Raw genomic sequence first — 112,100 nt, 5'->3', positions numbered from 1 at the left:
GCTGGACACGGTGGCGGGGGTGCTTGCCAGAGCCTGCGGCCATGTCGGCTCGGGCGCGGAATATCTCTACAACACCGTCAGCCACCTCGAGGAATTCGGCATCCGCGACCGCAATCTGTGGCGGCTGCAGCAACTGGTTGCCGACGAGATCAGGTCGATCCATGGCGGCCGCTCAGATGCCAGCCTACAGCTGGCACCTTCGTAGCGAACAGCCACCAATCTTGGCCTGTGCCGGAGCGTATGCGGTTTCAAGGCGTTTCGCTCCCCGGGTGATCAGATCCAAGAAGGAGTGGCTTCACGAGCAATGACCTCAACCGTGCATTCGAGACTGAGCAGCAGAAAATGCGTATAGTCTTCTGTCGGGCCAAGTGTCGATCGCAACCAGTGCGAGTTCTCCACTCGCAGGATCGGCCACCTGTAGGAGGCTTGCCTGCCAGATCCAATCAATGGGATCGAGGTGTCCGCACGGATTTTGGTCAGTCCCAGCATGTCATCATGGGCAGCCAGGGCTACTACCCCTGAAAATCGATCTTGAGAGTTCGTTCCGATGTCCCGAAGTCGCCTTCGACGGTCAGCTCAAAGTTATTGTCGGATTTTAGACGCCACACCTGACAGGCAGCCAGAGGTAAATCTCCCACGGGCTCCCACCGGTGAGCCGTCTCCCTATCATCGGTCATCGCCTTCTCCGTTGAATGAAAGCCGCGCATCGTGCTCAAGCGCCCTATCATTTCGCGCTGGCCTGGAACAGCTTGCCGCGACTTGGAGCTTGTCGCGCTCCCCTCTTTGAGGACGCAACCGTCACTCATAACATGAGCAACTAAATCATATTATCAGCTAATCTTTTCAGCGGCTTGGGTCGAAAATTGACCAATTGATAAAAAAATAAAACGTGCTAGCCTTCCCCAAAACGAAAACAGGGGAACTGACGATGCCAGAAGGCCAGTTCAAGGACGGCATTGCCGGCGGCCGGCTTGCCGCCGACCAGTACGCCGAGAATTTTTCCGATCTGCATCCGCCGCTCGATCACCACGAAGCGCTGGTCGAATCCGATCGCTGCTATTTCTGCTACGACGCGCCGTGCATGAATGCATGCCCGACCTCGATCGACATTCCGCTGTTCATCCGCCAGATATCGACCGGCAACCCGATCGGTTCGGCCAAGACGATTTTCGACCAGAACATACTGGGTGGCATGTGCGCCCGCGTCTGCCCGACCGAGACGCTTTGCGAAGAGGTCTGCGTGCGCGAGGTGGCGGAAGGCAAGCCGGTGCAGATCGGCCGCCTGCAACGCTACGCCACCGATGTCGCCATGGCCGAGCACAAGCAGTTTTATCCGCGCGCTGAATCGACCGGCAAGTCGGTCGCCGTCGTGGGCGCCGGACCGGCCGGTCTTGCCGCGGCCCACCGGCTCGCCCGCCAGGGCCATGACGTCACCATTCTGGAAGCCCGCCCGAAGGCCGGCGGCCTCAATGAATATGGCATCGCCGCCTACAAGAGCATCGACAATTTCGCCCAGGCCGAGGTCGACTATGTCACGGGGATCGGCGGCATCGATATCCATAACGGCAAGGCGCTCGGCCGCGACTACCAGCTGTCGGACCTGATCCTGAATTACGATGCCGTCTTCCTCGGCATGGGGCTAGGCGGCGTGAATGCGTTGCGCGCGGATGGCGAGGACGCCGATGGCGTTGTCAATGCGGTCGAGTTCATCGCCGAGCTACGCCAGGTCAGCGATCTCGCGAGCCTGCCGGTCGGCCGGCGCGTCGTCGTCATCGGCGGCGGCATGACGGCGATCGATGCCGCGGTGCAGTCGAAGCTGCTCGGCGCCGAGGAGGTGACGATCTGCTACCGGCGCGGCCAGGAGCACATGAACGCCTCCGAGTTCGAGCAGGATCTGGCCGCGGCCAACGGCGTCACCATCCGCCACTGGCTGCAGCCGAAGCGGGTCATTGTCGAAGGTGGCAAAGTGTCGGGCATCGAGCTCGAATACACAGCGATGAACGGCGACACGCTTGTCGGCACCGGCGAGCGGCTGACGCTGGCCGCCGACCAGGTGTTCAAGGCGATCGGCCAGAGCTTTGTGCCGGCGGCACTTAACGGCAGCGGTGCTGCGATCGAACTCGAAGCCGGCCGCATCAAGGTCGACGCAGAAGGGCGCACCTCGCTCGCCAATGTCTGGGCCGGCGGCGACTGCATTTTTGGCGGCGACGATTTGACGGTATCGGCCGTCGCGCAAGGCCGCGATGCGGCGGAGAGCATCAACCGGAGTCTGGCACAGGGATAGAGATCATGGCCTCAGTGGAATCAGGCATCGCGCGTCACTACGACGTCTCGGATCTTGAGCAGCACATTCTTGCCGTGCTCGCCGATACCGGCGTGGAAATTGCCCATCTACGCGCTGGCGATCTCGAAGCGGTCGACGAGTTCCACATTGGCGGTATCGCCGCCACCAGGGAACTCATCGGCCAGATGGGTTTGAAGCCGGGGGCCAGGCTGCTCGACATTGGTTCCGGCGTGGGTGGTCCAGCCCGCTTCGCCGCCAACAATGCCGGCGCCGATGTCACCGGCATTGATCTGACGCGAAGCTATGTCGACATCGCGACCAGCCTGTCGAAGCGGGTGGGAATGGCCGACAAAGTCCGGTTCGTGCAGGGCAGCGCGCTCGACATGCCGTTCAGCAACAAAAGCTTTGATACGGCCATGATCCTGCATGTCGGCATGAATCTTCCCGACAAGAAAAAGCTGATGAGCGAGGCGGCGCGTGTGCTCAAGCCGGGCGGCGTCTTTGCCGTCTACGATGTGATGCGGCTCAAGGCAGGTGCGCTGACCTATCCGCTGCCATGGGCATCCGACGAGAGCATGTCCTTCGTTGCCACGCCCGACGACTATCGTTCGGCTGCCGCCGCCGCGGGGTTCTCTGTAACCGCCGAGCGCCCTCGTGGCGCCTTCGCCATCGAATTTTTCGACACGATACGGGCGCGCATGGCTGCGGCGCAGGCGGAAGGAAAAAAGCCGCCGCCTGGCGTTAATCTTATCATGGGCGAGAACGCCGGCACCAAGATCGCCAACCTCACCCCCGCGCTTAAAGGCGGCATTCTCGCACCCGTGGAAATGCTCCTTCGTCTCGGTTGAAAGGGACCTGTCATGGCAGACATCCGCAACAATTTCGTCGGCATCAAATCGCCCAATCCGTTCTGGCTGGCTTCGGCGCCGCCGACCGACAAGGCCTACAATGTCATCCGCGCCTTCAAGGCGGGCTGGGGCGGCGTCGTGTGGAAGACGCTGGGCGAAGAAGGTCCGCCGGTGGTCAACGTCAACGGCCCGCGTTATGGCGCGATTTGGGGGGCCGACCGGCGCCTGCTCGGCCTCAACAATATCGAGCTGATCACCGACCGCGATTTGCAGGTCAATCTGCGCGAGATCAAACAGGTCAAGAAGGACTGGCCCGACCGCGCCATCGTCGTCTCACTGATGGTGCCATGCGTCGAGGAAAGCTGGAAGGCGATCCTGCCGGTGGTCGAGGAGACCGAAGCCGACGGCATCGAGCTCAATTTCGGCTGCCCGCACGGCATGTCGGAACGCGGCATGGGCGCGGCTGTCGGCCAGGTGCCTGAATACATCGAAATGGTAGTGCGCTGGTGCAAGGCCAACACCCGCATGCCTGTCATCACCAAGCTGACGCCGAATATCACAGATGTGCGCAAGCCGGCGCGCGCCGCACTCTCCGGCGGAACCGACGCGGTGTCGCTGATCAACACCATCAACTCGATCACCGGCGTCGACCTAGACAGTTTCGCGCCGCAGCCGACCATCGACGGCAAAGGCTCGCATGGCGGCTATTGCGGCCCGGCGGTGAAGCCGATTGCCATGAACATGGTGGCCGAGATCGCCCGCGATCCGGAAACGCGCGGCCTGCCGATCTCCGGCATTGGCGGCATCACCACCTGGCGCGATGCGGCTGAATTCATGGCGCTCGGCGCCGGCAATGTGCAGGTGTGCACGGCGGCGATGACATACGGCTTCAAGATCGTGCAGGAGATGATCGCCGGTCTCGAAAACTGGATGGACGAGAAAGGCCACGCCTCGCTCGACGACATTGTCGGCCGCGCCACGCCCAATGTTACCGACTGGCAGTATCTCAACCTCAATTACATCGCCAAGGCGCGTATCGATCAGGACGCCTGCATCAAATGCGGCCGCTGCCACATCGCCTGCGAGGACACTTCGCACCAGGCAATCACCAACATGGTCGACGGCGTCAGGCATTTCGAGGTGATCGAGGCCGAATGCGTCGGCTGCAATCTGTGCGTCAATGTCTGCCCGGTCGAGAACTGCATCACCATGGAGCCGCTGGCCGCCGGCGTGATGGACCAGCGCACCGGCAAGCCGGTGTCGCCGGTCTATGCCAATTGGACGACACACCCGAACAACCCGATGGCCAAGGTGGCTGCGGAGTAGACTTGGGTTCCTCGCCCCGATCGACGTCTACGTTGTGCACTCATCTTCTGTGACTGGTCGGCGTGAGGGCTTGGTTGCCACGTGGTTCCCCCAATCCGTCGCTGCTTCGCAGCGCCGCCTTTCCTCCCTCCGGAGGGAAAGGAAGGGAGCTTTACTGGACGAACGTTGGACGGCAAAAAACTTGGCGCCGTTCCTCTCCCCCGTCGATCGGGGGAGAGGTGGCTCGGCGAAGCCGAGACGGAGTGGGGGTCGATCAGCGCAATATAAGACAATGCATGCGCCAAGCCGCCATACACGCTATCGCCACAGACCAGCCGCCCGGAAATGTGTGCAGGCCGCAGACCGGGATGCCCAAGTTCTGTGAAGCCATTGCTATATGTGAATTTCCGCATTTCCCTATTGCAGATAAAATTTATCTAGGATAAAAGATATCCATGAATAGGAGCGCAACATCGTGAAGCTGGGCGAGGGTGTAGAAGCGGCCATCCATTGCGCGGCCACACTGGCCAGCGTGGAGGGCAACAGCACGATACCGGGTGCTGCTTTGGCAGAGTCCTTCGGCCTGTCGCCGAGCTATCTGCTGAAACATCTGAACCAGCTGACGGCTGCGCGCATCCTGGAATCGGTGCCGGGACCGGCGGGCGGCTACCGGCTGGCGCGTCCGGCCGAGCGCATCACGCTGCTCGATATCGTGCTTGCGGTCGAGGGTCGCGAGCCGGCCTTCCGCTGCGGCGAGATCCGCCAGCGCGGCCCGGTCAAGATCGATGCTTCGGCCTATGTGAAGCCGTGCGGCATCAATGCCGCGATGCTGAAGGCCGAGCGCGCCTATCGCGCGGCCCTCGCGGAAACCCGGTTGTCCGACATCCTGGCTGACTACAAGGCCGAAGGCGATCCGCGATCGTTTGCCGCCAGCTGTGCCTTTGTCGCGCGCCATCAGCGGCCGCAGAAACCCGCTGCAGCCAAGCAAAGTTAACCCCCGCCAGACAGAAAGGAAAGACGATGAAACAGAGACTGCAATTCTTTGCCAAGGCGCCGGAAATCATGAAGGCGGTGTCAGCGCTCAACAAGGCGGTCGACGAATGCGGGCTTGAAGTGAGCCTGCTGCATTTGATCAAGCTCCGCGCCTCGCAGATCAATGGCTGCTCCTACTGCGTCGAGATGCACAGCCGCGAGGCAAGGCGCGACGGCGAAACCGAGACACGGCTCTATCTGGTTTCGGCCTGGCAGGAATCGCCGCTGTTTTCCGAACGTGAACGCGCGGCCCTTGCCTGGACCGAGGCAACGACCCTGATCGCCAACAATGGCGTTTCGGACGAACTCTATGCCCGCACGCTCGAGCACTTCTCGGAAGAGGAACTGGTCAAGCTGTCGGTCGCGATCGGCATGATCAACACCTGGAACCGGCTCTGCATCCCGTTCCACGCCATTCACCCGATGCCGGCTGCCAAAGCAGCCTGACCGTCCGGTTAGTCATGGAGCGCCGTCGAAAGGGCGGCGCTCCACCTGTTTCATGCTTAAGTACGGGGAAGATTTCATGCCTGTCGATTTGCCTTCGACCTTTTTGTTTCTCGGCCGCCTGTTGCTCGGCGGCGCCTTCGTTTTCGCCGGCCTGCGCAATGTTCAGAACGAGACCTTCCTGACAGGGCTGATGACCGCGCGCGGCGTGCCGCAGGCGAGATTGGCGTTGTGGGCCGGCATCGTCCTGCAGACCATTGCCGGCGCGCTGTTGATGGCCGGCCTGTGGACTGCGACCGCCTGCGCCGTGCTGCTGCTGTTTCTCATCGTCGCCACGCCGATGTTCCACAATTTCTGGGACCATCAGGGCCCGGACCGGGCGTCGCGCATCAACGGTTTCGTAGGCAACGTCGCACTGGCCGGAGGCCTTCTCACGCTGATCGCGCAGTCGCTGTAAGGTCACGCCGCGTAGCGCAGGCCGCCGTCGCAGGTCAGCACCTGGCCGGTCATGAAGCCGTTGGAGACGAGGAACGCGATTGCGCCGGCGACGTCTTCGGCGCGGCCGATCCTGCCCACCGGGGTTTTGCCGGCATATTCGCTGAACACCGCCTGCCGCTGGTCTTCGGCCAGAAAATCCCACCATGGCGTGTCGATGACGCCGGGCGCCACGACGTTGACGCGCAGAGGCTTCAGTTCGACCGCCAGGATCGGCACCACCGTCAGCAGCATGCCGTTGACGGCGGCAATGCCAGCCACGCCGGGCGCCGACAATTGTGCCGACACCGCCGAGATGAAGGTGACCGATCCCGATCTGTTGAGCGTCGGCAAGGCTGCCTGCAAACAGGACAGCTGCGGCCTGACTTTCTCGTCGACGCCGCCGGCGATGTCTGAGAGGTCGAGGGTTTCGAACCGCCCAAGTCCCTTGCCGCCGCTGGCAGCCAGCACGAGGTGATCGAACGGTCCGAGTTCCCCAAAGAACTGGCGGACTTCGTCCGGCTTCGAAGCATCGAAGGCAGCTTTTTCGGCGGCGCCGCCGAGGCTCTTCCAGGCGCTGGTGAGCTTGTCCTGGTTTCGTCCGGTGATGGTCACCTTCATGCCTGGGCCCAGCAGTTTTCGCGCCGTTGCCAGGCCGATGCCGGACGAGCCGCCGACGACGACCGTGTGTTCGATCTTGCCGGTCATGAATGCTGTTCCTTCGATTGTGGGGAAGCCTGGCCGACGAAGTCGAGGCTCAGGGTTCGCAATTGCTGTCTGGCCTTGGCGTCATAGGCTTGTGCTTCGGCGCGGGATTCCTTTTGGCCGTCGAAATAGAGGCCACTGCGGCCCTCCAGGGCGGGCGATGTCGCGAGGTTGAGAATGGCGTCGGCGCCGGTCTCGACCGAGCTCCATGGCGTCACGCCGGCTTGGCGGACCATGGTGGTGTTCATGTAGCTCGCTGGATGCAGAGCGTTGACGGTGACGCCGCTGCCTTTCAACTCTCCGGCCAGGTCGATGGTGAACAGGATCTGCGCCAGCTTGCTCTGGCAATAGGCGCGCACGCCGTCATAGGAACGTGTCAGCATGACATCGCCGAAATCGATCGCCTGCTGGCCGGCCGAAGCGACGTTGATGATGCGCGCCGGCGAACTCGCCTTGAGCAGCGGCAGCAGTTCCGAGGTCAGCAGGAAACCGGCGAGATAGTTGACCGCAAAGCGCAGTTCGAAGCCGTCGGCGCTGAGCTGTCGCTTGGCGCCGGCCGTGCCGATGCCGGCATTGTTGATGAGGATGTCGAGCCGGTCGGTTTTTGCGCGTACGGCCTCGGCAAGGCGGCGGACCTCGGCTAGCGAGGCGAGGTCGGCGGCGAGGAACTCGGCTTTGCCGCCGGCGGATTCGATTTCTGCGACGGTTGCCTTGCCGCGAGCCGCGTCACGGCCATGCACCAGCACGTGCGCGCCGCCGGCGCCCAGCCTTTGCGCGACGACACGGCCGACGCCGTCGGTCGAACCGGTGATGAGGATTGTCTTGTCTTTCAGATCCATATTCAGAGCCTCCATCTCTCTGGATGGAAGATGGGGCGCCTGACCCAGCCCAAACAGTTCAAACTTTATCCTGGTATCAATACTGCTATAATAGCTCTCATGGATGCCCCCACGCACTCCGCTGAAGACAGCCGCCGGCGCGAGCTTGGCGCCTTCCTGCGCTCGCGCCGCGAAAGATTGACGCCGTCCGCCACCGGCATCGCGACCGGCCTGCGGAGACGCACGCCAGGCTTGCGTCGCGAGGAAGTGGCGATGATCGCCGGCGTCGGCACCACCTGGTACACATGGCTAGAGCAGGGGCGCGAGGTCAGACCCTCGGTGGAGGTGCTAGCGGCGCTCAGCGAAGCGCTGCGCCTCGACGCCGTTGAAAGGCGGCATCTGTTCATCCTGGCAGGCCGCCAGCAACCGGAGAACCGCGTGGCTGCGCCGGAAAAGGTCGATGGCCCGCTAATGCATATGCTGGAGAGCCTGGTGCTGCAGCCGGCCTATGTCGTCGGGCGGCGCTGGGATGTGCTGGCCTGGAATCCGGCGGCGGTAGCGGTGTTCGGTGATTATGGCCTGCTAGAGGGCGACGCCCGCAACATCGTCCACATGGTGTTCACCAATCCGCATCACCGGCGCCTGCTGGTTGACTGGGAGCAATTGGCGCGCACCGTGCTGGCCTCGTTCCGGGCGGAAAGCGCCCGCTATGTGGGCGATGCGGATTTCGAGCGGCTGATCGTGCTTATGACGCGCTCAAGTCCGGAGTTTCGCGACTGGTGGCCGCAACGCGACGTGGCACGCCGATTGTCGGGGGTGAAACATGTCCGACATCCGAGAGCCGGCGCCATGACGTTCGAGCATATGAGCCTGTCGATCGACGACGGCTCGGACATGAAGCTGATCGTCTACACGCCGCTGGCCGAACAGAATTCGATCGAGAAGCTGCAGAATTTGCTTGAGGCGATGCCGGCGGAGCGCCGCAGCGCCTGACGCCCAAGGTCAGCCCTTCGGCTTCAGCCCATCAATGAACAACTGCTCCAGAAACCGCGCCGCATCCTCGAAGCGGCCGTCGCCGCCGCGATCGGCGCCGAGAACGGCACGGACCTGGACATCGAAATCGGCATAGTGCTGCGTCGTCGCCCAGATCGAAAAGATCAGGTGCCAGGGATCGGTGCGGGCGATTTTTCCCGCGCGCATCCAGCCCTTGATGACGTTGGCCTTCTCGTCGACCAGCGTTTTCAGCTCACCCGCCAGCAGCGGCATGATGCGCGGCGCGCCTTGCAGGATCTCGTTGGCGAACAGCCGGCTTTCCCTGGGAAAATCACGCGCCATTTCGAGCTTGCGCCGGATGTAGCTCCTGAGCTCGGTCAGGGGGTCGCCGATGTCGTCGAGTTCACGTAGCGGCGCCAGCCACGTCGCCAGCAGCCGCTCCATCAGCGTTTCGTGGATGTCTTCCTTGCGGCGGAAATAGTAGAGCAGGTTCGGCTTCGACATCCCGGCGGCCTCGGCGATCTGGTCGATGGTCGAACCGCGAAAGCCGTTGGCGGAGAAGACTTCGAGGGCTGCCTCCAGGATCAGTTCGCGCTTTTCCTGCTGGATGCGGGTGCGGCGAGGGGCTGAGCCTTCCATGGCGCCGCTCACCCCTGCAAGCCTTGGCCGCAGGGTTCATCTGGACCAATTCTCTGGACCAGTTTTTCTCTTACCCGTGGAGCGCACTTCGCAGGCCGCATTTCCGCTAGTAATCCCTTGACCGCCGACAGGGCGGTGCTAACGTTTGTCCAATCGGTCAAAAATTTGCGTAGCATGAAAACGCAGCAAAGACCAAGCTTTGGAAAGACCAAGCGTTAGCCGCACAGAAACAGGTTACAAGGGGAAGTCTTGGTCATGTCCAACCGGCTGAAAGTCACGCCGAACGATCTCAGCGCATTCTGGATGCCGTTCACCGCGAACCGGCAGTTCAAACAGGCGCCACGCATGTTCGTGTCCGCCAAGGACATGCACTACACCACCAGCGACGGCCGCAAGGTGCTCGACGGCACCGCCGGCCTGTGGTGCGTCAATGCTGGCCATTGCCGTCCCAAGATCACGGAAGCGATCCAGCATCAGGCGGCCGAACTCGACTATGCGCCGGCCTTCCAGATGGGACACCCGATCGTGTTCGAACTGGCAAACCGCCTGGTCGATCTCGCGCCCAAGGGCATGGACCATGTCTTCTTCACCAATTCCGGTTCGGAATCGGTCGAAACGGCGCTGAAGATGGCGATCGCCTATCACCGTGTGAAGGGCGAGGGCGCGCGCACCCGCCTGATCGGCCGCGAACGCGGCTATCACGGCGTCAATTTCGGCGGCATCTCGGTCGGCGGCATCGTCACCAACCGCAAGATGTTCGGCACGCTGCTCGGCGGCGTCGACCACATGCCGCACACGCATCTGCCGGAAAAGAACGCCTTCTCCAAGGGCGTGCCGGAATATGGCGCGGAACTCGCCAACGAGCTGGAGCGCATCGTTGCCCTGCATGACGCCTCGACCATCGCCGCCGTCATCGTCGAACCGGTCGCCGGCTCCACCGGCGTCATCCTGCCGCCGAAGGGCTATCTGCAGAAACTGCGCGAGATCTGCACCAAGCACGGCATTTTGCTGATCTTCGACGAGGTCATCACCGGTTTCGGCCGTCTCGGCGCGCCGTTCGCAGCGGATTATTTCGGCGTCACGCCCGACATCATGACCACCGCCAAGGGCGTCTCCAACGGCGTCATCCCGATGGGCGCGGTGTTCGTGAAGAAGGAAATCCACGACGCCTTCATGACCGGCCCCGAGCACATGATCGAGTTCTTCCACGGCTACACCTATTCGGGCAATCCGATTGCGTGCGCCGCGGCACTCGGCACGCTCGACACCTACAAGGAAGAGGGCCTGCTGACCCGCGGCGAGGAACTGGCGCCCTACTGGGAAGATGCGCTGCATTCGCTGAAGGACGAGCCGCATGTCATCGACATCAGGAATATCGGCCTGATCGGCGCGATCGAACTGGCGCCGATCGCCGGCAGCCCGACCAAGCGGGCCTTCTCGGCCTTCGTCAAGGCGTTCGAGCGCGGCGCGCTGATCCGCACCACCGGCGACATCATCGCGCTGTCGCCGCCACTGATCATCACCAAGGGCCAGATCAACGAATTGATCGACCATGTCAGAGAAGTGCTGAGGGCGATCGATTGACAAACCGGGCGCGGATAGCCCTCCCCCTCGAGGGGAGGGTGGCCGCGAAGCGGTCGGGTGGGGTCGGTGCGACCGGACGCCGACCTGCTCTTTTGTTCCGAGGCCGCTCCTGATGCCCCGTACCCGCGTGAGCTTCGAAATGCGCCAAAAGGCGCGAGCGCTTCGAATTCACGCGACCAAGGGAGAATCGCTGCTGTGGTATGAACTGCGGGACCTGAAATCAGCCGGCATCAAGTTTCGCCGTCAGTGCCCGATTGGCCCGTACATCGTGGATTTTGCCTGCTTGACGGTGAAGCTGATCGTGGAGGTCGATGGCGACATGCACGAACACGACAGGGGTAGGCGGCACGATGCCGTTCGCGATGCTTATCTGCGATCGCTCGGATTTGAAGTCTTCCGTGTTGACGAGCCCGATGTCATAAACAGCGCTTGGCACGTCGCGCAGGTGGTCAAAGAGAAGGTCGCGCGCGTCGCGGGCGACCCCACCCGACCGCTTCGCGGCCACCCTCCCCTCGAGGGGGAGGGGGACGCCGCCGCCCCGCAACCGATGAGGTTTTAGAGCATGGCCGCCCCGGGCGAGAATCTGCGAATCAATTCAGACCGTTTGTGGGATTCCATCATGGAGATGGCGAAGATCGGCCCCGGTATTGCCGGCGGCAACAATCGCCAGACCGTGACCGACGAGGACGGCGAGGGACGGCATCTGTTCAAGCGCTGGTGCGAGGCGGCCGGGCTCGAAATGGGGCTCGACGAAATGGGCACCATGTTTGCCCGCCGGGAAGGCGCTGATCCCAGCCTGCCGCCGGTTTATGTCGGCAGCCATCTCGACACGCAGCCGACCGGCGGCAAATATGACGGCGTGCTCGGCGTGCTCGGCGGGCTGGAGATTATTCGCTCGCTTAACGATCTCGGCATCCAGACCAGGCATCCGATCGTCGTTACCAACTGGACCAATGAGGAAGGCTCGCGCTTTGCCCCGGCTATGATGGCGTCCGGCGTGTTCGCCGGTGTGCTCGATCAGGCGGACGTGTATCAGCACACTGATAAACAGGGCAGGAAATTTGGCGAGGAGCTGGAGCGCATCGGCTGGAAAGGCACCGAGAAAGTCGGTGATCGCAAGATCCACGCCTTCTTCGAACTGCATATTGAGCAGGGGCCGATCCTCGAGGACGAAGGCATCGACATTGGCGTCGTCACCCACGGCCAAGGCCTGAAATGGCTGCAGGTAACGCTGACCGGCAAGGAGGCGCATACCGGCTCGACCCCGATGCCCAAGCGCCGTAATGCCGGGCTCGGCATGGCTCGGGTCATCGAACTGGTGCACGAGATCGCCATGGACTACCAGCCCGACGCCGTCGGCGCGGTCGGCCACATGGAGGTGTTTCCGAACTCGCGCAACATCATCGCCGGGCGCACCGTCTTCACTATCGACATCCGCTCGCCCGAGAAGGAAGTGCTGGACGCGATGGATGGGCGCATACGCGAAGGCATCGACACAATCTGTGAGGCGCTCGACATCCAGTACAAGGTCGAGCAGGTCGGCGCTTTCGATCCGGTCACCTTCGATGCCGGCTGCGTCAAGGCGATCCGCGACGCCGCCGATCGGCTCGGCTATTCCCACCGCAACATCGTCTCCGGCGCCGGCCACGACGCCTGCTGGATCAACCGCGTTGCGCCGACCGCCATGGTGATGTGCCCCTGCGTTGACGGGTTGTCACACAACGAGGCTGAGGAAATCACCAAGGAATGGGCCGGCGCCGGCGCCGACGTGCTGTTCCATGCGGTGGTAGAGACAGCGGGGATCGTGGCGTGAACTAAGATCTGTATTCAAAACGACGCTCACAAGAAGCGCGAAGAGAACAAGGGAACACGACAATGACCAAAGTCATCCGAAACGGCACCATCGTCACCGCCGACCGCACCTGGAAGGCCGATGTGCTGATGCAGCACGGCAAGATCGTCGCCATTGGCTCGAACCTGCATGGCGACCATGAGTTCGACGCCAGCGGCTGTTACGTCATGCCCGGCGGCATCGATCCGCACACCCATCTCGAAATGCCGTTCATGGGCACCTATTCGGCCGACGATTTCGAGTCCGGGACGCGTGCGGCCCTTTCCGGTGGCACCACGATGGTGGTCGATTTCTGCCTGCCGGCGCCGCAGCAATCGCTGCTGGAAGCGTTGCAGATGTGGGACAACAAGACCTCGAAGGCTGCCTGCGACTACTCCTTCCACATGGCGATCACCTGGTGGGGCAAGCAGGTGTTCGACGAGATGGCCACCGTCGTCGACAGAGGCATTACCTCGTTCAAGCATTTCATGGCCTACAAGGGCGCGCTGATGGTGGACGACGACGAGATGTACGCGTCGTTCCAGCGCTGCGCCGATCTCGGCGCGCTGCCGCTCGTTCATGCCGAGAATGGCGACGTGGTTGCGGCGCTGTCGCAAAAGCTGCTCGCTGCCGGCAATAATGGTCCCGAGGGACACGCCTATTCGCGGCCGCCGGAAGTGGAAGGCGAGGCGACCAACCGCGCCATCATGATCGCCGACATGGCCGGCGTGCCGCTCTATGTCGTGCATGTGTCCTGCGAGCAGAGCCACGAAGCGATCCGCCGCGCCCGCCAGAAGGGCATGCGGGTTTTCGGCGAGCCGCTGATCCAGCATTTGACGCTGGACGAGAGCGAGTATTTCGACAAGGATTGGGATCATGCGGCGCGCCGCGTCATGAGCCCGCCCTTCCGCAACAAGCTGCACCAGGATTCGCTGTGGGCCGGCCTGCAGGCGGGATCGCTGCAGGTGGTGGCGACCGACCACTGCGCCTTCACCACCAAGCAGAAGCGCAACGGCCTCGGCGATTTCACCAAGATCCCGAACGGCACCGGCGGGCTCGAAGACCGCTTGCCCGTGCTGTGGACGACGGGCGTCAACACCGGGCGGCTGACGATGAACGAGTTCGTCGCGGTGACTTCGACCAACATCGCCAAGATCCTCAACATGTATCCTAGGAAGGGCGCCATCGTCGAAGGCGCGGACGCCGACATCGTGGTGTGGGACCCCAGCGCCAAGAAGACCATCACCTCGAAGAAGCAGCAATCGGTGATCGACTACAACGTCTTCGAAGGTTTTGAGGTGACCGGCCTGCCGCGCTTCGTCTTTTCGCGCGGCGAATTGTCGGTCGAGGAAGCGGAGGTCAAGGCCAAGCCCGGCCATGGCGAATTCGTCGCCCGCGAGCCGAACGCGGCGGTCAACCGGGCTCTGTCGACCTGGAAGGACATTACCGCGCCGCGCAAGGTGGAACGCACCGGCATTCCGGCGACAGGCGTTTGACGTTGCGGAGCCCGGGGGCGCTCATTTCACTGGTCGTGGCGATGGTGGTCGCTGGTCCGGCAACAGGGGCCGAGAGGCTGGCCGGCTCCTGGGGCAACGATGCCGGCTGTGTCTTTGCAAAGGCCGGTTTTCAGGGCCGGGACGATTATATCGTGCTGACCGCCGAAGGCATCGAGACCTATGGCAGCGGCTGCCGGTTCGCGCAGCAATTGACGTGGGCGCCGGGCACGCAATCGCTTGATGCGACCTGTTCCGCCGAAGGCGAGGCGGGGACGACGGCTGAAACCGTTGTGGTCACCAACAAGGGCGAGGGTGGGTTCTTCGTGACCATTCCCGGTCTTGAAGAAATGGGGCCGTTGCAACCGTGTTCGTGACGTTGGAGCTGGGGGAATGAGCGCGCGCGGTTTGGGGCCGTCTGTTGCGATGATAGTCGTTCTGGCTGCGGGTCAGGCCCTTGCGGCAGGCATCGACCTGACGAAACCCTATGGGGACAAATATGGCTGCATCAACCGCAACGGCCAGGAAGTCGCCGCCGATCGGATGCTGCTTTTGACCGACGAGGCATTGGTCACCGCCGCCAGCGCCTGCACCTTCACGGAGAAGCAAGCTCAGGCTGATGGGTCGCTGGTGGTGACGGCAACATGCGAGGCGGAAGGCGAAGAGGGACAGGAGCCGACCAAATTCACCATCAAGCGCAGCGCCAAGAACGCCAAGAAGCTGACGGTCGCCGACGACGACGGCAATGTCATGGGCGAAGTGGCGCGGTGCAAATGACGGCAGTCCCGTCAGCGTCAGGCCACCAGCGCATCCAGTTCCGGCAACAGGACGACGCTTTCCTGTTCATTGGGATCGGTGCGGGCGATGACGGCCGAGGACGGGGCGTTGCTCAGATTGGCCGGCAGATGCGGTACGCCGGCCGGGATGTAGAAGAGGTCGCCGGCCTTGACGACGATGTGGTTCTCGAGCCTGTCGCCATACCATGTGTGGACCTCGCCCGAGAGCACATAGATCGCCGTCTCATGGCTTTCATGCAGATGCGCCTTGGCGCGGGCGCCAGGCGGCAGGGTGAGCAGATGCATGCAGATGCCGGACGAGCCGACCGTCTCGGCTGCAATGCCGGCAAAATAGGTCAATCCCTGCTTGCCTTCATAAGTGCTTTCAGGACGGATAAGGTGACAAGTGGGTTTGGGCGACATCGGCAAGGCTCCGGGCGTCGATTGGGTGGGATTGGACGAGTGGAAAGCAACATCAACGCGAATGCAACGGCATTTCATCCTGGGCGGCTGCGAGAGGCAGGCAGCAAGCGATGACGGGACAATCGCCAGCCGTCGTCTCGGCAAGCAGACTTGGCCTTACCTTTCAGACCAATGACGGTCCGGTAGAGGCGCTCTCCAATGTCGACCTGACCATCGGCAAGGGCGAGTTCGTCTCCTTCATCGGCCCATCGGGCTGCGGCAAGACCACCTTGCTGCGCGTCATCGCCGATCTGGAAAAACCGACATCGGGCACGATCTCGGTCAACGGCATGACGCCGGAACAGGCGCGCGAGAAACGCGCTTATGGCTACGTCTTCCAGGCGGCAGCCCTTTTCCCGTGGCGCACGATCGAGCGTAACGTGGCGCTGCCGCTGGAGATCATCGGCCTTTCGAGAGCGGAGCAGGCCGAGCGCATCAAGCGCACGATGGAGCTCGTCAACCTCTCCGGCTTCGAGAAGAAATACCCCTGGCAGCTTTCCGGCGGCATGCAGCAGCGCGCTTCGATCGCCCGCGCGCTCGCCTTCGACGCCGACCTGTTGCTGATGGACGAGCCCTTCGGCGCGCTGGACGAGATCGTGCGCGATCATCTCAATGAACAGCTTCTGGAATTGTGGGCGCGCACCAACAAGACGATCTGCTTCGTCACCCATTCCATCCCCGAGGCGGTGTATCTGTCGACGCGCATCGTCGTCATGTCGCCGCGCCCAGGTCGGGTTACCGACATCATCGAATCGACGCTGCCAAAGGAGCGGCCACTGGACATCCGCGAGACACCGGAGTTTTTGGCGATCGCGGCCCGCGTGCGCGATGGGTTGCGGGCAGGGCACAGCTATGATGATTGAGGGGGCGAACGACCGGCTGGCTCCTCTCCCCAACGGGGAGAGGGTGGCCGGAGCGAAGCGGAGGTCGGGTGAGGGGGCGGCGCCGACGGATCCGACCAAGAGAAATGTCGGGGCAACCGCTCGCGCCCGAAAGCTGCGGTTTGACGAGACCGAAGCTGAATACCGGCTTTGGGGGGAATTGAGAGGACGTCATCTCAACGGCTACAAATTTGTGCGGCAAGTGCCGCTCGGACCTTTCATCGCGGACTTCGTCTGCCGCGAGCAGGGGCTGATTGTCGAACTTGATGGCAGCCAACACGCGGATTCACTGACCGATCCCGCCAGGACAGCCTGGCTGAACGGACAAGGTTATTCGGTTCTGCGCTTCTGGAATCACGAAGTTTTGGCTGAGCGCCGAGCGGTCCTGGATACGATCTTGGCTTGTCTCGGCGGAAAGATTTCTACCCCCTCACCCGACCTCCGCTTCGCTCCGGCCACCCTCTCCCCGTTGGGGAGAGGAGGGCGCCCCGCTGGCGAGGCGCGATAGATGGACACCTTCCGCGAAAAATTCATCCCCGTGACCTCCATCCTCCTGGGCGTGGTGGTGCTCTGGTATGTCTTCGCCGTCATCCTAAACGCGCCCTTCCAGCGCGACCTCGACCGGCGCGCCGGGGAAACCCACGACACCGTCGAATTCAGCGGCAAGCCGCTGTCGCAGCCCAAGCCGACGCTGCCGGCGCCGCATCAGGTGGCGGTGAACTTCTTCGAGAACACGTTCCTGCGGCCCATCACATCGAGCCGCAGCCTTGTCTACAATGCCTGGGTGACCCTGTCGTCGACGTTGCTCGGCTTTGCCTTCGGCACGGCGCTCGGCATCGTCATCGCGGTCGGCATCGTGCATGTGGCGACGCTCGACCGCAGCCTGATGCCGTGGATCATCGCCTCGCAGACGATCCCCATTTTGGCGGTGGCGCCGATGATCATCGTCGTGCTGGGGGCGATCGGCATCAGCGGTCTGATCCCAAAGGCAATGATCTCGACCTACCTGTCGTTCTTCCCGGTGACGGTGGGCATGGTGAAGGGCCTGCGCTCGCCCGAACTCATGCATCTCAACCTGATGCACACCTACAATGCCAGTGTCTCGCAGACCTTCTGGAAGCTGCGGGTGCCGGCCTCAATGCCGTTCCTGTTCACGTCGATGAAGGTGGCGGTGGCGGCGAGCCTCGTCGGCGCCATCGTCGGCGAACTGCCGACCGGTGCTGTCGCCGGCATCGGCGCCAAGCTTTTGGCAGGCGCCTATTACAGCCAGTCCATCGACATCTGGTCCGCCCTTGTGGCGGGCTCGGTGGTGGCGGCCCTTCTGGTCATGGTGGTCGGCATAGCCGGGCGCCTCGTTGACCGCGCGATGGGCGGGAGGCCGGCATGAACTGGCTGAAGCCCTCCTGGCAAGCGGTGCTGGCCATTACGCTGTGTCTTGTAGCCCTGTCGCTCGGCGCGATGTCGAAGCCGGAAGCGGCCACCCTTGCAGACCCGACGGCAAGTTTCGACTACCCCTATTTCGGTATAAAGACCCCGATGATCGGCCTGGCCGTGCTGGCGGGGCTGATCTCGATGCTCAGGATTTCGGCGGTGGCTGAGGCTGCGGTGCTGTTTATCGGCGCTCACCTTGTCGCCTGGATGCTGATCTCGGGCATTACAGGGTTCGAAGGCATGGCATTGGCGCCGTATTTCCTGCTGCTCGCCGCTGCCTGGCTGCTGGCATGGCGCTGCGTCGCCGTGCTGTCGGGGCTTCGCCCGATGGCAAAAGGGGCGCGGATGGCGCTGCGCCTCATCATACCGGCGATCTTCGGCGCCTGGATCCTGATCATATGGGAAGCGATGACGCGTGGCGCCGGCATTCCCTTCATCCTTTTGCCGCCGCCGAGCGCCATCGGTGTGCGCATCGCCAGTTCCCTGCCGGTGCTCGGCGCCGATATCAGGCAGACCATCTTCAAGGCGGTGATCTTCGGTTATGTCATCGGCAGCGGCGCCGGCTTCCTGGTGGCGATTGCGGCCGACCGCGTGCCGTTCCTGCGCCGCGGTCTGCTGCCGATCGGCAATATGGTCTCGGCGCTGCCGATCATCGGTGTGGCGCCAATCATGGTGATGTGGTTCGGCTTCGACTGGCCGTCCAAGGCCGCGGTCGTCATCATCATGACCTTCTTCCCAATGCTGGTGAACACGGTTGCCGGTCTTGCCGCCTCCGGCCATATGGAGCGCGACCTGATGCGCACCTATGCGTCGGGCTACTGGCCAACACTCTTGAAGCTCCGGCTGCCGGCGGCAGCGCCCTTCATCTTCAACGCGCTGAAGATCAACTCGACGCTGGCGCTGATCGGCGCCATCGTCGCCGAGTTCTTCGGCACGCCTGTGGTCGGCATGGGCTTTCGCATCTCGACCGAGGTCGGGCGGATGAACATCGATATGGTCTGGGCCGAAATCGCAGTTGCAGCACTGGCGGGTTCGGTCTTTTATGGCGTGGTCGCTCTCGTCGAGAGAGCCGTCACGTTTTGGCATCCCTCTGTCCGTGGTGGATAGGGCGGTGGGTTCGCGTGTTAACTTCAGAGGGTAAAAACATGAAAAGACTGATCATTCCGATGCTGGCCGGCGCGATGTCGCTGGCCGCGTTCCAGGCAATGGCCGCCGACAAGGTGACCTTGCAGCTGAAATGGGTCACGCAGGCGCAGTTTGCCGGCTACTATGTCGCCAAGGCCAAGGGTTTTTATGAAGCAGAAGGCCTCGACGTCGACATCAAGCCGGGCGGTCCCGATATCGCACCCGAGCAGGTGATCGCCGGCGGTGGCGCCGACGTCATCGTCGACTGGATGGGCGGGGCGCTCGCCGCGCGCGAAAAGGGCGTGCCGCTGGTCAACATCGCCCAGCCGTTCAAGAAGGCCGGTATGGAGCTGGTCTGCCCGAAGGACGGCCCGATCAAGACCGAAGCCGATTTCAAGGGTCACACGCTGGGCGTCTGGTTCTTCGGTAACGAATATCCATTCTACGCCTGGATGAACAAGCTCGGCCTGAAGACCGAAGGCGGCCCGGACGGCGTCACGGTTTTGAAGCAGAGCTTCGACGTGCAGCCGCTGATCCAGAAGCAGGCGGATTGCATTTCGGTCATGACCTACAACGAGTACTGGCAGCTGATCGATGCCGGCTACAAGCCGGATCAACTGACCGTGTTCAACTACTCGGCGATGGGCAACGACCTGCTTGAGGACGGGCTCTATGCCTCGGAAGACAAGCTCAAGGATCCGGCTTTCGAAGACAAGATGGTGCGTTTCGTGCGCGCCTCGATGAAGGGCTGGAAATATGCCATCGACAACAATGACGAGGCCGCGGGCATTGTCATGGACGGCGGTGGCCAGGACGAAAACCACCAGAAGCGGATGATGAGCGAAGTCGCCAAGCTGATCGACAATGCCGACGGCAAGCTCGACCCGGCGACCTACGAGCGCACCGCCAAGGCGCTGCTCGACCAGAAGATCATCACCAAGGCGCCGACCGGCGCCTACACCACAGCCATCACCGACAAGGCGATCAAATAAGCCTTGCCAGGCAATTTCGACCTCGAGAGCGGCGCCTTTGACCAAATGTCAGAGGCGCCGTTCCTTTATGGTGTTCATGACGAAGCTGGTCTCGATCGACGCGACGCATTTCAGCCGCGCGATCTTTTCCTTGATGAAGCGCTCGTACTGTTCGAGGCTGCCGGTCACCACTTTCAACACATAATCGCGTGACCCGGTGACGAGGTGGCATTCCAGTACCTCTTCCCAACCGCGGATGGCGTCTTCGAACATGACGATCTCGTCCTCGTTCTGGCGGCTGAGCCGGACGGTGGCGATGGCGACCATGTTCCAGCCGAAGGCGGCCGGGTCGACCAGCGTGGTATAGCCCCGGATAATGCCGGCCTCCTCCAGCCGGCGTACCCTCCTCAAACATGGCGACGGCGACAGGCCGATGCGCTCCGCAAGCTCATTGTTGGTGATGCGGGCGTCGGCCTGCAGCTCGCGCAGGATCTTGCGGTCGAAATCGTCGGCTATCTTCTGTTGCACTTTTGCTCTCGCTCGGCAATTTGTTGCCGGGATGCAGCCATGCGAGGCCGAAAATAGCAAGGACTGGTGGACCGGGATCGCATAAATTGCTGGACGAGACTCCTCCAGAACGCAGGAAAAGCCATGACCGCGCCGCGCCCGTCGAAAACCCACATCGGCAACCACAAGCTCCATCCGGAAACGTTGATGTTGAGCTATGGCTTCGATCCGCAACTGTCGGAAGGCGCCGTCAAGCCGCCGGTGTTCCTGACCTCGACCTTCGTGTTCAAATCGGCGGAGGAGGGACGCGACTTCTTCGACTACACATCCGGCCGCAAGGAGCCGCCGAGCGGCACGGCGTCCGGCCTGGTCTATTCGCGCTTCAATCATCCCAACTCGGAGATCGTCGAGGACCGGCTGGCGGTCTATGAGGGAACGGACGCCTGCATCCTGTTCTCGTCGGGCATGTCGGCGATCGCCACGACGCTGCTCGCCTATGCCCGGCCGGGCGATGTCATCCTGCATTCGCAGCCGCTTTACGGCGGCACCGAGACGCTTTTGACGCGCACGCTGTCCGGCTTCGGCATCGGCGCTGTCGGCTTCGCCGACGGCGTCGACGACAAGGCGGTGCGGGCCGCTGCTGATGCAGCGGTGGCGAAGGGGCGTGTCTCGGTCATTCTCATCGAAACGCCGTCGAATCCGACCAACAGCCTGGTGGACATCGCACTGATCCGGAAGTTTGCCGACGAGATCGGCGCAAGCCAAGGATCAACGCCGATCATCGTCTGCGACAACACGCTGCTCGGCCCGGTGTTCCAGCGACCGATCGAACATGGCGCGGATGTCTCCGTCTATTCGCTGACCAAATATGTCGGCGGCCATTCCGACCTGATCGCCGGTGCGGCGATGGGCAGCAAGGCGGTGACCAAGCCGATCAAGGCGCTGCGCGGCGCCATCGGCACGCAACTCGACCCGCATTCCTGCTGGATGCTCGGCCGCTCGCTGGAGACGCTGTCCATCCGCATGGAGCGCGCCAACGACAATGCGCGGCTCGTGGCCGAATTCCTGCGCGATCACGCCAAGGTCGAGAAGGTGCATTACCTGCCGTTCCTGGGCGAGGATACGGCAGCGGGACGGGCCTACAAGGCGCAATGCAGCGGCGCCGGGTCGACATTTTCTTTCGATATCAAAGGCGGAGAGAAGGCGGCCTTCGCATTTCTCAACGGGCTGCAAATATTCAAGCTGGCGGTGAGCCTCGGCGGCACGGAGTCACTCGCCAGCCACCCGGCGGCGATGACGCACTCCGGCATTCCCTTCGACGTGCGCCAGCGCATCGGCGTGCTGGAGACCACGGTCAGGCTGTCGATCGGCGTCGAGCATCCGGACGATCTTATTGCCGACCTGACGCAGGCGCTGGCAGCGGTCTGATAGCTCGCTTGTAGATATCAGGAAAGGGGCGATCGTCTTGGCAGCGTCGGCGGGACAGCACCCCCCTCTGTCCTGCCGGACATCTCCCCCTCAAGGGGGGAGATCAGCAGCTCTGACTATAGCGCCCTGTCTGCAACGCTGCAGATTGGCGAAGGGCGACATGACATCCAATCTCCCCCCTTGAGGGGGAGATGTCCGGCAGGACAGAGGGGGGTGTGACGGAACTCGGCTTTCGCTGCCAACTTCTCAGCTCTTGTCGCGGATCTGCGTCATCGTCCGCGTCGGCGTGATCGCCTCGGGGTCGAGCCTGATTTCGACGATCGCCGGCTTGCCGCTGGCGCGGGCACGCTCGAAGGCAGGGGCAAAATCTGCCGTGTTCTCGACCGTCTCGCCGTGGCCGCCATAGGCGCGGGCAAGAGCGGCAAAGTCAGGGTTCTTCAGATCGGTGGCGACGACACGGCCGGGATAGTCGCGCTCCTGGTGCATGCGGATGGTGCCGTAGATGCCGTTGTTCACGACGATAACGATGATCGGCAGGTCGTATTGCACGGCGGTAGCGAATTCCTGTCCGTTCATCAGGAAGCAGCCGTCGCCGGCAAAGGCGATCACGGTGCGGTCGGGATGGAGCGCCTTGGCGGCGACCGCAGCCGGGGTGCCGTAACCCATCGAACCGGAGGTCGGCGCGCCTTGGGTGGCGAAGCGGCGGAAGCGGTGGAAGCGGTGCACCCAGGTGGCGTAATTGCCGGCGCCGTTGGTGAAAATGGCGTCATCGGGCAAAATCTTTTCCAGATAGTTCATGATCGGCCCCATCTGGACCGGGCCGGGGCCGGTCTCAGGCGGCGTCGACCAGTCGAGGTAGGCAGCGTGTGCTTTCGCTGTCTCATCCGCCCAGGCTGGCGTGGAGGTTGGCTTGCGCTTGGCAAAAGCCTCGACGAAGGCCGAAGGCGAAGCGTTGATCGCCAGGGTCGGCCGGTAGACGCGGCCGAGTTCGCCGGCATCGGCATGGACATGGACCAGCGTCTGGTCGGGGTAAGGGCTCTTCAGCAACGTATAGTCGGAGGACGGCATCTCGCCCATGCGGCCGCCGATCAGCAGCACCAGGTCGGCCTGCTTGATGGCGGTGGCCAGCTTCGGGTTGATGCCGATGCCGACATCGCCGGCATAGTTCGGGTGCAGATGGTCGAACAGCATCTGGCGGCGGAAGGAGCAGCCGACCGGCAGCGACCAGGCCTCGGCAATGGTGCGCATACGTGCCACCGCTTCCTCGTCCCAGCGTGTGCCGCCGAGGATGACGAAGGGACGCTTGGCTTTGGCCAGAAGCTTTTCCAAAGCATCGAGTTCGGCTTCGCCGGGCCGGGTTTCGACCGGCGTGTGCGGCAAGGCCGCGGGCGCGTCGACAAGACTGGTCAGCATGTCCTCCGGCAGCGAGACGACGACGGGGCCGGGGCGGCCCGATGTCGCGACAGCAAAGGCGCGGGTGACGAGTTCGGGGATGCGCGCGGCGTCGTCGATCTCCACCACCCATTTGGCGATGTCGCCGAAGAAGCGCTTGTAGTCGACCTCCTGGAAAGCCTCGCGCTCCTTGGCGTGGCTGGCGACCTGGCCGATGAACAGGATGACGGGTATCGAATCCTGCATGGCAATGTGAATGCCGGCCGACGCATTGGTGGCGCCGGGGCCGCGGGTGACGAAGCAGATGCCGGGCTGGCCGGTCAGCCGCCCCTGGCAGTCGGCCATCATGGCGGCGCCGCCTTCCTGTCGGCAGACAATGGTGCGGATGGGCGAGTCATGCAATGCGTCGAGCACCGCGAGATAGGATTCGCCGGGCACGCAGAAGATGCGGTCGGTGCCGTTCGCGTCGAGTGCGTCGACAATCAGTTGTCCACCGGTCTTCATCGTCCAGACTTCTCCAGTTCGGCAAGAATTTCTTCGGTATGTTCGCCAAGGCGTGGCGAAGGGCGTTCATAGACCAGCGGTGTGCCGGACATCACCATCGGCGCGCGCACCGAGGGCAGACGATTGCCATGGCCATCGTCGAGGTCGAGGCGCATGCCGCGTGCGATCGTCTGCGGGTCGGCAAACATCTGGCCGATATTGTTGATCGGGCTCGCCGGCACGCTTGCCGCTTCGAGCTTGGCCAGCAACGGGTCTCGGTCCCAGTTCTTCAGCGTCTCGATCATGTGCTCGCGCAATTTCACCCGGTTGGCGACGCGGGCCGGATTGGTGGCGAAATCGGGATTCGCTGAGAGATGGTCGAGTCCGACGGCGGCGCAGAATTTGGCGAACTGGCCGTCATTGCCGACCGCCAGGATGATATGGCCGTCCCTGACCGGGACAACCTCATAGGGCGCAATGTTCATATGCGCATTGCCCATCTGCACCGGCGCCTTGCCGGAGACGAGATAGTTGAGGTTCTGGTTGCCGAGTGCGGAAATCTGCGTGTCGAACAGAGCCATATCGATATGCTGTCCCTGGCCGGTCTTTTCGGCATGGCGAAGCGCTGCCTGGATGGCGATCACCGAATAGAGGCCGGTGAAGATGTCCGATATGGCGACGCCGGCTTTTTGCGGCTCGCGCCCGACCTCGCCGGTGATCGACATCATGCCGGCCATGGCCTGGATGATGAAATCATAGCCGGCGCGGGGTGCGTAAGGCCCATCCTGGCCGAAGCCGGTGATCGAGCAGTAGACGAGCTTTGGATTGATCGCCTTCAGGCTCTCGTAATCGAGCCCGTATTTCTTGAGGCCGCCGAGCTTGAAGTTCTCGATCAGAATGTCGGCCGTGGCAACCAGCCGGCGCACCGTCTCGGCCCCTTCGGGCGTCGAGAAATCGACGGCGATGGAGCGCTTGCCGCGATTGCAGGAGTGGTAATAGGCGGCCGACAGGTTCTCGCCATCATGGCTCATGACGAAGGGAGGACCCCATTTGCGGGTATCGTCGCCGCCATCGGGGCTCTCGACCTTGATGACATCGGCGCCGAGATCGGCCAGCAATTGTCCTGCCCACGGGCCGGCCAGGATGCGGGCGAGTTCGACGACGCGGACGCCTTTCAGCGGAGGTTCAGCCATAAATCACCAAAAACGGGTCGGAACCGCAGCCTCTATCAACCCGGGATGCCGCTGTCACGGGCCTTGCGGTGGGCCAGCGATGTCAGCGTTTGAGCACGCTATCGGCCCAGGCAGCGAAATCGTCCATGACGACATCGCGGTTCACCTCGTTCAGGCTTTCGTGGCGGGTGTCGGCGTAAACCTTTGAAACCAGATTCGAAAAGCCCATCGCGCGCATGCGTTTGGCGAGATGATCGATGCCCTTGCCATAGTCGGAGGCCGGATCCTTCTCTCCGCCGACGATGCTGACGGGCAGGTCGCGCCTGATGCCGGCAAAGCCGGAATCCTTGCCGCCTTTCTGCGTCATCTCCACGACATCGCGCCACATCGAGATCGAGGCATCCCAGCCGCACAGCGGGTCGGCGATGTACTTGGCCACTTCAGCCTCGTCGCGCGACAGCCAGTCGAACGGCGTCTTGTGGTTGGGCACCGCCTTGCCCCAGGTCTGGAAGGTCAGCCTTGGCAAGACGCGTGAGGGAACATCGGAGCCGAGCCTGAAGCGCTCATAAGCGAGGATGGCGAGTGCAAGCCGGCCAAGCAGGCCTTGTGAGAAATTGCCGTTCCAGATCGCCGCGGCGTGGACGCGCGGCGAGTGCGCCAGCAGGTAGTTGAGCGCCACCGACGCACCCATCGAATGGCCGAACAGGATGACCGGCAGGCCGGGCTGCTCCTTCGCAATCAAATCGTGGACTGCGTCGACATCGGAGATCACCTTGGCCGGGCCGCTTGTGCCGGCGAACCTGCCGAGCGGGGCATCGGGCGCCTTGGTCGCGCCATGGCCGCGATGGTCGTGGACGTAGACGTGAAAACCGCGGGTGCTGAGGTAATCCGCGAAGCGGGCATAGCGCGCGGCGTGTTCGGCCAAGCCATGGTTACTCTGGACGACGGCCCGTGGAGAGCCGCTCGCGTGCTTCACATAGAGGTTGAGCGTGGCCCCGGTCGGTGAGGCCAGCGTCGTCTGCTCGTCAAATGCCATCTCTCGCTCCCGTCGGCGACTGTTGGGCGACGGCGTGACCGGCGTCAAGGGGAGGGCTATTGACAGTATGCTGTCAATTTGATTATATGACAGCATACTGTCAAAATGGGGAGCATGAGCATGAAAACCTTTTCGACCGTTTCGCGCCGCGCGTTTCTGCTGGCGAGCCTGTCATCCGCAATGCTCCTGCCCGGCATTGCATCCAGCAAAACCAGGGAGATGACCATGAAGACCTCAACCATTGCCGGCCCGCAGGGCCAGCTTGCCGGCTACGACATCAAATCCGGCGGCGGCCTGCCGATCCTGTTCGCGCATGGCGATTGCAGCCGCGCCACACAGTGGAACCGGGTGATGCAGCTCACCGCAGGTGGCCGTGAGGCGGTCGCCTTCGATTTTCGCGGCCATGGCGCATCGGCGCCTGCAACTGATGCCGACTACGGCTATGACGGCCGTGCCGACGATATCGGTGCGGTGGCGGATGCGTTCGGCCTGAAGCGGTTTGTCCTCGTTGCGCATAGCGGCGGCAGTGGGGCCGCGCTCGCCTATGCCGCCGGCCATGCCGACCGTGTTGCCGGCATCCTGCTGGTCGATCCGGCGACCGATCCGCGCGCCCTGCCCAAAGAGATTCGCGACGGGTTCGTGCGCGATCTGGCGGGGCCAAACGGCGGCGGTGTCCTGAGCGCTTATTACACCTCGATCGCCGGCTCCAATGAAGATGTCCGCAAACAGGTCCTCGCCGATGCGGCGGTGGTCGATCCGGCGGCTCGGGCAGGCGTCGGCAAGGCGCTGGCGGAATGGAATCCCGAACCGACGCTCGATGCCTATCACGGGCCGATCTTCGTGCTGGCCACGGAGGCCAATGACAATGCGGCGGCCCTGTTTCGGCTGCGCATCGGAATTGGCCACAGAACCGTCGCCGGTTCCGGCCATTGGGTGATGCTTAACAAGCCGGAGGCGGTGGCTGAAGCCGTCAACACTTTCGTTTCCACCATCGAGGCCGGCCAGAAATGACAAGCAGGACCGAAGCCGGAGATGTGCTCACCGAACTGGTGCTTGCCGTGTTCCGGCTGAATGGCGGGTTTCTCGACGCGGCCGACCGGCTGGCCGAGCCTGCCGGGTTGACGGCGGCGCGCTGGCAGGTTCTGGGCGCGGTGCTGAAGGAGCCGAAATCGGTGGCCGACATTGCCCGCGACATGGGGCTTGCCCGCCAGAGCGTGCAGCGCCTTGCCGACATTCTGGCCGCCGAAGGGCTCGCCGCCTATGCGGACAACCCGGCGCACCGCCGCGCGAAGCTCCTGGCGATGACCGATGCCGGCCGGGCCGCGATCCGGGATATCGGCATGCGCCAGCATGTCTGGGCCAACCGCATCAGCGAGGGCATCGAGGCTCGCGCGCTCGAGACAGCGCTTGATCTGCTGCGTATGTTGACGAAGCGGGTCGAGGAGGGCGGGGTCTGATCGACCGAGCGATTGTTTTTTGCGGCGGACGAAAGAAATCGTAATTCTGACATGTCGTACGTTTTTAGCTTGCGCTATGAAACGCTAGGAGTGCTGGAATGCGGATATCGGCGATATGGGGTGCGGTGTTGGTGGCGCTGGCCGGTGTCGGCCTAGCGCGCGCCGATGTGAAGATGAGCGGCTCCTTCATGGCCGATGCGGCTTGCCCGGCGACGCAGGCGATCAAGAGCGGCAAGAACCCCGGCAATATCGCGACAACGGCTGGACAGAGCTACGACCTCCTGGCCGGCAACAAGGATGCGCCGACGCATTACCTCATCCGCGTGCCGGGCGCCGATCCTGAGCGTCGCTGGGTCAAGATCAGCTGCGGTCATGTCGCCGGCGGCAGCGCAGCCGCCCAGCCGGCCGCGCCCGCCGATCAGGGCAAGCCTACGGCTTCGGGAAAGCCCGAATATGTCTTTGCGCTGAGTTGGCAGCCGGCCTTCTGCGAAACCAAGGCAAGCAAGCCCGAATGCCAGGCGCAGACGGCGGGCGGTTTCGACGCGTCGCATTTCACTTTGCATGGTCTGTGGCCGCAACCGAACGGCAATTTCTATTGCCAGGTGCCGGCGAGCGACAAGGCCAATGATAATCCGGCCCATTGGGCCGACCTGCCGCCGGTCAACCTCGATGCCAATACGCGCGCCGAACTCGACCAGGTGATGCCTGGCACCGCCTCCAAGCTCGAACGGCATGAATGGATCAAGCACGGCACCTGCTACGGCAAGAGCCAGCAGGAGTATTTTGCCGAGGCGCTGAACCTGATGCGGGCGGTGAATGCCTCGCCGGTGCGCCAGCTCTTCACCAGGAACGTCGGCAAGCAACTGACTTCGGACCAGATCCGCAGCACCTTCGACAGCGCGTTCGGCGCCGGGGCGGGCGCGCGGGTGCGTGTCTCCTGCCTGGTCGATCCGTCGAGCGGCAGGCGGCTGATCGGCGAGCTGACGCTCGGCCTGACCGGCCCGATCGGTCCGGACAGTTCGCTGGGCACTCTCATGCTCGCCTCGGCGCCGACGACCAAGGCGGGCTGTCCGAAGGGTTCGGTCGATGCGGCCGGGTTCCAGTAGGATATCCGTCTGTCGCTTGGCAGTGACGCGGTGATATGGTCTGGCTGTGATTCATTCGGCGGGGGTGGCGATGAGTGGCATGACATCAGGCGGGCTGGCGCGGCTGGCTTTCTGGGCCAGGGGAATGACAGCCATAAAAGACGGCCGCATGGAATGGCCGGGCTTTTCCTATACCGATGCCGAGTGGGCGCGCATGCGCGTGCTTGCCGCGCCGATCGGGGCAGGCCGCTACCAGCTGTTCACTTGGGTCAATGCCGCGATCTTCATCGCCATTGCCGCGCTCGGCATCGTCTGTGTCTTCCTGCCGCTGGCGACACTTTTGTTTCCGGTGCCGGCCGAGACCAGCGCGCTCAAATTCTCGGCTCTGCTGGCGGCGTGTGCCTTCCTCATAATCGGGCTCGGCTTGCCGATCTCCATGCGCCTGTCGAGCGCGTTGGCCATCTCCCGGGAGATGCGCGCCGGTCTTGTCGGCGAAGCCGGTGACGAAGCGCTGGCAGCAAAAGTGTCTTGGCAGATCAACCGCATCATGCTGGTCATGTGCGGCCTGCTGGTGCCCGGGATTCTGTTGTTCATCGCTTATGACATCGACGCCAGTCCGATCATCACCACGCTGAAATGGCTGGCCATCGCGCTGATAGCCGTTTCAGTTGCGGTCGGCGCGTTGCAGCAGCGCAAGCGGAGCTGACAACCTTATCCGCTGACGCCACGTGTGGACAATGTCCAGGCACTGAGGTCTTCGGCATCGTCATGCGCTTCGCCGACGACGCGGTCACGCCCGGTGGATTTGGCCCTGTAGAGACGCTCGTCGGCAAGGGCGAAGAGATCGGCAAGCGACGCTACGGTCTCGTCGACAGTGGCGATGCCGGCGCTGACGCTGATGTCGAACCGGTTTACGCACGCCTTGACGGCCTGGCGGAGGTTTTCTCCGAGCAACCTGGCGACCGCATGCGGCTGCGAGCAAAGGATGGCGAACTCCTCGCCGCCGATCCTGAAAACCTGATCGTGCGCGCCGGCCGCCTGGGTCAGTACCTGGGCGATCGATCTCAGCACCCTGTCGCCCTCGGCATGGCCGAAGCGATCGTTGATCGACTTGAAATGGTCGACGTCGACGATCAGCAGGCTGAGCGGCTGGGCCGTGCGCAGGCTGACAGCAACCAGACGTTCGCCGTCGCTGTCAAAGCGTCCCCTGTGCAACAGGCCGGTGAGGCCGTCGCGGCCGACATGTTCGACCAGGGCTTCGTAGCGCTCGCGGTAGGTCAAGGTATCGAAGACGTCGGACAATCCGCGCGGTGCGGTAACCCGCCGCGTTTCGAACCATCTGAGGTAGGCGACAAGCATGGCGCTGTAAGCAAAAGCGGCACCCATCTTGGCGAACCAGCCGCCGAAGAAGACGGCGATCGGTGCGCCTGCGACGAAATGCAGGGCGGTGAAAAATCCGGCCTGGTCGAAGGTGAGCACGCAGGCGACGCAAATCAGGATGCGGGAGAACGGCGCCTTGCGCAGATAACGCCCGAGCTTTTCGTAAAGCAGGATGATCAGGATGGCGTCGATGAAGAGCAGCGTCGTGCCCCACACCATCAGCCAGCCCAACTGGTCGATGAAACCGATATCGGGAAGCTTGCCGTCGGAAAGGGCTGAAATATCGTGCAGGCGCAGGATCAGGACCAGCCCGATCATCAAGGCGTTGCCGAGCAAAAGGCCATAGATCGGCTGGCGCACCGTGGCCGCATCTTCCTTCATGTAGAGCAGAAGCAGCATCACCAGCTTGCCGGAAAACAGCACCGCCGAGCCTGGTGAGACCATGCCGAAGGGCAGGGCGACATAGAAGACGCTGGCGAGATAGGTTTCGAGGAAATGCATGGCGCCCAGCGCGCAGACGAAGACGCCGAGGCCGATGCGATCCCTGAAGCGGAACAGCGTGACCATGACGCTGAAGTAGACGACCGCTTCGGCAAGGAGCAGGAAACTGTTCAGCACTACCTTCGGTCCGATCTCTACTTTCGATCGCGACAGGCCAGCGATCGATCCTGTTTTGACGCTGAAGGGTTAACCGGGGATTTCAACGCTCCCTACAACCGGCGGAAAACTTAACGTGCGGTGTACACCCGGCTTGAAATGGCAAAAGCGATTGCCGTTCGGCCCGGCATCGCCTACATAGCGGCCAACCTCCATTCAATCCGACATTTCGGTCAATCATCAAGGAAAGCGCGCGTGGCACGCCAGTTCATCTATCACATGGCCGGCCTCAACAAGGCCTATGGCACCAAGAAGGTGCTTGAGAATGTCCATCTCTCCTTCTATCCCGACGCCAAGATCGGCATCCTCGGCCCCAACGGCTCGGGCAAGTCGACGATCCTCAAGATCATGGCCGGGCTCGACAAGGAGTGGAACGGCGAAGCCTGGCTCGCCGAAGGCGCCACCGTAGGCTATCTCGCGCAGGAGCCGGCGCTCGATGCCAACAAGACGGTGTTCGAGAACATCATGGAAGGCGTCGCCGCCAAGACCGCCATCATCGAGCGCTACAACGAATTGATGATGAACTACTCCGACGAGACGGCTGACGAGTCGGCCAAGCTCCAGGACGAGATGGACCGGTTGAACCTGTGGGATCTCGAACAGCAGGTCGAGATGGCGATGGAAGCGCTGGGCTGCCCGCCCAAGGATTCCGAGGTCACCAAGCTTTCGGGCGGTGAGCGCCGCCGCGTCGCGCTCTGCCAGCTGCTGCTGCGTCAGCCCGACCTCTTGCTGCTCGATGAACCTACCAACCATCTCGACGCCGAGACCACGGCGTGGCTGGAAAAACACCTGCGCGCCTATCCCGGCGCGGTGATGATCATCACCCACGATCGCTATTTCCTCGACAATGTCACCGGATGGATTCTCGAGCTCGATCGCGGCCGCGGCATCCCCTATGAGGGCAACTACACCAAGTACCTCGAAGCCAAGGCCAAGCGCCTCAAGCAGGAAGGTCGCGAGGACGACGCCCGCCAGCGCGCCATCGGTCGCGAACGCGAGTGGATCCAGTCCAGCCCGAAAGCCCGCCAGACCAAGTCCAAGGCGCGTATCCAGGCGTTCCAGGACCTGCTGGATGCAGCCGACAAGCGGCGGCCGAGCGATACGCAGATCGTCATTCCGCATGGCGAGCGGCTCGGCAATGTGGTGATCGAGGCGGAAGGCCTGTCGAAGGGCTTTGGCGACACGCTTTTGATCGAAGGCCTGGAATTCAAGCTGCCGCCGGGCGGCATCGTCGGTGTCATCGGCCCGAACGGCGCCGGCAAGACGACGCTGTTCCGCATGATCACCGGCCAGGAAACGCCGGATGCCGGCTCTGTCCGCATCGGCGAAACGGTGAAGCTCGGCTATGTCGACCAGAGCCGCGATGCGCTCGATCCGTCAAAGACGGTGTGGGAGGAGATTTCCGGCGGCGCAGAAGTAGTCAAGCTCGGCAAGTTCGAGGCCAACACGCGCGCCTATTGTGCGTCGTTCAACTTCCGTGGCGGCGACCAGCAGCAGAAGGTCGGCAACCTCTCCGGCGGCCAGCGCAACCGCGTGCATCTGGCAAAAATGCTGAAGACCGGTGGCAATGTGCTGCTGCTCGACGAGCCGACCAACGATCTCGACACAGAAACGCTGGCGGCGCTCGAAGACGCGCTGGAAAATTTTGGTGGCTGCGCCGTCATCATCTCGCATGATCGTATGTTCCTCGACCGTCTGGCCACGCACATCCTGGCCTTCGAGGGCGACAGCCATGTCGAATGGTTCGAGGGCAATTTCGAGGATTACGAGCAGGACAAGATCCGCCGGCTCGGCCCCGAGGCCGTCAACCCGCACAGGATGACGTACAAGAGGTTGACGCGGTAAGGGAGCAACCGGGGCGGCGAATTTCTCAACTGATACGAGGAAAGCTCAAATGGCCGATTGGTCCGCCGCCCAATATCTGAAATTCGAGGATGAGCGCACGCGGCCCGCGCGCGATCTTGTTGCGCAGGTGCCGGTGGATTTCCCGCGCCGGGTGGTCGACATCGGCTGCGGCCCGGGCAACTCGACCGAGCTGCTGGTCGAGCGCTGGCCGGATGCTGAGGTCATCGGTTTCGATACCTCTCCCGACATGATCGAAAAGGCGAGGGCGCGCCTGCCCAGCGTCAATTTCGACCTCGCCGATGCCTCGACATGGCGACCGGCCGAGCCGGTCAACGTCATCTTCGCCAACGCGGTATTCCAGTGGCTGCCCACCCACCCGGTAGTGTTTCAGCGGCTGATGGGCTTTCTCGCCCCCGGTGGCGCGCTCGCCGTCCAGATGCCCGACAATCTGCTTGAGCCGTCGCATCAGGTGATGCGCGAGACGGCCGCCGAAATGCCGTTCGCCGCCAAGATGGCAGGTGCTGCGCGCGGACCGCTGCCGGCGGTGTCGTTCTATTATGATCTCTTGTCGCCGCTCTCCGACCGGGTGGATATCTGGCATACGGCCTACAATCATCCGCTGACCGACGCCGAGGCGATCGTCGAATGGGTGAAGTCGACGGGGCTGAAGCCTTTCCTCGATCCGCTGGACGCCGACGAGCGCAAGATCTTCCTCGACAGCTACACGGCCAAAATTGCCAAGGCCTATCCGAAGACCGCAAACGGCAAGGTGCTGCTGCGCTTCCCGCGCATTTTCATCGTCGCCAAGCGGGCCGGCTAGCACTCCCGATGACATCCGGCCACAGCCTATGGTTTAAGCCGGCGTAAACCGGTGGGGTGAGAAAAGTGTTGTGTCGCGCCCCCTGGTCGTTCACATGAGAACGACAACGCCTGCGCATGGACGGACTGGATATGCATCGCGTCATCATCAGCGGCATCGGCGTTGAAATCCCTGAAGCCAAGATCACCAATGAAGAACTGGTCGCCAGTTTCAACGCTTGGGTCGACACGGAGAATGCGCGCCGGCAAGGCCCGGATGAGACGCTGCTGCAGAAATCCGACAGCGCCTTCATCGTCCATGCCTCAGGCGTCCAGACCCGGCATGTCATCGAGCGCGAAGGCATTCTCGATCCGACCCGCATGGCGCCGCGCATTCCGGCGCGGCCCGATGATGCGCTGTCGCTGCAGGCCGAGTTTGGAGTGGCCGCGGCCCGGAAGGCGCTCGACCATGCCGGCCTGAAGCCGTCCGACATCGACCTGGTGATCTGCTCGGCCTCGCACCAGCAACGGCCCTATCCGGCGATCGCCATCGAAATGCAGGAGGCGCTGGGCACCAAGGGCGCCGGCTTCGACATGGGGCTTGGTTGTTCATCGGCCGCGGCCGCCTTGCACATTGCGGCCAATCTCGTGCGGGCGGGTGCGCACAAGCGCGTGCTGGTGGTCACGCCGGAGATCATCACCGGCCATCTCAATTTCCGCGATCGGCAGACGCATTTCATCTTCGGCGATGCATCGGTGGCGATGGTGGTCGAGGGGCTGGGCGAGGGCGAGAGGCGGCCGGGGCGTTTCGAGGTGCTGGACACGCGCACCTGGACGCAGATGTCGAACAATATCCGCACCAATCTGGGCTATCACACCCGCACCGCCCAGGACGATCCTTACATGATCAACCTCGAAGGCAATCTGATCAAACAGGTCGGCAACAAGGTGTTCAAGGAAGTCACCGTCGCCGGCCACAAATTCATTGTCGAATTCCTCGCCGAACACGGGCTGACGCCGCAAGCCATCAGGCGCTTCTGGCTGCATCAGGCCAATGCGCGCATCAACGCCATGATCCTGAAACTGGCCTTCGGCCACGAGGTTGACCACGACCGCGCGCCGATGGTGCTGGAGCGGCTCGGCAACACCGCCGGCGCCGGCGCCATCATCGCGCTGTCGGAAAACCACGCCGACATGAAGCCCGGCGATTTCGGCGTGCTGTGCGCCTTCGGCGCCGGCTATTCGATCGGCGGCGCGCTTTTGCGGATGCTGTAATCAGGCCGGCATGAACGGCACCAGCATCGGTACGCTGCGGGCATAATCGTCATAGGCGTTGCCGAGTTCTCCGCGCAGAAAGCGTTCCTCCAGCCTTGCCTTCATGACGATGCCGATGGTGAGAAGAATCGCGCCGGCGATTCCCCAGACCGTGCCTTTGGCCGCCATTGTGGCAAGCATCGCCAGAAGCAGTCCGGTATAGATCGGGTGGCGGACCATTCTGTAGGGACCGGTGTCGACGACACGGTGCTCGGCCTTGGCCGTCACCGAAGCCGACCAGAGACGGCCGAGATGCAACCGCGCCCACCAGGCGAACAACAGGCCAACGGCAACAAGCCCTGCGCAGATCCACGCTTCGGCAAGGGTCGGAAACCAGAATCGCAGCCGGCCGGCATAGCCATGCGCGGGAATGAACAGCAGCACCGCGCCGATCAACCACAAAGCGCGATAGCGAAGCTCCTCCTGGATGCCGGCACGCTTTTTCGCCGGGTCGGCCCAGAAGGCGGCTAGAAACCAGGACACGACCCAGATCAGCCAAAGCAGCGCGATTGCAGTCCCGGGACGCATGGAAACCTCCGCAGACTTGTCTCACCATGAGGCCGGTGCAGCACGGCGGCAATGCGGCGCAGTACGATAGGATATGCGATCCGCGGTAAGAAGATCGTGATCGGCTGCCATCAGCCCGCTTGATCGGATCATCATTGCTTTGGACTGGACCGGGCTCGTGGCTATCGCTAATGCGACCTTGCACAAGGAGTAAGCCATGCTGGATCTTTTCCCTGAGGCTCCGATCGAGATCATTTCAGCGCGAAAACTCGTAGCCAGGGTGACGGCGCTCTACGCCGCACCGTCGAATCACTTCCAGACGCGCCCGGTGGAAGCATTGCAGCTCGGTTTCGAAGGCATCGACGGCGACTTCCACGCCGGCGCCACCCGTCGTTCGGGCGGTCGCGAACCCTGGTATCCGCGCGGCACCGAAATCCGCAACGAGCGGCAGATATCAATCGTAGCAGGGGATGAACTCGCCGTCATTGCCGAGCGGATGGGGCTGGCCGAGATCAAGCCGGAATGGATCGGCGCCAATCTGCTGATCGAAGGCGTGCCGCATCTCTCGATGCTGCCGTCAGGCACGCTGCTGTTCTTTAGAGGTGGCGTGACGATCAAGGTCGATGCGCAGAACGGGCCTTGCCGGCTTGCTGGACGTTCGATCGCCGAAAACGCCGGGATGGCCGATCGGGAGGCCGGCGCGCTGGCCTTCCCGAAGGCGGCGAAACGGCTGCGCGGCCTCGTTGCCTGGGTCGAGAAACGGGGTCGTATGACAACAGGGGAAGAGATCTCGGTGCGCGTGCCCGAGCAGTGGATTTATCGATCCTAGTACCGGGCTAGGGCACGGGCTGCGCCGCCGGGGCGACGCAGCCGGATTTCAAGACGCGCTCAGGCCGCCTTGCGGTTCTTCTTGGCGCCCTGCGCCTCGACGGAAACGTGGTCCCACTTTTCCCACAGCGCGATGCGGTTGGCGTATTCCTGCTTGATCATCGGCAGGCCGCCATCGCCGAAGAAGACGCGCAGCGGCGGCTCGGCCGCGTCGACGATTTCAAGCATCGCCGGTCCGGTGGCCTCGGGGTCGCCGGCGACCGAGTTGGCGCGGCGTTCCGCCATCTTGGCGCGGGCCGGCGCGTAAGCCTCGATCGCTTTGGAGACCTTGGCCGAGGCGCCGGACCAATCGGTGGAGAAGCCGCCCGGTTCGACAAGCGTCACATGGATGCCGAATTCGGCGACCTCGATGCTGAGCGACTGGCTGAAGGCTTCGAGCGCCCATTTCGAGGCATGGTAAAGGCCGAGCGACGCAAAGGCGTTGACGCCGCCGATCGACGAGATCTGGATGATGTGGCCGGAGCCCTGCGCCCGCATGATCGGCAAAGCCGCCTGGGTGACCCAGAGCGCGCCGAACACATTGGTTTCGATCTGGTCGCGGGCTTCCTGTTCGCTGACTTCCTCGATGGCGCCGAAATGGCCATAGCCGGCATTGTTGATGACGACGTCGAGCCGGCCAAAGCGCTTGTGCGCCTCGGCGATGGCCGCATCGACGGCCTTCTTGTCGGTGACGTCGAGCTTGATCGCGGCGACATTATCGCCGTATTTCGCGACGAGGTCGGCGAGCGTGCCAGCATCGCGCGCGGTTGCGGCGACACGGTCGCCGCGAGCGAGTGCGGCCTGGGCCCAGACTCGGCCAAAGCCTTTCGACGATCCGGTGATGAACCAAACGTTGCTTGTCATGACGTGGAATCCTTTCCCATGCGGGCCGTGAACTGGGAAGCGGAGGCTTCTCCGCTTCCGCGATATACGGTGCGTCGAGCGATTTTCCAGAGGCGAGGGGGAATCTTTTTGGTCACGACATCGTGTGGAGCAGGACCTTCGCCGGTCAGGGATAGCGCACCGGGCTCGACCAGGCCGGGTCGTCATGCTTTTGCCAGTAGAGCGCCATCAAGCGCTTTGTGATCTCGCCTATCTTGCCGTCGGCGACAGCAGCGCCGTCGATCACTGTCACCGGCATGATGCCGCCGGCGGTGGAAGTGATGAAGACTTCGTCGGCAGCCTTCAGCGCGGCAACGCTGACGTCGACGGCCGTGGTGGGAAGCGCTGCCTCGGCGCAGAGGTCGAAGACGGTGCGCCTGGTGATGCCGGGCAGCACGCCGGCGGCTGGCGTCGACAGCCTGCCGTCCTTGACGCAGAACACGTTGAAGCCGGGGCCTTCGGCGACATTGCCGTTGAAGTCGAGAATCAATGCGGTTTCGGCCCCACGGTCATAAGCGTCGTAGAGGCCGCGCACGAGGTCGAGCCAGTGATAGTTCTTGATCGCCGGATCGATCGAAGCCGGCGGAATGCGCACCTTGTCGCTGATGGCGACATGCAGGCCGCGCCGCAACTGCTCGGCATTGGCGACCGAGCCGAAGGGAACTGCGAAGGCCATGAAGCGGTTGACCGCCTGGCGCGGATCGCGGCTGAAGGTCGGCGAGGCGCCGCGTGTGCACAGCATTTCGACATAGGCGGCGCGATGGCCCGACAGCGCCACGCAATTGTGCAGAATCTCGGCCACACCATCGCGGTCGGATGGGATCGTCATGCGCAGTTTTTGCAAGCCGGCGAAGAAGCGGTCGAGATGCAGGTCGAGTCGGAAGAAGCTCCCGTCCCAGACATGCACGGTGTCGTAGGTGGCGTCGGAATGCAGAAAGCCCCAATCCAGCACCGAGATCTTGGCTTGCGACATCGGCAGATACTGACCATCGAGAAAGGCGATGCCGTCGGGATAGGAATGCGGATCGATATGGCGATCCGACAAAGCCGGCAATGGCACAATGCTACCGGCTGCTGCGCTTCGGTTCATGGCGATTGGTCCCTTCGGCTTGATGCGGCAGATTCAAGCTAGTGGTCCCCTGCAGGCGGCATAGGGCCACCCAACCATCGCTGTTTGTCCTAGGTAGCACATTCGATATGCCCTATGGTCCGGCTTGAAAATATCCGGCCGGGAGGGGCAAAATGGGCAGATCTTTTCGGACCATCAGCTTTGCAATTTTCCTCGTCTTCGTCACTGGCCATGCCTTCGCGCAATGCGCTCGCGAGGGCGAGGCGCTGTGCCAGAACGGCCAGACCTATCGTTGCGAGAAGACGGGCAGCGAGCTGACGCCGATCTTTCAGAACGTGCCTTGCGAGGTCAACGCGGCGGGGCTCAACGGCGTCTGGACCGGCAGCGGTCATCAAAGTCCGGCCGGTGCTGCCGGTGCCGATTGGGCGATCGCCATGACCATCGGCGATGGCGCCGCGTCGATCGACTATCCGTCGCTCGGCTGCGGCGGATCCCTGACCCAGATTTCGCGGGACGACAGCTCGGCCGAATACCGGGAAAACATCAGCTACGGCCAGGACAAGTGCATCGACGGCGGCGGCATCACCGTCCGTTTCTTCAAAGGGAACCTGTCCTGGACCTGGGTTGGCCAGGCGGACGGCCAGCCCTACAATGCGGTTGCCGTATTGAAGCGACGGTAGCTGAAGTTATTCCTCTTCGTCCTCTGCATCGAGCAGGCGCGTGGCGCGCCAACGGGTCAGCACCATGTTTGTTTGCTCGATGATGAAGAACCGCGCCGAGTCGCGGTCATAGCCCTCGGCCAACAGCTTTTCATAGTCGGTATGGCCGTGCCTGACATGGGCGATCGTCGCCAGCCAGACCGCGATGCCCGGCGGCAGCGTCTTCATGTGCACGGCGCCGGCCTCGGTGCGAATTTTCTCCATATCGGCATAGGGCGCCAGGGGCAGCAGTGCGGTCAATGCCTTGGCGATGGCGCGGCGGCGGCCGGTGGGCGCACTCATTTTTCGTCACGCCCGGCAATGGTCGCCTCGGGAAAGGCGTCGGTCGAGGCGAAATAGGGCTTGATGTCGATCACTGGCGTGCCGTCGAGAACATCGATGGCGTCGATGGCGATGCGGCCGTTGTCGATGTCGACGGCGATCAGCCTGGCGATATGCAGCCCGACTGGGTTCGGCCGGGCAGGGGAGCGCAGCGAGAAAACGCCTTTCGGCTTAGCCGCATGGCGGGGTTTCTGCACAATCAGTGCCCGCGGCGCGTGATGCAGCCAGGACAGGATGACGATGTGGCTGGCCCGCTCCAGCGCAAGCAGGCCGTCGCGATAGGCAGGGTCGATGAGAACCGTGGCCGCCTGTCCGGCCTCGCGCGCCGCGCGCATGTTCTTCGGGCAGGTTTGCCTGGATGTCCATGGCGAGGCGATGCGGCCGATGAACACGATATGGCCATCCGCCGGCATGTCAGCCGGGTCGGTCTGCAGGAGCTTTTCGCCGTCGCGCTTCTCGAACATGGCTTTCGCCCTAGCACAAGTTTCCAGCCGATCGTCAGGGAAAAGCGGTTCTCTCGGGCGGGGATCATGTGTGCGGCATTTTCTTGTCAGGAAGCGACATAGGCCTTGCCATGTCGTCAAAGCTGACATAAACATATGTTTATATCTTTTTCAACGAGAACGCGCCGATGCATGTTTCGCTCGATACGATGGTTGATACGTTGAAGGCTGCGGCCGAATCGAGCCGGCTCCGCATCCTGGCGCTGCTGTCGCGCGGCGATCTCACCGTGTCCGACCTCACCGAGATCCTCAGCCAGTCGCAACCGCGGGTGTCGCGGCATTTGAAGCTGCTGCTGGAGGCCGGGTTGATCGGCCGCTACCAGGAGGGCTCGTGGGCCTTCTTCCGGCTGTCGGATACGGATTCCGCGCGCGACTTCGTCATGGGGCTGGTCTCTGGCATTCGCGGCGCCGATCCACAGGTCGAGCGCGATCTCGAGCGGTTGGCATCGGTCAAGCGCAAGCGCCAGGACCGTGCCGCCGAGTATTTCTCCGAGAACGCCGCCAGCTGGGATCACATCCGCTCGCTGCATGTGCCGGACCGCGCGGTGGAAGCCGCACTCCTCAAGCTGGTCGGCAAGCGGCCATTCCAGTCGATGCTAGACCTCGGCACCGGTACCGGGCGGCTGCTGGAGATATTTTCGCCGCTCTACCGGCGCGGTGTCGGCATCGACATGTCGCGCGAAATGCTGACGGTGGCGCGGGCCAATCTCGACAAGGCAGGCATCGCCAATGCCCAGGTCCGCCAAGGCGACATTTTCGCGCCGCCGGTCGAGCGCGACGCCTTCGACCTCGTCACCATCCATCAGGTGCTGCACTATCTGGACGATCCCGCCCGCGCCATCCGCGAGGCGGCAAGGCTGCTGCGCCCGTCGGGCCGGCTGGTGATCGTCGATTTCGCGCCGCATGCACTGGAATTCCTGCGCGACCAGCATGCGCATGTCAGGCTGGGCTTTTCCGACCGCCAGATCTCCGAATGGTTTGCCGATGCCGGGCTCGATCTCGAGGATGCCCAGGAATTCGAGCCGCGCGGCGGCAGCGAAGCCAGGCTCACCGTCAAGCTGTGGCTCGGCCGCGACCGCCGCATGCTGATCGCCGAGCCTTCAAATGACACCCAACCCACCAAAGCGTACCCTATGGGGGAAATCGCCTGATGAACCAGTTCCGCTTTTCCCGCCGTCCCGACATTGGCGACAAGGTCCGCGTCTCCTTCGAGTTCTTCCCGCCGAAGACCGACGAGATGGAAGCCAGGCTCTGGGACACCGTTACCAGGCTGGAGCCGCTGAAGCCGAGATTCGTCTCGGTGACCTATGGCGCCGGCGGCTCGACGCGGGAGCGCACGGCGCGCACGGTCAAGCGCATCCTGAACGAGACGGCGCTGACGCCGGCGGCGCACATGACCTGCGTCGACGCCGCCCGCCATGAGGTCGATGCCGTGGTCCGCGAATTCGCCGATATGGGCGTGAAGCGCTTCGTTGCGTTGCGCGGCGATCCGGCGGCGGGTGTCGGTACGGCCTACCGGCCGCATCCCGATGGCTATGCCAATGGCGCCGAACTTGTCGGAGCGCTGAAGGACGCCGGCGATTTCGACATCTCGGTCTCGGCCTATCCCGAAAAGCATCCGGAAAGCCCCGACTTCGCCACCGACTTCGACATGCTGAAGCGCAAGGCCGACAATGGCGCGACGCGGGCGATCACCCAGTTCTTCTTCGACAACGATCTCTACGAGCGTTATGTCGAGAAGGCGCGCCGTGCCGGCATCTACATCCCGATCGTGCCTGGCATCCTGCCGGTGCACAATTTCACCCAGGTCGCCAATTTCTCGGCGCGCTGCGGCGCGCTGGTGCCGGCATGGCTGGCCGAGCGTTTCGAAGGGCTGCACAACGATCCGCAGACGCATGCGCTCGTGGCGTCTGCCGTGGCGGCCGAGCAGGTGCTCGATCTCGTCGAGCGCGGCGTCAGCGACTTCCATTTCTACACCATGAACCGGGCCGACCTGGTGTTTGCCATCTGCCATATGATCGGCATCCGCTCCCACGAAACAGAGGCAGCTGGATCCGCCGCCGCCTGAGCTTCATCGTGGTATGAAATCTGAAATGCAAAAGGCCGGGCGAAACACCCGGCCTTTCGAATTTGTGGGCTATTGCTGCTGTTCTTCCGCTCCGGCGGTTACGGAAGAACACCTATGATAAGGGCGCCAATGAAGGCAAATGCAGCACAGATCATCAATGCGTTGATTGGCCTCGTAAGTCCCATGTCATAGTCTCCTCTTCAAGAGCTATGGGTGGAGTCTAGGGGCATTTGTGCCACAGGCAAGCGGAAAATATGCTGCAATGCGACGCGATTGTGGAATTTGCGACCTGCCACCTGTCGTTAAGCGTTGAAACTCTTCGGCAAAAGCCGCTGGCAGCCTGTGAATAAATTGTGACGCGGCCGTGGCGAAAGCGAGGCATGGCAGCGCTACCAGACCTAAAGCGCGTCGTTGTCCCAAAACCGCTGCGCACTTTTGGTCGACAGGCATTAGCGCCGACCAAACAACCGCCCGTCGATCGTCACCAGGCCAAGCGCGATCAGCGCCATGCCGCAGAACTCGAACAGAGCGAGCCGCTCGCCGAGGAACAGGAGGCCGAGTAGGATGGCGCTGGCCGGGACGATGAGCGTGACCAGCGAGGCGTTGGTGGCGCCGGCCGAGGCGACGAGGTTGAAATAGAGGATGTAGGCGAAGGCGGTGGAGAGCAGCGCCAGCGCCAGCACCGCCGTCCAGACCGGCGGCGAGGCCGAGAACAGGCCGGCCGGGCCATAGGTGAGCAGCACCACCGGGATCATGATGATGGTCGACGCCGTCAATTGTCCGGTGGCGATGACCGGCGAGGGCACGCCCTTGAAGCGGCGGGCAATCATCAGCGCGACGGCGTAAGACAGCGAGGCGCCGATCAGCGCGAATTTCGCCCAGACCGGGCCGCCGAGCCCGGCCAGCAGGCCAGGGCCGATCATGACAGCGGTGCCGGCGATGCCGAGCCCGATGCCGGCAAGCTTGTTCCAGGAGAGCTTTTCGTCCGCTGTCAGCGCGTTGGCGAGGATCAGCGTCCAGAACGGCGTCGTCGCATTGAGCACCGAGGCGACGCCGGCGCCAAGCGCGGTCTGGCCGGCAAAGATCAGCGAGAACGGGACGACATTGTTGGCGAGCGCCAAAAGGAAAAACAGGCCGGCATGCGGGAAGGCGAGACGGAAGGACGGACCGCGAATGCCGAGATAGAGCTGCAGTGCAATGGCCGCGATGGCAACGCGAAACAGCACCAGCACCAGCGGGTGCATTTCGGCAACGGCGATGCGGGCAAAGAAGAACGAGCCGCCCCAGATGGCGCCGAGCAGCAGAAGCTGTCCCCAGTCCCTCAGCGTCATCGGTCCGCGCTGCACGGCTGTCGTGGCTATTGCCATCGTGAACGTCCTTCCCCGCGGCATCAATGCCAGCCACTCAGGCAGAAGGCATATCGGGTCCGGCGACAAGAGCCACCCGAAACCTGATTGCTGGCAACAGTGCTGCCAGGAGGGTGCGCCGCTGGGTCAGTGCCCGCCAGACACAGAATTGTTTTCTTTGGCCGCTAGCTTGGATTAATTGTGCGCAGCCGAGAAGTCAGGGGATTCGTCCATGCAGCGATTCGAGAATGCCCGCGAGGCGGCGCTGGCGCTTCGGCCGGACGATCCGGTCTACTGCTTTCGCCCGCAGGTGCTGAAGGCGGATGCCAAACAGTTCATGGGCATGTTTCCCGGCAAGACCGCCTACGCAGTCAAGACCAATGGCGAGCAGATCGTGCTGAAGGCGCTGGTCGAAGCCGGCGTCACCGCCTTCGATGTGGCCTCGCCCGGCGAGTTCGCCGCAGTGCGCGCCGTCTCACCCGACGCCGAGATGCTCTACATGCATCCGGTCAAGGCGCAGTCGGACATCAAGCTTGCGCTGGAAAAATACGCCATCCGGGTCATTTCGCTCGACCATGAGGACGAGATCACCAAGCTGACGCGGGTGGTGCGGGCGCTTGACATCGATCCGGGCTCCATCAGCGTGTTCGTGCGAATCCAGACCAAGGGTTCGGCGGCCTATGAACTGTCGAAGAAATTCGGCGCCGGGCCGGCCTATGCGGTGGAACTCGCCGAGCGGCTCAACCGCACCGGCTACAAGGTCGGCCTGTGCTTCCATGTCGGCAGCCAGATCGAGGATCCCGACACCTATGAACGGGCGCTGTCCTCCGCCGATTGGGTGCGCAACCGGCTGACCTTCGACATTGCGGGGCTCGATGTCGGCGGCGGCTTTCCCGCCGAGTACGGCCATGACCCCAATCGCAAGCAGATCGAGATGCCGTCGCTCGGCCAGATCATGTCGCGGCTGTCGGGCGACCTCAGGGAATACCAGTTCGACCAGATCCCGTTGGTGGCCGAGCCCGGCCGGGTGATCGTGGCGCGCTGCCTCTCGCTGATCGTGCGGGTGCTGCTGCGCAAGGGCAAGCGGCTCTACATCAATGACGGCATCTGGGCGTCGCTGTCGGATTCTTGGACCGGCAAGATCACACTGCCGGCCCGCTTCATCCCCGATCCGGCGATCCGCTCGCGCAATGGCGAGGAGAAGAACATCGTGCCGTTCAAGGTCTGCGGCGCGACCTGCGATTCCGTCGACATCCTGTCGAGGCCGTTCTGGCTGCCGGAAACCGTCGACACCGGCGACTGGATCGAGATCGGCCATATCGGTGCCTATTCGCTGTCGCTGAGAACCCGCTTCAACGGCTTTTATCCCGATACCTTCGTCGAGGTGACGACACCCTTCGATGAAGGCGATGCGCCGCAGGGATTCGCCAGCCTAGAGACGATGGCGGACTAAGCGACCCCGCCACCGGCCTGGATATTCTCGCCGGTCAGCCAGCGGGCCTCGTCGCTGGCCAGGAAGACCGCGACATCGGCAACGTCGCGGGGCGCGCCGATCCTGCCAAATGGAGACATGCCGGCCGCCACGGCGCGATCGCGCTCGGGAAGCAGGTCCGTGTCGGTGAAGCCAGGCGACAGCGCATTCACGGTGATGCCGCGCGGTCCGAGTTCACGCGAGAGCACACGGACGAATTGTTCGACGGCGCCCTTGCTGCCGAGATAGAGCGCCGTTTGCGTGAAGAACATCTTGGTGCCGCCGGTGGAGACCGCGATGATGCGGCCGCCGTTTCGCACACGGCGCGCTGCTTCCTGAAGCACGAAGAACGTGCCCTTGGCATTGGTGCCGAAGACATGGTCGAAATCGGCTTCGGTTGCCTCCGTCAGAGGCTTGATGACGGCGACGCCGACATTGGCAACCACGATGTCGATCGCGCCGAACTCACTCTCAGCCTCGTCAAACAGGCGATGAATATCCGAGACGCTTGATATGTCGGCCTGGACGGCGATCGCCATTCCTCCCCTGCCGGCGATGGCGGCCACGACCTCGTCAGCGGCTTCGTGGTTGCCGACATAGTTGACGACGACGGCAGCGCCCTTGGAGGCGAGTCCTTCGGCGATGGCTCGCCCAATGCCGCGCGAACTGCCGGTGACGAGTGCGGTTTTGCCTCGCAAGGACTTGGGCATGATACGTTTCCTTCAATCATTCAGGCCCGTGCCGGTTTCAACGGGTCCGCTAGTCGAGAAATAGGGCCATGCAACTGATCAGATAATGGCCTATTATCTGACTAGCTTGTTAATCTAGGGATACACAATGCGCGGTTCTGAATTCGCCGAGCTCAAGGCATTCGCCGCAATCGTGGAAGAGCGTAGTTTCGTCCGCGCCGCCGCCCGGCTGCGTGTTTCCCCGCCGGCGCTCAGCCAGTCGATCCGGCAACTGGAGGCTCGCATCGGCGTCAGGTTGCTGAATCGCACGACGCGTAGTGTTTCACCCACTGGTGCTGGCGAGACGCTGTTTGCGCGCCTTGCCGTTGCGTTCGAAGAGCTAGAGGGCGCCGTAGCGGACATTCATGCCGCGCGTGATCGGCCGGCGGGTTCGCTACGAATAAACGTGCCGCGTGTTGCCGCGGTGCGGTTCATCGGCCCGATCCTTGGCGACTTCCAACGCGCCTATCCTGATATCGCGCTGACCGTCATCGTCGACGATACGCTGACCGACATTGTTCGAGGACGGTTCGATGCCGGAATCAGGCTTGGCGAGCGGCTGGAGAAGGACATGGTGGCAGTGAAACTGAGCGGGGATTTGCAGATGGCGGCGGTGGCCGCTCCCGTCTATCTCGAAAATCGGGCCATACCGCGCCATCCGCAGGAGTTGCATCAGCACCAATGCATAAAATTCCAATGGCCTGGTGGCGGCAACCTCTATCGATGGGAGTTCGCGCGCGGCAAACGGTCTCTGGAAATCGCCGTCGAGGGCAGCCTGACTGTCAACGACACCGAGCTGATGCTGAACGCGGCGCTGGGTGGAGCAGGCGTTGCCTACATGATCGACTATCAGGTCCAGTCCTGGATCGATGCGGGCAGGCTGATGAGATTTCTAGAGCCCTGGTCGCCCAGCTTTCCAGGCTTCTTCCTGTATCACCCGAGTTCGAGGCACGTCCCCCCGGCTTTGCGGGCATTTATCGACTTCGTCCGGGCAAGGAGTAGGGAATAAGGAACCCAGCTTGGGCAGATTCTACTCACAGTTTCCCCAAAAGCTCCGGCGTCGGCCAGCCGTCTACCGGCATGCCGAGCCGCATCTGTTCCTTGCGGATGGCTTCGCGGGTGTTGGTGCCCAGAATGCCGTCGACGGTGCCGACGTCATAGCCCCTGGCTTCGAGCTTGGTCTGCAATTCCTTCATCTGGTCGCCATTGAGCCCGGTTTCGGGATTGCGCGGGTCGAACTGCTTTGCCCCGGCCAGCCGGCTGGCGAAGTTGGCGGCGGTCAGCGCGTAGGTGAAGGACTGGTTCCATTCGAGATAGACGTCGAAATTGTCGTAGGCGAGGAAGGCCGGACCTTTGCGGCCCATCGGCAGCGCCAGGCCGGCCTTCAGGCCATTGTCGATCAGCGGCGTGCCATCGGGGTTGGCGACGCCCCAGGCGGCCCATTGCGACAGCGGCAGCTTGTTGGTGCGGCCGGTCTGCTCCCAAGGCATGTCCTCGGGCACGCGCACTTCCTCGATCCAGGGCTGGTCGCGTTTCCAGCCGCGCGACAGCACCTTGTTGGCCGTGGTCATGATCACGTCGGGCACACTGCGCCTGAGATCGACGATGCCGTCGCCATCGCCGTCGACGCCGCGCGCGAGATAGTCGGAAGGCAGGATCTGCGTCTGGCCGATCTCGCCGGCCCAGGCACCGGTGACGTCGGCCGGAACGACGCCGCGATCGATCAGCGTCAACAGCGGCACCAGTTGCGGCCGAAACAGCTGCGGCCGGCGGCAGTCGTGCGACAGCGTCACCAATGCGCTCAGCGTGTGGAAATCGCCCTGTACGGCGCCGAAATCGGTCTCCAGCCCCCAGAAGGCGGTGATGATCGGCGCCTGGACACCGAACTGCTGGTCGGCGCGCGCAAAGATTTCGGCGTATTTCTTCAGATTGGCCGCGCCCTGCTTCAGCCGGTAGGCCGAGATCATGCGGTTGGAGAACTGGATGAAGGTCTGGGCGAAGACGCCCTGGGCGCGGTCACGCGCCAGCACCTTGTCGTCGATGGTGGCGGCTTCCAGCGCGTCAAGGCCGACAGCGCCGACACCGGCCGCCCTGGCTTCCGCCGCCACGCCTTGCTTCCAGGTTTCGAAGTCGCCGCCGCATTCCTGCGCCGCCGCCGGCACGACCGCGGCGCCGAGCAGCAGGGCCGCGAGCAGCCCGGAGCGCAGGCGGCTCTTCGACTGTTTCCGGCGTGGATATCCCAGTGGTTGCAGGTAGGTGCGCATGGGACGTCGAAAAGCAGGCGGCAGAGCCGGTGTCAACGGGTGTTCTGCCGCAGCCACTTTTTCCAGGCTGCCTCAGTGCCGTTGAAGACGTTGATATCGGACTTGCCGGTCATGCCGGGAACGATACCGGTTCCGGTGTATTGCCAGAAGGTGAAAGGGTGGCTGCCGTACTTCTGGCGGGGGTGGCCGGCCACCGAGCGCAGCCAGTAGGGATAGCCGCGGAACGTCGAAAGGTCGTTATCGTCGAAGAAGTCGACCGAGGTGTAGATGATCGGCTTCTTGCCATAGTGCCGCTCGATCATCTCGAGAAAGGTGGTCATTTCGGCCCGCACCGTCGCCGAATCCGGGCGCAGCCGGCAGGTCGGCGATTGCGGGTTCCACTCCATGTCGAGCACCGGCGGCATGGCCGAGCGGTCGACGGGCACGTTCTGGATGAACCAGCGCGCCTGGGTGGCGGCCGGCGTGCAGAAATAGAAGAAATGGTAGGCCGCGCGCGGAATGCCATTGGCCTTGGTGCGGGACCAATGCTCGTTGAAATACTCGTCGAAACGGTCGCCGCCCTCGGTCGCCTTGATGAAGGCGAAGGAGATGCCGCTGGCCCTGGCCGTCGGCCAGTCGACCGAGGTCTGGTATTTGGAGACGTCGGTGCCGTGAACGGCATAGTTCCAAGGCGCGCCGCTATCCCATTCATGCGGCTTGGAATCTTCGAAACGCGGTGCGCGCACGGCAACCGTCGGGCTGCTGGATGGCGACATCGAGGGCACGAGATCGCCGGCGGTCGAGCAGGCGGCCAGCAGCGTCAACGTGATGAGGGCCGCGAAACGGCGCATCGCATTTCCCGAGCCGGAATCAGCCGGTCGCTGTTGGGTTGTCGTTGCAGGTGCCCCTCAGGCGATCGCCCCACAGCATCGCCTGATACGCTATTTTCGTGCATGTCGTTGTTCCAAAACCGCTGCGCACTTTTGGGCGACATGCACCAGTGATCGCCGATCATGGTTGATAACAGGTTGACGGCGCTCGACAAGAACACCGATTTTGCGGAAGCAATGGCGGCAAATCGATGACATAAATCGGGCCGCAAGCCACGGGCAGCGGAAAAGCAGGGACGGAAAGATGCGGATCGCCGTGAAGATCATCAAATGGCTGCTCGGCCTGGTCGTGTTGGCCATAGCCGCCCTGTTTACCTGGCTCTACGTCGCGCCGCCCGAACTGATCCGCGTCGGTTCCGGCTATTCCGCCAAGATTGTCTGCTCGAATGTTTTTATCGCCGGCCGTGATCCCAATGAGGTGCTTGCCATCGACGTGCAGGCGCCCGGCCATCCGCTTCTCAGGCTGATGAAGGTGTCGGTCGACAAGAACAGGGGGACCGTCTCGGCCGGGCTGCTTGGCTTCCTCGGCAAGAGCGTTGCCGTTGCGCGCGCCGGCCTGGGTTGCGCCTCGGTTCCCGATGGCGACGTCGGCAAGGCACGGCGCACGTCAATCCCTGCCGAGGCGTCGGCGGCCACCAAGGGCGATCTGTGGCCCGAGGGAGATCGAGTCGATGCCTCGCAAAATCCCGAAATCGACAAGATCCTCGACGGTGCGGCGATGACCGGCATCGGCATGCGCGCCGTGGTGGTGGTCAAAAATGGCCGCATTGTTGCGGAGCGTTATGGCGACGGCTTTTCGGCGAAAACGCCGCTGCTGGGCTGGTCAATGACCAAGACAGTCAACGCCGCGCTCGTCGGCACGCTGGTCAAGGACGGCAAGATGGCGGTGACCAATCAGGGCCTGTTCGGCTCATGGAAGGCGGACGGCCGCGCCGCCATCAGCCTTGCCGATATGATGGCGATGTCGAGCGGACTCGAGTTCAACGAGGATTATGGCGACGTTGCCGATGTGACGCGCATGCTCTACCTCGAACCGGATATGGCGGGCTTCGCCGAGGCCAAGCCGCTGACCGGCGACGTCGGCAAGGTCTTTTCCTATTCGAGCGGCACGGCGGTGATGCTGTCGCGGCTGTGGCAGGGTGCTATCGGCGACAAGGAAAAGGCGCTGATGTGGCCAAGGGCAGCGCTGTTCGGGCCGCTCGGCATGCAAAGCGCGGTGCTCGAAACCGACGAGGAGGGTACCTTTGTCGGCTCATCCTACCTCTATGCCACGGGGCATGACTGGGCGCGGTTCGGCCAATTCCTGCTGCAGGGCGGCGTCTGGAACGGCAACCAGATCCTGCCGGCCGGTTTCGTCGACTGGATGCGCGAACCGGCACCGGCCTCGAAAGTCTACGGCAAGGGGCAACTTTGGATCGAAGCCCCGGGGGACGAAGGAAATCCCGGCGCCGGCGTCGCCGCCGGCCTGCCCAACGATACCTACTGGATGGAGGGCCATGACGGCCAGACGGTCGCCATCATCCCGTCGGAGCAACTGGTGGTGGTGCGGCTGGGGTTGACGCCGGCCAAGCTCGGCTACCGGCCGCAGGTGATGGTCGGCGCGCTGATGAAGGCACTGCGCTAGCTCCCTTTATCCTCCCCTTGATGGGGAGGGTCGGCGCGTAGCGCCGGGGCGGGGTGCCTGGCACTTCACCCCCACCCGCGCCTTCGGCGCGACCTCCCCCATCGAGGGGGAGGTAAGAGTGCGCGATCTTGACGACCGCCAGCCAGGCATAGCCGCGATAAAGCGCGCGAAAACAGAAGCTTGCGCCGGTTCGCCGAGATTCCGATTCCAAGACTTCGCGCAATGATTCACGTGGCGTGACATGGAATTTCTTGAGCCAGCCGCGCAGCAATGTCCGGAACCAGTTGGGCAAGCCTTCCTGCTGGCCGAAATCGACGACATGCAGCGAGCCGCCGGGCGCGAGTGCCGCAAGGGCTGCCGAAACCGTCTTTTCCCAACCGGGGATCATCGACAGCGAATAGGACACGAAGATGCGGTCGAAGCGCTCGACGCCGAACAGCGTCTTGGCGTCGAAATCGGTGGCGTCGCCGCGCGCCAGCACGACGCGGCCGGACAGGCCGTCGCGGCCGATCGCCTTGCCGGCGGTCTCCAGCATCTCAGCCGAGATGTCGAGGCCGTAGAGGCGGGCGTCGGGATAGTGGCGGGCGGCAAGCGCGATGTTGCGGCCGGTGCCGCAGCCAAGTTCGAGCACTCTGCCATTCGCCGGCACATCCAGCCCGACTATCATCTGGTCGCGGCCAAGCAGATAGTATTTGCGGGTCAGGTCGTAGATATGGCGTTGCCAGCGATAGACGCCGTCCATCAGTTCGGCATGGTCGGCCGGCAGCCCGCTCGCGCTCATGCCGCGCGCTTCACATAGAGGTGGAAGCCGCCATAGATGGCCGAGCGGTCGCGGGCCGAACAGTCGCGCGAGGCCTCGTCCTCGTAGGTCCACTGGTCGAGCAGCGAGATCGAGACGCGGCCCGGCAGCAGGCTGGGCTCGGCGGCGGTACGGAAGATGACTCGGGCGCCGACCGAGGCGGTGCGGGTGATCTCCGACCAAAGGGCATTGAGCTGGTCGTCCGTCATCCAGTCCTGCGCGTCGAGCAGGACGAAACGGTCGACGGTGCTTGCGTCCTTGCCGGCCAGAAATTCGATCAGATTGGCGTGGTGGATGCCGACGCGATCGACATTGTTGCGGATCGCCTTGTAGTTGGCCTCTTCTAGATAGGCGGGCAGGGCGGCCTCGCCCGGATTGGGATAGCGACGGGCGAAGGCTTGCCAAGCGAAGTAGTTGTTCTTCAGCGGAAAATCGCAAGCGAGCTTTTCCAGCCGGGCCTTCAGCACGCTGGCCATCGAACCATCGCCCGAGGTGATCAGCGAATCGTACTGCGCCGGCGGAATGCCGAGGCCGAACAGCGAAGCCTTGCGCGAGGTAGCCCAGCGCAACAGCTTCTTGTCCAAGACCGGCGCCAGCTCTTCGTTGAAGAAGCGGCGCTGGTCGGCGAGGCTCTTCGACGCCATGATACCGGCGGGATCGACGCCGAAGAATTTGGCGATGCGGTGGCCCATGGCGATGAACAGGCCGAGCAGGCCGGTCTGGTAGAAATTGCGGTCGAAGACGGTGATGCGCCGGCGGCCGCGCCAGCTGCGACGCTCCCAATAGTGGCGGCTGACCGGGTCGAGATGCGGCGCGATGAAGCGGTCATAGGCTTGCGAATTGTGGTTGGTGTCGGCGACGCCGAAGAAACGGAACAGATCGCCCTGCGAGGGCAGATGGCGCACCGCCTCCAGCTTCATCCGGTTCAAGGCGATGTGGGCGGCGTTGAGGTCGACCGCATCGACGCGTTCAGGCGAGCGGGTGAGGTAGGCGAGGATGTTGCAGCCGCCCGACGCTATGGTGACGACGCGGTGACCCTGGCCAAGCTGCATGGCCTCCATGTCGACTTCAGGGTCTTCCCAGATCTGCGGATAGACGAGACCGGAAAACAAGAGGGCGAACAGCCGCTCCGAGATGCCGGCCTTCGACAGCGGGCGGTTCTGGTAGACGGCTTTTCCAACTTCCTTGCCGCGGCGAAAAACGAGATCCGAGGAGACGTCCGTCATGGCAAAGTGATTCCCCATTTGTTTTGCCGCAAGCGGGTAACTCAGGGGCATGACAGGCGGGTGACAGGCTGTTGACGCGAGTTCAGGCCTCGCCAAACCCACCCGGCGTCGGCGTGGTCAGGATGACGGCCTCGCCGGCTTCGAGCACGGTCTGGTCGCAGGCCTTCAGCGTCTCGACGCTGCCGTCGTTGCGGCGGACCTTGGTCGAGCCGACCTCGCCGTCACTGCCGCCATCGAGGCCTTGCGGCGGGCGGTTGCGGTGCGAGGACAGGATGGCGCATTCCATCTTTTCGAGGAAACGGATCGTCCGCCTGGTGCCGTCACCGGCATCCCATTTGCCTTTGCCGCCGGAGCCCTCGCGAATGTGGAAATCCTCGAGCAGCACGGGAAAGCGCAATTCCAGCACCTCCGGGTCGGTCAGGCGCGAATTGGTCATGTGGGTGTGGACGCCGGATGTCCCGGCAAAGCCGCGGCCGGAGTTCATCCGGCCTGCCGGCGAACCGGAGCAGATGGTCTCGTAATACTGGTACTGCTTGTTGCCGAAGGTCAGGTTGTTCATCGTGCCTTGCGCATTGGCCATGGCACCCATGGCGCCGAACAGCGCGTTGGTGACGTGCTGCGAGGTCTCGACATTGCCGGCGACGACGGCGGCGGGGTAGGCGGGCTTCAGCATCGAGCCTTCGGGGATGATGATGTTGATCGGCCGCAGGCAGCCGGCATTCATCGGGATCATGTCCTCGACCATGACACGGAAGGCATAGAGCACGGCGGCGCGGGCGACGGGCTCGGGCGCGTTGAAATTGTTCTTCTCGACCTTCGAGGTGCCGGTGAAGTCCACGGTCGCCTCGCGCTTTTGCCGATCGACGGTAATCTTCACCTTGATCACCTGGCCGGTGTCGGTCGGGTATTCGTACTCGGAACTATCGGGCAGACGCTCGAGCACGCGGCGCACGCTTTCGGCGGCATTGTCCTGGACATGGCCCATATAGGCTTCGACGACGTCGAGGCCGAAATGGGCGACCATCTTGCGCAGTTCGGCCACGCCCTTTTCATTGGCGGCGATCTGCGCCTTTAGGTCGGCGATGTTCTGATGCGGGTTGCGGGCGGGGTAGGGATGGTCGGTGAGCAGCGTCTGCAGCTCCGCCTCGCGGAATTTTCCGCGATCGACGACGCGGAAATTGTCAAATAGCACGCCTTCCTCATCGACAGTGGTGGCGAGCGGCGTCATCGAGCCGGGCGCGGTGCCGCCAATATCGGCGTGATGGCCGCGTGAGGCCGCCCAGAACAGGATTTCCTCCCCCCTAGAAGGGGAGGTGGCGGCGGAGCCGCCGGAGGGGGTCGCTGCGGCAGTGCTCGACGCCCTTGCGGTGCCTTCTGAGAGGACCCCACCCGGCCGCTGCGCGGCCACCCTCCCCTCGAGGGGGAGGGAAAAGACCGGCGTCACCACGGTGATGTCGGGCAGATGCGTGCCGCCATTGTAAGGTGCGTTCAGCGCAAAGACGTCGCCGGGGTGGATGTCGCCGGAGTTCAGCCGGATGATGGTTTCGACTGAGCGATCCATTGAGCCGAGATGCACCGGCATGTGTGGCGCGTTGGCGACCAACGCGCCGTGGCGGTCGAAGACGGCGCAGGAGAAATCCAGCCTTTCCTTGATGTTGACGGAATAGGCGGTGTTCTGCAGCGTAACACCCATCTGTTCGGCGATCGACATGAAGAGGTTGTTGAAGACCTCCAGCATCACCGGATCGGCTTCGGTACCGAGGGCAGCCGTGCGCACTTTCCGTTCGGTGCGGCGGATGACGACGTGATTGAGGTTGGTGATTTCGGCCCGCCAGCCCGGCTCGACGACGATGGTCTGGTTCGGCTCGATGATCAAAGCGGGGCCTGCGACCAGGTTGGATGGGCGCAGATTTTCGCGACGATGGATGCCGGCTTCGAGCCACCGGCCCTCGGTGTAGATGCGCCGCGTTCCAGACGCGCTGGCCTCAGCCCTTGCCGGTCCGGCGGGCGCAACGGCTTCGGCCGTGGTCTCGACGATCTCGGCGCCTTCCACGCCAACGGTCTCGACGATCATCGGCTTGTCATCATAGACGAACCCGAACTGCGCCTTGTGGGCGATTTCGAAATCGCGCCTGGCCTGGAAGATCGAGTCGCCTTCGAAATTCACCGGCAGCGTGGTGTCGGTGCCGTCATAGCGGATGTGCAGCACCGGCTTTGCCGCAATCTTGTCCTCGGCGATGCCTTGCGCTGCCAATTCGGCGATGACGGCTTTTTTCAACGTGCCGATGAGGCTGCCGATCTGGGTCCTGGATTCTTCGGCAAGCGGCTTCAGGAGCGCCTGCTGGCGCGACGCGAAAACCGACGACAGGCCGATACCATAGGCTGAGAGCAGACCGGAGAAGGGGTGGATCAGTACCGCCTCCATGCCGAGCGCGTCGGCAACCAGGCAGGCATGCTGGCCGCCGGCGCCGCCAAAACAGTTCAAGAGATATTCGGTGACATCGTAGCCGCGCTGCACGGAGATCTTCTTGATAGCATTGGCCATGTTTTCCACCGCGATGGTAACGAACCCTTCTGCGACGGCTTCCGGCGTGCGGCCATCGCCGATTTCGGCGGCGAGCGCAGCGAATTTTTTATGCACGGCTGCGACGTCCAGCGGCTGGTCCTGGCCTGGGCCGAAAATTGCCGGGAAGAAATCGGGCTGCAGCTTGCCCAGCATGACATTGGCGTCGGTGACGGCCAGCGGGCCGCCGCGCCGGTAGGCGGCGGGGCCAGGATTGGCGCCGGCGGAATCCGGGCCGGCGCGGAAACGGCCGGCTTCGTAGTGCAGGATCGAGCCGCCGCCGGCAGCGACGGTATGGATGCGCATCATCGGCGCACGGATGCGCACGCCGGCGACCTCGGTGTCGAAGGCGCGCTCATACTCGCCGTCATAATGGGCGACGTCGGTCGAGGTGCCGCCCATGTCGAAACCGATGACTTTCTCGAATCCGGCGAGTTTCGCCGTCTCGACCATGCCGACGACACCGCCCGCCGGGCCGGACAGCAGCGCGTCCTTGCCCTGAAACATGTCGGCGGCGGTAAGCCCGCCCGACGACATCATGAACATCAGGCGAGGGTTTTCCCTCCCCCTCGAGGGGAGGGTGGCGGCGGAGCCGCCGGGTGGGGTTGGATCGACCGGGCTCAGCGCATTGGCGGTGCCTTCCGAGAGGACCCCCTCTGGCCGCTTTGCGGACTGCCCTTCGCTATGGCTCCGGGCGTTCGTCGCTGAAAAAGCCAAATCGTTGGCTTTTTCTCGGCCTTTGGCCGACCGCTCCTCACCCCCCACAAGTGGGGAGATTGGCGTCGCGCCCAGTTCTCCCGCCACCCTTTGCACATAGCGCGACAGGATCGGCGACAGATAGGCATCGACCACGGTGGTGTCGCCGCGGCCGACCAGCTTGATCAGCGGCGAGACCTCATGGCTGACCGAGACTTGGCTGAACCCGATCTTGCGGCAGACTTTCGCCACCGCCTTCTCGTGGTCGGGATATTTCCAGGCATGCATGAAGACGATGGCCACCGCATCGATGCCGTCAGCCTTCGCCTGTTCGATGGCGGGGCGGCAGGCGGCGATGTCGAGCAGGCGCTCGACCTCGCCATTGGCGCGCACACGCTCGTCGATCTCGACGACCCGCTCGTAGAGCTGTTCCGGAAGGATGATCTCCTTGGCGAAGATGTCCGGCCGCGCCTGATAGGCGATCTTCAGCGCATCGCGAAAGCCCTTGGTGATGAGCAAAAGCACACGGTCGCCGTTGCGCTCCAGCAGCGCATTCGTGGCAACGGTGGTACCCATCTTGACGTCACCGACCAGGCCCGGAGGAATAGCGGTGCCGGATTTCAGCCCCAGAAGCTCGCGGATGCCGGCTATGGCCGCGTCGGGATAGGCTTCGGGATTTTCCGACAGGAATTTCCTGGGATGCAAACCGCCTTGCGGATCACGTCCGATCACGTCGGTGAAGGTGCCGCCGCGGTCGATCCAAAAATCCCATTTCTTGTCCACGCAGAACTCCGGCATTGCATTTGGGTCCAGACTGTTAGTTCGGCATCGCCCGGCCCGCAATCGGTAGTGCGCGGATGTTACATCAGGAAACGCAACGTTACGAAACTCATGGCCGTTTGATGCATTTTGCCTTCGACCGTTCACCGCAACGTGAGCGTGTGTTGAAGGAGAGATGTCATGAAAAAGCTCATTCTTGCTTCCGTTTCCGCCCTGGCCCTGTTCGGCGTTGCCGCCTGCAGCGACAGCGGTACGGATAACACCACCACCCAGAGCACCAATCCGCCAGCCGCCGAGCCCATGAAGCCGGCGACGCCGGATGCACCGAAGCCTGCAGAACCGGCTCCGGCAACACCTGCTCCTGCCCCCGCGCAGTAGCAGCAGTCTCGGTCACTTTGACGTGACGAGAGAGGAGGCCGGCTTCGCGCCGGCCTTCCTGCGTTTAGGTCGATTCGGGAATCAAGGGCCTTGAACCGGCTCTTTCCTACGGTTTGGGATCTGGCGCGTCGGTTGCTTGCGTAAATTCGATCCACTCTGCGGCGCTGTCTTGGCTTGATAGCAATGGCCGGCGGCCCTAATAAGCGCTCATGTCGATTTGGGATCGCCTCGGCGACTTCATCACCCGCGTTTCATCTTCAGCCACGTCCGGCGTCGCCGATGTGGTCGAGGCCGTGCGCACGGTTTTCTCCGGTGACGCCGATCTGCGCCGGCGCGTCGCCTTCTCTGTGGCGATGATTGCGCTGTCAGCCAAGATGGCCAAGGCCGATGGCATCGTCACCCAGGACGAGGTTCGCGCGTTCCAGGAAATATTCGAGGTGCCGCGAGAACAGACCCGCAATGTGGCGCGGCTTTACGATCTGGCCAAGCGCGACGTCGCCGGGTTCGAGACCTATGCCGAGAGTATGGCGCAGATGTGCGGCTCGGGCCATTCGAACTGCGTCATGCTGGAAGACATACTCGACGGTCTGTTCCATATCGCCAAGGCGGATGGGCTGGTGCATGAGCGCGAAGGGATTTTCCTGCACCGTATTGCCGAGATTTTCCGCATCGACGAGGTGCACTACGAAGCCATCATGGCCAGGCACGTCAATCTCGGCGCCGGCGATCCCTATATCGTGCTCGGCATTGAGCGCGGCAAACCGTTCGAGGAGGTCAGGAAACGATACCGCAAGCTGGTCTCCGACAATCATCCGGACCGGCTGATAGCGCGCGGCCTGCCGCAGGAATTCATCAAGATTGCAACGACCAGGGTCGCGGCGATCAACGCGGCCTATGAAATGATCGAGCGGGGCCTCAGGCACGCATGAGCGGCTTCCCGCCCGACGAGCCAAGCGCGGAGGTCAGGGTATCGCCGAATTTCGGCCCGCGACGCGAAACGCTCAGGCCCGACATGATCGTGCTGCACTATACCGGCATGGCGACGGGTGCTGCCGCGGAAGCCTGGTTGTGCGACCCCGCAAGCGAAGTCTCGTCGCACTACCTCGTCCATGAGGACGGTCGCATTATCCAGATGGTGCGCGAAAGCGACCGCGCCTGGCACGCCGGTGCAAGTTCCTGGTTCGGTCGTCGCGACATCAACTCCTGTTCGGTCGGCATCGAAATCGTCAATCCCGGCCATTCGCTCGGCTATTCGGCCTTTCCCAAGCGGCAGGTGGAAGCGGTGATCGGGCTTTGCCTTGATATCATCGCACGCCATTCCATTACGGCGCAAAGGGTGCTTGCCCATTCCGACATCGCGCCGGGGCGCAAGATCGACCCGGGCGAGAAATTCCCCTGGAATGCGCTGTTTGCGGCCGGGGTCGGCCATCTCGTGCCTGCGGCGCCGGTCCGGCGCGGCGCGGTGCTGAAAGCCGGCGATACCGGCGCCGAGGTCGAGGCACTGCAGTCGATGCTGGCGCTCTATGGCTATGGCGTCGAGATATCAGGTGTCTTCGACCGCCAGACCGAAATCGTCGTCGAAGCTTTTCAGCGGCATTTCCGACCACGCCTGGTGGATGGCGTCGCCGACGGCTCTACGTCTAGCACGCTGCAAAGCCTGCTGACTTCCCTTAGGTCAGTTTCGTCTAAATAATCTTTTCCTGATATTCAAGTTACAGCCTGTCACTGAAAGTGAATTGCCTCGCCTTGTTCGACACAAATTCCGCCCTCAAAGGCAGTTCGTGCAAGTTATCGGACCTCGAGCCCCTCGGATGCTCCGATATTGATTAGGCGTTGCTGCGTGAAGATCTTCGCGCGGCCAAACAGAACAGGACCACATGCAGAAATTGACCGTTGTAACGGCAGCTATTGCTGCCGGCGTAATGACTTTTGCCTTCAGCACGGCCGATGCCGCACCACTGAGCCAGAGGGCAGACCAGGGCTTCATCGCCGCACCCGCCAAAGCCACCATGACGAAGGCAAACCCGAAAGCAAAAAGGGCAATCACCGCGAAAGTGCGCAAAGCAGCCGTGGTGAAGGCCAGAAAAGCCACGGCCAAGAGGCATTTTAAGCGCAACAGGAAGAGCGTCGACCTGACGACGACCGCATCGATCCGCCCAAGCACCGCTGCGGAGTCGACTGCGGCAGCCGCGCTTGGCGGCCAGTATTCGGCAATCATTGCCCGCTATGCTGCGGCCGAAGGCGTGCCGGTGTCGCTGGCCCAGGCGGTCATCAAGATCGAGAGCAACTACCGGCCGAACATCGTCGGCAGCGCGGGTGAAATCGGCCTGATGCAGATCAAGCCGGCAACGGCGCGGATGATGGGGTATAGCGGCTCGGCCAAGGGTCTGTTCGATCCCGACACCAACATCAAATACGGCATGAAGTACCTTGCCATGGCGCGCAATCTCGGCGGCGGCACCACCTGCGGCACGATCCTGAAATACAATGCCGGCCATGCCGCGACGCGGATGAACCCGGTGTCGGCGGCGTATTGCGGCAAGGTCAAGGTGCAGTTGGCGGCATTGGGATCGCCGGCATAAAGTCTGCTTTTTCATTTGCGTTTTGGAACGTGAACCCCTTTATACGCTCTGCCAGCTGGCCGGGCGGCCGCACCCGCAAAGCCGAAAGGCTGCGGGTGAGGAAAGTCCGGGCTCCATGGAAACACGGTGCCGGTTAATGGCCGGCGGGGGCGACCCCAGGGAAAGTGCCACAGAAAGCAAACCGCCACGATTTATCGGGGCAAGGGTGAAAGGGTGGGGTAAGAGCCCACCGCGCGACTGGCAACAGGAGCGGCACGGTAAACCCCACCGGGAGCAAGACCGAATAGGGACGGTGCGAGGGGAAACCTTCGAGGGCTGTTTCCGGCTCACCGTCCGGGTAGGTTGCGTGAGGCGCATGGCAACATGCGCCCAAGATGAATGGCCGCCACGTTCTCGCCCCGAAAGGGGCGAGGGCCATACAAAACCCGGCTTACAGGCCAGCTGGCAATTTCTCCCCCATATCGCGATTAATCCTTTGGATCAGCAGTCTGCGCCTTCGGGCGCAGCTGGCGATTCAGGTGCTTGAGCGATTGAATCAAGTACGCATGCTGGGGTCGAGACAAACGCATCCTTGAAGCTGGTACGATTTAATCGTACCATGATTGTCATGGTTTGATCAGGAGCGCATCATGGGTCACGTCGACAAACGCAGCATCACGCTTTCGCCGGAACTGGCGGCGGCGGTCGACGATGTCGTGGCCGCCGGCGAATATGCCTCGGCCAGCGAAGTCATCCGTGATGCGCTGCGGCAATGGAAAGACCGCCGCGATCTTCTCGGCTACACGGTCGAGGAATTGCGCAGGCTGGTTCAGGAGGGGATCGACAGCGGACCGGCGGTGGACGGCCAGCCCTTCATGGACCGGCTGCGAGCCAAATATCACAGGATGTCGGAAGCTGCAGGCTCGGAAGAGTGAAATATCGGCTGCTTCCTCAGGCGATATCAGATGTCGAAGGCATCGGTGACTACATTGCGGAACATAGCCCAAAGGGAGCCATGCGCCTTGTGGACGCTTTGGAGAGGCGCTGGACACTGCTCACCTTGCACCCGTTCTCAGGTGCGCCGCGCGATGATATCGCGCCCGGCATTCGTCATCTGATCGTCGGCGAATATGTCACTCTGTATCGCATGGGCGAAGACGCGATCGAGATCGTCCGCGTTTTGCACGGCAGGCGCGATATTGGCGCCGATGACTTGGTGACCTAACCGCCAGCTCAGATGCCGATCTTGTCCAGCGATGCCTCGATCGCCTGCCAGAGTTCTTCCACCGGCTCGCAGCCCACCGACAGGCGCACGAAGCCGGGCGGAACCGAATCTCCTCGCTTGGCCCGCCGCTCGGCGGAGGTGTGGACACCCCCGAACGACGTTGCCGCCTGCATCAGCGTGCAGTTGTTGATGAAATCCTCGGCCTTTTCCTGGGAGAGGAGTTCGAAGGACATGAGGAAGCCGAAGCGCTCCATCTGCGCCCGGGCGAGGTTGTGCGACGGGTCGCCCTCCAGCCCGGGGTAGCGCAAGCCGCTAACGGCGCGATGGTTTTTCAGGCGCTTCGCGATCACCTCGGCAGAAGAACACATGCGGTCGAAGCGTACCTCCAGGGTCTCCAGGCCGCGATGCACCAGCCAAGCCTCGAACGGGCCGGGAATGCCGCCCGCGGTCTCGCGCCAGCCGGTGACGTCCGCGATGATGTCTGGATTGCGGCTGGCGACATGGCCGAACAGCACGTCGGAATGCCCGTTGGCCGCCTTGGTGTCGGCAGCAACGACGATGTCGGCGCCGAGATCGAGCGGGCGCTGGCCGAACGGCGTCATCGTGGTGTTGTCGACGACGACGATCGCGCCCGCTTGGTGCGCGGCCTCGGCGACCGCTGTGATGTCGCAAATGTCCAATCGCGGATTTGACGGGGTTTCAACGTAGACAAGGCGGTAGCCGTCGAAGCCGCCGTCGAGGAATGTAGCTGTCGGCCGCAGATCATAGGCGACGCCGAAGGGCTTGAGGAAACGTTCGGCCAGCGCGCGTGTGGCATGGTAGCCGTCCGAAGGCAAAAGCACGCGGTCGCCGGATTTCAACAGGCCGAAAAACACCGCCGAGATTGCCGCCATTCCTGAGGGGAAGCCGACGCATGGCGCGTCTTCGAGATGCGCCAGCATGTGCTCGACTGCATCCCAGGTGGCGTTGCTGTAACGGCCGTACTGACTGTAGCCGGCGCCGTCGCCCGGGTTGTGGAAAATAGCGGCCATGGTCAGCGGCAATGGGATGGGGTCGCCTTTGGCAAGTCCGTCGCGACGCAGATGGGCAAGGGAGGCCGCGCGGGACCTGGCTGTTTCGGACATGGATTTCTGACCTTGTTGCTCAGCGAAAAGACTGACGACGCTATTCGCGGCAGTGATGCGCGGCAAGCCGCTTCCGCTTGGGCCAGCCCGCTCTAAACGGTTCGTTAGGCTTAATGGGAGATAAAGACGGGAGTGTTGTCAGAGCTGCTCTCACCGGTTGTGGCGCGCGCGTTTGTGAAGCCTGTTCCCGTTGACGCCCATAGTGCCCCATGATATCCCATTTCGATACCAAAGCCTTCGTTCCGCGTCAGGGTAAAGCGTACGCCAATCGGGCAGCCGCGGCGGCTGTGCGTTTGCGGGGTTTTGCCGCTGGGATCGAAGCGGATTTTCGGCAGGGGACGCGCTTCGGCGCGGACGAAAACATGGAGAGGGGTGCGGCGGCGGAAGCGGCTGCAGCGTGTCATGGACCGGTTTCTGTCAAGCGCGGTGAACAGGATCGATGCGAAGGGGCGGGTCTCCGTTCCGGCGCATTTCCGCGCTGTCGTGCAGAAACGCGGCTATTCGGAGCTCTACGCGCTGCGCGGCCTGGACGTGCCTGCGATGGATGTCGGCGGGCTCGATCTGCTCGACCGCTACGAGCAGCGCATCGCGCTGGAAGACCCTTTTTTGCAGACGGCGGACGATATGTCGTTCTTCTGCCATGGCGACGGGACGTTCCTGAAGCTCGATCAGGATGGCCGCATCACGATGAGCGATTTCATCCGCGAGCATACGGGCATCACGAGCGAAGTGGCCTTTGTCGGCCGTGGCAATTTCTTTCAAGTTTGGGAGCCTGGACGGCTGGCCGCCTATGGGGCGCAGGCGCGCGCTCGGCTTTTGCAGCTTCGGCAGGGGACGAAGGCTCACGAGGCCAAGGCTGGGGAGCGGCCGGAATGATGGCGGATCACGGCGATGATCTCAGCGCCGTTGGCGGACCGGTCCGCCACATTCCGGTCCTCCTCGCCGAAGTGCTGGAGGCGCTCTCACCCAAAGCCGGCGATGTGATCGTCGACGGCACGTTTGGCGCCGGCGGCTACACCAAGGCGATCCTGGCGAGCGGCGCCTCGGTGGTGGCGATCGATCGCGATCCCGATGCGATTGCCGCCGGGCGCGGCCTGGAACAGCAATCCGGCGGCAGGCTAAGGCTGGTGCAGGCGCCATTTTCGACGCTGGACGAGCAGGTCGAAAGCGCCGACGGCGTTGTCCTCGACATCGGCATTTCCTCCATGCAGGTCGACCAGCCCGAGCGCGGCTTTTCGTTCCGCACCGACGGGCCGCTCGACATGCGCATGGCGCAGGCGGGCTTGAGTGCTGCCGACGTCGTCAATTCGTTCAAGATAGGCGACCTTGCCCGCATCTTCGGCTTCCTCGGCGAAGAGCGGAATGCCGGCCGCATTGCCCGCATGATCGAGTCACGCCGCGAAAAACGTCCGTTCGAGCGCACGCTCGATCTCGCCGACGCCATCGAAACGCATATCGGCCGCGCGCCGAAGGACAAGATTCATCCGGCCACCCGCGTCTTCCAGGCGCTGCGCATTTTCGTCAATGACGAGTTGAGCGAATTGGCCAAGGCTCTGGTGGCGTCGGAGCGGATATTGAAGCCCGGCGGGCGGCTTGCCGTGGTGACGTTCCATTCGCTGGAAGACCGCATCGTCAAGCGGTTCATCGCCGACCGCGCCGACGTCGCCACCGGCTCACGTCATTTGCCCGAGGCGCATGCGCGCACCGCGACCTTCCGCAAGGCCGGTGGCGGCGTGACGGCAGGCGATGCGGAGGTCGCTGCCAATCCGCGGGCGCGCTCGGCCAGGCTGCGCGCCGCCATCCGCACCGAGGCGCCGGCGCGCGCCGGGGATCTCACCATTTTCGGCCTTCCAAAACTTCCCGGCATCCAGGCGCCGCGAGAGAGGTGAATACGTGTTTCGAACCAGCGACATAGTCCTGATCGCCGTCATGGTCTCGGCCGCGGCTCTGACCTACAAGGCCAAGCGCGAGGCCGAGGAACAGCTGGCTTCGGTGCAGAAGATCGAGGCGCAGATCCGCTATGAGGAGGACACGATCGACCTGCTCAAGGCCGACTGGAGCCTGCTGACCCAGCCGTCGCGCCTGCAGAAGCTGGCTGAAATCTACAAATCGCAGCTCGCACTCGAGCCGGTCAATGCGCGGCAGATCGTCGGGCTCGACGACCTGCCGGCAAAACCGCTCAACATCGAGGACCTGTCGTCGCAGCGGCTTGGCGGCATGGCAGACAATTCCGGCAAAGGACCAGCCGACAAGGATCCCGTGGTCACCGGAGCCATCGTCCAATGATCGCTGGATTTCCAATGCGCCCCAAACTTCCGTCGATCGGCAAATTGCTGAAGCGCCGCGCACGGACCGGCGAGGACGGCTCCATCGTCGTCGAGGGCGCGCGCAAGGCGACCGGCGGCAAGGCCAAGACCCGCATCGTGATGACCATGGCGGTGTTCTTCGGCATCTATTCGACCATCGCCGGGCGGCTGGTCTATCTCGGTTTTCAGTCCCCCGACATGTCGAATGGGCCGCAAAGCCGGGTGACGGCGTCGCGTCCCGACATCGTCGACCGCAACGGCGAGGTGCTGGCGACCGACATCAAGACGGCATCGCTGTTTGCCGAGCCGCGCCGCATCGTCGATGCCGACGAGGCGATCGAAAAGCTGTCGACCATTCTGCCAGATATCGACCCCGAGCAGACCTATCACAAGCTGAAGAGCGGCGCCGGCTTCGTCTGGTTGCAGCGGCAGCTGACGCCCAAGCAGCAGGCCGACATCATGCAGCTCGGCATTCCCGGAATCGGCTTTCGCACCGAAAAGCGCCGCTTCTATCCTGCCGGCGTGACCTCGTCCTACATTGTCGGCCTCACCAACATCGACAATCAGGGCATCTCCGGCATGGAGAAGTACATTGACGAGCAGGGCCTGAGCGACCTGCAGGCCTCAGGCTTGGCGATCGCCAAGGATCTGAAGCCGGTTCAGCTGTCGATCGACCTGCGCGTCCAGCATGTGGTGCGCGACGAGATTGCCGCCGGCCTCGAGCGCTATCGCGCCATGGGCGCCGGCGCCGTCGTGCTCAACATCAAGACCGGCGAAGTGGTGGCGATGGCCTCGGTGCCGGATTTCGATCCGAACAATCCCTTCAATGCGCAGGACAAGGATCGGCTGAACCGCATGTCGGCCGGCCTCTACGAGATGGGATCGACCTTCAAGAGCTTCACCTCGGCCATGGCACTCGATTCCGGCAAGGCGAACATGAACAGCCGTTTCGACGCCTCGCACCCAATCCGGGTCGGCCATCAGGCCATCCACGATTTCCACGGCAAGAACCGCGTGCTGTCATTGCCGGAGGTGTTCCTTTACTCCTCCAATATCGGATCGGCCCGTGAGGCCGAAATGGTCGGCATCGAGGGGCACCGCGAATTCCTGCATCGCCTTGGCCTTCTGGACAGGATGCAGACCGAACTGCCTGAAGTCGCCCGCCCGACCGAACCGAAGGTCTGGAAGCAGGTCAACTCCTTCACCATCGCCTTCGGCCATGGCGTGTCGACGACGCCGCTGCAGGCGGCCGTCGGCTGCGCGGCGCTGATGCAGGGCTATTTGATCCCGCCGACTTTCCTGGTCCGCAGCGAGCAGGATGCGATGGCGGTGGCCAAGAGAGTGGTCAGCGAAAAGACTGTGGAGGGCATGCGCTACCTCTATACGCTCAATGCCGAGAAGGGCTCGGCCAGAAACGCCAGGGCCCCCGGCTACCGCGTTGGCGGCAAGACCGGAACCGCCGAGAAGGTGATCAATGGCCGCTACTCGAAGGAACTGAATTTCAACACCTTCGTCGCTGCCTTCCCGATGGACGATCCGCAATATCTGGTGTTTACGATCGCCGACGCTCCGCACCCGGAAAAGCCCGGACTGACCGACGTCGCCGCCAACAATGCGGGTGTCATGGCCGGAAACATCATCAGGCGGGCAGCCGCCATGCTTGGCGTGAAGCCAGATTTCAGCCATGAAAATGGCGCAACGCTGGTTTCCTATCAGTGATTCTTAGGGCGCGCCGGCAACTGCGCGCCATTTTGTTGAGATAAACGGGGTTCGATGCACCTGAGAGATTTAGCCGGTATCCTGCCTGTCGAGGGAACATCTTCCCGCGATGTGGAGGTAACCGGGATTTCGTCGGATTCCCGCACGGTCAAGACCGACGTGGTCTTTTTCGCGCTCGCCGGCAGCAAGGCGGATGGTTCGGCCTATGCCGCCGATGCGGCAAAGCGCGGCGCAGCGGCGGTTGTCGTGGGCAAGGCCAGCGCCGTTTCCGGCCTGTCCGTCCCGGTGCTCAGCGTCGACGACCCACGCCTGGCGCTGGCGCTGAGCGCGGCACGTTTCTTCGGCAGCCAGCCGGAGACCATGGTCGCGGTTACCGGCACCGCAGGCAAGACCTCGGTCGCCGCCTTCACCAGGCAGATCTGGGAGCAGGCCGGCTTTGCCGCCGCGTCCATTGGCACCACCGGCGTGGTGGCGCCGGGCCGCAACGATTACGGTTCGTTGACCACACCCGATCCAGTGGCTTTGCACCAGTTGCTCAAGGAATTGGCGGAGGCCGGCGTCACACACGCCTCGATGGAGGCTTCCAGCCATGGTCTCGACCAGCGCCGTCTCGATGGCGTCAAGCTCGCCGCGGGCGGTTTCACCAATCTCGGCCGCGACCATATGGACTATCATCCGACGGTCGAGGACTACCATCGCGCCAAATTGCGCCTGTTCGACACGCTGCTGCCGAAAGGCGCGCCGGCGGTCATCTTTGCCGACGATCCGTGGTCGGCGCCGACCATCCAGGCTGCGCAGGCCGCGGGGCTCAATGTGCTGACTGTCGGCCGCCATGGCGATTTCCTGCGCCTGAAGCGGGTCGAGCACGAGCGCCACCGCCAGCGCGCCGAGGTCGAAGCCGACGGCGTGCTCTACGAGATCGACCTGCCGCTCGCCGGCGACTTCCAGATCGCCAATGCCCTGGTTTCGGCCGGGCTGGCCATTTCCACCGGAACGCCGGTCGCCAAAGCTTTGATGGCATTAGAGAAACTTCAGGGGGCACCTGGACGGCTCGACCTTGTCGGCGCCACCGCCAATGGCGCGCCCGTCTATGTCGACTATGCCCACAAGCCGGATGCGCTGGAAAATGTGCTGGCCGCCGTGCGCCCGTTCACCACCGGCCGCGTCATCGTCGTGTTCGGCTGCGGCGGCGACCGCGACCGGGGCAAGCGGCCGATCATGGGCGGAATCGCCACGCGGCTCGCCGATGTCGTCATCGTCACCGACGACAATCCGCGCTCGGAAGTGCCGGAAACGATTCGTGCCGCGATCCTGGCAGCCGCACCCGGCGCGATTGAAATCGGCGACCGCCGCAAGGCGATCCACGAAGCGGTCGCCATGCTCAAAGCGGGCGATACGCTGATCGTTGCCGGCAAGGGCCATGAAGAGGGCCAGACCATCGGCGCCGAGACTTTTCCGTTCTCCGACCACGAAGAAGTCCGGTCGGCGCTGCGGGAGCGGGCCGCATGAGCGTGCTCTGGACTTCCGAGGCGCTGGTCGACGCCATTGGCGGTCGGCCGCTCGGGCCGATGCCGGAGGGAATTTCGGGGATCTCGATCGACAGCCGCAGCCTGCAGCCGGGCGACGCCTTCTTCGCCATCAAGGGCGAGGCGATGGACGGCCATGACTTCGCGACCGCGGCGATCAAGGCCGGCGCCGGCGTGCTGGTCGTTGCCGAAGGCAAGTTGCCGTCGCTCGGGCGGCTGACGGCGCCGATGATCGTCGTGCAGGATGTGCTGGCAGCACTGGAGAAACTCGGTGTTGCCGCCCGCGCCCGGTCCAATGCAAAGATCATCGGGGTGACAGGATCGGCCGGCAAGACCACCACGAAGGAGGCGCTGCGCCATGTGCTGTCGGCCGTCGGCACGGTGCATGCCTCGGCGCAGTCCTTCAACAATCATTGGGGCGTGCCGCTGACGCTGGCGCGCATGCCCGGCGATTGCGACTATGCGGTGTTCGAGATCGGCATGAACCATCCCGGCGAGATCCGGCCGCTGGTCAAGATGGTCCGGCCACATGTGGCCATCGTCACGATGATCGCCGCCGCGCATCTCGGCTTCTTCAGAAATCTCGACGAGATCGCCAAGGCCAAGGCCGAGATTTTCGAAGGCATCGAGCCCGGCGGTGCGGCCTTGCTCAACCGCGACGATGCGCGCTGGAAGCTGCTCGACAAGATGGCGCGGGCCGCCGGCGTCGAACATGTCTTTGGCTTCGGTGAGAACGCCCGGTCGACCTACAAGCTGACCAAATGCGAGCTGCATGCCGATCATTCCGACATCACCGCCAGGATCGGCGGGCAGGATGTGACGGCGCGCATCGGCGCGCCCGGCCGCCACATGGTACAGAACGTCCTGGCGGTGCTCGGCGCCGCGCATTTGGTTGAAGCCGACATCGGCAAGGTGGCCTTGGCACTGGCCGATCTGTCGGCCGAGCGTGGCCGTGGGAAGCGCCATATGCTTCGCCACCCCAAGGGACCGATCACACTGATCGACGAGAGCTACAACGCCAATCCGGCCTCGATGGCTGCTGCCATGGCACTGCTCAACGCGACGCCTGTCACGGGCGAGGGCCGGCGCATCGCCGTGCTCGGCGACATGCTCGAGCTCGGCGACCATTCGGCCAAGCTGCATGCAGCCCTGGCTGAACTGATCGTCGGCACCGGCACAAACACGGTCTTTCTCGGCGGTCCGGAAATGCGGGCGCTGGCAGACATCCTGCCCGACGAGATCAAAACGGAATACCGCGCCGGCGCCGAGGAATTGAAGCCGCTGCTGCTGTCGACGCTGAAGGCCGGCGACGTGGTGATGATCAAATCGTCGAAAGGCATCGGCTTTTCAAAGCTGGTCGAGGCCTTGCTCGGCAAATATCCGGCGGAAGCCGCAGGCACGAAACAGAACTAGTCCGGGGAACGGAATCGTATGTTTACATTGCTCGTCGATTTTGCGGACAAGGTCTCGGTCTTCAATGTCTTCCGCTACATAACCTTTCGCACCGGCGGTGCGCTGATCACCTCGGCGCTGATCGTCTTCATCTTCGGGCCGACCATCATCAATTCGCTGAGGCTGCGGCAAGGCAAGGGCCAGCCGATCCGCGCCGATGGCCCGCAGACGCATTTCAAGAAGGCCGGCACGCCGACGATGGGCGGGCTGATGATCCTGTGCGGCATCGTCGGCTCGTCGCTTCTATGGGCGAACCTCTCCTCGATCTATGTCTGGGTGGTGCTCTTGGTGACGCTGGGCTTCGGCTCGATCGGCTTTTACGACGACTATCTCAAGGTAACCAAGCAGTCGCATCTCGGCTTTTCCGGCAAGGCGCGGCTGGCGTTGGAATTCGTCATCGCCGGCATCGCCGCCTGGGCGATCATGCATAATGGCCAGGCGCCGTTCTCGTCGTCGCTGACCTTCCCCTTCGCCAAGGAATTCATCATCAATCTCGGCTGGTTCTTCGTGCCGTTCTCCTGCTTCGTCATTGTCGGCGCCGGCAATGCGGTGAATTTGACCGATGGCCTCGACGGGCTGGCGATCGTGCCGATCATGATTGCGGCGGCATCCTTTGGCGTCATCGCCTACCTCTCCGGCAATGCGGTGTTCGCCGAATATCTGCAGATCCATTTCGTGCCCGGCACCGGCGAACTGGCTGTCGTGCTTGGCGCCGTCATCGGCGCCGGCCTCGGCTTCCTCTGGTTCAACGCGCCACCGGCGGCGATCTTCATGGGCGACACCGGTTCGCTGGCCATGGGCGGCCTGATCGGTACGGTCGCGGTCGCCACCAAGCACGAGATCGTGCTGGTCATCGTCGGCGGATTGTTCGTCGTGGAAATCCTGTCGGTCATCATCCAGGTCGGCTACTTCAAGATGACCGGCAAGCGCGTCTTCCTGATGGCGCCGATCCACCATCATTTCGAAAAGCTCGGCTGGACCGAAAGCCAGGTGGTGATCCGCTTCTGGATCATCGCCGTCATCCTGGCGCTGGTCGGCCTGTCGACCCTCAAGCTGAGATAGGAACCCGCTTGATTCCCGCCGCATCCTTTTCGGGCAAACGCGTTTCGCTCTTCGGGCTCGGTGGCTCGGGGATCGCCACGGCGCGCGCGCTGATCGAGGGCGGCGCCGACGTGCTGGCGTGGGACGACAATCCCGATAGCGTCGCCAAGGCCGCTGACCAAGGCATTGCGACCGCCGATCTGCGCGGCGCCGACTGGTCGAAATTCTCGGCCTTCGTGCTCTCGCCCGGCGTGCCGCTGACGCATCCCAAGCCGCACTGGACGGTGGAGCTGGCGCGTGGCTCCGGCGTCGAAGTGATCGGCGATATCGAATTGTTCTGCCGCGAGCGGATTGCGCGCGCGCCTGATGCGCCGTTCATCGCTATCACCGGCACCAACGGCAAGTCGACGACCACGGCGCTGACCGCGCATATCCTCAAATCGGCAGGGCGCGACACGCAGATGGGCGGCAATATCGGCCGCGCCATCATGACGCTCGATCCACCGCAGGCTGACCGGGACTATGTCGTCGAGTGTTCGTCCTACCAGATCGATCTCGCGCCCTCGATCAACCCGACGGCCGGCATCCTGCTCAACCTGACGCCCGACCATCTCGACCGCCACGGCACCATGCAGCATTACGCTTCGATCAAGGAGCGGCTGGTTGCCGGCAGCGAGACGGCGATCGTCGGCGTTGACGATTCCTGGTGCGCGCAGATCGCTGACCGGCTGGAGAGGGCGGGCCGGGAGGTGATCCGCATCTCCAAGCGGCTGCCGCTGACCGACGGTTATTTCGCAGACGGTTCCGATCTGATGGAAGCCGTCCATGGCCGCTACAGCCGCGTCGCCTTCCTCGAAGGCATCGGTTCGTTGCGCGGCCAGCACAATGCGCAGAACGCGCTTGCCGCTGTTGCCGCCTGCCTCAGGGTCGGCTTGAGCCTGGGCGAGATCCAGGCGGGACTGGAGAGCTTTCCAGGCCTCGCGCATCGCATGGAGCAGGTCGGACGCAAGGACCACGTGCTGTTTGTCAACGATTCCAAGGCGACCAATGCCGATGCGGCGGCACCCGCGCTGTCGAGTTTTTCGCGCATTTACTGGATCGCCGGCGGACTGCCCAAGGAAGGCGGCATCGAGCCGCTGCGCGGTTTTTTCCCACGCATCGCCAAGGCCTATCTGATCGGCGAGGCGGCGCCCGCGTTCTCGGCGACGCTCGGCGAAGCCGTGCCCTATGAAATCTCGGGCACCCTGGCCGCCGCGGTCGACCATGCCGCGAAAGACGCGGCCAAGGATGACAGCGGCGAGGCGGTGGTGCTGCTGTCGCCGGCCTGCGCCAGTTTCGACCAGTTCAAGAATTTCGAAGTTCGCGGCGAAGCCTTCAGGCAAGCTGCGAATGCTATCGAGGGTGTCAAACCCATCGGAGGGGCACGATAATGCAAAGCCGTCTCGACAAAAGCCCGGTTGCAACCTGGTGGTGGACGATCGATCGCTGGTTCCTGGCGGCGTTCCTGTCGCTGATGGGGCTTGGCATTGTCTTGTCCTTTGCGGCAAGCCCGGCGGTGGCCGAACGCATCGGCCTCGACAGTTTCCACTTTGCCACCAGGCAGATCATCTTCACCGTGCCGGCGCTCGGCGTAATGCTGGCGGTCTCCTTCCTGGAATCGCGGCAGATCCGGCGCATGGCGCTGATCATCCTGGGCATCATGCTGGTGCTGATGGTGGCCGTGCTCTATATCGGCGTCGAAGTGAAAGGCGCACGGCGCTGGGTGTCGTTTGTCGGCATGTCGATCCAGCCGTCGGAATTCCTGAAACCTGCTTTCGTCATCGTCTGCGCCTGGCTGTTCGCAGAACACAAGCGCCAGCCCGACATTCCGGGCAATTTGTTTGCCATGCTGCTGCTAATCCTGGTCATCTCGCTTCTGGTGGCGCAGCCCGATCTCGGCCAAACCATGCTGGTGACCGGCACCTGGGGCGTCATGTTCTTCATGGCCGGCCTGCCCTGGCTATGGATCATCGCGCTTGGCGCCACCGGCGCCGGCGGCCTGTTTGCCGCCTACACGGTGTTCCCGCACGTCGCCGCCCGCATCGACAAATTCCTGACCGGCGAAGGCGACACATTCCAGGTCGACATGGGCCGCGAGGCGCTGATCAACGGCCACTGGTTCGGCGTCGGCCCGGGCGAGGGCACGGTCAAGCGCGTCATCCCCGACGCGCATGCCGATTTCGTGTTTTCGGTCGCCGGCGAAGAGTTCGGGCTGATCATGTGCTTCTTCATCATGTCGATCTTCGCCTTCATCGTGCTGCGCGGCTTGAGCACGGCATTGAAGGAACATGATGATTTCACCCGCTACGCCGTCGGCGGTCTCGTCACCGTGTTCGGCCTGCAGTCGGTCATCAACATGTGCGTCAACCTGCAACTGATGCCGGCCAAGGGCATGACGCTGCCTTTCATCTCCTATGGCGGCTCCTCGCAGATCGCCATTGCCATCTCGATGGGCATGGTGCTGGCGCTGACGCGCAAGCGACCGGAAAAGCGCAAGCAGATGGGCTTTGCCCTGTCGCAGCGCGCCCTGCCGGCGGAGTGATATGGCGCGGGGTGTCATCCTTCTCGCGGCTGGCGGAACCGGCGGACATCTGTTTCCGGCCGAGGCGCTGGCGCATGAGCTGATCGAGCGCGGCTGGGGCGTGCATCTGGCGACGGACGACCGCGCCGAGCGCTTTGCCGGCCATTTCCCGGCCGCCGCCATCCATCCGATCCAGTCGGCGACGATGGGCTCGAAAAACCCCGCCGCTCTGCTCGGAGCGTTCTGGAAGATCTGGCGCGGCGTGCGCCAGGCCTCCGCCGTCATCGCCAGGATCAAGCCTGATGCGGTCGTCGGCTTTGGCGGTTATCCGACCTTGCCACCGCTCTATGCCGCGACGCGGCGCAAGCTGCCGACGCTGATCCATGAGCAGAACGCGGTCATGGGCCGCGCCAACCGGGCGCTGTCCGGGCGTGTCGATGCGATTGCCGGCGGCTTCCTGCCGCAAGATGAAAGTGCCACAGGCGCCAAGACTGTGACGACCGGCAATCCGGTCAGGCCGCCAATCCTGGAGGCGGCAAAGACGCCCTATAAGGCATCCCAAGGGGCGGATCCGTTCAGGCTCCTGGTGTTCGGCGGCAGCCAGGGCGCGCAGTTCTTTTCCGATGCCATGCCGGCGGCGATCGCACTTCTGCCGGAGGCGCAGCGCAAGCGGCTGGTGATCACCCAGCAGGCCCGCGCCGACGACGTGGCGCGGGTGAAGGCTGGCTATGCGGCACTCGGCGTCCATGTCGAGGTCTCGCCCTTCTTCACCGATATGGCACAGCGCATGGGCGCGGCGCATCTGGTGATCTCGCGCTCCGGCGCCTCGACGGTTTCGGAGATCGCCGTCATCGGCCGGCCGGCGCTGCTGGTGCCTTATCCCTATGCGCTGGATCACGATCAGGCGGCGAACGCAGCCGCCCTTGCCGCGGCGGGCGGCGGCGAGGTGCATCCGCAATCGTCACTGTCGCCGGAGCGCATCGCGGCTCTCATTGGCGGGCTGATGGACACTCCCGAGCGGCTGACGGCCATGGCTGCCGGAGCGAAGTCGGCTGGCCGGCCGAACGCGGCACGGTTGCTCGCTGATCTCACAGAGGCTATTGCGTCCAGAAAAACCGTTTCGGATTTCAGGAAAGGGACGCATTGATGAAGATGCCGCAGACCATCGGCCTTGTGCATTTCATCGGCATTGGCGGCATCGGCATGAGCGGCATCGCCGAGGTTCTGCACAATCTCGGCTACAAGGTGCAGGGTTCGGACCAGGCCGACAGCGCCAATGTCCAGCGGCTGCGCGACAAGGGCATCGAATGCTTTGTCGGCCACAAGGCCGAGAATATCGGCGCGGCCGAAGTGGTGGTCGTCTCCACCGCGATCAAGAAATCCAATCCCGAGCTGAAGGCCGCGCGGGAGAAGTTGCTCCCAATTGTCCGCCGGGCCGAGATGCTGGCCGAACTGATGCGCTTCCGCCAGGCGGTCGCGATCGGTGGCACGCATGGCAAGACCACAACCACGTCGATGGTGGCGACGCTGCTCGATGCCGGCGGGCTCGACCCGACGGTGATCAATGGCGGCATCATCAATGCCTATGGCACCAATGCCCGTATGGGCGATGGCGAGTGGATGGTGGTCGAAGCCGACGAAAGCGACGGCACCTTCCTCAAGCTGCCGGCCGAGATCGCCGTCGTCACCAACATCGATCCCGAGCATCTGGACCATTATGGCAGTTTCGACAAGGTGCGCGAGGCCTTCCGGCAATTCGTCGAGAACGTGCCGTTCTACGGTTTTGGCGTGATGTGCACCGACCATCCGGAAGTACAGGCGCTGGTCAGCCGCATCGAGGACCGCCGCGTCATCACCTATGGCGAGAACGCGCAGGCCGATGTGCGTTTCACCAACCACCGCATGGCCGGTGCCGTCTCGGCATTCGACGTGGTGATCCGCGACCGCAAGACCGGCGGCCAGACGACGATATCGGATCTGCGGCTGCCGATGCCCGGCCGCCACAACGTCTCCAACGCCACCGCCGCAATTGCGGTCGCGCATGAACTCGGCCTGTCGGCCGAAGCGATTAAGAAAGGGCTGTCGTCCTTTGCCGGCGTCAAGCGGCGCTTCACCCACACCGGCTCGTGGAACGGCGTCGACATCTTCGACGATTACGGCCACCACCCGGTCGAGATCACGGCGGTGTTGAAAGCGGCGCGCAGCGCCACCAAGGGCCGCGTCATCGCCATTGCGCAGCCGCACCGCTTCACCCGGCTGCACGATCTGTTCGACGAATTTTCGGTCTGTTTCAACGATGCCGACACGGTGATGGTGGCGCCGGTCTATGCGGCGGGCGAGGAGCCGATCGACGGCGTGACCTCGGAGGCGCTGGTGTCGCGCATCCGCTCCGGGGGCCATCGCGATGCGCGCTACGTCGAAACCCCTGCCGCGATTTCGCCCGTCATCCGCGCGTTGGCGAAACCGGGCGACTTCGTCATCTTCCTGGGCGCGGGCAACATCACCCAATGGGCCTATGCGCTGCCTGGGGAACTCGGCGGTACCGTCTCATGATGCGCGGCCAGGACCTGCTCGACAAACTTGGCGACCGGCTTGCCGGCCTGCGCGGCCGCATCACGCCCAATGCCGAGATGGACAAGATCACCTGGTTCCGCGCCGGCGGTCTGGCGGACGCCCTGTTCCAGCCGGCCGACGAGGAGGATCTGGCTGCCTTCCTGCGCGCCGTGCCGGAGGACATCCCGCTCACCATCGTCGGTGTCGGCTCCAACCTCCTGGTGCGCGACGGCGGCATTCCAGGTTTCGTCATCCGGCTTTCGGCCAAGGGCTTTGGCGAGGCCGAGGTGGTTTCGCCGACCGTCATCAAGGCCGGTGCTGCGACGCCCGACAAGCGCGTCGCGGCCGTCGCTTATGAGGCCGGTATTGGCGGCTTTCATTTCTATCACGGCATTCCCGGCGCCATCGGCGGGGCGCTGAGGATGAATGCCGGCGCCAATGGCGTCGAGACGCGGGAACGTGTCGTCGAGGTTCGGGCGCTCGACCGCAAGGGCAATCTCCACACCCTCAGCAATGAAGACATGGGCTATGCCTATCGTCACTCGGCCGCACCTGCCGGGCTGATCTTCACCTCCGCCGTTTTCGAAGGTGTTCTGGAAGACCAGGAGGCGATCAAGGCGGCTATGGACGCCGTCCAGGCGCATCGCGAGACGGTGCAGCCGATCCGCGAGAAGACCGGCGGCTCGACCTTCAAGAATCCGGAAGGCACCTCGGCCTGGAAGGAAATCGACAAGGCCGGCTGCCGCGGGCTGATGATCGGCGGCGCGCAGATGTCGCCGATGCACTGCAACTTCATGATCAACACCGGAACAGCGACCGGATACGACCTCGAATATCTCGGCGAGACGGTGCGCGCCCGCGTGCTTGAAAATTCAGGCATCCGCCTGCAGTGGGAAATCAAGCGGCTCGGCAATTTCCGCCCCGGCCATGCCGTGCAGGAATTCCTCGGACAGCTTCTTTAGCGCAAGCTGAAGTTCATGTGATGCTTGAACTTCAAACGGTCTGAAACAACAGCGCCACCGTTGCTCCAAAGACTCACAACACGCTTTTTCCGGCCGTTTTCGCGGAAAGTGAATCTGTCGGAATCATAAGCACTTGCCAGCGAATCAACTCTCTGATTCTCTGCCTTAAAGCGTTTCCTGATTTGAGTCGTTCGACGCGTCGACCGCGTTTTCCGTCTGGGGGGGCAACCTGCCGGGAGACTCGGACTCAATCTGGTCGCTGAATGCGTGGTTGCGGGCCCGCCGTGAGAGGGATGACGGGATATGAAGAACAAGCATGTGGCTGTCCTCCTGGGCGGATTCTCGTCCGAGCGGCCCGTGTCTCTGTCTTCGGGAAAGGCGTGTGCGGATGCGCTTGAGAATGAAGGCTACCAGGTTACCCGCGTCGATGTTGCGCGCGATGTCGGCGCCGTGCTCACCGAACTCAAGCCCGATGTCGTCTTCAACGCACTGCACGGCCCGTTCGGTGAAGACGGCACCATCCAGGGCATCCTTGAATATCTGGCCATTCCCTACACCCATTCGGGCGTGCTCGCCTCGGCGCTCGCCATGAACAAGGAGCAAGCCAAGAAGGTCGCCAAGGCTGCCGGCATCGCGGTGGCGGAATCGAAGGTTGCCAGCCGCTTTGCCATCCAGAACAAGCATCCGATGAAGCCGCCCTACGTGGTCAAGCCGGTCAATGAAGGCTCAAGCTTCGGCGTCGTCATCGTGCATGAAGGGCAGTCGCATCCGCCGCAGGTCATCGGCTCGTCCGAATGGAAATATGGCGAGACCGTCATGGTCGAGCGCTACATCCATGGGCGCGAGCTGACCTGCGCCGTCATGGGCGACGTGGCGCTCGGCGTCTGCGAGATCATTCCGACCGGCCATTCCTTCTACGACTATGATTCAAAATACGTCGCCGGCGGATCAAAACACGAAATCCCTGCTAAAATTTCATCAAATATTTACCAAAAAATACAGACACTGGCGCTCAAGGCACATCTGGCTATCGGCTGCCGGGGCGTTTCCCGATCGGACTTCCGCTATGACGACCGTCACTCCGAAAACGGCGAGATTGTCTGGCTCGAGATCAACACTCAGCCGGGCATGACGCCGACGTCTTTGGTGCCTGAAATCGCCGCCCAGGCCGGGCACTCGTTTGGCGAATTGTTGAGTTGGATGGTGGAGGACGCTTCGTGTCTGCGTTGAAATGGGGACATGACAAGGGCAGGGGCGGCGCCGGGCCGGCGCTGTTCGGCATGCCGTTGTCGTTCGACCATTTCGTGCTGCCGCGCGTGCTGCGCCGGCCGGTGCGCGTGCTGGCGCGCCTGGGCGGCGGCGACTTCGTCGCGCCGCGCTTTTCCGCGGCCATCCTGTCGGCTTCGCTCATTGCATCAAGCAGCCTCTATGGCGCCATTCTCGGCGGTCATGCCGACGACATCGTCCAGAGCATCACCGCCCGGACCGGCTTTGCCGTCGACCAGATCAAGGTGGTCGGCAACCGCCAGACTTCGGAGATCGACATACTGGACCGGCTCGAGCTCGACGGCTGGACGTCACTGATCGGCTTCGATGCCGAAGCCGCGCGTGAACGTATTGATACCTTGCCCTGGGTCGAAGTGGCGGCGGTGCGCAAGGTCTATCCACATACGCTGGAAGTGCGTGTCGAGGAGCGCGAGCCCTTCGCGCTCTGGCAGCAGGGCGCGGAGCTTTCGGTCATCGAACGCTCCGGCGCGGTGATCGCGCCGTTCTCCGGCGGCAAGCAGGCGCTGCTGCCGCTGATCATCGGCACCGGCGCGCCGGCCAAGGCCCCCGACTTCGTGGCCAAGATCAACAAATTTCCCGAGCTCGCGGCTCGGGTCAAAGGCTATATCCGCATCGGCGAACGGCGCTGGGACCTTAAGCTGGAAAACGGCATCACGATCAAGCTGCCCGAGGATGGCGAGGATCAGGCGATCGCCGATCTGGTTCGGATGGACCACGACAACGGGCTTCTGACGCGGGACATCGCCGCCGTCGACATGCGCATCTCCGATCGCCTGGTGGTGCAGCTGACGCCGGAAGCGGCGACGCAGCGCCAGGCCGCGCTCAATGAAAAGCCGCAAAATCTGAAGCGCAAGTCGGGGACGAAGATATGAGCTGGCTTGGCGGCAACAGCGATGCCTCTTCGCGGCGTTCCGGCACGCTCACCGTGCTGGATGTCGGCTCGAGCAAGGTTTGCTGCGTGGTGGCGAAACTGAAGCCGCGCGAGGACGGCAAGCTGTTGCGCGGCCGCTCGCACCGCATCCAGGTGATCGGCATCGGCCACCAGAAATCGCAAGGCGTGAAGTCGGGCGTGGTCGTCGATCTCGACCGCGCGGAGCACGCCATTCGCCTGTCCGTCGACGCAGCCGAACGCATGGCGGGACTGACCGTGGATTCGCTGATCGTCAACATGACGGCCGGCCGGCTGAAGAGCGAAACCTATTCGGCCACCATCAATCTCGGTGGCCATCAGGCCGACGAAGCCGACATCAAGCGCGTGCTTGCCGTCGGCGCCAAGCAGGCACTCAAGGCCGAACGCGACGTGATCCATTCGCTGCCCGTCGGCTTTTCGCTGGACGCCGAGCGCGGCGTGCGCGATCCGCGCGGCATGGTCGGCGACCAGCTCGGCGTCGACATGCATGTGCTGACGGGCGATGCCGCGCCGCTGCGCAATCTGGAGCTCTGCATCAACCGCTCGCATCTGTCGGTCGAGCGCATGGTGGCGACGCCCTATGCCAGCGGGCTTGCGGCCCTGGTCGACGACGAACTGGAAATGGGTGCGGCCTGCATCGACATGGGCGGCGGCACGACGACCATCTCGGTGTTTTCGGAAGGCAAGTTCGTCCACGCCGATGCCATTGCCATCGGCGGCAATCATGTGACGCTCGATATGGCCAAGGGCCTGTCGACCTCGCTCGACGCCGCCGAGCGGCTGAAGGTGATGCATGGTTCGGCGCTGCCCGGCAGTGCCGACGATCGCGACCTGGTCTCGATCCAGCCGATCGGCGAAGACGGCGAGATGCCGCTGCAGATCCCGCGCTCGGTGATGACGCGCGTCATCCGCGCCCGCATCGACGAGACGCTGGAACTGTTGCGCGACCGGCTGAACAAGTCGGGCTACGGCAATGCCGTGGGAAAACGCGTCGTGCTGACCGGCGGCGCCAGCCAGCTTGCGGGTCTCCCCGAGGCGGCGCGCCGCATTCTGGGACGCAATGTGCGCATCGGACGCCCGCTCGGCGTGGCGGGCCTGCCGGAAGCTGCCAAGGGGCCGGCTTTCTCGACGGCGGTCGGGCTGCTGATCTACCCGCAGATGGCGAGCTTCGAGAGCCATCCGGCGAAAGGAATTTCCGGTCTCAGAATGACCGGGACGGGCGGAAAACTGCATCGCATGAGTCAGTGGTTGAGAGACAGTTTCTAATTGACGGGGACAGCCCCATAGGCGGCCGCGGCGGCGAAGCGGCGGGAAAGGCAAAGGACGGAGACAATGACGATCAATCTGCAAAAGCCGGACATCACCGAGCTCAAGCCGCGGATCACCGTATTCGGTGTCGGCGGCGGCGGCGGCAATGCCGTCAACAACATGATCACCGCGGGCTTGCGCGGTGTCGAGTTCGTCGTGGCCAACACCGATGCACAGGCGCTGACCATGTCGAAGGCCGAGCGGCTGATCCAGCTCGGCGCGCATGTCACCGAGGGGCTCGGCGCCGGCTCGCAGCCTGAAGTGGGCCGTGCGGCGGCGGAAGAGTGCATCGATGAGATCATCGATCATCTCTCCAACACCCACATGTGCTTCGTCACCGCCGGTATGGGGGGCGGCACCGGAACCGGTGCGGCTCCCGTGGTTGCCCGCGCGGCGCGCGAACGGGGTATCCTCACCGTCGGCGTCGTCACCAAGCCGTTTCATTTCGAAGGCCAGCGCCGCATGAAGACGGCGGATCTCGGCATCGAGGAGCTGCAGAAATGTGTCGATACCCTGATCGTCATCCCCAACCAGAACCTGTTCCGGCTGGCCAATGACAAAACCACCTTTGCCGACGCCTTCGCCATGGCCGACCAGGTGCTCTACTCCGGTGTTGCCTGCATCACCGACCTGATGGTCAAGGAAGGCCTGATCAATCTCGACTTCGCCGACGTGCGTTCGGTGATGCGCGAAATGGGCAAGGCGATGATGGGCACCGGCGAAGCTTCGGGCGAGGGCCGCGCGATGGCCGCCGCCGAGGCGGCGATCGCCAATCCGTTGCTCGACGAGACCTCGATGAGGGGCGCCAAGGGCCTGCTGATCTCGATCACCGGCGGCCGCGACCTGACCCTGTTCGAAGTCGACGAGGCCGCGACCCGCATCCGCGAGGAAGTCGATCAGGACGCCAACATCATCCTCGGCGCCACCTTCGACGAGGAACTCGAAGGCGTCATCCGCGTCTCGGTGGTCGCCACCGGCATCGACAAATCGGCAGCTGAAATTGCCGCGGCGCCGATCTCGATCCGGGCCGTACCGCCGCAGCAGAAGCCGGTCAGCCGCCCAGCGGCTCCGGGGGCGGAAGGCCGTCCGGCACCGGTCCAGCAGCAGACCTATGAGCAGCGCGCGGCCGATCCGGTGGCCGAGGCGATCCAGCTCGCCGAGGCCAATGCGGCGGCAATGGCTCGTCCGGCGCCGATGGCCCAGGCGGAAGATTTCCGCCCGCAGAGCAAGATCTTCCAAGCCCCGCCTGCCCAGCCGCAGCCTGTCGTGCAGCAGGTGATGCAACCGGCGCCGATCCGGGAAATGCCGCAGCCGGTGGCTGCCGCACCGCAGCGCATGCCGCGGGTGGAGGATTTTCCGCCGGTGGTGCGGGCCGAGGTGGAAGCCAAGGGCCGTCCGGCCGACCATGAAAACAGCGGGCCGATGGGGCTGCTCAAGCGGCTGACCAACGGGCTGACGCGCCGCGAAGAAGAGCCGGCCCGGTTGCAGCCGGCTCAGCCGCGCGAACCGAAACTGCGCCAGGCGGCGCCGGAAATGCGCCGCCTTGCCAGCCAGGATCCGCAGCTTTACGCGCCGCGCCGCGGCCAGCTCGACGATCAGGGCCGGTTGACGCCGCAGACCAGGTCGACCCAGGAAGACGACCAGCTGGAGATACCGGCTTTCCTGCGCCGCCAGGCCAACTGAGCCGTTAACGGTATGTAACACTTGTTAACAGGCAGACGAGAGATTGTCTGCCTGTTAACGTTTAAAGTGGTTTAATAACAAGGCGTTACGATGTGACGCTCAAGGTCTGTCGCGGTTACACAGAGTAAGAAACCGTGATTTGGAGTCTCCCTGACAGACCATTATCTTTGCCGCAGCACTTTCGGTGTGCTGGGATTCGGGGAAGTGGCCCTGCCTGCCGATAAAAAAGAGCCGTGCCTTTTGGGTTAAAGCGGACTTAGGCGTTTGGGCTATGGGGTTTGTCTTGCAAGACTATCAGACGACGCTGAAATCGCGTGCAACGCTGACCGGTACCGGCGTTCACAGCGGCAAACCGGTCACCGTCAATTTCCTCCCTGCGGACGCCGACACCGGCGTGCTCTTCCACCTTTCGAACGGAAGCGAGAGCCGCGAGTTCCGCGCGCTGGTTGCTGAAGTCGGCGCGACCGATCTCTGCACCATGCTCGGCGATCCGGCAGGCGAGCATATCGCCACCGTCGAACATCTGATGGCGACGCTTTTCGGGCTCGGCATCGACAACATCGTCATCGAGATCGACGGTCATGAGGTTCCGATCCTCGATGGCAGTGCGGTGGCGTTCGTGGAAGCCATCGACCAAGCCGGCATCGAGACGCTGGCGGTCAAGCGCCGCTACATCAGGGTGGTCAAGCCCGTCCGCATCGAGAATGGCGCGTCCTGGGCCGAGTTCAGGCCCTATAGCGGCACGCGCTTCGAGGTCGAGATCGATTTCGAAAGCCCGGCGATCGGCCGCCAGCTATTCGCCTCCGACATCAACCCCGACATCTTTCGCCAGGATATCGCGCGCGCCCGCACCTTCGGCTTCATGAAGGATGTCGAGCGGCTGTGGGCGGCCGGCTATGCGCTGGGCTCCTCGCTGGAGAACTCGCTGGTGATCGGCGACGACAACCGGGTGATCAACATGGGTGGCCTGCGCTATCCCAATGAGTTCGCTCGCCACAAGACGATGGACGCCATGGGCGACCTGGCGCTGGCCGGCGCCCGTTTCATCGGTTGCTTCCGCTCCTATCGCGGCGGTCACCGGATGAATGCGGCTGCTTTGCGGCGGCTTCTGTCCGACCGTTCGGCCTTCGAGGTCGTCGAGACCACGCGCCGCGAGCGCGGCCGCACCGCCGAGATGAGCGCCGTCACCGGCCCTGTCTTTGCACCTTGGGTGATCTGATTCTTAACGTATTTCTGGCTTTCTGAACGCTGGCCGGTGTTGCACGGATGCATCACCGGCGGTGAAAGTGCATAGCTTTCCGGGCAACACCAAGCCGCCACAAAAATGTGCGATTGGCTAGACATAGCGTTGCTGGGCAAGGCAGTTATGGTTTATGGCTGCTGCCGTCTGTTAGGCGCATGTCGCTCAAAAGTGGGGATCAGTTTTGAGGGACGCCATGCGAAAGGCATTGAACTAACGCCGAAAGGGCGCAATCCAATCATGTTCTTCAAGCGAGTTGGTCAATCGAAAGCGCCGTATCGGGCTGTTTTCCTGGCGCTTTCGGTGGTTGTGCCATCGCTGTTCCTCTCGGCCTGCATGTCGTCCGAGAAAGACGTCGACCTGTCGACCTATGTCGACCAGACCGAACCGGCCGACGTCCTTTACAATCAAGGCCTTGCCAATCTCAATGCCGGCCGCCTGGATGAGGCGAGCAAGAAGTTCGACGCCGTCGACCGCCAGCACCCCTATTCGGAATTCGCCCGCAAATCGATGGTGATGGGCGCCTTCGCCGACTATCGCGCCGGCCGTTATGACGAAGCGATCGGCTCGGCCAAGCGCTATCTCACGCTCTATCCGTCGACCGACGACGCGGCTTACGCCCAGTATATTATCGGGCTGAGCTACTACAAGCAGATCAAGGACGTCACCCAGGATCAGAAGGAAGCACGCCAGACCGTGCAGACGATGCAGGATCTGGTGACGCGCTGGCCGACGTCGGAATATGTCGACGACGCCAAGGAAAAGATCCGTTTCGCCAACGACCAGCTGGCCGGCAAAGAGATGCAGATCGGCCGCTATTATCTCGAGCGGCGCGAATACATTGCTGCCGTCAAGCGCTTCCGCAACGTGGTCGAGAACTATTCCAACACCCGCCATGTCGAAGAGGCGCTGGCGCGTCTGGCCGAAAGCTACTACGCGATGGGCTTGACCTCGGAAGCGCAAACCGCCGCTGCGGTGCTCGGCACCAATTATCCCGACAGCCAATGGTACAAGGATACCTACAAGCTGTTGCAGAGCAACGGGCTTGAGCCGCGCGAGAATGCCGGATCGTGGATATCCAAGGCCGGCAAGCTGATCACCGGCGCCTGACGCCCGAGCATCGACTGAGGCGGAACGCGCTTTTCGGATTGATCCGACGCTCAAACAAAAAGATAGTGCGGCGCTGCGACTCCATCGGTCGCATGCCGCTTCACAGCGGTTCAGTGGTTTGATTGAGGCGCTGAACCGTCCTAACTTTTTGTTGTACGCAATTCCGGACGGAAAACCGCTACGCACTTTTCCTGGAATTGCTTGAGGTCCGGGTTCTGATGCTTTCCAGACTGTCGATCCGCGATATCGTCCTGATCGAGAAGCTGGATATCGACTTCCAGCCCGGCCTTTCCGTGCTGACCGGTGAAACCGGCGCCGGCAAATCCATCCTTCTCGACGCGCTGTCGCTGGCGCTTGGCGCCCGCGGCGACGCCTCGCTGGTGCGGCACGGTGCTGCCCAGGGCCAGGTCATTGCCGTCTTCGATGTGCCGCGCAACCACCCGGTGCGCGCGCTGCTGGCCGAAAACGCCATCGAGGATGACGGCGACATCATCCTGCGCCGGCTGCAGACCGCGGATGGCCGCACCCGTGTCTTCGTCAACGACCAGCCGTCCAGCGTCACCCTGATGCGCGACATCGGCCACGCGCTGGTCGAGATCCACGGCCAACATGACGAGCGCGCTCTGGTCGATCCCGGCGCCCATCGCGAATTGCTGGACAGTTTTGGCGGCCATCTGGGCGCTGCCCGCGCGACCGGCGAGGCTTGGCGCTATTGGCGCGGCGCCGAGCAGGAGTTTGCCAGGCACCGCGCCAAGGTCGAGGCAGCGGCGCGCGAGGCCGATTATCTCAGGGCCTCGGTGGCGGAACTGGCAAAGCTCGATCCGCAGCCCGGGGAAGAGACGCAACTGGCCGAATTGCGCGCCACGATGATGCGGGCCGAAAAGATCGCCTCGGAAATACACGATGCGCAGGATGTGCTGTCAGGCCCGTCCTCGCCACTGCCGCAACTGGCCAGTTTGCTCCGGCGCCTGCAGCGCAAGGCCAGCGAAGCGCCGGGCCTGCTCGAGGATGTGGTGAAGTCGCTGGATGAGGCGATGCTGTCGCTGGATGCAGCGCAATCGGGCGTCGAGGCGGCACTGCGCGCCACCGAATACGACCCGCAGAGGCTGGAGAAGGCGGAGGAGCGGCTGTTTTCGCTGCGGGCGGCCTCACGTAAGCACAGTGTGGCCGTCGACGATTTGGCGCAACTGCGCGACACCATGTCCGCCGATCTCGCCGATCTCGATGCCGGCGAGGGGCGCCTGCATGTCCTGGAAAAGCAGGCCTCAGCGGCGCGCGAAGCCTACGATATTTCCGCAGCCCAGCTCTCCGCCCTTCGCCATGCGGCCGCGGTCGGCCTGACCAAGGCTGTGATGGCCGAATTGCCGGCGCTGAAGCTGGAACGGGCTGAGTTCATCGTCAACCTGGCCAGCGATGGCGAGAACCGCATGGAAGAAGGCATCGACCAGGTCGAGTTCTGGGTGCGCACCAATCCCGGTACCAGGCCCGGCCCGATGATGAAGGTCGCTTCCGGCGGCGAGCTGTCGCGCTTCCTGCTGGCGCTCAAGGTGGCGCTGGCCGACCGTGGCTCGGCGCCGACATTGGTCTTCGACGAGATCGACACCGGCGTCGGCGGCGCCGTGGCCGATGCGATCGGCCAAAGGCTGGCCAGGCTGTCGAAGCGCGTGCAGGTGCTGTCGGTCACGCATGCTCCGCAAGTGGCGGCGCGCGCGGCAACGCATTTCCTGATTTCCAAATCCGGTGGCACCGACAGGGTCGCCACCGGCATTGCCGAGATGGACCGGGCGGCGCGCCAGGAAGAGATTGCGCGCATGCTGGCCGGCGCCACCATCACCGAAGAGGCGCGCGCAGCCGCGGAACGGCTGCTGCGCGAGAATATTGCTGCAGCGTAGTCGTCGCAAGGCTTTCGGACTGAGTCAGGATATGGCCCCATCCCGCTGTTCAGGAATGCTTTTTCCGAAATCCTGATTTATGGTGTCGCGCCACTGTCCAGGGACCGCTGCATGTCTGAAAAACCAGTCGAATCGTTGAGCGAAAGCGAAGCCGCGGATGAGCTCCAGCGGCTGGCCGAGGAGATCGCCGGTCATGACAGGCGCTATCATGCCGAGGACGCGCCGACGATTACGGACGCGGAATATGACGCGCTGCGGCGGCGCAATCTTGCCATCGAGGAGCGCTTTCCCGGTCTGGTGCGCGAGGATTCGCCCTCGCTGCGGGTCGGCGCCGCGCCGGCGGAAGGCTTTGCCAAGGTGCGCCATGCGGTGCCGATGCTCAGCCTCGCCAAGGCCTATACAGACGAGGACGTCACCGATTTCATCGAGCGTGGCCGGCGCTTCTTCGACCGCGACAAGGATCTCGACATCGCGTTTACGGCCGAGCCGAAGATCGACGGGCTGTCGGCGTCGCTGCGCTATGAACGCGGTGTGTTCGTGCAGGGTGCTACCCGCGGCGACGGCGCTGTCGGCGAAGACATCACCGCCAATCTCAGGACCATCGCCGACATCCCCGCCAAGCTGAAAGGATCGGGCTGGCCCGAGACCATCGAGATCCGCGGCGAAGTCTACATGACCTATGCGGAATTCGAGGCACTGAAGGCCCGCTCGGCGGCGGTGGGGGGCCAGGACTATGTCAATCCGCGCAACACGGCAGCGGGCTCCTTGCGACAGAAGGATGCGTCCGTCACCGCCAGCCGCAATCTTAAATTTTTTGCCTATGCCTGGGGCTACACGACAGCGGATCCGGCGCCGACCCAATATGATTCGGTGCAGAAATTCGCCGAGTGGGGGTTCAAGGTCAGCCCATTGATGGTGCGGGCGAAGTCGGTCGAGGAGCTGATCGCGCACTACCACAAAATCGAGGAGCTGCGTTCGTCGCTCGGCTACGACATCGACGGTGTCGTCTACAAGGTCGACCAGCTGGAATTGCAGCGTCGCTGGGGCTTTGTCACCGGTGAGCCGCGCTGGGCCGTTGCGCACAAATTCCCGGCCGAACAGGCGATGACCACGGTGCAGAAGATCGACATCCAGGTCGGTCGTACCGGTACGCTGGCGCCGGTGGCGCGGCTGGCGCCGGTCACGGTCGGCGGCGTGGTGGTCGAAAACGTCACGCTGCACAATGAGGACTACATCAAGGGCTTCGACAGCAACGGCCTGCCGATTCGCGACGGCATCGATGTCCGCATCGGTGACACGGTTGTCATCCAACGGGCGGGCGATGTCATTCCGCAGATCGTCAGCGTGGTCGTCGGCAAGCGGCCGGCTGATGCGGTGCCTTACGAATTCCCGCACATTTGTCCGGTCTGCGGCTCGCCGGCGACGCGCGAAATCAACGAAAAGACCGGCAAGGAGGATTCGCGCCGGCGCTGCACCGGCGAGCTGATCTGCGCCGCCCAGGCTGTGGAGCGGCTGCGTCATTTCGTGTCGCGCGGCGCGCTCGACATCGAGGGGCTGGGCGCCGAGAATATCGACCTGTTCTTCAATTCGGGACTGGTCAAGACCGCCGCCGATATCTTCACCCTCAGGGATCGCCGCCCGGCCGTCACCAGGGCGTTGGCCGAGCGGCGCGAGGAGCAGGCGCGGCTGCGCGAGGCGGCATCGGGCAAGGCGCGCAAGAATGTGCGCGGTGTCGAGGACCGCAATTATGAAGGTCTCGACAAGCTGTTCGCGGCCATCGATTCGCGCCGCCAGCCGGAGCTCGACCGCTTCATCTTCGCACTCGGCATCCGCCATATCGGCGAAACGACGGCGGCCGTGCTTGCCCGGACGTTTTCGACCATCGAGGAGCTGATCCGCGTCGGCAAGGAAACGGCGGCGGCTGAGGATCCGCACAGCGTCTTCCCCTCCATCAACGGCATTGGCGATACAGTGATCGATGCGTTGCGCGATTTCTTCGGCAATGAACGCAATGACGACGTGCTCGACAGACTGCTCGAACAGGTCAAGCCGAAGCCGTATGTCGTCACCGTGTCGACCGACAGCGAGGTTGCCGGCAAGACCATCGTCTTCACCGGCACGCTGGAAAAGATGACACGCTCCGAAGCCAAGGCGATGGCCGAACGGCTCGGCGCCAAGGTGGCGGGTTCGGTGTCGGCGAAGACCGATCTGCTGGTGGCCGGGCCGGGCGCCGGCTCCAAACTGAAGCAGGCCAGCGAACTCGGCGTCGAAGTCATCGACGAGGACACCTGGCTGCAACGGGTCGGCAAGGCATGACCGCCGGTTCGTTCAAAGGGTTTGGGCAAAAAGCTATACCGTTCCTCAAGGCGCTCGACTTCCACCAGAGCCGCGAATGGTTCCAGGAAAACCGCGCGCTTTACGACAGCGAGTTGCATGAGCCGTTCTGCGATCTGGTCGAGACGCTGACGGAGCGCTTCGCGGCGGCGGGTCTGGGCTTGCGCGGAGACCGCAAGAAGTCACTGTTTCGCATCAACCGCGACGTGCGCTTCGCCAAGGACAAGCGGCCCTACAACCAGCATTTGTCGGCCATGCTGTCGCCGGATGGCACCAAGATGGAGCAGGGCGTGTTCTTCGTCTATGTCGGGATCGACCGCTGCTTTGCCGATGTCGCCTGGTGGAATCCGGAGCCGTCCCTGCTGCTGGCGATGCGCAAGGCGATCGTCGCCCGGCCGGCCGAGTTCCGAAAACTGCTTTCAACCCTTAGGAAAAACGGCTTCGAACTCGAAACCGAGGGCCGCATGAAGCGCACGCCGCGCGGCTTCGAGCAGGTCAACGAACCCGATCTTGTCGACGCCATCCGCAACCGGCACTTCTATGTCCAGCACATGATCGATCCGGCTGGAATTCACGCGCCGACGCTGGTCGACGAGCTTGTCGATTTCGCCTTGCGCGCCAAGCCGCTGCTCGACTGGGGCAGGGCGATCCAGGGCACGGCACCGCGGAGCTAAATCAGCCCCGCGCGCTGCACGGCTACATCCGCATCAAAAGCCCACCGTCGACTGCCAGTTCGATGCCGGTGATGTAGCTTGCCGCATCGGAAAGCAGGAAGAGCGTGGCATTGGCCATGTCCTGCGGCGTGCCGATGCGGCCGAGCGGCGCATAATTGGCAACGGCAGCGCGTTTCTCCTCGGTATCCCAGCGCGCCTGCAACGGCGTCAACGCCATGCCCGGGCAGATCGAATTGGAGCGGATGCCATCGCCCGCCAACTGCATGGCGAGCGACTTCGACAGCGCACAGACGCCGGCCTTGGAGGCCTGGTAGGCATCCTGCGGGGTCGGGTCGCCGCGATACCACTGGATGGTGGAGAAATGCACCATGGCGCCGCCACGCCCGCCCGCACGCATATGCGGGACAACCGCCCGCGCGGTGTGGACGAAGGATTTCAGATTGATGTTGAAGACCTGGTCCCAGACATCAAGGTCCATCTCGAGGGCCGACTTGTCGCGGCCGAACCAGAGCACGCCTGCGACATTGGCGAGATAATCGATGCCGCCGCGCTTGCGGCCCGCGGCGTTGATGGTCTGCTCGACAAAGGCGGCGTCGGTGAGGTCGCCCTGGGCAAAGGTGAGCCGGTCGTCATAGGCGGCAAGCGACGCCGGACGCGGCTTGACGTCGATGGCGGTGACCGAGGCGCCGGCCTCGAGCAGCGCCAGCGAGATCGCCTCGCCCATACCGCCACCGGCACCGGTGACAACCGCGTGCCTGCCGGTGAAATCATAAGCGATCATCCGAACCCCTCATTTTTTTACAACATCAGTTTCGCTGATTTGTTGGCTCAAGCGAATTCGTCTGACTTTTCAAACGCCGGCTCCTACATAGCAGCGCAAGATGGGAATGTGACATGTCGGCAGAGACCTTAAGCGAAAATTCCGTGGCCAGCGACTTCTGGGACGGCGTGTGGCTGTCGATGCCGGTGGTTGTCGCCGCGGCGCCATTTGGGCTGCTGTTCGGCGCCATCGCCGTCGACAACGGCTTTTCCGTTCTCGAAGCTTTCTTGATGAGCGCGCTGATCTTCGGCGGCGCCAGCCAGATGGTCGGCATCGAATTGTTCGGCCAGCATGTCGCGCCATGGCTGATCGTGCTGTCGATCTTCGCGGTAAACTTCCGTCACGTGCTTTACTCCGCCAGCATCGGCCGGCGAATCGCGCACTGGCCGGTTATCAGCCAAGCGCTGGGCTATTTCGTGCTCACCGATCCGCAGTTCGCGGTGGCCGAGCGCAGGGCCGAAGCCGGCGAGACCGTTGGCTTTGCCTGGTATATGGGCCTTGGCCTGCCGGTGTATGTGTTCTGGGGGATCGAAAGCGCGCTGGGCGCGGTGTTCGGCAAGCTGATCCCCGACACGCATGCGCTGGGCATCGATTTCCTGCTGCCGATCTATTTCCTCGGGCTGGTCATGGGCTTTCGCAACCGGCCACTGTGGCTGCCGGTGGTGATTGCCAGTGCCGCTGCCTCGATCATTGCCTACAAGACGGTGGGATCGCCGTGGCACGTCTCCATCGGCGCCGCTGCCGGCGTGCTGCTGGCCGTCATCCTGCCGCCGCACCATAGCGGTGTGGAGGCAAAACGATGAGCGCGACTTTGTGGATCATCATTGCCGGCGCGATCGCCACCTATCTCACCCGCGTCGGCGGCCATCTGGTGATCTCGCGCTTCGACCACATCCATCCACGCGTCGAGGCTGGCTTGAACGCCGTGCCGGCGGCGGTGTTGACGACGCTGGTGGCGCCCGCCGCACTCAGCGCCGGACCGGCGGAATGGGCGGCACTGGTCGTCGCCGCTGTGGTCTCGCTGCGCGCCGGCCTGATGGCGATGTTTCTGGCCGGGGCGGTGGTGCTGATCCTAGTGCGGCAGTTTGTGGCATAGGGCGCCTGCCGGCAGAACAGTTTCGAACTGTCGGCGCCGCCCCTCATTGCCCTGCCGGGCGTTCGTCACTCGAAAAGCCAAGCAATTGCTTTTTCGTCCGCTTCGCGGACCGCTCCTCACCTCCCCGTATAGTGACGGGGAGAAGAAGCTCATTTCAGATCTTGGCGTCGTGCGGCAGCGGCGCTGTTGCCTTCTCCAGCCAGGCCAGCGTCTCGCCGTCGAGCATCGGGCCGATCTCGGCCAGCACCCAGGCATGGTAAGTATCCAGCCAGTGCAACTCCTCGCGCGTCAGCAGGTCGGTGCGGATCAGCCTGATATCGATCGGCGCCAGCGTCAGCGTCTCGAAACCGTGCATGGCGATGTCGCCGCCCTCCACCTGTTCAGCCGGCGTCACCAGGATCAGGTTCTCGATGCGGATGCCGTAGGAGCCTTCCTTGTAATAGCCGGGCTCGTTGGACAGCATCATGCCGGCCAGCAGCTTTTCGGTGCTGGTGCGGGCGATACGCTGCGGCCCTTCGTGCACCGCCAGATAGGAGCCGACGCCATGGCCGGTGCCGTGGGCAAAGTCGCAGCCATGCTTCCACAGCGCCATGCGCGCCACCGCGTCGATTTCCGAGCCGCGCGTGCCGGCGGGAAAGCGCAGCGTGGAAATGCCGATCATGCCCTTCAACACCAGCGTGAAGCGCTCGCGCATCTCCTCGGTCGGCTGGCCGATCGGCACGGTGCGGGTGATGTCGGTGGTGCCATCCTGATACTGGGCACCGGAATCGAGCAGGAACAGCTCGCCGTTTGCCAGCTTGCGATTGGTGGCGCGCGAGACGCGGTAGTGCATGATGGCGCCGTTCGGCCCGGCGCCGGAAATGGTGTCGAAGGAGACATCGCGCAGCGGCATCTGCGTTTCCTCGCCGGTCTGCCGGCGCGTTTCCTCCAGCTTGGTGACAACGGTTATTTCGTCGAGCGTGCCCGGCTTCTGCCGTTCCAGCCAGCACAGCAGTTTCGCCACCGCCGCGCCGTCCCGGCGGTGCGCGGCGCGGCTGCCGGCGATTTCCGCCTGGTTCTTGGTGGCGCGCGGAATGCGGGCGGGATCGGCTGCTGAAACAAATGTGCCGCCATTGTCCTCGACCAGCATTCTCAGCTTTTCCGCCGCCAGCACCGGATCGAGCGCGATCTTGGCGCCGCCCTTGGCAAGGGCTGCGACCGCCGCCTCGAATTCGCCGGGCTCGTACAGATCGGCGAGTTGGGTGAGATAGGCGGCGACCGTGCGCGAAAACTTGCGGCTGTCCATGAACAGCTGGTGCTTGCCGTCGGCGGCGAGGATCGCAAAGCCGAGCGCCAGCGGCGTGTGCGGCACGTCGCCGCCACGGATGTTGAAGGCCCAGGCGATCGAGGAGGGGTCGGTGAGCACGGCGTGCGTCGCGCCCTCCTTGCCGATTGCCGACGCCAGCCGCGCCAGCTTGTCCTTCGCCAGTTCCCCGGCAAAGCCGATCGGGTGGATTTCGACCGGCGCCACGGGCGGCGCCGGCTGATCCTTCCAGATGATGTCGATCGGGTTCCTGTCGAGCGGCACCAGCGTTGCGCCGGATTGCTCGGCCGAGGTTTTCAGCGCCTTGACCTCAGCGATCGTGTGCAGCCAGGGGTCGAAGCCGAGCCTGGCGCCCTTGCCGAGATTGTCCTTGATCCAGGAGGCCGGCGGGTTGTCGACCAGGCTCTCGATCGCAAAAATGTCGAGATCGACTTCGTGGCGCACTTGCAAGGTATAGCGGCCATCGACGAACATGAAGGCGCGGTCACGCTGCACAAGTGCTACGCCGGCCGAGCCGCTGAAGCCGGTCAACCATTTCAGCCGCGCCGAGCGATCGGCGACATACTCGCCCTGGTGCTCGTCCGCGCGCGGCACCAGGAAACCGTCGAGGCCGTTATCCGCCAGCCATTGCCGTAGCAACGTCACGCGCGGCTTGCCGACGCTCGGGTCGCCTGCGGAATCGAAGGTCTGGAACATGGTATGCCTCCTGTATCGGGCGCGACCGTAGCGCATGACCCGGAAAACCGGAATCGATTTTCGCCAATCGCAAACAGCCTCGGATGGTCCAAAGCGCGTTGCGTCTCAGTGCTTCAGGTGGATCGTTACCCAGCCTTCGCGATGCAAGGTCCTGACATGGCGGAAATTCTGGCCGACATAGGCCGAGATCACCGCATTGCACTGCCGCTCGAGGATGCCGGACAGCACGATCGAGCCGCCGAGGCTGATGTGCCTCGCCATCTCAGGCGCCAGCCGCATCAGCGGCCGCGCCAATATGTTGGCGACGATGAGGTCGAAAGGCGCGCGCTTGCCGAAGATCGGGTGGTGGAAGCCGGGCGCCGTCACCGTTTCAACCAGCGCCTTGACGTGGTTGAGGCGGGCGTTGGCGGCGGCGACCCTGACGGCGATCGGATCGATGTCGGTCGCCAGCACCGGAATATGCGCCAGTTTGGCGACGGCGATTGCCAGCACCGCGCTGCCGGTGCCGAGGTCGAGGGCATTCCTGGGACGTTCGCGGCGCACGACCCGTTCCAGCATTTCGAGGCAGCCGGCAGTGGTGCCGTGATGGCCGGTGCCGAAGGCAAGGCCAGCCTCGATCTCGATGGCGAGTTCGCCGCTGTGGCGCTTCCGGCGGTCATGCGCGCCATGGACGAAGAAACGTCCGGCGCGCACCGGTTTCAGTCCCTCCAGCGAGCGCGCCACCCAGTCGATATCGGGCAGAACCTCGCGCTCGATCGGCTTCGACAGGGACAGTCCGGCAAGGCTGTCCCTTAGCCGCGCCTCAACCGCGTCGACATTGCCGTCGGTGTAGAGCGAAACCTCGTAGATGTCGCGGTCTTCATCGAGTTCGAGCACGGCGATCGGCAGGCCTTCATCCTCGAAAGCCGGTTCGAGCGCGGCAAAGATGCGGTCGGCCTCGATCTTCCCAGCGATGAAGTGGAGCCTGGTCTGACCCATCAGCTGGTCTCTTGTTCGAGCATGATCTCCGGACAACACTTTTTTGTCCGAGAAAAGCGGAATCCACGTTTCGGGATCATGCCTAGCCCGCCGCCAGCCGCTTCAGCTTGGCGATCGCGGTGTCGGCGCTTTCGCCATAGGCTATGGTGCCCGAAAACTCGCCCTTGGCGTTGAGCAGCAGCGCCGAGGCGGTGTGGTCCATCGTGTAATCGCCGTCGCCGGTGTCGACCTTCTTCCAGTAGATGTTGAAGGACTTCGCCATGGCGTGCACCTTGTCGGGATCGCCCGATATGCCGACGATGCGGTCGGAGAAATTGCTGACGTAAGTGTCCATCACCGGCGGCGTATCGCGCTCTGGATCGACGGTAACGAAGTAGGCGTTGAGGTTCTTGCCGTCGTTGCCCAGCGTCTTCAGCCAGCCGGCCATTTCGAACAAAGTGGTCGGGCAGACTTCCGGGCAATGGGTGAAGCCGAAGAAGACGATGCTGGGTTTTCCCCGGAAGGCGGCTTCGGTGATTGGCGCGCCTTTCTGGTCGACCAGCGTGAATGGCGCGCCATACGGTTCGCCACTCTGGAAAGGCCTGTACGACAAGACGGTCATTGCACCGAGCCCGGCGACCATCGCAACGATGATGCCAACAAGGATAAAGCGCATCAGAGGGGACGCGTCGCTGTACATCTAGCGTGCTGCCTTTGAACTGAATAGCGACGAAGAATGTGGGTCCAAAGACGACGACATGCTGAGTGCCCTCCAATTTCATGACGGGCAGACCATAGTGCTCAAGATCGCTTTGGCAAAGATGCCGCGTTGCCGCAACCGGGCTGGACGCTACCTTGCAAACAGCTGGCCCTTATCCCACCTGAGACCGGCAAACTGAACCTGAGGAGGCTCCCTTGCAAAGACGGACTGGGCAGAGACGGATTGGGCAGAAACTGATCGGCGGCGCGCTGGCCGCATGCATTGCCCTTGGCGCCGGTGCCGCAGCGGCAGAGGAGGTCGGCAAGGTCGGCGTCGATTGGGTCGGCAACGACATCATCGTCGAGGCCATCAAGGACCCCAAGATCGACGGCGTGACCTGCCATGTCTCCTATTTCGACCGCAGCGTCATCGACCGGCTGCACAAGGGCAACTGGTTCGAGGATCCGTCTGATTCCTCGATCTCCTGCCGCCAGACCGGGCCGATCACCATCGGCGACATCGACATGAGCGAGGGCGGCGAAGAGGTATTCAAGCAAGGCATCAGCCTGATCTGGAAGAAGCAGGTGGTGAACCGCATCTACGACAAGAAGAACGAGACGCTGATCTATCTCTCGCATTCGCGCCAGGTGCAGGACGGCTCGGCGAAAATGTCGGTGACGACCGTGCCGCTGTTCGGCCAGAACGTGGTGTGGACCGGCGGCAAGCCGAAATAGCCGGTCGGAGCCGACGCAAGATCGAGCCGCCTGCAGGCCCGACGGCGACGCGACAATTGCTTCCGCAATTGCGCGGGGGTAAATCCGCCAGATGGACCGTACCGAAAACCTCGTCCTGAAAGATCCGGAGCCGCGCATCCATCCGACCGCGGAGCTGAAAGCGTGCAAGCTTGGCCGCTATGCCTCGATCGGCGAACGGGTAGTGCTGCGCGAGGTCAATGTCGGCGATTTCTCCTATTTCGAGCGCCACGCCGAGGCGATCTACACGACGATCGGAAAATTCTGCTCGATCGCCGCCAACAGCCGCATCAATGCCTTGGAGCATCCGATCGAGCGGATCACGCAGCACAAGCTCAGCTACCGGCCGAACGAGTATTTCCGCTGGCTGGGCGTCGACGCGGCGTTCCGCGCGCGGCGGCAGGCCAAGGCGGTCGGCATCGGCAACGATGTCTGGATCGGCCATGGCGCCGTCATCATGCCCGGCATCAGCATCGGCAATGGCGCCATCATCGGCGCCAATTCGGTGGTGACGCGGGATGTGCCGGCCTACACAATCGTCGCCGGCGTACCGGCAAAGCCGTTGCGCATGCGCTTTCCCTCCGAGATCGCGGCGCGGATCGAAAGCCTCGCCTGGTGGGACTGGCCGCCGGAGAAACTCGCCAAAGCGGTTCCCGACATGCAGGCCTTGCCGATTGAGGATTTCCTCGATCGCTGGGAGCAAGAGCATTCCTGAGAGCTCGCCGCGCGTGCGCGGTTTCATCGACTGGCTGGCCGAAATCCTGGCGCCAAAATTCTGAACGGCACGTGTCGGGAAGAGTTCCGCCGGTCTGCGGCAACGCAACGGACCCCTTCCGCCATGCGGGGGTGGCGCAGCGGAAGGGGCTTGGAGACAAATCCGCGTGAAGCGGACGGAACAGGTTTTTTGGCCTGCATGGTGACTAATGGCAACAAACCGATAAGGCGGCTTTTCACGGCGCTGCGCCTTTGGCGTGCATACAATTGCACCAGCGATGCCCTCTGCGACAGGGAACCGGAAGCGGCTGCCGGTTGTTTATTGTTGGAGCGATGAATGCGGCCTTGGTCAGCTCGTCGCGCTTTGAACGGTTGAGGATGTGAATGATCGAAAAGCTGTTTACCAGAATCGCCAACACCGTTTCGCACTTGGCGGGCCTGCCGCCGACTTTCATCGCCTGTTGCGCCATCGTTATCGTCTGGGCGGTAAGCGGGCCATTCTTCGGCTTCTCCGATACGTGGCAGCTCGTCATCAACACGGGAACGACGATCATCACCTTTTTGATGGTGTTCCTGATTCAGAACACCCAGAACCGCGACGGCGCCGCGGTTCAGGCCAAGCTCGACGAACTGATCCGCGTCAGCGAGGGCCACAATCATTTCATCGGCATCGAGCACCTGACCGAATCCGAGGTCGAGGAGATCAGAGACAAATGCGAGCGAGCGGCAAAACGCCATGACCACGAGCTCGCCGAACTGGCGGGCAAGAAGGCCGTCGCGCAAAAGCGCACCGCGAAAAAACGCGCGCCCGCCTGAGTCTCGGCTTTGGCTGAGTTCGACGATCAGTTTCCCATAAAGGCCGCGAAAGCGTCCTTATGGTCGGGGTGCCAGCGCGAGAGAGCAGGCCGGTTCTCGATGATGTCGCCGATCGCCCAGGCCATGCGCTTTTCATCGGTCGGCCGCATCACCTCATTGTCGGGGCAGAGGATGTAGAAGTCCCCGCGCGCCAGCGAAGCCAGCATGAAGTCGACCACCTGCTCGCCGGTCCAGGCGCCAGCGGGTTTTTCGACCGCTCCTTCGGTGAGGCCGGTGAAGGTGAAGCCGGGAATGAGAAGATGCGCCGCGACCTTCGCGCCCGGCTCGTTGCGCAATGCGTGCGCCAGCCCTTCGGTGAACGTCTTCAATGCCGATTTGGAGACGTTGTAGGCGAGATTGCCGGGTGGCGTGGTGATGCCTTGCTTGGAGCCGGTGTTGATGATCAGGCCAGGCTCTCCGGAGGCCAGCATGGCCGGAGCGAAGGCCTCGACGCCATGTACGACACCCCAGAAATTGATGTCGATCAGCCGCTTCCAGGCGTCGCCGTTCTCCCACGGTTTTCCCGGATTGTTGCCGACGCCGGCATTGTTCATCAGCAGCGATACGACGCCGAAAGCGGCATGCGTCTTTTCTGCCAGCCGGCCGAGTTCGTCGGCCTTCGACACGTCGGTGGCGACGGCAAGCACGGCATTCTCGCCGGTGATCGCGGCGACTGCCTGGAGGGCCGCATCGAGGCGCGCGCCGCCAATGTCGGCCAGCACCAGTCTCATGCCCATAGCCGCCAGCCTTTTGGCGGCGGCAAGCCCGATGCCGCTGGCGCCCCCGGTGACGACGGCGACGTTGCCTCGGCTGAGGGCGGGCAAAGCGGATTGGATTTCGGCGTCGGAGGTCATGATCTTTTTCCTAGGGTTCGGGTGGCGCCGAACTTAGCGCGGGACGCGCATCGTGCAAGGCCGTCCCGCGTGTTCGGGTTGACCGCATCAACGGCGGCCGTGCATGCTGCGGCTGAACAGGAGACTGCCGATTGACCGACTGGGTTGCGATCCTGAAGGAGCAGACCGCCACCGGCGACCAGATGGGCCGCGAGGTGCCACAGATGCTTGCCAATCCGGACATAAGCGAAGCGCAGGTGAAGACCTTGTTTTCGGCACTCGAAAAACAGGCCGAGTTCGTCGAGAAATTGCGCATGGCGCTGGAAAAATTCGGCCATGATTTTTCGATCATCAAGGCGGCCGAGCGGCTGGAGGAGCGCTATGCCGACCTTGCGGCGTCGGTTGCCGAAAAGCTGAAGGCGATGCGCAAGTAGACGCGTCCTACGCTACTTTCCAGCACCCGCGAAAAACGCGTGTCCGGCACGAACCAGACGGCGGCCACCAGCACGAAGATCGCAACGCCGATCCATTGGTTGACGAAGGCAAGCGGGACGGCGGCGGCGTAGAGGGCCACCGAGATCTTGCCCTTGCGGTCATTGCCCAGCGCCTTGGCGAAGGCGGTGTCGTTGCCGTGCAAATGGTGCAGCTTGGTGGCGAGAAAGGTGTAGGCGACCGCGCACAGCACCAGGTCGATGCCATAGACGGCGACGGGGACCGGCGCGAAATGGTTCTCGCCCATGAAGGCCGTCGTTGCCGGCATCAGCGACAGCCAGAACAGAAGGTTGAGGTTGGCCCACAGCACGCGGCCGTCGACCCTTTGGACGGTGTGGAACATGTTGTGCAGATTGTTCCAGTAGATACCGACATTGATGAACGACAAGACATAGCTGAAAAAGATCGGCCACAGAGGCAGAAGCGCTGAAAAATCCTCCCCATGCGGCACTTTCAGCTCCAGCACCATGATGGTGATGATAATGGCGACGACGCCATCGGTGAATGCCTCGACTCTGCCTTTTCCCATGGATTCTCCCTCTCGATGGAAAGACGTTAAGCGAGGATTTCGGGCAAGACCATCCTGACAAGGTTGTCAGGATGAAGTTCGGCGCGTGGAACGGCCATCCTTACATGGACGTTGGGGCGCAATTGGGCGTTGGGCGATTGGCCGGAGGTTGCCATGACCAGCTATGCCGAGACCATAACGCGCGACAATGGACTCGATGGCCGGCCCGCGATGGCCGCGGTTGCCGCCATGATCGCCGCTCTGTTCGCCGGCAGCACGGTGCTGACGCCGCTTTACGTCATCTACAAGCAGGCCTTCGGTTTCTCGCAGATCACGCTGACGCTGGTCTACGCCGTCTATGTCGTCGGCAATCTCGGCGCATTGCTGATGTTCGGGCGCTTGTCCGACGGCATTGGCCGCCGTCCTGCGGCGCTGGCGTCGATGGCCATAGCGGTGGTCAGCGCGGTGGTGTTCCTGCTGGCCGAGAATGTCGCATGGCTCGATGTCGCCCGCATATTGAGCGGCCTTGGCATCGGCATCGGCGCGGGAACCGGCACGGCCTGGCTTGCCGAGTTGATCGAGGGTAAGGACAAATCGCGCGCGGCAATCATCGCCACCAGCACCAACTTCGTTGGCCTTGGCCTCGGCGCGCTGGCATCGGGCCTGCTCGCCGAATATGCGCCCTGGCCGTTGAGACTAACGTTTGCGGTCTATCTTGCCTTGCTCGTGGTGGTGACGCTGTTGATCTGGCGCACCAGGGAAACCGTTTCGCGGCCGGGAAGGCTGGCCGATGTTTCGCTGCGGCCGCGGCTGTCGGTGCCCGCTGATATCCGCGCCGCTTTCGTGGCGCCGGCCGTCACCGGCTTCGGCGCCATGGCGCTGGTCGGCTTCTATGCAGCCCTGGCGCCGAGCATCCTGGCGCAGCAGCTGCATGTGGCCAACCATGCCGAGGCTGGCGGGCTGTTCTTTGAACTGTCGATCGTTGCGGCCGCGACCATTCTGGCCACGACCCGACTGTCCAGTCGCGCCGGCATGCTGGCCGCGCTGGCGCTGATGATCCCGGCCGTAGGGCTGATGGTTGCTGCTCAGTTTTTCGCGTCGATGTCCCTGATGGTTGCCGCCACCGCTGTGTGCGGCGTGGCGGCGGCGCTCGGCTATCGCGGCGGCCTGCAGGTGGTGAACCAGATCGCACCTGCCGAGCGTCGCGCCGAATTGGTGTCGGCGTTCTTCATCTGCTGCTTCTGCGGCAATGCGCTGCCGGTGATCGGCATTGGGCTGCTGTCGAGTTGGGCCACTCCGACGACGGCAAGCCTGGCCTTCGCCGGCATGATCACGCTGTTCTCTGTCGTAGCGCTGGGGTTCGGCGTCAAATACGCGCGCTGAGCCTCACCCGTTTGGCGTCCCGGGCGCCATGTTTGCCCGTCCGCGCGGGATGCCGAGGCCGGTGTCGGGCGGCTCGCCGGCGGCCGGCCGGTCCTCGATCATGTGCATGGTGCGCCAGCGGCCGAAGCGATAATAGGCGGCGGCCAGCACCAGCGAGGTGATCGATCCCGCCGGAAAACTCCACCACAGCGCTTCCTCGCCGATGTAGCTCCTGAAGAAGTAGGCAAAGCCGGTACGCACGACCATCACGGAAATCACCAGAATGATCAGCGGCGGCATCACGGCACCGGTGGCGCGCACGGTCGCGAACAGCACGATGGTGACGCCGAACAGGATGAACGACCAGGACGCCACCTTGTTGATGTGGGCTGCAATGTCGATTGCGGTGCTGTCCCCGCTAAGGAACAGGCCGAGTACCGGCCTGTCGAAGAAGAACAGCAGCGCCACCAGGGCGCCGGTGAGCACCAGGTTGAAGCCGACGCCGGACGCCGCGATGCGACCGATGCGGTCCCACCGCCCTGCGCCGACATTCTGGGCCGCCATCGACGAGACTGCGGCGCCGATCGCCAGTGCAGGCATCTGGATATAGGTCCACAGCTGCGCCGCGATGCCATAGGCGGCGGCGACCTGCGAGCCGTAGGAGTTGACGATGCCCATCACGGTCAGCGCCGCCGCCGAAATGACGATCATCTGCAGGCCCATCGGCACGCCCTTGAAAACGACGATCCTGAGCAGCGCCGGATCCGGCCGCAGCAGAGCGAGGTTCGCGCCGGCGAGCCGCAACGGATGCTTTCTGGCATAAAGCACGACGAGGATGGCGATCACGCTCACCGTCTGGCCGATCAGCGTCGAGGTGGCGGAGCCGGCGATGCCGAGCTCGGGGAAGGGGCCGATGCCGCGAATGAGCAGCGGATTGAGGATGATGTCGAGCACGACGGCGAGCGCCATGAAGAAAAATGGCGTGCGCGAATCACCCGCACCGCGCAGCACCGTCATGACGAAGGACAGAAGATTCATCATCGGCACGGCGACGAAGATGATGCGCAGATAGGAGCGCGCCAGCGGCAGCGCATCGGGCGGGGTGCCCAGTGTGTTGAGGATGGCTTCGACCCAGATCCAGCCGCAGACGGCGAAGATAGCCGAGACGAGGAAGAAGAAGCTGGCGCTGGTGCCGACGATGCGCCGCGCCTCGGGCAGGTCGCGGGCGCCGACCGATTGCGCCACCAGGATGGTGGCGGCCATGCCGATGCCGAACACGGTGCCAAGAATCAGGAACAGCACCAGATTGGCGTTTGAGGTCGCCGTCAGCGCCGATTCACCGAGGAAGCGGCCGACCCAGACGGCGTTGATCGAACCGTTGAGCGACTGCAGCACATTGGAACCGAGCACCGGAAGCGCGAACAACAGCAGCGTGCGAGGGATTGGGCCGCTGGTGAGATCGCCGGTGCGCCGGCGCGGGGGTATTTTTTCGTCCATGGGCTGTTCGGCGAAGGTTCATCTCAAAGTCCGCCCGGCAATGATCGCCGATTTGACGGACAAGGTCGATGCGGCATTGGAACATGCCACCTGGCGGCTTCAAGCTAATCAGTTCTCAAAACATTCGGAATGGGATATGGGTCGTCGCCGCGTGGGGTCGCATATCCTGTTGGATATGATGAATAGGCTGGGGGGATCATGTCCGACAATCCGCTTTTTTCCGAGCGCCTGAACCGGCGCGCGTTTCTTGGAATATCCGCTTTGGGTGCCGCTTCCATGGCGCTTTCAGCCTGCACCACGACCGACGTCGTGGTGCCGCCAACGCCCGCTCCGGCGCCCGAACCGGCTCTGGGCGATGCCGCCACTATGTATTCGGCGCGCGTCGATGAGGGCTTTTCATTGCCGGCAATCCCCGTGGCCAAGCTCGATCCGAAGTTCGTGCGCCAGATCGTGGACGATCCGACCGGCGAAAAACCCGGCACGATCGTCGTCGATACATCCGAGCATTTTCTCTATCTGGTGCGCGACGGCGGCAAGGCAATGCGCTATGGCGTCAGCCTCGGCAAGGCCGGGTTTGGCTGGACCGGCAGCGCCGTGATCCAGGCGCGCAAGAAATGGCCGGTGTGGACGCCGCCGCCCGAAATGATCCAGCGCCGGCCGGAACTGGCGAAATATAAGGACGGCATGCCGCCGGGACCGCAGAGCCCGCTCGGCGCGCGTGCGCTCTATCTGTTCCGCGACGGCAAGGACACGATGTACCGGCTGCACGGCACGCCGGAATGGGATTCCATCGGCAAGAACGCGTCGTCGGGCTGCGTGCGCTTCATGAACCAGGACATTATCGACCTCTACAGCCGGGTCAACGGCGTAGCCCAGGTCTATGTGCGCCCGAACCTGTCGGCCGCAGGCAAGATCATGGCCGTGTCGAGCCGGACCGCCGAGCCGATCGATGCCGGCGTGCCAAGGGATGCGGAGATTTTGAAATAGGTGCCTTCACGGCATCGCTGATCGCCGACAAACGTTTAGAGGCGGACGCGCCGGGCGCGTCCGCCTTTCCGTAAACGGCTACTTCTTGGCGAGGCCCGGAAGCGTGACCTGATAGACCAGGAACATGGTGTCGACATCGGCGCCGTCGTCGGCCTTGTAGGGCGCGCCGACCTGAAAACCGTCCTGGGTGAGAAAGTCGTTATCGTTGCCGACGAACAGGAAATAGTCGTCGGGCAGCGCCGGATCGAGCAGGCTGACCACAGACATTGCTTCCCACTTCTCCGAGAGATTGTTCTTGTCGTTCGGCTTGCCGTCATGCAGGCCGAAACGGCCGAGTTCCTTGTTGTCGTTGATGTCAATGAACGGCGTCAGCTTGGCCGGGGTCACCGAGGGGTCGAGCACGCCCTTGGGCGCCAGCGGCTTGTCGGCGGCATCGAAGGCGCCGCCGGCAATGTCGGTGGCGCCAGAGACGTCGACGACGAAAATCTGGCGCAGCAGCGAAGTATGGCCCTTCACCCCCTGGCCGTTTCCGCTGTCGCGCGCCAGCATCAGGAAGGTCTTGTCGGACAGCGCCACGATTTCGCTCTGCGCGGCGACCTTGGTCTTGTCCTTGGCGTCCTTGAACACCGGCAGCGGCACGGCATATTCATGCACCAGCTTGAGATGGGCCGGGTCGGAGGCGTCGTAGACCAGCGCGCGGGTGTTCTGGCGCGTCGCGGGCGAATCGCCGCCATCCTGGCGGGGCGCCGACTGCAGCACAGTGATCAGCGACTTGCCGTCCGGCGTCAGCGCCATGCCTTCGAGGCCTTGATTGTTCTGGCGGCCGGTTTCGGGATCCTTCGGATCGGGTTCGGCTGCACCGGGGCCCGGATTGTCGGAGGCGAAGTTCGGCGCGCCCTTGCGCATCGGCACCAAAGCGGCGGGCGGCTGCGTTGCCGACAACAGATGGCCGTCGGCCGAGAAGCGGTAGATGTTGGGGCCGTATTCGTCAGAGATGAACATGGTGCCGTCGGGCAGCCGCGCGATCGCCTCATTGTCGAGCGCCAGCTTGCCATTGGCCTCGGGCAGGATCGGCAGGTCGCCATTGGCCGCGCGCACGCCGTTGAGCGGATCGAGGCCGGTGGCGTCAGCGCCCTTGTCGTCGGTGAGGAGCAGGGAATCGGCAAGCGTCGCCTTGACGCCTGTCTGTTCCTGGCCGGAGGTGGGCGTGGCGCCCAGTGCGGTCGGCGTGAATTCGATATGAATAGTGTTGAGGCGCGGCCGGTAATCGGTGGTGCCGACGACATTGTAGCCACGGTCCGGCAGCAACCAGAGCGAGCCCTTGTAGCCGTCCGCGCCACGGGTCCAGCTTGCGGCGTCGATGGACATGCCGGAGCCGGAGCCGAAGGTCTCGCCGAACTTGTCCTTCTGATCGGCCGGGATGCGGCCGACGCCGACCAGGCCCTTGTTGACGAAGCCGCCAACGGTGGCGGTGCTGTCGGCAAGGGCAGGGGTCAGGGCGGTAAACAGCGCCAGCGCGGCGCCGAGCGACACGGTTCGGTGCGAGATTTTCATGGAGATCCTCTTTGTGACGGAACGGGCCGGAACGGCCGGATGACGAAGCCGCCGCAATCGACGATGCCGCGCCCACCGATGAGCGGTCTAGGACGCGAAGATGATAGTTGCGTGACAGACCGTGTCGCACGCGCTCCGGAACCATTTTCCAGCCTGATCCGTTGCACGCGAGCCCAAGCGTCGCCTGCGATGGCCGGTCGAGCCCCGGGCCCAGGAGGGATAAATGGGTTTCGATCAGTATCACGAGCCACCGGAAGAACTGACGCAGGAGGTGCGGACCTTTGCCCGCATGATCACCTCGTTGATCGAAGAGGCCGAGGCGATCAGCTGGTACGAACAGCGCATGTCGGTCGAGAAAGACCCTCAGGCCAAGGCGATCATGAAGAACGCGCAAGGCGAGGAGTTCAAGCATTTCGGCATGGATCTGGAATTCCTGCTGCGCCAGAAGAAAGACTGGCGCACGGAACTGAAGGAAATCCTGTTCACCACCGGCGACATCGTTAAGGCCGGCGAGCGGGGCGAGAAGAAGGTGGATTGAGGCCCGCCGGCCTTCCTCCGCGGCGGATCAATCGCTGTCGCGCGCGATCAGTTCCAGCGGCCAGACTTCGCGGATGATGCGCGGACCTTCCGGGCCGGCAAAGGCGGGAAGCGAGGCCAGCAGCATTTCGGCCAGCCGCCGGCCCATCGGCTCCAGCGACGGACGGAAGGCGGTCAGCGCCGGCGAGAAATAACGGCAGAGCGGCGTGTCGACGATGACGATCACCGCGATGTCGTGGCCGGGCCTGATGCCCATCTCGGCCAGTGCCTTGCAGCCGCCGAGCGCCATTGCGTCATTGTTGAAGATGATGGCTGTGGGCCGGTCCTTGGAGAGCATCACGCGCGGCGTCACCTGGTAGCCTCCGGCCTCGTTGATGAAGCCGTCGGCGATCAGGCCGGGGTCGACTTCGATGCCATGCCGCCCCAGCGCCTTGCGGTAGCCGTCGAGGAACAGGTAGCCGAAGTTGAGATCCAGCGAAGGGCGGATGGCGGCAATGCGGCGGTGGCCGCGCGCGACCAGCCGGTCGACGGCTTCATCACCCGCCCTCTCGAAATCGATATCGAGCGAAGGATAGGTGTCGTCGCCGGATTGACTTCGGCCAAGCGTGGCGAAGGGAAAGCCAGCCTTGCTGAGATAGTCGATCCGATCGTCTTCCCGCCGTGTATTGGCCAACACGACCGCGTCGGCTCGGCGCGTCTCAACCACGCGGCGCAGCCTCTCCTGCTGATATTGGCCGGGCTCGCCCATGACGACCATCAGATCCAGGTCATCCTCGGCCAGTCGGCCCTGCAGACCGATCAGGAACGGGATGAAGAACGGTTCGCCATATTGCTGGTCGCCCGGATGCGGCTGCAGCATGAAGGCGATCGAATGGGTGGTGCCTTGCCGCAGACTGCGGCCGGACTGGTTGGGCGAATAGTTCAATTGCTTGGCGGCGGCGAGCACGCGCTGGCGGGTGTCGGCATTGACGTCGGCGCGGCCGTTCAGCGCCCGCGACACGGTGCCGATCGAAATGTTCAGGTGACGCGCAAGGTCATGGATGCTGGACGCCAAGGACAGTTCTCCCCCTGTCTTGGCTAGCACCGGCTGCCGCCCAGGCCAAGGCTTCGGGATGATTTTCGCTGGCAGCCGATTGACATTCTACGCCATCGGGTGTGTTCTCGTAAACGTTTACGGAGAAACGTTTACGGTGATGCCGGAAATGCCGTGACATTCGGTCTGGAGGGACCGGACGGGAGGAATGCCGGATGATGAATGCCGTCCTCGTCGGCTGTGGTGCGATGAGCAAGGCCTGGCTCGATGCCGCGAGGCAGATCGACGGGCTGGCCATTGTCGGCCTTGTCGATCTCGACGCCGAACGGGCGAAGGCGAGGGCGCACGAATACGGGCTCGACGGCGCGGTAATCGGCACCAGCCTCGACGCGGTGCTCGACCAGACCAAGCCCGACGCGGTGTTCGATGTCGTGGTTCCTGCCGCCCGCCGCGACGTCGCCTTTTCCGCCTTTGCCCATAATTGCCATCTGCTGACGGAAAAGCCGCTGGCCGATACTCCGGAAAATGCGCGCGCCATCGTCGATGCGGCGCGTAACGCGGGGCGCGTCCATGCGGTCGTGCAGAACCGCCGCTATGTCGCCAATGTCCGGCGCATAAGGCGCTTTCTCGACTCCGGCGCCATCGGCAAGCCAACCAGCATCCATGCCGACTTCTTCGTCGCGCCGCATTTCGGCGGCTTTCGCGAGGAGATGGCGCATGTGCTCTTGCTCGACATGGCGATCCACACATTCGACGCCGCCCGCTACATGGTCGCAGGCGATCCCGCCGGCGTCTATTGCCAGGAATGGGATCCGGCGAATTCCTGGTACCGGCAGGGCTCGTCGGCCAGCGCTATCTTCGATCTCGGCGGCGGCAAGCGCTTCACCTATGCAGGCTCCTGGTGCGCGGCGGGCTTCCGCACCAGTTGGGAGAGCACATGGCGCATCGTCGCCGAGCACGGCAGCCTGCTCTGGGACGGCGAGGACGGACTGAAGGCCGAGGTTGTGTTGTCGGTCCGCGACGGCCTGTTCGACCTGACCCAGCCCATCACAGTACCGCCGCTCGATTCCGCCGACCGCGTCGGCGGTCATCTCGGCATCATCAAGGATTTCATGCACGCCATCGAGACCGGCAGCGAGCCGGAAACCCGTGGCAGCGACAACATCAAAAGCCTGGCCATGGTTTTTGGCGCCATCGAAAGCGCCGAGACCGGACGGCGCGTCGCAATCACACAGGAAGCATCATGATGCCAAACCCGCTTCTCGACATCCGGATCGGCACCATGGTGCGGGCCAATCTCGAAGACCCGGCCGCCTACATCAAAGAGATTCTGCCGCTCGGCTTCGAGAGCATCCAGCCCTTCTTCTGGCAGACGCTGGGCGGCAAGGATTTGGCGCGGCTCGCCGGTGAGATTGGCGAGGCGATCGGCGATGCCGATGTCGCCGTGTCGTCGATCGGCGTGTTCGGCAATCCGCTGGAGGATGGCGAGGTCGATCGCGGCGTGCTCGCGGCCTGGGAAACCGTCATCGACAATGCGCATCTGTTCGGCGCTTCGATCGTCAGCGGCTTCACCGGACGTCTGCGTGGCAAGAAGCTGACAGACAGCCTGCCGCGCTTCCGTGAGGTTTGGGGTCCGCTGGCCAGGCGCGCCGCAGACAAGGGCGTGCGCATTGCCTTCGAAAATTGCGCCATGGATGGCAACTGGGCGGCCGGCGACTGGAACATCGCCCACAATCCCGATGCCTGGGAGTTGATGTTCAACGAATTGCCCGACGACAATCTCGGCCTCGAATGGGAGCCCTGCCACCAGCTTGTCTACCTCATCGACCCGATGCCGCAGATCCGCAAATGGGCGCCGCGCATTTTCCATGTCCACGGCAAGGACGCGACGGTGCGCTGGGATGTGATCCGCGAGCACGGCGTGTTCGGCAAGCTGCCCTTCGTGCAGATGCGCACGCCCGGGTTTGGCGACAGCGACTGGACGCGGGTGATCAGCGAATTGCGGCTGGCCGGTTACAAGGGCGCCATCGACATCGAGGGCTGGCACGACCCGGTCTATCGCGGCGACCTCGAAATCACAGGCCAGGTGCGCGGGCTGGAATACCTCAAGCAATGCCGGGGAGGAGCGACCTACCTGCCGAACCCGGCGTGACCGAGGGCCGGTGGGAGGAGCCGGCCTGACAGATTGCCAAGCACTGCCGACAAGCACTGCCGACAGGCGAACGACGAAACCCCTCGGCTCACCGAGGACAAAAGGGAGGAACGTGCATGAGCATCGCAATGAGAACGACACTTCTGCGCTCGACCGTCGTGGCCGCCGCCACGGCGCTGTGCGCTGCCATCTCCACTCTGCCGGCGCAGGCGCTCGACGCCCAGTGGTGCAAGGATGTCCACATCCGCTTTTTCGTCGGCGGCGCCGAGGGCGACGCTTTCGGCACCATCGTCTACAATGGCGCCAAGCAGGCGGCGTCCGATCTCGGGCCGAAGGTCGACTACATCTTCTCGCAGTGGGACGTCGAGAAGATGGTGCAGCAATTGCGTGAGGCCGTCGCCGTGAAGCCCAACGGCATTGCCATGATGGGCCATCCCGGCGACGCCGCGATCATGCCGCTGGCCGAACAGGCGCACAAGGACGGCATCAAGATGATGTACCAGAACGTGCCGGTGCCGACGGTGGTGGCTGCGTTCGGCGGCGGCTATGTCGGCGCCCAGCAGGAGCAGCAGGGCCGCGCGCTCGGCACTGAGGCGTTCAAGCTCGGGAAGCTCAAGTCCGGCGACAAGGCAATCATGATCGGTCCGTTCGAGAACGAGGCCCGCGGCGCGCGCGAGCGCGGCACGGTGGCAGCACTCAAGGAAGCCGGCGTCGAGGTCATCCAGCTGTCGTCGCCGCCGAGCGGCGAATGGGCGTCCGACCCCAATTTGGCGATCCCGGTGATCACCGCGGCCCTGCTCAACAATCCCGATGTCAAGGCGGTCGGCTATCCCGGCGGCCAGATGCTGGGCAACGTCGCCACCTACATGCAGGCGGCGGGGCGCAAGCCGGGCGACATCTTCAATTTCGGCTTCGACACCAGCCCGCAGATCGTCGAGGCGTTCAAGGGCGGCTGGGTGCAACTGACGGCCGATCAGCAGCCTTTCCTGCAAGGTTATCTGCCGATCCTCAGCCTTTGCCAGCAGGTGGTGCTGGGCCTGGCGCCGATGAATGTCGACACTGGCGCCGGCTTCGTGACGCCGCAGAATTACGAGATCGTCGCCGAGCTCGCCAAGCAGGCGCTGCGCTGACCTCCCAAGCTGCCGGCTGGGCCCAAGCCCGGCCGGCAGGACCGCCGGCACCAGGCCGGGATGATACCACAGGAGCGAGGATCGCCATGGCCGAACGCATCATCGAACTGCGCGACATCAGCAAATCCTATGGCCAGGTCTATGCGCTGGGCGGGGTCAATCTCTCGGTCGACCGCGGCGAGGTGGTTGGCCTGATCGGCGACAATGGCGCCGGCAAATCGACGCTGATCAAGATCCTGTCCGGCGTCGTCAAGCCGACCAGCGGCGAGATCCTGGTGCGCGGCAAGCCGGTGACCGGCTGGAGTGCGGCACGCTCGCGCGACGCCGGCATCGAGACGGTCTTCCAGGATCGGGCGCTGGCCGTGCAGCAGACCATTGTGCGCAACATCTTCATGGGCCGCGAACTCACCGGCTTCATGGGCTTTCTGAAGGTCAATAAAGAGATAGAGGAGGCGAGCCGGCTGATGCGCGAGATCGGCTTCACCTCGAAGGTGTTCACGCCGCACTCGATCGTCGGCCAGCTCTCGGGCGGCGAGCGCCAGGGCGTGGCGATCGCGCGCGCCATCTACAAGCAGGCCGAGCTGATCATCCTCGACGAGCCGACGACGGCGCTGTCGCTGACCGAGACCGCCAAGGTCTTCCATTTCGTGCGCCAGGTGCGGGCGAGCGGCCGTTCGATCCTGTTCATCGGCCACAACATCCACCACGTCTTCGACATCGCCGACCGCTTCGTGGTGATTGACCGCGGCAAGGTGGCGCTGACCGCCGATCGCACCCAGGTCAAGTCGGCCGAAGAGCTGATCAACTTCATGGAAGAAGTTGCGCATCCCGGCGGATTGCCGGGCCTGCACGATGCCGGCGACGCGGAGAGGGCAGCACGATGAGCAAGACCATGGAACCCGATCTGCAGAGTCCTCTCGGCGGCAAGGCAGCCCGGCCTGAGTGGAAGCACCCGTCCGACCACTGGCTGCGCGGTTTCGTCATCGACAACCGCGCAGCGCTCGGCACGCTCGCCGTGTTCATCATCATGATGGCGGCGTTCCTGATCGCCAACCCAACCGTGTTCACCACCTGGTATCTCTACAGATCCGTGCTGACCACGCTGCCGGTTGCCCTGTTCGTGGTGGTGCCGCTGGTCTTCGTCGTCACCTGCGGCGAGATCGACCTGTCGTTTCCCGCAACCATGGGCTTTGCCTCCTGGGTGTTCGCGCTGGTGGTGCAGGCCGGCTACGATCCGTTTCTCGGCATCGCAGCGGCGATTCTCACCGGCACGCTGCTCGGCTTTCTCGTCGGATCCCTGGTCGTTTATGGCGGGCTGTCGTCGCTGATCGCCACGCTCGGCATGAATTTCCTGCTGCGGGGACTGATCCAGATCATCAACGAGGGCAGGTCGACGGCATTGACCGGTCTCAGCGACAGCTGGGCGTACACCATCTTCTCCGGTCAGGTTTGGGGTTTTCCGGTACAGGTCTTCTGGGCACTCGCCTTCGTCATTTTGTCGGCAATGCTCTACAACCGGCACCGCTTCGGCGCGCAGGTGAGGGTCGTCGGCGACAACCCCGACAGCGCCCAGCAAATGGGCATCGACGTCAAGCGTGTGCGGGTGAAAGTGTTCATCTTCACCGGCATCGGGGCCGCGATCGCCGGCACGTTTTCGGTGATGATCAACTTCACCTGGTGGCCGACCGCGGGCGACGGCTATCTCTTGCCGGTGCTGGCTTCGGTGTTCGTCGGCGGCACGCCGACCTGGGGCGGCATCGGTACGGTTGCCGGCGGCGCGATCGGCGCGGTCACCGTGTCCTTCATCCAGACCGGCGTCGTGGCGGCGGGCTTGAGCGGCTTCTACGTCCAGTTCTTCAACGGGCTGATCATCATCCTGTCGCTGCTGGGGCACAAGTGGAACCAGGCGCGGTACAGGTGAGGGGCGGGCTAAATTGACGGGGACGCTCATGTTGCGGACCGCATGCCCCGACGACTGGGCAGACGCCCGTCGCTTCGTCATTCTAGAGCGGAGCAGGAGCGAAGCTCCGTCGCGTAGACCCTGGAATCCATTCCGCGACCTTGGAGTGCAGCTGCGCAGGATTACGCACCGTGGCAACGCGTTGAAGACGCGGGATGGATCCTCGGGTCTACGCTGCGTCGCTACGCTCCTTGCTCCGCCCGTGGATGACGAGGCGGGGAGGGCTCCGCCAGACTACAACAATGTGGTCGCTTGTAGGACAACAGGACAAGCGGGCGCTCACACCGCCGCCACAAACCCGTCCAGCACGCGTTTCTGGCCGGCCTTGTCGAAGTCGATGGTCAGCTTGTTGCCTTCGATGTTGGAGATGTTGCCGTTGCCGAATTTCTGGTGGAAGACGCGGTCGCCGACGCTGAAGGGCGACGGCGTGTCGGCGACGGATTTGGCGACCAGTTCGCCGTCGATGGTGCGGCCTTTGACCGAGGTGCGGCCGGCGCCGTAGCCGCTGTCGGTCTCGCCATAGCCGATGCGCTCGACCTGGTGGCCGGAGCGCGAGCCCCAGTTGCGGTCGGTGGCCTCGGTGCGGTTGGCCTGCGCGCGCTGCCAGCCGGGCGTGGCATAGGTGTTGGAGAAGGCGCCGGATTTTTCCGCGCCGACATTGTCGAAGCGCGAGGCGCCGTAGGGGTTCTGCCGTCCTGCGCCCTGGCCGCCACGGCCAGAGGCGAACGAACCGCCGCCATAGGAATTCCCGTAGCCGCCATAGGAGTTGCCGCTTTCGGCGACCTCGACATGGGCTTCCGGCAGTTCGTCCAGAAAGCGCGACGGGATGGTCGATTGCCACAGGCCGTGGATGCGGCGGTTGGAGACGAACCACAAATGCAGGTTCTTCTTGGCCCGGGTCAGGCCGACATAGGCGAGGCGGCGCTCTTCCTCCAGGCCTGAGCGACCGCCTTCGTCCAGCGCGCGCTGATGCGGGAACAGGCCTTCCTCCCAGCCGGGGAGAAAAACCGTCTCGAATTCGAGGCCTTTTGCCGAATGCAGCGTCATGATGTTGACGGCGTCCAACTCGGCATTCTGCTCGGCGTCCATGACCAGGGCGACATGTTCGAGGAAGGAGCGCAGCGATTCATACTCCTCCATGGAGCGGATAAGCTCTTTCAGGTTTTCCAGCCGGCCCGGCGCCTCGACCGAACGGTCGTTCTTCCACATGTCGGTGTAGCCGCTCTCCTCCAGAATGGTCTCGGCGAGTTCGGTGTGCGGCGTGGTTTCCAGCGCCTTCTGCCAGCGCTCGAAATTGGCCGCCACTTCGCGCAAGGCCGCGCGCGGTTTCGGCTTCAGCTCGTCGCTTTCTGCAAGCTTGGCGGCTGCCTCCAGCATCGGGATGCGCAAGCTCCGCGCCGTGTCGTGGATCTGGCGGATGGTGGCTTCACCCAGGCCGCGCTTGGGGACATTGACGATGCGCTCGAAGGCGAGGTCGTCGGCGCCTTGGGCGACGACGCGGAAGAAGGCCAGCGCATCGCGGATTTCCATGCGCTCGTAGAAGCGCGGGCCGCCAATAACGCGGTAGTTGAGGCCGAGCGTGACGAAGCGGTCTTCGAATTCGCGCATCTGGAAGGAGGCGCGGACCAGGATGGCCATGTCGTTGAGATTGTGCTTGGCACGCTGGTAGGTCTCGATGGTTTCGCCGACGGCGCGCGCTTCCTCCTCGGAATCCCAGGCGGCGTGGACATGCACCTTCTCGTCGTCCTCGGCGACCTTCTCGGTGAACAGCGTCTTGCCGAAGCGACCCTCATTGTGGGCGATGAGGTGCGAGGCGGTGCCGAGGATGTGCGCGGTCGAGCGGTAGTTGCGTTCCAGCCGGATGATGGTGGCGCCCGGGAAATCCTTGTCGAAGCGCAGGATGTTGTCGACCTCGGCGCCACGCCAGCCATAGATGGACTGGTCGTCGTCGCCGACGCAGCAGATGTTGACTTTGTTTTCGCTCACGGGCCGTTCCGCGCCTGCCGGCGCAGGCCCTCCGCCCCCTCTTTTTTGCGCGCCTTCGGCGTCGCCGGAGTCGCCTCGCAACGGCTCGGACGCCCGGTCGGGCTTGCGGCCTTCGGCCGATCGCGCTTTACCCTCCCCTGGATGGGGAGGGTCGCCCCGAAGCGGCGGGGGGGGGGGACTGGCGCCGGCGCGGGCGGGCCCCCCCCCCCCCCCGGGCCGGCCGCCGCGCCCCCCCCCCCCCCCCCGGGGCGGGGGGGGGCCCCCCCCCCCCCCAGTGCGCCGCGGCGCCGCCCAGGGCGCCGCCCCGGCCCCCCAACGGCGCTGAGATCATCGCCGTGATCCGCCATCATTCCGGCCGCTCCCCAGCCTTGGCCTCGTG

The 112,100-nt window shown here is 63.5% G+C and carries 105 protein-coding genes, 1 other RNA gene and 2 pseudogenes (1 of these 108 running past the window's edge); 76 read left to right on the top strand and 32 right to left on the bottom strand.

Annotated elements, in window-relative coordinates; genetic code table 11:
• From NKH38_RS21075 to NKH38_RS21045, 7 genes are all read left to right on the top strand, one after another.
• Positions 1-205 carry the 3' end of a gamma-glutamylcyclotransferase gene (locus NKH38_RS21075; protein WP_023699643.1) on the top strand. Its footprint begins 515 nt before the window's first position, so the window shows 205 of its 720 coding nt (coding positions 516-720); its start codon lies beyond the left edge, outside the window; it ends in the stop codon at positions 203-205.
• A gap of 723 nt (positions 206-928) precedes the next feature.
• Complete coding sequence (locus tag NKH38_RS21070; protein ID WP_352761940.1) at positions 929-2,284, top strand: NAD(P)-dependent oxidoreductase; 1,356 nt, start codon at positions 929-931, stop codon at positions 2,282-2,284.
• A gap of 5 nt (positions 2,285-2,289) precedes the next feature.
• The gene (locus tag NKH38_RS21065; protein WP_352498853.1) at positions 2,290-3,132 is read left to right on the top strand and encodes a class I SAM-dependent methyltransferase; all 843 of its coding nucleotides are present in this window, start codon (positions 2,290-2,292) and stop codon (positions 3,130-3,132) included.
• Between the two features lie 12 nt (positions 3,133-3,144).
• On the top strand, positions 3,145-4,458 hold the full coding sequence (gene preA / locus NKH38_RS21060; protein ID WP_352761939.1) for an NAD-dependent dihydropyrimidine dehydrogenase subunit PreA: 1,314 nt from the start codon (positions 3,145-3,147) through the stop codon (positions 4,456-4,458).
• A gap of 454 nt (positions 4,459-4,912) precedes the next feature.
• On the top strand, positions 4,913-5,431 hold the full coding sequence (locus NKH38_RS21055; protein ID WP_023687988.1) for an RrF2 family transcriptional regulator: 519 nt from the start codon (positions 4,913-4,915) through the stop codon (positions 5,429-5,431).
• Between the two features lie 26 nt (positions 5,432-5,457).
• Positions 5,458-5,916 (top strand): carboxymuconolactone decarboxylase family protein, encoded by a 459-nt coding sequence (locus NKH38_RS21050; protein ID WP_023690827.1) that lies wholly within the window; start codon positions 5,458-5,460, stop codon positions 5,914-5,916.
• Positions 5,917-5,992: 76 nt separating this feature from the next.
• A complete protein-coding gene (locus NKH38_RS21045; protein ID WP_023687990.1) occupies positions 5,993-6,370 on the top strand; it encodes a DoxX family protein in 378 nt (125 codons plus the stop codon).
• Positions 6,371-6,372: 2 nt separating this feature from the next.
• Here NKH38_RS21045 and NKH38_RS21040 read toward each other — a convergent pair whose 3' ends face one another.
• Positions 6,373-7,095, bottom strand: a complete 723-nt coding sequence (locus NKH38_RS21040) for an SDR family oxidoreductase (protein WP_352761938.1) — start codon at positions 7,093-7,095, stop codon at positions 6,373-6,375.
• Complete coding sequence (locus NKH38_RS21035) at positions 7,092-7,931, bottom strand: SDR family oxidoreductase (RefSeq protein WP_352761937.1); 840 nt, start codon at positions 7,929-7,931, stop codon at positions 7,092-7,094. Before NKH38_RS21035 ends, NKH38_RS21040 begins: the two co-directional genes overlap by 4 nt.
• A gap of 99 nt (positions 7,932-8,030) precedes the next feature.
• Here NKH38_RS21035 and NKH38_RS21030 point away from each other — a divergent pair, with 99 nt between their 5' ends.
• The gene (locus tag NKH38_RS21030) at positions 8,031-8,903 is read left to right on the top strand and encodes a helix-turn-helix transcriptional regulator (protein ID WP_023729382.1); all 873 of its coding nucleotides are present in this window, start codon (positions 8,031-8,033) and stop codon (positions 8,901-8,903) included.
• 9 nt (positions 8,904-8,912) lie between these two features.
• On the opposite strand, the gene NKH38_RS21025 is transcribed toward NKH38_RS21030, so the two are convergent.
• On the bottom strand, positions 8,913-9,542 hold the full coding sequence (locus NKH38_RS21025; protein ID WP_023697053.1) for a TetR family transcriptional regulator C-terminal domain-containing protein: 630 nt from the start codon (positions 9,540-9,542) through the stop codon (positions 8,913-8,915).
• 255 nt (positions 9,543-9,797) lie between these two features.
• Between NKH38_RS21025 and aptA the strand changes: the two genes are divergently transcribed.
• The 6 genes from aptA to NKH38_RS20995 all read left to right on the top strand — a co-directional run bounded on the left by aptA (position 9,798) and on the right by NKH38_RS20995 (position 15,227).
• Positions 9,798-11,126, top strand: a complete 1,329-nt coding sequence (gene aptA, locus NKH38_RS21020) for an omega-aminotransferase AptA (protein ID WP_023705584.1) — start codon at positions 9,798-9,800, stop codon at positions 11,124-11,126.
• A 112-nt stretch (positions 11,127-11,238) separates the two neighbouring features.
• Positions 11,239-11,685 (top strand): endonuclease domain-containing protein, encoded by a 447-nt coding sequence (locus NKH38_RS21015; RefSeq protein WP_352761936.1) that lies wholly within the window; start codon positions 11,239-11,241, stop codon positions 11,683-11,685.
• Between the two features lie 3 nt (positions 11,686-11,688).
• On the top strand, positions 11,689-12,939 hold the full coding sequence (locus tag NKH38_RS21010; RefSeq protein WP_023690832.1) for a Zn-dependent hydrolase: 1,251 nt from the start codon (positions 11,689-11,691) through the stop codon (positions 12,937-12,939).
• Positions 12,940-13,001: 62 nt separating this feature from the next.
• Positions 13,002-14,453 (top strand): dihydropyrimidinase, encoded by a 1,452-nt coding sequence (hydA, locus tag NKH38_RS21005; protein ID WP_023712057.1) that lies wholly within the window; start codon positions 13,002-13,004, stop codon positions 14,451-14,453.
• A complete protein-coding gene (locus NKH38_RS21000; RefSeq protein WP_023668216.1) occupies positions 14,450-14,827 on the top strand; it encodes a hypothetical protein in 378 nt (125 codons plus the stop codon). Before hydA ends, NKH38_RS21000 begins: the two co-directional genes overlap by 4 nt.
• A 16-nt stretch (positions 14,828-14,843) precedes the next feature.
• On the top strand, positions 14,844-15,227 hold the full coding sequence (locus NKH38_RS20995) for a hypothetical protein (protein WP_027050643.1): 384 nt from the start codon (positions 14,844-14,846) through the stop codon (positions 15,225-15,227).
• Positions 15,228-15,244: 17 nt separating this feature from the next.
• Here the strand turns inward: NKH38_RS20995 and NKH38_RS20990 are convergent, their stop codons facing one another.
• A complete protein-coding gene (locus tag NKH38_RS20990; RefSeq protein ID WP_031193071.1) occupies positions 15,245-15,649 on the bottom strand; it encodes a cupin domain-containing protein in 405 nt (134 codons plus the stop codon).
• A 110-nt stretch (positions 15,650-15,759) separates the two neighbouring features.
• Here NKH38_RS20990 and NKH38_RS20985 point away from each other — a divergent pair, with 110 nt between their 5' ends.
• The 5 genes from NKH38_RS20985 to NKH38_RS20965 are packed head-to-tail and all read left to right on the top strand — an operon-like array spanning position 15,760 to position 20,117.
• Positions 15,760-16,551 (top strand): ABC transporter ATP-binding protein, encoded by a 792-nt coding sequence (locus tag NKH38_RS20985; RefSeq protein WP_023687997.1) that lies wholly within the window; start codon positions 15,760-15,762, stop codon positions 16,549-16,551.
• Positions 16,517-17,077 (top strand): endonuclease domain-containing protein, encoded by a 561-nt coding sequence (locus tag NKH38_RS20980; protein ID WP_084561178.1) that lies wholly within the window; start codon positions 16,517-16,519, stop codon positions 17,075-17,077. The genes NKH38_RS20985 and NKH38_RS20980 overlap by 35 nt, the downstream gene beginning before the upstream one ends.
• Positions 17,078-17,956, top strand: a complete 879-nt coding sequence (locus tag NKH38_RS20975; protein WP_352904480.1) for an ABC transporter permease — start codon at positions 17,078-17,080, stop codon at positions 17,954-17,956.
• A complete protein-coding gene (locus NKH38_RS20970) occupies positions 17,953-19,107 on the top strand; it encodes an ABC transporter permease (protein ID WP_023753550.1) in 1,155 nt (384 codons plus the stop codon). Before NKH38_RS20975 ends, NKH38_RS20970 begins: the two co-directional genes overlap by 4 nt.
• A gap of 38 nt (positions 19,108-19,145) precedes the next feature.
• On the top strand, positions 19,146-20,117 hold the full coding sequence (locus NKH38_RS20965) for an ABC transporter substrate-binding protein (protein WP_023682178.1): 972 nt from the start codon (positions 19,146-19,148) through the stop codon (positions 20,115-20,117).
• 48 nt (positions 20,118-20,165) lie between these two features.
• Here the strand turns inward: NKH38_RS20965 and NKH38_RS20960 are convergent, their stop codons facing one another.
• Positions 20,166-20,624: an Lrp/AsnC family transcriptional regulator gene (locus tag NKH38_RS20960; protein ID WP_023682177.1), complete on the bottom strand. Its 459-nt coding sequence runs from the start codon at positions 20,622-20,624 to the stop codon at positions 20,166-20,168.
• Positions 20,625-20,747: 123 nt separating this feature from the next.
• Here NKH38_RS20960 and NKH38_RS20955 point away from each other — a divergent pair, with 123 nt between their 5' ends.
• Positions 20,748-22,031 carry a cystathionine gamma-synthase family protein gene (locus tag NKH38_RS20955; RefSeq protein WP_023668225.1) on the top strand — a complete coding sequence of 428 codons (1,284 nt, stop codon included), beginning with the start codon at positions 20,748-20,750 and terminating at the stop codon, positions 22,029-22,031.
• 246 nt (positions 22,032-22,277) lie between these two features.
• Here NKH38_RS20955 and NKH38_RS20950 read toward each other — a convergent pair whose 3' ends face one another.
• From NKH38_RS20950 to NKH38_RS20940, 3 genes are all read right to left on the bottom strand, one after another.
• On the bottom strand, positions 22,278-23,927 hold the full coding sequence (locus NKH38_RS20950; RefSeq protein WP_352761934.1) for a thiamine pyrophosphate-binding protein: 1,650 nt from the start codon (positions 23,925-23,927) through the stop codon (positions 22,278-22,280).
• On the bottom strand, positions 23,924-25,099 hold the full coding sequence (locus NKH38_RS20945) for a CaiB/BaiF CoA transferase family protein (RefSeq protein ID WP_023668227.1): 1,176 nt from the start codon (positions 25,097-25,099) through the stop codon (positions 23,924-23,926). The genes NKH38_RS20950 and NKH38_RS20945 overlap by 4 nt, the downstream gene beginning before the upstream one ends.
• Positions 25,100-25,181: 82 nt before the next feature.
• Positions 25,182-26,114 carry an alpha/beta fold hydrolase gene (locus tag NKH38_RS20940; protein WP_352761933.1) on the bottom strand — a complete coding sequence of 311 codons (933 nt, stop codon included), beginning with the start codon at positions 26,112-26,114 and terminating at the stop codon, positions 25,182-25,184.
• Positions 26,115-26,234: 120 nt separating this feature from the next.
• Here NKH38_RS20940 and NKH38_RS20935 point away from each other — a divergent pair, with 120 nt between their 5' ends.
• From NKH38_RS20935 to NKH38_RS20920, 4 genes are all read left to right on the top strand, one after another.
• Entirely contained in the window at positions 26,235-27,125 is an 891-nt protein-coding gene (locus NKH38_RS20935; RefSeq protein ID WP_352761932.1) for an alpha/beta fold hydrolase, read from the top strand.
• Between the two features lie 23 nt (positions 27,126-27,148).
• On the top strand, positions 27,149-27,571 hold the full coding sequence (locus tag NKH38_RS20930; RefSeq protein WP_352761931.1) for a MarR family winged helix-turn-helix transcriptional regulator: 423 nt from the start codon (positions 27,149-27,151) through the stop codon (positions 27,569-27,571).
• 98 nt (positions 27,572-27,669) lie between these two features.
• Positions 27,670-28,677: a ribonuclease T2 family protein gene (locus NKH38_RS20925; protein WP_352761930.1), complete on the top strand. Its 1,008-nt coding sequence runs from the start codon at positions 27,670-27,672 to the stop codon at positions 28,675-28,677.
• A 70-nt stretch (positions 28,678-28,747) separates the two neighbouring features.
• Complete coding sequence (locus NKH38_RS20920; RefSeq protein ID WP_156933926.1) at positions 28,748-29,362, top strand: hypothetical protein; 615 nt, start codon at positions 28,748-28,750, stop codon at positions 29,360-29,362.
• Between the two features lie 5 nt (positions 29,363-29,367).
• Here the strand turns inward: NKH38_RS20920 and NKH38_RS20915 are convergent, their stop codons facing one another.
• Complete coding sequence (locus tag NKH38_RS20915) at positions 29,368-30,654, bottom strand: GGDEF domain-containing protein (protein ID WP_023821786.1); 1,287 nt, start codon at positions 30,652-30,654, stop codon at positions 29,368-29,370.
• 234 nt (positions 30,655-30,888) lie between these two features.
• Here NKH38_RS20915 and ettA point away from each other — a divergent pair, with 234 nt between their 5' ends.
• The 3 genes from ettA (at position 30,889) to NKH38_RS20900 (ending at position 34,611) form a co-directional block, all read left to right on the top strand.
• Positions 30,889-32,538, top strand: a complete 1,650-nt coding sequence (gene ettA / locus NKH38_RS20910; RefSeq protein WP_023688009.1) for an energy-dependent translational throttle protein EttA — start codon at positions 30,889-30,891, stop codon at positions 32,536-32,538.
• A gap of 49 nt (positions 32,539-32,587) precedes the next feature.
• A complete protein-coding gene (gene tam, locus NKH38_RS20905; RefSeq protein ID WP_352761929.1) occupies positions 32,588-33,358 on the top strand; it encodes a trans-aconitate 2-methyltransferase in 771 nt (256 codons plus the stop codon).
• 131 nt (positions 33,359-33,489) lie between these two features.
• Positions 33,490-34,611, top strand: coding sequence for a beta-ketoacyl-ACP synthase III (locus NKH38_RS20900; RefSeq protein WP_352761950.1), 1,122 nt, complete (start codon positions 33,490-33,492; stop codon positions 34,609-34,611).
• On the opposite strand, the gene NKH38_RS20895 is transcribed toward NKH38_RS20900, so the two are convergent.
• Entirely contained in the window at positions 34,612-35,178 is a 567-nt protein-coding gene (locus NKH38_RS20895) for a methyltransferase family protein (protein WP_023668240.1), read from the bottom strand.
• A gap of 196 nt (positions 35,179-35,374) precedes the next feature.
• Here NKH38_RS20895 and NKH38_RS20890 point away from each other — a divergent pair, with 196 nt between their 5' ends.
• The gene (locus NKH38_RS20890; protein WP_352761928.1) at positions 35,375-35,986 is read left to right on the top strand and encodes an MOSC domain-containing protein; all 612 of its coding nucleotides are present in this window, start codon (positions 35,375-35,377) and stop codon (positions 35,984-35,986) included.
• 59 nt (positions 35,987-36,045) lie between these two features.
• Here the strand turns inward: NKH38_RS20890 and NKH38_RS20885 are convergent, their stop codons facing one another.
• Positions 36,046-36,888: an SDR family oxidoreductase gene (locus NKH38_RS20885; RefSeq protein WP_352761927.1), complete on the bottom strand. Its 843-nt coding sequence runs from the start codon at positions 36,886-36,888 to the stop codon at positions 36,046-36,048.
• A 145-nt stretch (positions 36,889-37,033) separates the two neighbouring features.
• Positions 37,034-37,996: a D-amino acid aminotransferase gene (locus NKH38_RS20880; protein ID WP_352761926.1), complete on the bottom strand. Its 963-nt coding sequence runs from the start codon at positions 37,994-37,996 to the stop codon at positions 37,034-37,036.
• 152 nt (positions 37,997-38,148) lie between these two features.
• On the opposite strand from NKH38_RS20880, the gene NKH38_RS20875 reads away from it, so the two are divergent.
• Positions 38,149-38,655, top strand: coding sequence for a hypothetical protein (locus tag NKH38_RS20875; protein ID WP_023725376.1), 507 nt, complete (start codon positions 38,149-38,151; stop codon positions 38,653-38,655).
• Positions 38,656-38,661: 6 nt separating this feature from the next.
• Here NKH38_RS20875 and NKH38_RS20870 read toward each other — a convergent pair whose 3' ends face one another.
• A complete protein-coding gene (locus NKH38_RS20870) occupies positions 38,662-38,976 on the bottom strand; it encodes a DUF2293 domain-containing protein (RefSeq protein ID WP_352761925.1) in 315 nt (104 codons plus the stop codon).
• Positions 38,973-39,479, bottom strand: a complete 507-nt coding sequence (gene tsaA, locus NKH38_RS20865; RefSeq protein WP_352761924.1) for a tRNA (N6-threonylcarbamoyladenosine(37)-N6)-methyltransferase TrmO — start codon at positions 39,477-39,479, stop codon at positions 38,973-38,975. The genes NKH38_RS20870 and tsaA overlap by 4 nt, the downstream gene beginning before the upstream one ends.
• Positions 39,480-39,646: 167 nt before the next feature.
• Between tsaA and NKH38_RS20860 the strand changes: the two genes are divergently transcribed.
• Together NKH38_RS20860 and metF are read left to right on the top strand one after the other, a co-directional pair.
• Complete coding sequence (locus tag NKH38_RS20860) at positions 39,647-40,669, top strand: ArsR/SmtB family transcription factor (protein ID WP_352761923.1); 1,023 nt, start codon at positions 39,647-39,649, stop codon at positions 40,667-40,669.
• Positions 40,669-41,586, top strand: a complete 918-nt coding sequence (metF, locus tag NKH38_RS20855; RefSeq protein ID WP_023690856.1) for a methylenetetrahydrofolate reductase [NAD(P)H] — start codon at positions 40,669-40,671, stop codon at positions 41,584-41,586. Before NKH38_RS20860 ends, metF begins: the two co-directional genes overlap by 1 nt.
• A 449-nt stretch (positions 41,587-42,035) precedes the next feature.
• Here the strand turns inward: metF and NKH38_RS20850 are convergent, their stop codons facing one another.
• On the bottom strand, positions 42,036-42,953 hold the full coding sequence (locus NKH38_RS20850) for a DMT family transporter (RefSeq protein ID WP_023682155.1): 918 nt from the start codon (positions 42,951-42,953) through the stop codon (positions 42,036-42,038).
• 211 nt (positions 42,954-43,164) lie between these two features.
• On the opposite strand from NKH38_RS20850, the gene NKH38_RS20845 reads away from it, so the two are divergent.
• A complete protein-coding gene (locus tag NKH38_RS20845; protein WP_352761922.1) occupies positions 43,165-44,385 on the top strand; it encodes an alanine racemase in 1,221 nt (406 codons plus the stop codon).
• Here NKH38_RS20845 and NKH38_RS20840 read toward each other — a convergent pair.
• Entirely contained in the window at positions 44,382-45,113 is a 732-nt protein-coding gene (locus NKH38_RS20840) for an SDR family oxidoreductase (RefSeq protein ID WP_352761921.1), read from the bottom strand. The genes NKH38_RS20845 and NKH38_RS20840 overlap by 4 nt on opposite strands.
• Positions 45,114-45,240: 127 nt before the next feature.
• Here NKH38_RS20840 and NKH38_RS20835 point away from each other — a divergent pair, with 127 nt between their 5' ends.
• The gene (locus NKH38_RS20835; RefSeq protein ID WP_023668252.1) at positions 45,241-46,140 is read left to right on the top strand and encodes a LysR family transcriptional regulator; all 900 of its coding nucleotides are present in this window, start codon (positions 45,241-45,243) and stop codon (positions 46,138-46,140) included.
• A gap of 25 nt (positions 46,141-46,165) precedes the next feature.
• Here the strand turns inward: NKH38_RS20835 and NKH38_RS20830 are convergent, their stop codons facing one another.
• Positions 46,166-47,395, bottom strand: a complete 1,230-nt coding sequence (locus NKH38_RS20830; protein ID WP_352761920.1) for a lytic murein transglycosylase — start codon at positions 47,393-47,395, stop codon at positions 46,166-46,168.
• A gap of 32 nt (positions 47,396-47,427) precedes the next feature.
• Positions 47,428-48,225, bottom strand: coding sequence for a glycoside hydrolase family 25 protein (locus NKH38_RS20825; protein ID WP_502896603.1), 798 nt, complete (start codon positions 48,223-48,225; stop codon positions 47,428-47,430).
• 283 nt (positions 48,226-48,508) lie between these two features.
• On the opposite strand from NKH38_RS20825, the gene NKH38_RS20820 reads away from it, so the two are divergent.
• Positions 48,509-49,888, top strand: a complete 1,380-nt coding sequence (locus tag NKH38_RS20820) for a serine hydrolase domain-containing protein (protein WP_352761919.1) — start codon at positions 48,509-48,511, stop codon at positions 49,886-49,888.
• A 124-nt stretch (positions 49,889-50,012) separates the two neighbouring features.
• Here NKH38_RS20820 and NKH38_RS20815 read toward each other — a convergent pair.
• The 3 genes and pseudogenes from NKH38_RS20815 to NKH38_RS20805 all read right to left on the bottom strand — a co-directional run.
• Positions 50,013-50,669 (bottom strand): annotated as a pseudogene (locus NKH38_RS20815) (class I SAM-dependent methyltransferase); the annotation flags it as partial.
• Positions 50,666-51,964 (bottom strand): BtaA family protein, encoded by a 1,299-nt coding sequence (locus NKH38_RS20810; RefSeq protein ID WP_352761918.1) that lies wholly within the window; start codon positions 51,962-51,964, stop codon positions 50,666-50,668. The gene NKH38_RS20810 and the pseudogene NKH38_RS20815, both read right to left, overlap by 4 nt.
• Positions 51,965-51,995: 31 nt before the next feature.
• The gene (locus tag NKH38_RS20805; protein WP_352761917.1) at positions 51,996-55,955 is read right to left on the bottom strand and encodes a hydantoinase B/oxoprolinase family protein; all 3,960 of its coding nucleotides are present in this window, start codon (positions 55,953-55,955) and stop codon (positions 51,996-51,998) included.
• Between the two features lie 177 nt (positions 55,956-56,132).
• On the opposite strand from NKH38_RS20805, the gene NKH38_RS20800 reads away from it, so the two are divergent.
• The 7 genes from NKH38_RS20800 to NKH38_RS20770 all read left to right on the top strand — a co-directional run bounded on the left by NKH38_RS20800 (position 56,133) and on the right by NKH38_RS20770 (position 60,116).
• Entirely contained in the window at positions 56,133-56,330 is a 198-nt protein-coding gene (locus NKH38_RS20800) for a hypothetical protein (RefSeq protein WP_023668260.1), read from the top strand.
• A gap of 209 nt (positions 56,331-56,539) precedes the next feature.
• Positions 56,540-57,259 carry a J domain-containing protein gene (locus NKH38_RS20795; protein ID WP_023668261.1) on the top strand — a complete coding sequence of 240 codons (720 nt, stop codon included), beginning with the start codon at positions 56,540-56,542 and terminating at the stop codon, positions 57,257-57,259.
• On the top strand, positions 57,256-58,023 hold the full coding sequence (locus NKH38_RS20790) for an N-acetylmuramoyl-L-alanine amidase (RefSeq protein WP_352761916.1): 768 nt from the start codon (positions 57,256-57,258) through the stop codon (positions 58,021-58,023). The genes NKH38_RS20795 and NKH38_RS20790 overlap by 4 nt, the downstream gene beginning before the upstream one ends.
• Positions 58,024-58,207: 184 nt before the next feature.
• Positions 58,208-58,912 carry a lytic transglycosylase domain-containing protein gene (locus tag NKH38_RS20785; RefSeq protein WP_352758104.1) on the top strand — a complete coding sequence of 235 codons (705 nt, stop codon included), beginning with the start codon at positions 58,208-58,210 and terminating at the stop codon, positions 58,910-58,912.
• A gap of 51 nt (positions 58,913-58,963) precedes the next feature.
• Positions 58,964-59,361, top strand: an RNA gene (gene rnpB / locus NKH38_RS20780) — RNase P RNA component class A.
• A 180-nt stretch (positions 59,362-59,541) separates the two neighbouring features.
• Entirely contained in the window at positions 59,542-59,826 is a 285-nt protein-coding gene (locus NKH38_RS20775) for a type II toxin-antitoxin system ParD family antitoxin (RefSeq protein WP_023668264.1), read from the top strand.
• Positions 59,823-60,116, top strand: a complete 294-nt coding sequence (locus tag NKH38_RS20770; protein WP_023668265.1) for a type II toxin-antitoxin system RelE/ParE family toxin — start codon at positions 59,823-59,825, stop codon at positions 60,114-60,116. Before NKH38_RS20775 ends, NKH38_RS20770 begins: the two co-directional genes overlap by 4 nt.
• An 8-nt stretch (positions 60,117-60,124) precedes the next feature.
• On the opposite strand, the gene NKH38_RS20765 is transcribed toward NKH38_RS20770, so the two are convergent.
• Positions 60,125-61,240, bottom strand: coding sequence for a cystathionine gamma-lyase (locus NKH38_RS20765; protein WP_023690869.1), 1,116 nt, complete (start codon positions 61,238-61,240; stop codon positions 60,125-60,127).
• Between the two features lie 402 nt (positions 61,241-61,642).
• Here NKH38_RS20765 and mraZ point away from each other — a divergent pair, with 402 nt between their 5' ends.
• The 21 genes from mraZ (at position 61,643) to NKH38_RS20660 (ending at position 87,797) form a co-directional block, all read left to right on the top strand.
• Positions 61,643-62,116 (top strand): division/cell wall cluster transcriptional repressor MraZ, encoded by a 474-nt coding sequence (gene mraZ / locus NKH38_RS20760; RefSeq protein WP_023682144.1) that lies wholly within the window; start codon positions 61,643-61,645, stop codon positions 62,114-62,116.
• Positions 62,113-63,129, top strand: coding sequence for a 16S rRNA (cytosine(1402)-N(4))-methyltransferase RsmH (gene rsmH, locus NKH38_RS20755; RefSeq protein ID WP_352668065.1), 1,017 nt, complete (start codon positions 62,113-62,115; stop codon positions 63,127-63,129). Before mraZ ends, rsmH begins: the two co-directional genes overlap by 4 nt.
• A gap of 4 nt (positions 63,130-63,133) precedes the next feature.
• Positions 63,134-63,526, top strand: a complete 393-nt coding sequence (ftsL, locus tag NKH38_RS20750; RefSeq protein ID WP_023682142.1) for a cell division protein FtsL — start codon at positions 63,134-63,136, stop codon at positions 63,524-63,526.
• 14 nt (positions 63,527-63,540) lie between these two features.
• Entirely contained in the window at positions 63,541-65,265 is a 1,725-nt protein-coding gene (locus NKH38_RS20745) for a peptidoglycan D,D-transpeptidase FtsI family protein (RefSeq protein ID WP_352761915.1), read from the top strand.
• Between the two features lie 54 nt (positions 65,266-65,319).
• Positions 65,320-66,774 carry a UDP-N-acetylmuramoyl-L-alanyl-D-glutamate--2,6-diaminopimelate ligase gene (locus NKH38_RS20740; RefSeq protein ID WP_352761914.1) on the top strand — a complete coding sequence of 485 codons (1,455 nt, stop codon included), beginning with the start codon at positions 65,320-65,322 and terminating at the stop codon, positions 66,772-66,774.
• A complete protein-coding gene (locus tag NKH38_RS20735) occupies positions 66,771-68,204 on the top strand; it encodes a UDP-N-acetylmuramoylalanyl-D-glutamyl-2,6-diaminopimelate--D-alanyl-D-alanine ligase (RefSeq protein ID WP_352761913.1) in 1,434 nt (477 codons plus the stop codon). Before NKH38_RS20740 ends, NKH38_RS20735 begins: the two co-directional genes overlap by 4 nt.
• An 18-nt stretch (positions 68,205-68,222) precedes the next feature.
• Positions 68,223-69,305, top strand: coding sequence for a phospho-N-acetylmuramoyl-pentapeptide-transferase (gene mraY, locus NKH38_RS20730; protein ID WP_023668273.1), 1,083 nt, complete (start codon positions 68,223-68,225; stop codon positions 69,303-69,305).
• A gap of 8 nt (positions 69,306-69,313) precedes the next feature.
• Positions 69,314-70,714 (top strand): UDP-N-acetylmuramoyl-L-alanine--D-glutamate ligase, encoded by a 1,401-nt coding sequence (murD, locus tag NKH38_RS20725; RefSeq protein WP_023733073.1) that lies wholly within the window; start codon positions 69,314-69,316, stop codon positions 70,712-70,714.
• Positions 70,714-71,865: a putative lipid II flippase FtsW gene (gene ftsW, locus NKH38_RS20720; RefSeq protein ID WP_023668275.1), complete on the top strand. Its 1,152-nt coding sequence runs from the start codon at positions 70,714-70,716 to the stop codon at positions 71,863-71,865. Before murD ends, ftsW begins: the two co-directional genes overlap by 1 nt.
• Before the next feature lies 1 nt (position 71,866).
• A complete protein-coding gene (gene murG / locus NKH38_RS20715; RefSeq protein WP_352672870.1) occupies positions 71,867-72,991 on the top strand; it encodes an undecaprenyldiphospho-muramoylpentapeptide beta-N-acetylglucosaminyltransferase in 1,125 nt (374 codons plus the stop codon).
• Positions 72,991-74,397 (top strand): UDP-N-acetylmuramate--L-alanine ligase, encoded by a 1,407-nt coding sequence (murC, locus tag NKH38_RS20710; protein ID WP_023668277.1) that lies wholly within the window; start codon positions 72,991-72,993, stop codon positions 74,395-74,397. Before murG ends, murC begins: the two co-directional genes overlap by 1 nt.
• Positions 74,394-75,359 (top strand): UDP-N-acetylmuramate dehydrogenase, encoded by a 966-nt coding sequence (murB, locus tag NKH38_RS20705; protein WP_352761912.1) that lies wholly within the window; start codon positions 74,394-74,396, stop codon positions 75,357-75,359. The genes murC and murB overlap by 4 nt, the downstream gene beginning before the upstream one ends.
• Before the next feature lie 303 nt (positions 75,360-75,662).
• Positions 75,663-76,589: a D-alanine--D-alanine ligase gene (locus tag NKH38_RS20700; protein WP_023668279.1), complete on the top strand. Its 927-nt coding sequence runs from the start codon at positions 75,663-75,665 to the stop codon at positions 76,587-76,589.
• Entirely contained in the window at positions 76,577-77,518 is a 942-nt protein-coding gene (locus NKH38_RS20695; protein WP_352761911.1) for a cell division protein FtsQ/DivIB, read from the top strand. Before NKH38_RS20700 ends, NKH38_RS20695 begins: the two co-directional genes overlap by 13 nt.
• Positions 77,515-78,822, top strand: coding sequence for a cell division protein FtsA (gene ftsA, locus NKH38_RS20690; RefSeq protein WP_352761910.1), 1,308 nt, complete (start codon positions 77,515-77,517; stop codon positions 78,820-78,822). Before NKH38_RS20695 ends, ftsA begins: the two co-directional genes overlap by 4 nt.
• A gap of 66 nt (positions 78,823-78,888) precedes the next feature.
• Positions 78,889-80,547 carry a cell division protein FtsZ gene (gene ftsZ, locus NKH38_RS20685; protein WP_023699603.1) on the top strand — a complete coding sequence of 553 codons (1,659 nt, stop codon included), beginning with the start codon at positions 78,889-78,891 and terminating at the stop codon, positions 80,545-80,547.
• Between the two features lie 271 nt (positions 80,548-80,818).
• A complete protein-coding gene (gene lpxC, locus NKH38_RS20680; protein ID WP_023668283.1) occupies positions 80,819-81,766 on the top strand; it encodes a UDP-3-O-acyl-N-acetylglucosamine deacetylase in 948 nt (315 codons plus the stop codon).
• A 261-nt stretch (positions 81,767-82,027) separates the two neighbouring features.
• Entirely contained in the window at positions 82,028-82,897 is an 870-nt protein-coding gene (locus NKH38_RS20675; RefSeq protein ID WP_023668284.1) for an outer membrane protein assembly factor BamD, read from the top strand.
• Positions 82,898-83,115: 218 nt separating this feature from the next.
• Positions 83,116-84,789: a DNA repair protein RecN gene (gene recN, locus NKH38_RS20670; protein ID WP_352761909.1), complete on the top strand. Its 1,674-nt coding sequence runs from the start codon at positions 83,116-83,118 to the stop codon at positions 84,787-84,789.
• 111 nt (positions 84,790-84,900) lie between these two features.
• Positions 84,901-87,105 carry an NAD-dependent DNA ligase LigA gene (gene ligA / locus NKH38_RS20665; RefSeq protein WP_352761908.1) on the top strand — a complete coding sequence of 735 codons (2,205 nt, stop codon included), beginning with the start codon at positions 84,901-84,903 and terminating at the stop codon, positions 87,103-87,105.
• Positions 87,102-87,797, top strand: coding sequence for a DUF2461 domain-containing protein (locus tag NKH38_RS20660; RefSeq protein ID WP_023741694.1), 696 nt, complete (start codon positions 87,102-87,104; stop codon positions 87,795-87,797). Before ligA ends, NKH38_RS20660 begins: the two co-directional genes overlap by 4 nt.
• Positions 87,798-87,819: 22 nt before the next feature.
• Here the strand turns inward: NKH38_RS20660 and NKH38_RS20655 are convergent, their stop codons facing one another.
• Positions 87,820-88,578 carry an SDR family NAD(P)-dependent oxidoreductase gene (locus NKH38_RS20655; RefSeq protein WP_352761907.1) on the bottom strand — a complete coding sequence of 253 codons (759 nt, stop codon included), beginning with the start codon at positions 88,576-88,578 and terminating at the stop codon, positions 87,820-87,822.
• 113 nt (positions 88,579-88,691) lie between these two features.
• Between NKH38_RS20655 and NKH38_RS20650 the strand changes: the two genes are divergently transcribed.
• Positions 88,692-89,420 carry an AzlC family ABC transporter permease gene (locus NKH38_RS20650; protein WP_352761906.1) on the top strand — a complete coding sequence of 243 codons (729 nt, stop codon included), beginning with the start codon at positions 88,692-88,694 and terminating at the stop codon, positions 89,418-89,420.
• Positions 89,417-89,713, top strand: a complete 297-nt coding sequence (locus NKH38_RS20645) for an AzlD family protein (RefSeq protein WP_352761905.1) — start codon at positions 89,417-89,419, stop codon at positions 89,711-89,713. Before NKH38_RS20650 ends, NKH38_RS20645 begins: the two co-directional genes overlap by 4 nt.
• Before the next feature lie 154 nt (positions 89,714-89,867).
• Here NKH38_RS20645 and NKH38_RS20640 read toward each other — a convergent pair whose 3' ends face one another.
• The 3 genes from NKH38_RS20640 to NKH38_RS20630 all read right to left on the bottom strand — a co-directional run bounded on the left by NKH38_RS20640 (position 89,868) and on the right by NKH38_RS20630 (position 93,348).
• Entirely contained in the window at positions 89,868-91,712 is a 1,845-nt protein-coding gene (locus tag NKH38_RS20640) for an aminopeptidase P family protein (RefSeq protein ID WP_352761904.1), read from the bottom strand.
• A gap of 105 nt (positions 91,713-91,817) precedes the next feature.
• Complete coding sequence (locus tag NKH38_RS20635; RefSeq protein WP_027050615.1) at positions 91,818-92,690, bottom strand: 50S ribosomal protein L11 methyltransferase; 873 nt, start codon at positions 92,688-92,690, stop codon at positions 91,818-91,820.
• Between the two features lie 82 nt (positions 92,691-92,772).
• Positions 92,773-93,348, bottom strand: coding sequence for an SCO family protein (locus tag NKH38_RS20630; protein ID WP_352446341.1), 576 nt, complete (start codon positions 93,346-93,348; stop codon positions 92,773-92,775).
• Between the two features lie 236 nt (positions 93,349-93,584).
• Between NKH38_RS20630 and NKH38_RS20625 the strand changes: the two genes are divergently transcribed.
• The 3 genes from NKH38_RS20625 to NKH38_RS20615 all read left to right on the top strand — a co-directional run bounded on the left by NKH38_RS20625 (position 93,585) and on the right by NKH38_RS20615 (position 95,651).
• Positions 93,585-94,103: a CreA family protein gene (locus NKH38_RS20625; protein WP_023753104.1), complete on the top strand. Its 519-nt coding sequence runs from the start codon at positions 93,585-93,587 to the stop codon at positions 94,101-94,103.
• 91 nt (positions 94,104-94,194) lie between these two features.
• Positions 94,195-94,836 (top strand): DapH/DapD/GlmU-related protein, encoded by a 642-nt coding sequence (locus NKH38_RS20620; RefSeq protein WP_352761903.1) that lies wholly within the window; start codon positions 94,195-94,197, stop codon positions 94,834-94,836.
• A 383-nt stretch (positions 94,837-95,219) separates the two neighbouring features.
• Positions 95,220-95,651 (top strand): low affinity iron permease family protein, encoded by a 432-nt coding sequence (locus tag NKH38_RS20615; protein ID WP_023750938.1) that lies wholly within the window; start codon positions 95,220-95,222, stop codon positions 95,649-95,651.
• Between the two features lie 26 nt (positions 95,652-95,677).
• Here the strand turns inward: NKH38_RS20615 and NKH38_RS20610 are convergent, their stop codons facing one another.
• Positions 95,678-96,544 (bottom strand): SDR family NAD(P)-dependent oxidoreductase, encoded by an 867-nt coding sequence (locus NKH38_RS20610; protein WP_352761902.1) that lies wholly within the window; start codon positions 96,542-96,544, stop codon positions 95,678-95,680.
• A 131-nt stretch (positions 96,545-96,675) separates the two neighbouring features.
• Between NKH38_RS20610 and NKH38_RS20605 the strand changes: the two genes are divergently transcribed.
• Positions 96,676-96,957, top strand: coding sequence for a hypothetical protein (locus NKH38_RS20605; RefSeq protein ID WP_023668298.1), 282 nt, complete (start codon positions 96,676-96,678; stop codon positions 96,955-96,957).
• Here the strand turns inward: NKH38_RS20605 and NKH38_RS20600 are convergent.
• Positions 96,903-97,544 carry a TMEM175 family protein gene (locus NKH38_RS20600; RefSeq protein WP_352761901.1) on the bottom strand — a complete coding sequence of 214 codons (642 nt, stop codon included), beginning with the start codon at positions 97,542-97,544 and terminating at the stop codon, positions 96,903-96,905. The genes NKH38_RS20605 and NKH38_RS20600 overlap by 55 nt on opposite strands.
• 153 nt (positions 97,545-97,697) lie before the next feature.
• On the opposite strand from NKH38_RS20600, the gene NKH38_RS20595 reads away from it, so the two are divergent.
• Entirely contained in the window at positions 97,698-98,906 is a 1,209-nt protein-coding gene (locus NKH38_RS20595; RefSeq protein WP_352761900.1) for an MFS transporter, read from the top strand.
• Between the two features lie 3 nt (positions 98,907-98,909).
• Here the strand turns inward: NKH38_RS20595 and NKH38_RS20590 are convergent, their stop codons facing one another.
• Positions 98,910-100,382, bottom strand: coding sequence for an MATE family efflux transporter (locus NKH38_RS20590; RefSeq protein WP_023826608.1), 1,473 nt, complete (start codon positions 100,380-100,382; stop codon positions 98,910-98,912).
• Between the two features lie 198 nt (positions 100,383-100,580).
• Here NKH38_RS20590 and NKH38_RS20585 point away from each other — a divergent pair, with 198 nt between their 5' ends.
• Positions 100,581-101,369: a L,D-transpeptidase gene (locus NKH38_RS20585; RefSeq protein WP_023668302.1), complete on the top strand. Its 789-nt coding sequence runs from the start codon at positions 100,581-100,583 to the stop codon at positions 101,367-101,369.
• A 78-nt stretch (positions 101,370-101,447) separates the two neighbouring features.
• On the opposite strand, the gene NKH38_RS20580 is transcribed toward NKH38_RS20585, so the two are convergent.
• On the bottom strand, positions 101,448-102,923 hold the full coding sequence (locus tag NKH38_RS20580; RefSeq protein WP_352761899.1) for an esterase-like activity of phytase family protein: 1,476 nt from the start codon (positions 102,921-102,923) through the stop codon (positions 101,448-101,450).
• A gap of 223 nt (positions 102,924-103,146) precedes the next feature.
• Here NKH38_RS20580 and NKH38_RS20575 point away from each other — a divergent pair, with 223 nt between their 5' ends.
• A complete protein-coding gene (locus NKH38_RS20575) occupies positions 103,147-103,461 on the top strand; it encodes a ferritin family protein (protein WP_023712452.1) in 315 nt (104 codons plus the stop codon).
• 27 nt (positions 103,462-103,488) lie between these two features.
• Here the strand turns inward: NKH38_RS20575 and NKH38_RS20570 are convergent, their stop codons facing one another.
• Positions 103,489-104,514 carry a LacI family DNA-binding transcriptional regulator gene (locus tag NKH38_RS20570; protein ID WP_023697001.1) on the bottom strand — a complete coding sequence of 342 codons (1,026 nt, stop codon included), beginning with the start codon at positions 104,512-104,514 and terminating at the stop codon, positions 103,489-103,491.
• 194 nt (positions 104,515-104,708) lie between these two features.
• On the opposite strand from NKH38_RS20570, the gene NKH38_RS20565 reads away from it, so the two are divergent.
• The 5 genes from NKH38_RS20565 (at position 104,709) to NKH38_RS20545 (ending at position 109,696) form a co-directional block, all read left to right on the top strand.
• A complete protein-coding gene (locus tag NKH38_RS20565) occupies positions 104,709-105,740 on the top strand; it encodes a Gfo/Idh/MocA family protein (RefSeq protein WP_352761898.1) in 1,032 nt (343 codons plus the stop codon).
• Positions 105,737-106,645, top strand: coding sequence for a sugar phosphate isomerase/epimerase family protein (locus tag NKH38_RS20560; RefSeq protein ID WP_023832879.1), 909 nt, complete (start codon positions 105,737-105,739; stop codon positions 106,643-106,645). The genes NKH38_RS20565 and NKH38_RS20560 overlap by 4 nt, the downstream gene beginning before the upstream one ends.
• Positions 106,646-106,761: 116 nt before the next feature.
• Positions 106,762-107,775 carry a substrate-binding domain-containing protein gene (locus tag NKH38_RS20555; protein WP_023668307.1) on the top strand — a complete coding sequence of 338 codons (1,014 nt, stop codon included), beginning with the start codon at positions 106,762-106,764 and terminating at the stop codon, positions 107,773-107,775.
• 86 nt (positions 107,776-107,861) lie between these two features.
• Positions 107,862-108,659, top strand: coding sequence for an ATP-binding cassette domain-containing protein (locus NKH38_RS20550; RefSeq protein ID WP_352761897.1), 798 nt, complete (start codon positions 107,862-107,864; stop codon positions 108,657-108,659).
• Positions 108,656-109,696 (top strand): ABC transporter permease, encoded by a 1,041-nt coding sequence (locus NKH38_RS20545; protein ID WP_023668309.1) that lies wholly within the window; start codon positions 108,656-108,658, stop codon positions 109,694-109,696. Before NKH38_RS20550 ends, NKH38_RS20545 begins: the two co-directional genes overlap by 4 nt.
• A 318-nt stretch (positions 109,697-110,014) precedes the next feature.
• On the opposite strand, the pseudogene NKH38_RS20540 reads toward NKH38_RS20545, so the two are convergent.
• Positions 110,015-111,855 (bottom strand): annotated as a pseudogene (locus NKH38_RS20540) (ATP-dependent helicase); the annotation flags it as partial.
• Positions 111,856-112,100: the final 245 nt, after the last annotated feature.

The organism is Mesorhizobium sp. M1078 (assembly GCF_040318615.1).
Classification (GTDB): Bacteria; Pseudomonadota; Alphaproteobacteria; order Rhizobiales; family Rhizobiaceae; genus Mesorhizobium.
The sequence above is the reverse complement of the archived record's forward strand: the minus strand, read 5'-3'. Positions and strand labels throughout refer to the sequence as shown.

What these genes read in the sequence shown, in the direction of transcription:
- NKH38_RS21070 (WP_352761940.1), top strand. Translation starts at nt 929, where the DNA reads ATGCCAGAAGGCCAGTTCAAGGACGGCATTGCCGGCGGCCGGCTTGCC.
- NKH38_RS21065 (WP_352498853.1), top strand. Translation starts at nt 2,290, where the DNA reads ATGGCCTCAGTGGAATCAGGCATCGCGCGTCACTACGACGTCTCGGAT.
- preA (WP_352761939.1), top strand. Translation starts at nt 3,145, where the DNA reads ATGGCAGACATCCGCAACAATTTCGTCGGCATCAAATCGCCCAATCCG.
- NKH38_RS21050 (WP_023690827.1), top strand. Translation starts at nt 5,458, where the DNA reads ATGAAACAGAGACTGCAATTCTTTGCCAAGGCGCCGGAAATCATGAAG.
- NKH38_RS21045 (WP_023687990.1), top strand. Translation starts at nt 5,993, where the DNA reads ATGCCTGTCGATTTGCCTTCGACCTTTTTGTTTCTCGGCCGCCTGTTG.
- NKH38_RS21040 (WP_352761938.1), bottom strand. Translation starts at nt 7,095, where the DNA reads ATGACCGGCAAGATCGAACACACGGTCGTCGTCGGCGGCTCGTCCGGC.
- NKH38_RS21035 (WP_352761937.1), bottom strand. Translation starts at nt 7,931, where the DNA reads ATGGATCTGAAAGACAAGACAATCCTCATCACCGGTTCGACCGACGGC.
- NKH38_RS21030 (WP_023729382.1), top strand. Translation starts at nt 8,031, where the DNA reads ATGGATGCCCCCACGCACTCCGCTGAAGACAGCCGCCGGCGCGAGCTT.
- NKH38_RS21025 (WP_023697053.1), bottom strand. Translation starts at nt 9,542, where the DNA reads ATGGAAGGCTCAGCCCCTCGCCGCACCCGCATCCAGCAGGAAAAGCGC.
- aptA (WP_023705584.1), top strand. Translation starts at nt 9,798, where the DNA reads ATGTCCAACCGGCTGAAAGTCACGCCGAACGATCTCAGCGCATTCTGG.
- NKH38_RS21015 (WP_352761936.1), top strand. Translation starts at nt 11,239, where the DNA reads ATGCCCCGTACCCGCGTGAGCTTCGAAATGCGCCAAAAGGCGCGAGCG.
- NKH38_RS21010 (WP_023690832.1), top strand. Translation starts at nt 11,689, where the DNA reads ATGGCCGCCCCGGGCGAGAATCTGCGAATCAATTCAGACCGTTTGTGG.
- hydA (WP_023712057.1), top strand. Translation starts at nt 13,002, where the DNA reads ATGACCAAAGTCATCCGAAACGGCACCATCGTCACCGCCGACCGCACC.
- NKH38_RS20995 (WP_027050643.1), top strand. Translation starts at nt 14,844, where the DNA reads ATGAGCGCGCGCGGTTTGGGGCCGTCTGTTGCGATGATAGTCGTTCTG.
- NKH38_RS20990 (WP_031193071.1), bottom strand. Translation starts at nt 15,649, where the DNA reads ATGTCGCCCAAACCCACTTGTCACCTTATCCGTCCTGAAAGCACTTAT.
- NKH38_RS20985 (WP_023687997.1), top strand. Translation starts at nt 15,760, where the DNA reads ATGACGGGACAATCGCCAGCCGTCGTCTCGGCAAGCAGACTTGGCCTT.
- NKH38_RS20980 (WP_084561178.1), top strand. Translation starts at nt 16,517, where the DNA reads ATGGGTTGCGGGCAGGGCACAGCTATGATGATTGAGGGGGCGAACGAC.
- NKH38_RS20975 (WP_352904480.1), top strand. Translation starts at nt 17,078, where the DNA reads ATGGACACCTTCCGCGAAAAATTCATCCCCGTGACCTCCATCCTCCTG.
- NKH38_RS20970 (WP_023753550.1), top strand. Translation starts at nt 17,953, where the DNA reads ATGAACTGGCTGAAGCCCTCCTGGCAAGCGGTGCTGGCCATTACGCTG.
- NKH38_RS20965 (WP_023682178.1), top strand. Translation starts at nt 19,146, where the DNA reads ATGAAAAGACTGATCATTCCGATGCTGGCCGGCGCGATGTCGCTGGCC.
- NKH38_RS20955 (WP_023668225.1), top strand. Translation starts at nt 20,748, where the DNA reads ATGACCGCGCCGCGCCCGTCGAAAACCCACATCGGCAACCACAAGCTC.
- NKH38_RS20950 (WP_352761934.1), bottom strand. Translation starts at nt 23,927, where the DNA reads ATGAAGACCGGTGGACAACTGATTGTCGACGCACTCGACGCGAACGGC.
- NKH38_RS20945 (WP_023668227.1), bottom strand. Translation starts at nt 25,099, where the DNA reads ATGGCTGAACCTCCGCTGAAAGGCGTCCGCGTCGTCGAACTCGCCCGC.
- NKH38_RS20940 (WP_352761933.1), bottom strand. Translation starts at nt 26,114, where the DNA reads ATGGCATTTGACGAGCAGACGACGCTGGCCTCACCGACCGGGGCCACG.
- NKH38_RS20935 (WP_352761932.1), top strand. Translation starts at nt 26,235, where the DNA reads ATGAAAACCTTTTCGACCGTTTCGCGCCGCGCGTTTCTGCTGGCGAGC.
- NKH38_RS20925 (WP_352761930.1), top strand. Translation starts at nt 27,670, where the DNA reads ATGCGGATATCGGCGATATGGGGTGCGGTGTTGGTGGCGCTGGCCGGT.
- NKH38_RS20920 (WP_156933926.1), top strand. Translation starts at nt 28,748, where the DNA reads ATGAGTGGCATGACATCAGGCGGGCTGGCGCGGCTGGCTTTCTGGGCC.
- tam (WP_352761929.1), top strand. Translation starts at nt 32,588, where the DNA reads ATGGCCGATTGGTCCGCCGCCCAATATCTGAAATTCGAGGATGAGCGC.
- NKH38_RS20900 (WP_352761950.1), top strand. Translation starts at nt 33,490, where the DNA reads ATGCATCGCGTCATCATCAGCGGCATCGGCGTTGAAATCCCTGAAGCC.
- NKH38_RS20895 (WP_023668240.1), bottom strand. Translation starts at nt 35,178, where the DNA reads ATGCGTCCCGGGACTGCAATCGCGCTGCTTTGGCTGATCTGGGTCGTG.
- NKH38_RS20890 (WP_352761928.1), top strand. Translation starts at nt 35,375, where the DNA reads ATGCTGGATCTTTTCCCTGAGGCTCCGATCGAGATCATTTCAGCGCGA.
- NKH38_RS20885 (WP_352761927.1), bottom strand. Translation starts at nt 36,888, where the DNA reads ATGACAAGCAACGTTTGGTTCATCACCGGATCGTCGAAAGGCTTTGGC.
- NKH38_RS20880 (WP_352761926.1), bottom strand. Translation starts at nt 37,996, where the DNA reads ATGAACCGAAGCGCAGCAGCCGGTAGCATTGTGCCATTGCCGGCTTTG.
- NKH38_RS20875 (WP_023725376.1), top strand. Translation starts at nt 38,149, where the DNA reads ATGGGCAGATCTTTTCGGACCATCAGCTTTGCAATTTTCCTCGTCTTC.
- NKH38_RS20870 (WP_352761925.1), bottom strand. Translation starts at nt 38,976, where the DNA reads ATGAGTGCGCCCACCGGCCGCCGCCGCGCCATCGCCAAGGCATTGACC.
- tsaA (WP_352761924.1), bottom strand. Translation starts at nt 39,479, where the DNA reads ATGTTCGAGAAGCGCGACGGCGAAAAGCTCCTGCAGACCGACCCGGCT.
- NKH38_RS20860 (WP_352761923.1), top strand. Translation starts at nt 39,647, where the DNA reads ATGCATGTTTCGCTCGATACGATGGTTGATACGTTGAAGGCTGCGGCC.
- metF (WP_023690856.1), top strand. Translation starts at nt 40,669, where the DNA reads ATGAACCAGTTCCGCTTTTCCCGCCGTCCCGACATTGGCGACAAGGTC.
- NKH38_RS20850 (WP_023682155.1), bottom strand. Translation starts at nt 42,953, where the DNA reads ATGGCAATAGCCACGACAGCCGTGCAGCGCGGACCGATGACGCTGAGG.
- NKH38_RS20845 (WP_352761922.1), top strand. Translation starts at nt 43,165, where the DNA reads ATGCAGCGATTCGAGAATGCCCGCGAGGCGGCGCTGGCGCTTCGGCCG.
- NKH38_RS20840 (WP_352761921.1), bottom strand. Translation starts at nt 45,113, where the DNA reads ATGCCCAAGTCCTTGCGAGGCAAAACCGCACTCGTCACCGGCAGTTCG.
- NKH38_RS20835 (WP_023668252.1), top strand. Translation starts at nt 45,241, where the DNA reads ATGCGCGGTTCTGAATTCGCCGAGCTCAAGGCATTCGCCGCAATCGTG.
- NKH38_RS20830 (WP_352761920.1), bottom strand. Translation starts at nt 47,395, where the DNA reads ATGCGCACCTACCTGCAACCACTGGGATATCCACGCCGGAAACAGTCG.
- NKH38_RS20825 (WP_502896603.1), bottom strand. Translation starts at nt 48,225, where the DNA reads ATGCGCCGTTTCGCGGCCCTCATCACGTTGACGCTGCTGGCCGCCTGC.
- NKH38_RS20820 (WP_352761919.1), top strand. Translation starts at nt 48,509, where the DNA reads ATGCGGATCGCCGTGAAGATCATCAAATGGCTGCTCGGCCTGGTCGTG.
- NKH38_RS20810 (WP_352761918.1), bottom strand. Translation starts at nt 51,964, where the DNA reads ATGCCCCTGAGTTACCCGCTTGCGGCAAAACAAATGGGGAATCACTTT.
- NKH38_RS20800 (WP_023668260.1), top strand. Translation starts at nt 56,133, where the DNA reads ATGAAAAAGCTCATTCTTGCTTCCGTTTCCGCCCTGGCCCTGTTCGGC.
- NKH38_RS20795 (WP_023668261.1), top strand. Translation starts at nt 56,540, where the DNA reads ATGTCGATTTGGGATCGCCTCGGCGACTTCATCACCCGCGTTTCATCT.
- NKH38_RS20790 (WP_352761916.1), top strand. Translation starts at nt 57,256, where the DNA reads ATGAGCGGCTTCCCGCCCGACGAGCCAAGCGCGGAGGTCAGGGTATCG.
- NKH38_RS20785 (WP_352758104.1), top strand. Translation starts at nt 58,208, where the DNA reads ATGCAGAAATTGACCGTTGTAACGGCAGCTATTGCTGCCGGCGTAATG.
- NKH38_RS20775 (WP_023668264.1), top strand. Translation starts at nt 59,542, where the DNA reads ATGGGTCACGTCGACAAACGCAGCATCACGCTTTCGCCGGAACTGGCG.
- NKH38_RS20765 (WP_023690869.1), bottom strand. Translation starts at nt 61,240, where the DNA reads ATGTCCGAAACAGCCAGGTCCCGCGCGGCCTCCCTTGCCCATCTGCGT.
- mraZ (WP_023682144.1), top strand. Translation starts at nt 61,643, where the DNA reads ATGGACCGGTTTCTGTCAAGCGCGGTGAACAGGATCGATGCGAAGGGG.
- rsmH (WP_352668065.1), top strand. Translation starts at nt 62,113, where the DNA reads ATGATGGCGGATCACGGCGATGATCTCAGCGCCGTTGGCGGACCGGTC.
- NKH38_RS20745 (WP_352761915.1), top strand. Translation starts at nt 63,541, where the DNA reads ATGCGCCCCAAACTTCCGTCGATCGGCAAATTGCTGAAGCGCCGCGCA.
- NKH38_RS20740 (WP_352761914.1), top strand. Translation starts at nt 65,320, where the DNA reads ATGCACCTGAGAGATTTAGCCGGTATCCTGCCTGTCGAGGGAACATCT.
- NKH38_RS20735 (WP_352761913.1), top strand. Translation starts at nt 66,771, where the DNA reads ATGAGCGTGCTCTGGACTTCCGAGGCGCTGGTCGACGCCATTGGCGGT.
- mraY (WP_023668273.1), top strand. Translation starts at nt 68,223, where the DNA reads ATGTTTACATTGCTCGTCGATTTTGCGGACAAGGTCTCGGTCTTCAAT.
- ftsW (WP_023668275.1), top strand. Translation starts at nt 70,714, where the DNA reads ATGCAAAGCCGTCTCGACAAAAGCCCGGTTGCAACCTGGTGGTGGACG.
- murG (WP_352672870.1), top strand. Translation starts at nt 71,867, where the DNA reads ATGGCGCGGGGTGTCATCCTTCTCGCGGCTGGCGGAACCGGCGGACAT.
- murC (WP_023668277.1), top strand. Translation starts at nt 72,991, where the DNA reads ATGAAGATGCCGCAGACCATCGGCCTTGTGCATTTCATCGGCATTGGC.
- murB (WP_352761912.1), top strand. Translation starts at nt 74,394, where the DNA reads ATGATGCGCGGCCAGGACCTGCTCGACAAACTTGGCGACCGGCTTGCC.
- NKH38_RS20700 (WP_023668279.1), top strand. Translation starts at nt 75,663, where the DNA reads ATGAAGAACAAGCATGTGGCTGTCCTCCTGGGCGGATTCTCGTCCGAG.
- ftsA (WP_352761910.1), top strand. Translation starts at nt 77,515, where the DNA reads ATGAGCTGGCTTGGCGGCAACAGCGATGCCTCTTCGCGGCGTTCCGGC.
- ftsZ (WP_023699603.1), top strand. Translation starts at nt 78,889, where the DNA reads ATGACGATCAATCTGCAAAAGCCGGACATCACCGAGCTCAAGCCGCGG.
- lpxC (WP_023668283.1), top strand. Translation starts at nt 80,819, where the DNA reads ATGGGGTTTGTCTTGCAAGACTATCAGACGACGCTGAAATCGCGTGCA.
- NKH38_RS20675 (WP_023668284.1), top strand. Translation starts at nt 82,028, where the DNA reads ATGTTCTTCAAGCGAGTTGGTCAATCGAAAGCGCCGTATCGGGCTGTT.
- recN (WP_352761909.1), top strand. Translation starts at nt 83,116, where the DNA reads ATGCTTTCCAGACTGTCGATCCGCGATATCGTCCTGATCGAGAAGCTG.
- ligA (WP_352761908.1), top strand. Translation starts at nt 84,901, where the DNA reads ATGTCTGAAAAACCAGTCGAATCGTTGAGCGAAAGCGAAGCCGCGGAT.
- NKH38_RS20660 (WP_023741694.1), top strand. Translation starts at nt 87,102, where the DNA reads ATGACCGCCGGTTCGTTCAAAGGGTTTGGGCAAAAAGCTATACCGTTC.
- NKH38_RS20655 (WP_352761907.1), bottom strand. Translation starts at nt 88,578, where the DNA reads ATGATCGCTTATGATTTCACCGGCAGGCACGCGGTTGTCACCGGTGCC.
- NKH38_RS20650 (WP_352761906.1), top strand. Translation starts at nt 88,692, where the DNA reads ATGTCGGCAGAGACCTTAAGCGAAAATTCCGTGGCCAGCGACTTCTGG.
- NKH38_RS20645 (WP_352761905.1), top strand. Translation starts at nt 89,417, where the DNA reads ATGAGCGCGACTTTGTGGATCATCATTGCCGGCGCGATCGCCACCTAT.
- NKH38_RS20640 (WP_352761904.1), bottom strand. Translation starts at nt 91,712, where the DNA reads ATGTTCCAGACCTTCGATTCCGCAGGCGACCCGAGCGTCGGCAAGCCG.
- NKH38_RS20635 (WP_027050615.1), bottom strand. Translation starts at nt 92,690, where the DNA reads ATGGGTCAGACCAGGCTCCACTTCATCGCTGGGAAGATCGAGGCCGAC.
- NKH38_RS20620 (WP_352761903.1), top strand. Translation starts at nt 94,195, where the DNA reads ATGGACCGTACCGAAAACCTCGTCCTGAAAGATCCGGAGCCGCGCATC.
- NKH38_RS20615 (WP_023750938.1), top strand. Translation starts at nt 95,220, where the DNA reads ATGATCGAAAAGCTGTTTACCAGAATCGCCAACACCGTTTCGCACTTG.
- NKH38_RS20610 (WP_352761902.1), bottom strand. Translation starts at nt 96,544, where the DNA reads ATGACCTCCGACGCCGAAATCCAATCCGCTTTGCCCGCCCTCAGCCGA.
- NKH38_RS20600 (WP_352761901.1), bottom strand. Translation starts at nt 97,544, where the DNA reads ATGGGAAAAGGCAGAGTCGAGGCATTCACCGATGGCGTCGTCGCCATT.
- NKH38_RS20595 (WP_352761900.1), top strand. Translation starts at nt 97,698, where the DNA reads ATGACCAGCTATGCCGAGACCATAACGCGCGACAATGGACTCGATGGC.
- NKH38_RS20590 (WP_023826608.1), bottom strand. Translation starts at nt 100,382, where the DNA reads ATGGACGAAAAAATACCCCCGCGCCGGCGCACCGGCGATCTCACCAGC.
- NKH38_RS20585 (WP_023668302.1), top strand. Translation starts at nt 100,581, where the DNA reads ATGTCCGACAATCCGCTTTTTTCCGAGCGCCTGAACCGGCGCGCGTTT.
- NKH38_RS20580 (WP_352761899.1), bottom strand. Translation starts at nt 102,923, where the DNA reads ATGAAAATCTCGCACCGAACCGTGTCGCTCGGCGCCGCGCTGGCGCTG.
- NKH38_RS20575 (WP_023712452.1), top strand. Translation starts at nt 103,147, where the DNA reads ATGGGTTTCGATCAGTATCACGAGCCACCGGAAGAACTGACGCAGGAG.
- NKH38_RS20565 (WP_352761898.1), top strand. Translation starts at nt 104,709, where the DNA reads ATGATGAATGCCGTCCTCGTCGGCTGTGGTGCGATGAGCAAGGCCTGG.
- NKH38_RS20560 (WP_023832879.1), top strand. Translation starts at nt 105,737, where the DNA reads ATGATGCCAAACCCGCTTCTCGACATCCGGATCGGCACCATGGTGCGG.
- NKH38_RS20555 (WP_023668307.1), top strand. Translation starts at nt 106,762, where the DNA reads ATGAGCATCGCAATGAGAACGACACTTCTGCGCTCGACCGTCGTGGCC.
- NKH38_RS20550 (WP_352761897.1), top strand. Translation starts at nt 107,862, where the DNA reads ATGGCCGAACGCATCATCGAACTGCGCGACATCAGCAAATCCTATGGC.
- NKH38_RS20545 (WP_023668309.1), top strand. Translation starts at nt 108,656, where the DNA reads ATGAGCAAGACCATGGAACCCGATCTGCAGAGTCCTCTCGGCGGCAAG.